Origin of the sequence: Desulfatitalea alkaliphila (genome assembly GCF_022968795.1) — a bacterium.
Taxonomy (GTDB): Bacteria; Desulfobacterota; Desulfobacteria; order Desulfobacterales; family Desulfosarcinaceae; genus Desulfatitalea; species Desulfatitalea alkaliphila.
On the sequence record NZ_JALJRB010000005.1, the window covers coordinates 1 to 115,343 of the forward strand.

Sequence of the window (115,343 nt, forward strand, 5' to 3'; positions counted from 1 at the left end):
AAAACTTGGGCCCGCCAGGGCCCAAACACTTCCCGCACCACCCGCCCGCCTTGCGCATACAACGGCCCCGTCTGCCGCACGGCGGCGATGAAACGGGCCACTTTGGCCGGGTCCTTGCGGCCCGGCGCCGCCTCCACGCCGGAACTGACGTCCACGGCGTCGGGCAGGGCGTCGGCGATGGCGCGGGCCACATTGTCCGCATCGAGACCGCCGGCCAGCAGGGTGGGATGGCGGCGGGCCAGGTCGGCGGCGGCGCCCCACTCCCAGGTCAGGGCGTTACCGCCGGGTTGAACGCCGCGGCCGCACTCCACCAGGTAGGCCGATGCCCGGTAGCGGTCCACATCCGTCAGTCGGGGCTTTTTGGCGGCAAAGAGCGCCTTGATCACCACCCCATCAAAACTGTCCTGCAGCCGCGCCACCAGCGATTGGGGTTCGTTGCCGTGCAGCTGCACCGCGCCCAAGCGGCAGTAGCGCACGGTGGCGGCCAGTTGTTCCCAGCCGACATTGACGAAAACCCCCACGGCGGGTACCGTCGGGGGAAAGGCATCGGCAATGGCGGCGGCCTGGTCCAGGGTGACATAACGGGGGCTGGGCGGATGAAAAATCAGTCCGATGGCATCGGCGCCCAGGGCGGCGCAATTCGCCGCCTGTGCCGGATCGGTCAAACCGCAGATCTTGATTCGAGGGCCGTCGCCCCGGTTGTTTGCTTTGGTCATGGGTCAGATGCCTCCATCCGCTGGTTGTTTCGCCGCCGGCGCACCACCCATCAATTCCTTCAAAAAGGCAACCCGGTCCGGCGCCCGCACCAGGCTTTCGCCGATCAGAAAATTGAATATCCCTCCGGCCAGGTTGGCCTCGATGTCGCGGCGGTTGTGGATGCCGCTGGCCGCCACGGGTATTTCTCCCGGACCCATGCGAGCCGCCAGAGTTGTAGCGGTCCCCAGGTCGGTGTCGAAGGTGGCCAGGTTGCGGTTGTTGATGCCGATCAGGCGGCTGCCGGCGGCGCGGGCAATGGTGTACTCCTCCGCCGAATGGATCTCCACCAGGGCATCCATGCCCAGTTCACGGGTCAAGGCCAGCAGCCCATCGAGCTGTGACAGCGACAGAATACGCACAATGAGCAGGACCGCATCGGCACCGGCGGCCCGGGCCTCGTAGAGCTGATAATCCGTGATGATGAACTCTTTGCGCAGCACGGGTAGATCGGTGGCCGCGCGGGCCCGGACCAGGTCTTCCAGGGCACCTTTGAAATAGGGCCCGTCGGTGAGCACCGAGATGGCCGCCGCGCCGCCGGCCGCGTATTCCGCGGCGCAACGGGCCGCATCCAGGTCCGGCCGGATGTCCCCCTTGGAGGGCGAAGCCCGCTTCACCTCGGCAATGATATTGACCCCGCCCGGTCCGGGACGGGCCAGCCGCGCCGCGAAACCGCGCGCCGTCCAGGCGGTGTCGGCGATCCGGGCGCACAGTTGGTTCAAGGGCATCCGGCGCGCGGCGTCGGCCACCAGCTCCTTTTTATCGGCCACGATGCGATCCAGAATGCTCATGGTGTCATCCGTTCTCCTGGGTGTAAGCCGCCAAGGCTTGCAACTTCTCCATGGCCTTGCCCTGGTCGATGGCCGCCGCCGCACGGTCGATGCCCTGCCGCAGATCGGCCGCCTTGTCGGCCGCCACCAGGGCCGCGCCTGCATTGATCAGCACCACATTGCGCCGGGGCCCCTTTTCGCCTTCGAGGATGGCGCGGGTGATGGCCGCGTTGGCTGGGGGATCGCCGCCGGCCATGTCGGCCGGATCGGCAAGACCGCCGAAGTACTGTTCGGGGTGGATGTCGTAGGTGCGAATGGCGTCGGCCTTGAGTTCACTGACCCGCGTGGGGGCGCAGACGCTGATCTCGTCCAGGCCGTCATGGCCGTGCACCACCATGGCCGACCGGGTCCCCAGCAATTGCAGCGCCCGGGCGAACATTTCGGTCAGCGCCGGCGCGAACACCCCCAGCAGCTGGCAGTTGGCCGAGGCCGGATTGGTCAGCGGCCCCAGCATGTTGAAAATGGAGCGCACCCCCAGCTCCTGCCGCGGCTTGGCGGCGTACTTCATGGCACTGTGATAGAGGGGCGCGAACAGAAAACCGATGCCGATGCTCTGCACCGCCTCCTCCACGATCTCCGGGTCGGTGTCCAGCTTGACCCCCAACACCTCCAACACATCGGCGCTGCCGCATTTGCTGGAGACCGAGCGGTTGCCGTGCTTGGCCACCGTCACGCCGCAACCGGCCACCACGAAGGCGGTGGTGGTGGAGATGTTGAAACTGCCCACCCCGTCGCCGCCCGTGCCGCAGGTGTCCACCACCGGCGACCCCAGGGCCTGGATGCGGCGGGCGTTGCCGCGCATGGCACGCGCCGCGCCGGCCAGCTCCTCGAAGGTTTCCCCTTTTGTGGCCAAAGCCGCCATCATAGCCCCGATCTGGGCCTCGCTGGCCTGGCCGGTGAGCACCAAGTGCATCATCTCGGCCATTTCGGCGGCGGTCAGATTCTGCCGTTGGATGATTTTGGATAGAAACGGTTTGATCATTGGAAACTCCTGCTGAAAAGATGATTGAAACAGGCGCGCCTATTCCGATGCCCCGACCCTTTTGACGAAATTGCGCAACAGCCGTTTGCCGATGGTGGTCATGATCGACTCGGGATGAAACTGAATCCCCTCGGTCAGGTGGTGGGTGTGGCGCAGGCCCATGATTTCGCCGTCCTCGGCGGTGGCGCTAACCTTGAGGCATGGGGGTACGGTCCCGGGGTCCACCACCAGGGAGTGGTAGCGCATGGCCTGAAACGGCTGCTTGACGCCGCTGAACAAGCCTTCGCCGTCACCCGTAATCGTAGAGGTTTTGCCGTGCATCAGGCGCCGGGCGCCGATGATGGCGGCGCCGAAGGCCGCCGCGATGCACTGGTGCCCCAGGCAGACCCCCAAAATCGGTATGCGGCCCGACAGGCGCTCGATCACCGCCAGGGAGACCCCGGCATCCGGCGGGCCGCCCGGTCCCGGCGAAATCACGATGGCCGAAGGCGCCAGCGCTTCCACAGCCGCCGCGTCCATCACGTCGTTGCGCACCACTTCCACCGACGCGCCGATCTCCTCCAGGTACTGCACCAGATTGTAGGTGAACGAATCGTAGTTGTCGATCATCAGGATCATGAACGGATCTCCTTTGTTTCGGCGGCCTGGGCCATGGCCAGGGCTTTCTGCACCGACATGGCCTTGTTGACGGTCTCCCGGCGCTCCCGTTCGGGGTCCGAATCGGCCACGATGCCGGCCCCGGCCCGCACGGTCAACAGGTTATCACGCACGCAGGCGGTGCGGATGGTAATGGCCAGGTCCATGTTGCCGTTGAAGGAGACATAGCCCACCGCTCCGCCGTAGGGTCCGCGGGGTCCCTGTTCCAAATCGTCGATGATCTCCATGGCCCGCACCTTGGGCGCGCCGCTGAGGGTGCCGGCCGGAAAGGCGGCCCGCAGCAGGTCCCAGGCATCGCACTCGGGTTTGAGCTCGCTGATGATGTTGGAAACCAGGTGCATCACATGGGAGTAGCGTTCCACCACCATCAGGTCGGTCACCTGCACCGTGCCGGTGCGGGCCACGCGCCCCAGGTCGTTGCGCCCCAGATCCACCAGCATCAGATGCTCGGCCCGCTCCTTTTCGTCTTGCAGCAGCTCGTCGGCCAAGGCGCGATCCGTCTGCTCGTCCACCCCGCGGGGCCGGGTGCCGGCGATGGGCCGCAAGGTGGCCACCCGGTTCTCCAGGCGCACCATGGTCTCGGGCGAGGAACCGGCCAGCACCGTGTCGCCCAGGTGCATGAAAAACAGATAGGGCGATGGATTGATGTAGCGCTGGGCCCGGTAGAGAGCCAGCATGTCGGGGGGGGCGGGGCAGGTGAAAGGCTGGGAAAGCACCGCCTGAATGATGTCCCCCTTGCGGATATGGTCCTTGACCACATCCACCTGGTGCCGGTAGGTGGCATCGGGCTGCACCGGCTGCAAAGCCAGTTGGAAAGGACCGCTGTGCGACGACGACGCGGCCAGGGGTTGGGCGATGCGGCGCAGCAAACCGTTGAGCCGGTTGGCGGCGGCGGCGTACACATGCCCGGCATCGGCCGGGTTGTCGATGAACCCGATGGCCAGGCACAGCAGGGTGTTGCGGATGTTGTCGAAGATCAGCAGCTCCTCGGGAAGCACAAAATGGGCTATGGGCTGATCCGCCGGCAGCCGGTTGGGGATGCGCGGTTCGAAAAAGGAGACCATCTCGTAGCTCAAGTAGCCCACCAGGCCGCCCCAGAAACGGGGCAGCTCGGGCAGATCGGCCGCCCGGTAGCGCGCCAGCAAGGCTTGCAGCACCGCCGGCGGATCGTTGTCATGGGCCACGGTCTCGGTGCCGGCGGCGGTGGTGATGCGCACCGTGTCGCGAAACACCTGAACGTCGGCATGGGCCGAGGTGCCGATGAAACTGTAGCGCCCCCATTTTTCGCCCCCCTCCACGCTTTCCAGCAGAAACACGGGCCCCTGCTCCCGGTAGAGCTTGGCCAGCAGGGAAACCGGCGTTTCCATGTCGGCCAGGATCTCCACGGCCAACGGCACCACATTGTGGGCGCGTGCCAGCGCCTCGAACCGGGACTGGTCGGGAAATTTACGCAGTAACATATAGATCTCCTTTCAAGGGACAGGGGAGGTCCACCCGTTTTCCCGCCCACGAAAAAAAAAGACCGTGAGCCGGATGGGGCCCACGGTCCTTATGGTTGCCTGTGACGGTTTCAGATGATCGGCAAGGCACCGTGAGCGCGCACGCACCACTGGCGCCACCACCAAACCGTGTTCACGCTGTTGTCGATATCCGCCTGCTGCATAACCGAAGTGCCTGGGATCTGAAGTTGCATTGAGATTGTGCGCGATAAATAAGTAGGAACGCGGATCGCTGTCAAGGCCTTTTTTCGCATGGCCCTTCAGGGCGCCCATGTGCCCGCATCGTTTTTATGATATAGGATACAGAAACGATCAAGGGGGGCAACCCCCCGGCAACCTTTGGTGAGGAGTATCCGTGCCGACCGACGTGATTGCATCCCTGTGGCCCCAGTTTCTGGCCTTGCTCACCTTTGTTGTCAGTGTCCTGGCCGCCGGTCACGCCATCCTCTACAAGCGGGACACCCGCGCCGCCATCGCCTGGGTCGGCTTCATCTGGTTCGTCCCCATCTTCGGCAGTCTGCTCTACCTGTGGCTGGGCATCAACCGGGTGCACCGCAGGGCCCGCTCCCTGCGCGATTTTCGCCATCTGCTGCCGGTGCACTCCGCCGATGCCTGCGTGGCGCCGGAGGCCGCATCCATTCACCAATTGGGACCTCACCTGACCCATCTGGCCCGCCTGGTGGGCAAGGTGACCCGCTACCCCCTGCTGGACGGCAACACCGTCACCCCCCTGGCGCCCGAAGAGGCCTATCCCCGCATGCTGGACGCCATCGCACAGGCACAACGGTCCATCACCCTGGGCACCTACATTTTCGACAACGACGCCGCCGGACGCCGTTTTGCGGACGCGCTGCGCAATGCGGTCCAAAGGGGTGTCCAGGTGCGGGTGATGGTGGACGATGCCGGCAGCAAATACACCTTTCCCCCAATCACCTATCGCATGCGACGCGCCGGTATCTCCCATGCCTCCTTCTTGCCCCAATGGGCCCCCTGGGCATTCGCCTATGCCAATTTACGCAACCACCGCAAGATATTGGTGGTCGACGGGGCCCGGGGGTTCATCGGCGGGATGAACATCCGCTCGGCCCATTGGCCGGCGTTGTGCCCCAAAAACCCCATCACGGATCTGCACTTCCAAGTCAACGGACCGGTGGTGACCCAGATGCAGCACGCCTTTGCCGAAGACTGGCTCTTTTGCAAAGGGGAACGGCTGGAAGGCGACATCTGGTTCCCCGAAGTACCGTCCGAGGGCGACGTGATCGCCCGTGGCATCCCCGACGGACCGGACGCGGATTTCGAGAACCTTTGCACCACCCTCCTGGGCGCCTTGAGTTGCGCCGAATCCTCCGTGCGGGTGGTCACTCCCTATTTTCTGCCCAACGCGTCATTGATCACCGCCCTCAACCTGGCGGCCATGCGCGGCGTCAAGGTGGACATCTTCCTGCCGGCGCGCAACAACCTGCGCCTGGTGCAATGGGCCTCGGCCGCCATCGTGTGGCAAGTGCTGGAGCAAGGGTGTCGCATCTGGCTCACCCCCCCGCCCTTCGACCACACCAAACTGATGCTGGTGGACGGGGCCTGGACCCTCTTGGGCTCTTCCAACTGGGATCCGCGCAGCCTGCGGCTCAATTTCGAATTCAACCTGGAGTGCTACGATCCGGTGCTGGCGGCCACCCTCGACACCCTGGTGGAACGCAAACGCTCGACCGCCCGGCCGTTGACCCTGGAGGATGTGGACGGCCGCTCCCTGGCCGTCAAGCTGCGCGACGGTTGCGCCCGGCTCGCCTCTCCCTATTTGTGAAAAAGAGAACCCATGAACCATATGGTAAAAAGGACGATTCCATGAAACAGACCTCCAAAGCAGAGTGGCAAAAGCGGGTCGTCTCCGCCGACGCCGTTTTGACCCGCATCGAACCGGGCATGAACATCTTCATCGGCACCGGCACCGCCGAGCCGCGCACCCTGGTCAAACGCCTGATGGCCTCCAAGGAGTACAACCTGCAGGACTTGACCCTGATTCAACTGGTCAGCTTCGGCGACGCCATCTCCCTGGAAGCCCTCCAATCCCACAAATATCGGCTGCGCACCTTTTTCTCCGGCTGGGTGGCCTCGGAGGCCATCGCCGCCGGGCATGTGGATTTGATTCCGGCCCGTTTCTCCACCATCCCCCGGCTGATCACCTCGGGCCAGATGGCCATCGACATCGCCTTCATCCAGATCACCCCGCCCACCGACACCGGCTACTGCAGCCTGGGGGTGGGCATGGATGTGGCCCGCCAGGCCATGGAACAGGCCGACCTGGTGGTGGGCGAAATCAACGCCGACATTCCCTTCACCTACGGCGACACCTTCGTCTCCATGGACGCCTTCGACCTGTTGGTGCACAGCGAAGACCCGCCCTTGTACTTCGACCGCTGGCCCCTGGACGAAATCTTCGACCGGGTGGCGGCCAACGTGGCCGCAGTGATCGAAGACGGCTCCTGCCTGGCCTACAACATCGGCCCAATTTACGAAGCACTGCCCAAACATCTCGCCGGCAAGCGCGACCTGGGCATCCACACCCCCTTCTTCACCGATGCCCTGATGGACCTGGTGTGCAGCGGGGCCGTCAGCAACCGCCGCAAGGGCATCTTCCGGGGGCGCTCCCTGACCGGCTTCGCCCTTGGCAGTCCGCAGTTGATGCGCTGGCTGGACCACAACCCCCTGGTGGAGTTCCAGAGCGTGGACCGGGTCTTCAGCCCCCTGGACATCGCCCGCAATCCCAACTTCGTGCTGATCATCCCCGCCCGCCGGGTGGATTTGAGCGGACGGGCGGCCATGAGCATCGGCAAGGGGGCCGTCACCACCGGTCCGGGGCAACTCGCCGACTTCTTCAACGGCGCCGATCTCTCGCCGGGGGGCTACACCATTCTGGCCCTGCCCAGCCGCAACCGGGAAGGCGAACCCAACGTGCGCCTGTCGGTGGAAGACAACCCCAACTTGCTCAATCAACCCGAATCCATGGACATCGTGGCGACCGAATACGGCATCGCCAACCTGCGCGGCCGCACCTTGCGCGAACGAGCCCAGGCCCTGATCGACATCGCCCACCCGGAAGATCGACCCGGCCTGGTGGAGGCGGCCAAGGAGGCCCGCATTCTCTTTGCCGACCAGATCTTCCTGGCCGACAGTGCCCATTGCTACCCCCATGAAGTGGCCACCCGCCACAACTTCAAAAACGGCCTTTCGGTACGTTTCCGGGCCATCCGTCCCTCGGACGAGGAGCAAATGCGGCGTCTGTTCTACCGCTTTTCCGACGAGGCGATTTACTACCGTTATTTCGCCCCCATCAAAACCATGACCCACGCCAAGATGCAGGAATATGTCAATGTGAACTACCGTAAGGTGCTCTCCATCGTCGGCGTCATCGGCGACCCGGGCCAGGGCACCATCATCGCCGAAGGCCGATACGCGCGGCATGAAAACAAACCGTACGCCGATGTGGCCTTCGTTGTCGATGAAGAATACCAGGGGCTGGGCATTGCCAGCTTCCTCTTCCGGCTGCTGGCGCGCCACGCCCAGCAGCAAGGTTTGGCGGGCCTGACGGCCGACGTGTTGACCACCAACCGCGCCATGCTCAAGGTGTTCGAGCGCGGCGGCTTCCCCGTGCAAGCCAAACTCGAGGAAGGGGTCTACGCCCTGACCATCCCCTTCGACAAAGCGGCCGCGACGACCCCTTAGGGCTCGCGAACCGCTATCACAAACCAAACAAGGAGTGCGTCGATGGATTTAGGACTCAATGGCCGTACCGCATTGATCACCGGGGGTTCCATGGGCATCGGCCGCGCCTGCGCCGAAGCGTTGGCCGCCGAAGGGTGCGCCCTCCACTTGGCGGCCCGCGGCGCCGAGGCCCTGGACGCGACCCGCGCAGACCTGCAGAATCGCTACGGAGTGGCCGTCACCTGCCACCCGGCGGACCTGACCGACGGCGATCAGGCCCGTGCCCTGGCGGATGCCTGCCCGCGGATCGACATCCTGGTCAACAATGCCGGCGCCATTCCCCGCGGCGACCTGTGGCGCGTGTCCGAACCGCTCTGGCGCCAAGCGTGGGACCTGAAGGTGTTCGGTTACATCAATCTTTGCCGTGCGGTTTACCCACGCATGCGCGAACATGGCCGGGGCGTCATCATCAACGTGATCGGCGCCGGCGGAGAGCGCCCCACCCTGGACTACATCGCCGGCGGCGCCGGCAATGCCGCCTTGATGGCCTTCACCCGCGCCCTGGGCGCGCGCAGCCTGAAGGAGGGCATCCGGGTTTTAGCCGTCAATCCGGGCCTGATCCGCACCGCACGCCTGGAAAGCCTGCTGCGCGGCCTGGCCCAAACGCGGCTGGGCGATGCTGATCGCTGGCAGGAGCTGGTTCCCCGCACCCCCCCGCCCGGCGCGCCGGAAGATGTGGGCCGGGTGGTGGCTTTTCTATCCTCCGACTGCGCCCGCTACATCACCGGCACGGTGGTCACCGTGGACGGCGGCGCCACGGCGGCCTGAAAACCTGCCTGAAAACCTTTGACAACCGGCGCCGCAGCGGCCAAAATAGCTTCGAACCATTATCACAGAAAAGGAGATTCAATGAACCTCGCGCACTTGCCTGGAAAAGAGATCGAGCGTTTCGGTGAACATGTGTCCACCATTTTCGGGGAACGGCAATTCACCAATGTGGAGATGCGCCGAAAATCGGCCCAATTGGCCAATGCCCTCAAAAGTTTGGGGGTGGGCAAGGGGGACCGGGTGATCATCCAGATGCCCAACTGCCCGGAAGTACTGCAGAGCTTTACCGCCGTCTACAGCCTGGGGGCCGTGGTCGTGCCCATCAACTTCATGGTGGGCGATGCCGAAACCGCCTTTATTTACCAGGATACCGGGGCAAGCACGGTCATCAGCAACAAAATGTTCCTCCCCAAGATCGAAACCTGCCGCAAAGAGGCCCCAGAGCTGCGCAACATCATCCTGACCGACCCGGAAGTGCCCGAGGGCACCCTCTCCTATCACGCCCTGTGCGATGCCCAACCGGATGCGATCGAAATCGCCGCGGTGGGCGACGACGATCTGGCGGCCCTGATCTACACCGCCGGCACCACCGGCCAACCCAAGGGGGTGATGCACACCCACGGCAGCCTGCTGGCCAACGCCGAAATGCAGCAAGCCACGCTGAACCTGCCGTCGGGCATGACCAGCGTCCTGGTGCTGCCCCTTTGCCACTCCTACGGCATCGCCAGCATGAACTTCGGCATGCTGGTGGGCGGCGGCTGCTCCGTGGTGCTGGACTCCTTCGATATCGACAAGGTGTTCGCCGCCATCGAGAAGTACAAGGCCAACATGATCGGCGCCGTGCCCACCATGTACATCTTCATGCTGCTGCACCCCGATCCCAAGAAGTACGACCTGAGCTCCATGAAGTACTGGATCTGCGGCTCGGCGCCCCTCACCCTGGAAACCTGGGAGCGCTTCAAGGCCACCTTCGGCTTCGAGATCATCGAAGGCTGGGGACTGACCGAAGCCGGCGCCAACAACGCCGTCAACCCCTTCGAAGGCAAAAAGAAGATCGGCTCCATCGGCCTGCCCATGAAAGGCACCAAAATGAAGGTGGTGGACGACCAGGGCATCGTCGTGCCCCCCGGAACCCAGGGGGAAATCCTGATCTCCGGCCCCATGCTGATGCAAGGCTATTGGCAGAAACCGGAGGAAAGCGCCAAGGTGCTGCGCGACGGCTGGCTCTACACCGGCGATGTGGGGTACCAGGACGAAGAGGGCTATTTTTTCATCACCGAGCGTAAAAAGGACATCATCATCAAAGGCGGCGAAAACATCGCCCCGCGGGAAGTGGAAGAGGTGCTCTACAGCCACTCCAAAGTCTCCGAAGCCGCCGTGGTGGGCATGCCCGATGAGGTCTACGGCGAAAACATCAAAGCCTTCGTGGTGCTGCTGCCCGGCGAGACCGCCACCGCCGAGGAGATCATCGAATATGCGCAGACCAAGCTGAAGAAATTCAAATCCCCCAAGGAAGTGGTCTTCCTCGATGCCCTGCCCAAGAGTTTGGTCGGCAAGATATTGCGTAAGGAGTTGCGTAAAATGTGAGGGGCCCTGAGGGGCGGGCCCCAGTTTAAAGTTTTAAGTTTAAAGTTTTAAGTTGAAGGAATTTAGTCGATTAGAGATGGTTGGGTTTGTTTGAGCTGGGGTGGGTGGGGGGATTTTGTACTTTAAATTTTGTGGGGTTTCGTGGTAGATGGCCGGTTCATGAAAATCGCCTTGATTGCTCCGCCCTATCCTTTGGAGGAGGCCCCTTCGCCGCCTTTGGGGTTGTGTTATGTGGCCGCCGCCTGTGAGGCTGCCGGGGCCGAGGTGCTGCTGCTGGATTTTATCGTCAGCCGTTACACCCCTGAAAAACTGCGGGCCGCCTTGGACGCCTTCGCGCCGGATGTGGTGGGCGCCACGGCTGTGACCATGAACTTTCCCGATGCCGTCGCCATCATCCGCGAGGCCAAGGCCCATCGGCCTGCCATTGTCACCATGATGGGCGGCCCCCATGTCTCCTTCGATGTGGACAACACCCTGCGGCGCCATCCCGAACTGGACCTGATCGTCATCGGCGAGGGCGAGGCGACCCTGGCGGAGCTGATCCCCGCCTTGAAAACGCCCCGGCGATGGCCCGACATCGCCGGCATCGCCTTTCGCCGGGGCGATGCGGTGGTGCGCACACCGGAGCGCCCCCTGATCGACGATCTGAATCGGTTGCCGTTGCCGGCACGCCACCTGCTGCCAATGTCCCGTTACCAGGCGCTGGGTTTTCCGGCGAGCATCATCACCAGCCGGGGCTGTCCCAACCGCTGCATCTTCTGCCTGGGCCGCCGCATGGTGGGCAGCAAACCCCGCTTCCGTGACCCGCGCCGGGTGGTCGACGAAATCGCCCATCTGCTGACCTACGGCATCAGCCGCATCAACATCGCCGACGACCTGTTCACCGCCGACAAGCGGCGGGTGCAGGCCCTGTGCGCAGAAATCACCCGCCGCGGGGTACGCTTCGACTGGAGCGCATTCGCGCGGGTCAACACGGTGGATCCGGCCACCCTGCAGGCCATGCGGGCGGCGGGGTGCGACAGCATCAGCTTCGGCATCGAATCGGGCGATCCGGAGATACTACGGCGGGTCCGCAAGGGCATCACCCTGGATCAGGCGCGCCGCGCCGTGACTTGGAGCAGGGCGGCCGGCTTGCGGGTGCACGCCTCATTCATGTGCGGATTGCCGGGCGAATCGCCGGAGACACTGGCCCGCAGCCATCGCTTCGCCGAAGAACTGGGCATCGAATACGGCTTTCACTTCCTCTCCCCCTTTCCCGGCACCAGGGTTCGGGAAGAGATCGCTGAGTACGACCTGGAGATCCTGACCGACGATTGGCGACAGTATGATGCGAACCAGGCCATCGTGCGCACCTCACGCCTGTCGCCGGAAGAGATGGACCGTTTCGTGGCCGAAGTGTACCACCGGCAACAAGAAAAGACCGACCCCATGGAAGCACGCTACCTGCAGGGCGATTGCAGTGACCAAGAGTACCTCATGTTCGAGGGGCTGTACCGCATGCGTCTGGTCTATCGCCTGCTGGCCGAAGACATGATCGAAGGCGCCCGCCTGCCGGCCGGCGCCGACGGCCCCGACCCCACGACCGCCCTGGTGACCCACATCGCCCGCACCACCCGGATGGACACCCCGCTGGTGGACCGCACCATCAAAGCCCTGGTCGAACGAGGCTACCTCCGATGGGAAACCCATGGCGAGGAGTCGTGCTGGTTCTGGACCTACAACAACCGCCTGCCCCACCCGCCCCCGGGGAGAGCGACCGGATAAGGGCGCGCGACCACCTTCCTGCGGCGCGAACCGCCCCCCTACCACTGCTACCGGTCCAGCACGCTGCGCACTTTGGCGGCCAGGATCGCCACCGAAAAGGGTTTCTGCAGATAATCGATGTCCGCGTCCAGCACACCGCGGCGGGCGATCACGTCGGCGGTGTAACCGGACATGAAGAGGGTGCGGATCTCCGGACGCAAGGCCGTCAGGCGATCCTGCAGGGCCTTGCCGTCGAGGCCGGGCATCACCACATCGGTGACCAGCAAATGGATGGGTCCGGCATGCCGTCGCGCCAGGGCCAGGGCCTCCTCGGGCGTGGCGGCGGCCAGCACCGTGTAGCCATGGCGGGTCAGGATGGTACGGGTAAGCTTCAGCAAGGCGGTTTCATCCTCCACCAGCAAGATGGTTTCGTTGCCTCGGGCCGGTTCCGGCATCGCTTGGGCCATCGGCGCGGCCGTCGCATCTTCCGGCGCACGGGGCAAGTGGACCATGAAACGGGCCCCGTGCCCCGGTTCGCTGTAAACCGTGATGAACCCCTGGTTCTGCGTCACGATACCGTAGACCGTCGCCAACCCCAGCCCGGTTCCCCGTCCCACCGGCTTTGTGGTGAAAAAGGGCTCGAAGAGTTTGGCGCGCACCGGGGCGTCCATGCCCGGCCCCGTATCGCTGACGCTCAGGCACACATAATCGCCGGGAGCGCAATCGGCATTGTCCCGGCAATAGAGCATGTCGATGGCCACGTTGCGGGTTTCGATGGTGATGGTCCCCACCCCGTCGATGGCATCCCGGGCATTGACGGTCAGGTTGACCAGGATCTGGTCCACCTGGGAGGGGTCCATGCGCACAGGCCACAGCTTCTCCCCCGGCTGCCAGCGCAGTTCGATGGCCTCGCCGATCAAGCGCTGCAGCATGTTGCGCATCCCGCCCAGGGTGGCATTCAAATCCAGCACCCGGGGATCGATGGGCTGTTTGCGGGCGAAGGTCAGCAATTGGCGCGTCAGGTCGGCCGAACGGCGGCCGGCATCCAGAATCTCGCCCAGGTCCGTGGCGATGCCCGTTTGCGATCCGGCCTGGTCCAGGGCCAGCTCGGCGTGGCCGATGATCAGGGCCAGCATGTTATTGAAGTCGTGGGCCACGCCACCGGCCAGGCGGCCCACCGACTCCATCTTCTGGGCCTGGTGCAACTGCTCCTGCAGCTTCCGGTTGCGTTCCTCCGAAGCCTTGCGCTCGGTGATGTCATACACGATGACGTAGAGACGCTCCCCTTGCGGCGTGGCGATGGGACTGCTGAATACGGCCACGTCCCGCTCGCTGCCGTCGGCACAGCAGTGGCGGGTTTCATAGCGAAACGGATCGCCGTTGCCCACGGCCGTCGGCTGGGCATCGGCAACTGTGAGTCGGGCCAAGGACATACCGGACAGCTGGTCCCGGGGCCAACCGTAGAACCGGGCGGCAGCATGATTGGCGTCCAGGATGGCGCCGTTGTCGGGTTCGACGATCAGTTTGACGGCGGCATGGTCCTCGAACAACTTGCGGTAGTTCTCCTCGCTGGCGCGCAACGCCGCACGATCCGCCAGTATCTTGCCGGCCAGCAGCGTGGCCAGGGGATAGAGCACGATGACCGGCACACCGATGCGCACCATGGTGGACCACACCATTTCCCACGGCAGGGTCGTCATCAAAAGGACCATGATGACATGCACGGCCAAGCCGAACAGGTAGAGATAGCGCGCGGAGAAGGCGGCCCTTCCCGGCGGGGCATGGGCGTGGGCCACCAACCCCACCGCCGTGGACGACAAAATCACGCCCACCCCCATGATCATGCCCACGCCCCCCAACCAGAAGCGGCAGGCCAGGGCCATCAGGGCCGCCACCGTTGCCGCCATGGGACCGAAAAAGAGGGCGCAAAGACTGAGCATCACCGACCGGCCGTCGAAGATCAACCCCGCACCCAGATCCAAGGGCCGCAGCATGCCGATCACCGCCGCGCCACCGAACAGCACCCCCTGCAACAAGGCGCCGGACCACCGCTGCTTGGGCCAGCGCTCCTCGATGAAGGCCGACACCACGCTCAAGGCCACCAGCAACGCCAGGTTGAAAATCAGATCAAGATAGATCAAAGGATCCCTTTCAACAGGGGGGTAAAAACCGGTGTTACAAGGGGCAAGCCAAGGATTGCGTCCACCCTGGCGATTATAGTGAAACATCGGCCGGTTGACAAGCACCCGACAAATCCAAATCGAAATCGGGATCGGGACCAAAATCGATTCAGATCCGTTTTGCGCCTCGTTTCGCTTCGATTTCGATAGCGATCCCGATAGCGATTTCGATTTCCAACGGGGCAAGCCCCAACTTGGGTTTTGTGCATAACCGCTTTTCGTTTTTACTGTACCTTTTGGGCATGGTTTTGATCGACTGTTTTTATAAATAAGTTCATTCGCTTATTGCAGGACAGGCAGCACTACCTTGAAAGGGTTGATGTTAAGAGTTTGATGGTCATATAGAAAGTCGGCCTCCGGCAGGAGATCGTTAAATATAATACGCAAAATAAATTATTGATCAGAATTTGAATAAATGACAGTGGCATCCGGATCGGAAGGGTTGTGCAAGGAGTCCGATACGATCTGCTTGGGCGCTTTGAGCTCCACCGGGCTATCCGCATCCTCCGTGATGATCTGATCGACCGGCAACGTGGGCATGATGTCCTCTCTGAACAGCCCCGGCCATCCGGTGTCGAGCGTTTGGCGTCTTTTGGGACTGAGAATAACCCATGGATCGAAAATGTAGAGCTGGTTTGGACTTTTCAACGTGATCATGGTATCGACCTTAACCTTAACTTGGGTTTTGTGCATAACCGCTAAACTTTAAACTATCTCCCATGGCTGCCTTGCTCTCGTCCATTCCTGCTATTGTTCGGATTCTGCTGATATTCATCTTTGTTTTGTTGGCCATCAAGCGCAAGTGGATGTTGGGTAATGCGTTGATGGCCGGGTCGGTGGGGTTGGGGTTGATCTTCGGCATGTCATTGCCGGAGATTGCCCGCTCGACGGTGAGGGCCCTGGGGCATCCCAAGACCATCAGTCTGGCAATGGTGGTTTCCTTGATTCTGGTCTTCAGCCACATGCTGGAAAAATCGGGACAGATGGAGCGATTGCTGACCCACTTCAAGGGTCTGATCCGCCGGCCGCGCATCAATCTGGTGATCTTTCCGGCATTGATCGGGCTGCTGCCGATGCCCGGCGGGGCCATTTTTTCCGCCCCCATGGTCAAGAACCTCGGCGAGGAACACAACCTGTCCGGTGCCCGGTTGAGCTACGTCAACTACTGGTTTCGTCATATCTGGGAGTATTGGTGGCCTCTGTACCCCGGCATTCTGTTGACCACCGCGCTGGCCGGGGTGGATTTGTGGCAGCTGGTGCTCTACACCCTGCCCATGACCGTGGTGGCCGTCGGTGCCGGTTACTGGCCGCTGCGCGGTCGGATCGACGGGCCGGCGACGGTCGGCGACGGTGGCGGTAAAGCGGTCGGCCCCTTTCTTAAAGAGCTGGCGCCCATCGCGGGGGTCATCGGCTTCGGCCTGGGATTCGGCCTGCTGTTTACCTGGCTCCTGCCGCCCGGCATGCAGCCCGTGGCAAAGGAGTCGGGACTGATCCTCGCCTTGCTGCTGACCATCCTTTGGGTGACCCGCAGCAACGCCATCGCCGTGGCGCAGCAATGGGCCATCGTCAAGGACCCCGCACTGCTCAAGATGGTCTACATGGTGGCCACAATCCTGATCTTCGAGGGGCTGCTGGAAGACAGCCGGGCGGTACACCAGGTCAGCGCAGAAATGCTTCGCTGGCACATCCCCTTGATGCCCATCGCCATGCTGCTGCCCTTTCTGGTGGGCGGGGTGGTGGGCATCACCATCGCCTTCGTGGGCACCACCTTTCCCATCCTGATTTCCCTGATCCACGCCATGGGAGAAGAGGCGCTCATGCTGCCTTATCTGATGCTGGCCCTGACCTGGGGATTCGTGGGGGTCCTCGTCTCCCCCCTGCACCTGTGCCTGCTGCTCTCCAACGCCTATTTCAAAACCACCCTGATGCCGGTCTACCGCCACATGCGCATTCCCCTGCTCGCCCTGCTTACCGCCGCCACCGGCTACTTCACCCTCTTGCGTTACTGGATGCAGTGAACTAGAATACAAAAACACACCCACAAGCCCAAACAACCCAACAAACGCAATAAACTCAATAAACCCTATAAACTCAACAAACTCAACCATTCGGGAGCTCTCATGGAACGCTTCAAGGTCACTTTCTTCAAACCCTATCCTTTCCGGGAAGGGCAAAAAATTCGTATTGAAAGCGGCAAACGACAAGGGGATTGGGAAGTGGTCGCTGTCAGCGAAGCCAAGGTCCAATTGCGTTGTCCTGTTTCCGGCCGGCAATTCGAATGGGACCGTTTCTGCTATTTCACCGAAGAGCGCCAAAACGAAATCTGGCCGACGGAGTAGCGCCCCGGCGCTCCCCAAAGCCTATATAAACCCATGCGCCACATTCGCCGCATCGCCCGCTACAGTCTGTACAGCGCTCTGCTGTTGAGCGCGCTGACGGTGGGACTTCACTTCCTGCTGCCCTACCTGGTCAACAGCCAACCGCTGCGGGAACGTTTGCTGGCGCTGGTGGATGGGCGGGTGGCCAGCGATGCGGACTTCGACCGCCTGAAACCGGCCCTCTTTCCCCTGCCCCATGTCACTGTTACGGGCGGACGCATCACGGTGCCCGACCAATGGGCCCTGCAAGCACGGGAAATCGCTCTCTACCCCCGAATGCGCTCCCTGCTGCGCGGCCGGCCGGCCTTGGGCGCGGTTGTGGCCACCGCGCCCGAAATGACCCTGCACATGCCGCCGCGCACGCCGACGGCAGGAACGGCGCCAACCGATGGTATCGTTTCGGTCGCGGATGCCCCGACGGCCATCGCCTGGCCGGCCCTGCTACCGCCGGGCAGCCGGCTGCGGATCAAAGAGGGCCGCCTGACGGTGCTGGATGCCGAAGGTGTTGTGACACAGGTCGACGAGCTCACTTTGACCGTCCGCGGCACCGCGCAAGTGTTGGATTTCACATTGCGCGGCGCAACCGATTTCAGCACGGCGCTGGCGGCCGAACTGCAACTGCCGCGCCGGTTCGGCGCCGACGGCTCCCCACCGGCAACCGTCGCTGTGCAAGCCCGAAATATCGATATCGGACATTTGCGTCGGGTGCTGACCCGTCTCCTGCCCGAGGCCGACCTGAACGTCCTGGAGGTGCTGCGCGACGGCACCGTTGAAACGGTGGCCCTCACCAGTACCCCTGCCGATTGGCATCCCAGGCAATGGTTGTCCACCTTGACACTGGAAGGCCGCCTGATCGACGGGCAGCTTTTCATTCCCCATGTCGCCCTGGATCTGAGCGAAGTGTCGGGGGAGGTAGCCATCGCCGACGGGGTCTTGAGCGCGCAGAATGTCACCGCCCGGTTGGATGAAACGTTCGCCGAACAGGGCCGTTTGACCTTGGGGCTGTTGGCGCGCCCCTTGCCCTTGGAACTGGCCATCGACCTGGATGCCGACCTTTCGCGCCTGCCGCCCCTGCTGGCCCGGATCCTCCGCCGGTCCGGCGTGGTCGAAGCCCTGCAGGGGCTGCAAGAGGTACGCGGCCGCGCCATGGGACGACTGCACCTGGAAGGGCCGGTCAACCAACTGGCCGTAAAGGCCGAAGCGGATGCCGTCTCCCTGGTGATCGCCGATGGGCGTCTGCCCTATCCTTTGACCATCGATGGCGGCGCCGTCCGCATCGACAATAGGACCCTGGCGGTCACCGGTCTGCGGGGGCAATTGCAAGAGAGCACTTTCGAGCAGCTGGCAGCGGAAATCCGTTGGGACCGCCAAGCGCCGCAACTGCATATCACCAAAGGCGCGGGTCGTCTCTCCTGCGACCGACTCTGGCCCTGGGTGGCGCCCCGCCTGGCGCAACGGTTCGGCGGAATGCCCGTCGAGGATTTGCAGGGTTGGATAAAGGTGGACCGTGCCGATATCAGCGGCCCCCTGGCCGACCCCGCCCGGTGGACGCTAAGGGCTGCCGGCACTTTGGTCAGTGTCCGCCTCGCGGTTGCCGATCTGCCGGCTCCCTTGACCGCCCAAAAAGGGCGCTGGAAGCTGCAAGACCGGGAACTGTCCTTGGAAGAGGTCCGGCTCGACTATATGGACGCCGCCCTTCGGGGCGATGTCGCCTTCATCCCCATGCACGAAGGACCCTACCGCATCACCGCCGCCATGGAAGGGACCATGGACGCCGCGGCCGGCCGATGGCTGCACGAACAATTGCAGCTGCCCGAATTTATCACCCTGCCGACCCCCATCACGATCGACCGTCTGGCCTTGGAACGGCCCGGCGGCCGGAAGGCCACCCTCCAGGGACGCTTGTCGCTGCCGGACGGCCTGGCCCTGGAAGGGCATCTGGACATCGATCCGGACCATTTCCGGCTCCATCGCCTGGCTTTCACCGACGCCCGGTCCGAAGGTGCTGTTGCGGTGCAATGGCAACGCAACGGCCCCGACCGGTCGGTCCGCTTTCAAGGCCGGCTGGATGGATCCACCCTGGCCCCTTTCGGTCTGGCACGAAGCAGCGGGGAGGGTTCGATGAGCGGCGACGCCCGGTTGCGCTGGACGGCCGGCTCTGCCCGAGCGTTGGCGCTGGAAGGCAATATCGAAGTGCTTGCCTGGCACCCACCAGCCGCATTCCAGTTTCCCCTTCGGATCCACCGCTTGACGGTGACGGGCAACGAGGCCGCGCTGTTGCTGCACGCCCTGGACCTTTCCTGGCAGGATCAACCCTTGTACGCGGAAGGAACGGCGGCCATGACGGACCAGGGCATGGTGCTGGACCTGGATCTTTCCGCCGAAGCGCTGGACCTGACGACGTTGTTGGAACATCGCCACAATCCGGATCGTGCAAGCCAGGCGGATGCCGCGACCGACGGCGACCGCCCCCGGTCGCCATGGATCCTGCCCGACGTGCAGGGCAAGATCGATGTGGCCCTCGACCGGCTGACCTACCGCCATCACCAGTGGGAGCCCCTGCGGGCCACGCTCACCTGGAATCGCGACAGCGGACTGCTGCAGGTGGACGAGGCTTTCCTGTGCGGCATTGCTACGGTGGGTCAGCTTTCCTGGTCGGCGGACGGTTATGCATTGACCTTGATGCCCACGGCGCGGCAACAGGCCCTGCGGTATGCCGGCGGCTGCCTGAGCGGCGCCCCCTCCACCGAGAGGTTGGAAGGCACCTATGATGTGGACGGAAGATTGACCAGCAGGGGCGCCACCATCGCCGCACTCCGGGAGAACCTGCGGGGGCCGGTGGAGGTGACGATCAGCGAGGGGCGGGTTTACAACATCGGGGAGGCGGGCTTTTTCACCAACATCTTGTCCTTCCTGAAGCTCAACAACCTGGTGCGGGGCCAAATCCCCGACATGCGGGAACGGGACTTTCGCTATCACCGGCTCCATTTGCGCATGCAGAGCCGCGGGGAACGGTTGGTGATCGAGGAAGCCGACATGCTGGCCGATGCCTTCAACATGGTGGGTGAAGGCACGGTGGCGCTGGATACCCGGCAATTGGATCTGACGGTGCTGGTCTCTCCGTTGACCACCCTGGACAGCCTGATCCGCTACCTGCCCATCGTGGGCAACATTCTTCAGGGCACCCTGGTGGCCATCCCCATGGGGGTCGACGGGCCCATAGCCAACCCGAGGGTGGTGCCCCTGTCGCCCAGATCGGTGGGCGGCCGCCTACTGGGCATCCTGGAGCGCACGCTGAAAACCCCCTTCCGCCTGATCGAACCGGTCCTGCCGGGCAACAACGAGCGTTCCGATGCCAATGGCGCCAATGGCGATTGAAACCATCCGCTCTGCAGCTGCGTAAAAGGCGGCCCGATGGGGCCGCAATAAACGCCCGATCAGTCCGTCGGCGTCACATTCAGCTCAAAGGCCACCAGGGCACTCTGAGCATCGGCGAAAATGATGGCCCCCTCCTTGGCGATGACCACCAGCAGCAGATTGAGGATGCCGTCATTGTTGAAGTCGGCCACCAGAAAATCCTGGACCCGCCCGGAGAGTTGGCGGGTGCGCCAGACCGGGGCCAGTCCCAGGCCGTCCCAGGTCAGGGCCTCCACCGTGCCCTTGCCGAAAAAGCGCTGCTCCACCAGAAGGCGCCCGGCGCTGTCCCGGTTGTGGGCCACCAGCACCTCGTACCGGCCGTCGCCGTCCAGATCCGTGGTGCGAACGCGGGTGGGCAAATAGAAGGAGGCCGGCGAATCGCCGGGCCCCCGGGGCGGCATGGCGAAGTAAAGCGGCGTGCCGCCGTAGACATCGCTGCTGGTGTGCTGCACCCGGCCGTTGGCCGTGATTACCCGCAGCCGATCCTTGGGATCGAAGGCCACGAAACTCTCGCCACCGTCGTTGAGGATGTCGCCGTAGGCCAAACCGAGCAGGTTGGCCAGGCGGCCCGCCAGCAGTTGCCGTTCGGGCACATAGGCCTGCCCGTTCCAGACCATCTGGTGGATCGGGGCATCGAAGGGGGTGGAGGCGTCGCTGAGCTGCAGCTGCCCCAGCAGAATTCGGCCGAAGGTGGGATGGCGCACCACGCTGTAGTAGTAACGGCTCTTATCCACCACCGTGCGAAAGGTCTGCCCGTCGAATTCCAGCACATAAGAGGCCACGGCGTTGAGGCCCACCGAAAAGGCGGTCACGAAGATCTCCGGCATGCCGTTGCCGTTGATGTCGGCCACATCCACACTGATGTTGCGCACATAGCGTCCGGCGGGTATCTCCGCCACGGTTTGCTGCCGTCCCTCGGCAAAGCGATAGATGAACAGCTTGTCCGGCGCGGCCACCACCGTTTCCAGCAAACCGTCGCTGTCCAGATCGCCCACGGCGACGGCATTGATCAAGTGGTTGTAAGTCTGGCTCTTCCAGAAGCCGGCATCGGCGCCGGGTTGGCTGCCTGCCGCAGCGGCGAAGGCGGGATTGAGGGGGTGGGGCCGGGCATCCAGATCGTCGCGGCTCCCGCTCGGACGGCGGATGGGATCCATGCGCCGCGCCTCTTCGAGCAGCCGTTCCGGGTGGCGGTGCATGTCGCTCACAGGGGGCGCCGGAGTACCGCCGACGGTCGGCGCCGGCGCGACGGCCGGTGTTGCGGGCCGGGCCGCCACACCGAACACTTCGCTGTTGATCTCGCTGGCCATGCGATTGATTTCAGGAATCACCTCGCCCATGCCCCGGGTCTGTTTGAAGAAGGTCATGGGGGCACGAGTGCCACTCAAGTCGAGCATGGCGGCGTCGATACTCACGCTCTCACCCAGCACGGTGAGGCTGCCGTGGATGGTGTAATCGGCTTGCAGGGTTTCGCCCACCTGCCGTGCTTGTCGTTCGCCGCTCGCATCCCCGGCGGTCGCCAGGGCCCGCGCCGTGGCTTCGGGATCCAGCACCGTCACTTTGCCGGGCGAAGAGAGCCGCGATGTGAACATCTGCACGATGCCGCGCTGCAAGAAGGCGTAGTCCTTCTCGGCAAGAATCTCGAAAGGCAGAATCGCCACCTTGAACGGTTCGGCCGCGACGGCAGCGGGCAAGCAAAGGCAACACAGCAGGAACAGCAACAGGACGTTTCTGGAACGTTTAATGAAATTCAATGGTTGCTCCTTGTCGGGCAATGGATCGCTATTGGAGTTTGCGGCCCAGAATCTGGTTGACCATCTTGGGATTGGCTTTACCCCCGGTGGCCTTCATCACCTGGCCCACGAAAAAACCCATCAGTTTGGTCTGGCCGGCCTTGTAGCGCGCCACTTCGTCGGGGTTGGCCGCCAACACCCCGTCCACCGCCTGTTCAATGGCGTCACCGTCGGACACCTGGGACAACCCCTTGGCCTTGATGATCTCGGCGGGCGATTGGCCCGAAGCGGCCATTTCGTCAAACACGGCCTTGGCGATTTTGTTGCTGATCACCCCTTCGTCCAGCAGCCGCAGCAAAGCGGCCAGGTCGGCGGCGCTGACGGGGGTGGCGTCGATGGCAAGGTCCCGGGCGTTGAGCAACCCCAGCAGGGGCCCCATGATCCAGTTGCTCACCACCTTGGGCTGGTCGTAAAGCGCCACGCAGGCCTCGAAATAGTCGGCCAGCTCCCGGCTGGTGGTCAACAGGGCCGCATCGTAGTCCGGCAGGCGGTAGCGGTCGACAAAACGCGCTCGCCGTGCATCCGGCAGTTCGGGCAAGGCGCTGCGCACCGCCTCGACCCACTGCGAATCGATTTCCAGGGGCAACAGGTCGGGATCGGGAAAATAGCGATAGTCATGGGCCTCTTCCTTGCCGCGCATGGAGACGGTCACCCCTTTGTCAGGGTCCCAAAGACGGGTTTCCTGCACGATGGCGCCCCCCTCCCGCAAGATTTCCCCCTGCCGGACGATTTCGTAACGCAGCGCTTTTTCAACATTCTTGAACGAGTTGAGGTTCTTGATTTCGGTGCGGGTGCCCAAAGTAGTACTGCCTTCGGGACGCAGGGAGACGTTGGCGTCGCAGCGGAAACTGCCCTCCTCCATGTTGCCGTCGCCGATATCGATCCAGCGAATGATCGTACGCAGGGTGCGCAGGTAGGCCCCCGCCTCCTCGGGCGAACGCAGATCGGGTTCGCTGACGATCTCCATCAGGGGCACCCCGGCCCGGTTCAAATCCACAAAACTGACCGGTCGCCGCGGATCATGTACCAGCTTGCCGGCATCCTCTTCCATGTGGATACGGGTCAGACCGATCCGCACCACTCGATCATCCACCACCGTGTCCACATGGCCCGCCTCGGCGATGGGCAGCTCATATTGGGAAATCTGGTACCCTTTGGGCAGGTCGGGATAGAAATAGTTCTTGCGCGCAAACCGGCTCACGGGTGCGATGCGGCATTTGGTGGCCAGGGCCATGCGCATGGTGTATTCGACCACCGTCTTGTTCAATGTCGGCAAAACGCCGGGCATGCCCAGGCAAACGGGGCAGGTGTGGCTGTTGGGCGGCGCGCCGAAACGGGTGGAGCAGCCGCAGAATATTTTGGTTTCGGTTTTCAGTTGGGCATGTACTTCCAACCCGATCACCGGTTCGAATTGCGTCATTCGCTACGATCCTGTTTTGAATCACCATGGAATGGGAAAGGGAATATTGATGCCGCGGCACAACCGCAATCCCATTATTCCTTGACCGGCAAGGTGATGGTGAAGGTTGACCCTTGGTTTACCTGGCTATTCACGGAGATGGTCCCACCAAGTTTTTGAATGATGCCCCATGACACATACAGCCCCATCCCTGTTCCTTGTCCGACTCCCTTGGTGGTGAAAAAAGGCTCGAAAATCCTGGGCAAATGCTCTTCGGAAATACCGCAACCGGTATCCAGAACGGTAATCCGCGCCCGGTCGTCCGTTCCCTCCAATCTGAGCGTGATGGTACCGCCGGCACCAGTGGCATGAATGGCATTGGTCATCAAATTGATCAACACCTGCAACAAGGGGTAGGGCTCGCTCCACACGACCGGCAGCGGTTCGACAATGTCCAGCCGAATGGCAATCTGTTTCTGTTGCGCTTCCTGCTCAACAAGCGAAATGGATTCCCGAGCCAAACTTTGCAGATCGACCGCCACCATTTCAACGGGTTCGGTTAAATCGGTGCTTTGGGTGTGCACAGCTTGCAGCAGTTGACGGGTGATATTGCGTGCCCGATGGACCGCCTTGCCGATTCTGTTCAAGGCCTTTTCGAAATCCGCCTTGCGCGGGATGTCACGGAGCTCGGGCTTGCCCAGAATTTGTTGCAACCAACCTGCGGATTCTTGAATGATTGCGAGGGGATTGTTGATTTCATGGGCCACCCCTGTCGCCATGGTGCCCAACGCCGCCAACCTTTCCGCAATCACCATTTGTTGCTTTATTCGTTCTCTGAAGGCCGCTTCTTCTTTTTCAACCCGAGCGCGTACAATCTTTTCATCGGCCTGCCGGATTTTGCGAACCAGCTGTTCAATTTCAATGGGTTTGGAAAGGTAGTCGAAGGCGCCCATTTTGATGCCCTCGACACCGTCCTGTGGATTGGCATGACCTGTGAGCAGAATCACTTCCAGCTCAGGGTATCGGTCTTTGATGCATTTCAAGGTCTGGACGCCGTCCATGCCGGGCATTTTGACATCCATCACAACAACGTCTACGGGGGCGACACTCAATTGGTCCAGTGCCGCTTGCCCCGTGGCTGCTTCAACGACCGATATGGACCTGCCGGACAGTCGTTTATGCAGAACCGAGCGATAGTCCTCCTCATCGTCAACGAGCAGCACGCGAATGATGTTCCGGTCGCCGTCACCACTCATCACAGGCCCTCATGTCCATCAATGCCCCAAGGGCGTCCAACCCAACGCCCTTCGACCTCGTCAAAGAAAGTTTTTAGGCCTTCCACTAAGGGCACTATATTTTCGCACTTCGCAGCAACATTGCGGCTTCCGCTTTTTTGATGCGCTCCATCTGGTCCTGCTTGCGTTGCCTGGCCTGATTGAGCTTGGCCGTCAGATCATCAAAATCGGCCGGTTTGAAAAGAAAATCGAAGGCGCCCAGCTTCATGCCTTGAACCGCAGCCTCGATGGTCCCATGGCCGGTTAGCATGATGACCTCCAACAAGGGAAACTGTTTCTTGATTTCCTGCAAGGTTTCGATACCGTCCATGCCCGGCATTTTGACATCCAGAATCACGACGTCCACATCTTGCTCTTTCAGCTTTTCAAGACACGCTTCTCCGCTGTAGACGGGTATAACGTTCTCATCTATCTCTTTTAGGCGCAGGCTCAACATCTCGACGAAATCTTCCTCGTCATCGACCAACATGATATAACTAGGTGTTTTAAACATGGACGCCTCCCCCTATTAATGGTTTCTGTAAATCCTGATCATCCCTGTATTGAGATGTTGTGCATCTATTTTTTATCATAATTGATGGCCGACCACAAAAACAATCCCCTACCCCTGCAACCCATCGAAACTCAGCGTGCGGCGACTGATGTTATCCAGCACAAGCTGCTCGAAGGACGCCATGGGCACGCCCTGGCGCACCTGCCCGTCCAGGGTTCGAACGGAGATGGTGCCGCTCTCTTTCTCCTTGTTGCCGCAGGTGAGGATCAGGGGGATCTTGTTGAGTTGAGCGTCCCGCACCTTCTTGTTCAGACTCTCGGAGCGATGGTCCACCTCGGTGCGAATGCCGAGTGTTTCCAGGCGCTCGGCCACGCTGCGGGCAAAGGGCAGCAGGTCGTCGTTGAGGGGCAGCACCCCGGCCTGCACCGGCGCCAGCCAGAGGGGAAACTGGCCGGCGAAATGTTCCACCAGGATGCCGAAAAAGCGTTCGATGGAGCCGTAGATCACCCGGTGGATCATGATGGGCCGGTGCCGCTCGTTGTCGGCGCCGATGTAGCTCAGGTCGAACCGCTCGGGCAGGGACATGTCCAACTGCACCGTGCCGCATTGCCAGGTGCGGCCCAGGGCATCCTTGATGTGGATGTCGATCTTGGGACCGTAGAAGGCGCCGTCGCCTTCATTGACCTTATAATCCGCGCCATACTCCGCCAAAGCGGCTTTCAATCCCTCGGTGGCCGTCTCCCACTGGGCATCGGTGCCGATGGACTTTGCCGGGCGGGTGGAAAGTTCCAGATGGAAACCGAGGCCGAAGGTGCTGTAAATCTTGTCCACCAGGCGCAGCACGCCCAGGATTTCGGGCTGGATCTGGTCGGGGGTCATGAATATGTGGGCATCGTCCTGATGAAAGGCCCGGACCCGGAACAGGCCGTTGAGCACGCCGCTGAGCTCGTGGCGGTGCACCAGGCCGACTTCTGCCGCCCGCACGGGCAGGTCGCGGTAGGAGTGGTGCTTGCGGCCGAACAGCAGCATTCCGCCAGGGCAGTTCATGGGCTTGATGGCGTAGTCGATCTCATCGATGACGGCGGTGTACATGTTCTCGCGGTAGTTTTCCCAGTGGCCGCTGCGCTCCCACAATTTGCGCTGCAGCAGGATGGGGGTCTTGGTCTCCACGTAGCCGGCGGCGCGGTGCTCCAGGCGCCAATAGTCCAACAGGGCGTTCCAGATCGCCATCCCCTTGGGGTGAAAGAAGGCCATGCCCGGCGCTTCGTCACGGAAGCTGAACAGGTCCAGGGCCGTGCCGATGCGCCGGTGGTTGCGCTTGCGGGCCTCTTCGATGAAGGCCAAATGGGCCTTGAGATCCTTCTTGTCGAAAAAAGCGATACCGTAGACCCGCTGCAACTGTGCTTTGGTCTGATCGGCCCGCCAGTAGGCGCCGGAGGCTTTCATCAGTTTGAAGGCTTTGACGAAGCCGGTGTGGGGCACGTGGGGTCCGCGGCACAGATCGAAAAAGTCCCCTTGGCGGTAGATGGAGATGGTGCCGTCCGCCAGGTCCTTCAACATTTCAAGTTTATAGGGCTCATCCCGGTAAATCCGCAGGGCTTCGTCCTTAGCCACTTCCTCGCGCCGGATGGGCAGTTTCTCCTGTACGATCTTTTTCATCTCCGCCTCGATGCGGGCGAAATCCTCCTCCGACACCGGCGGCATGTCGATGTCGTAGTAAAAACCCTCCTCCACCACCGGACCGATGGTGAGCTTGGCATCGGGATAGAGCCGCAGGATCGCCTGGGCCATAACGTGGGCGGCGCTGTGGCGCATGATCTCCAGCCCCTCGGGATCCTTGGTGGTGATAAAGCGCACCGCCCCGTCACCGTCGATGGTGCGGTCCAGATCCATCAAGCGCTCGTCGAGCACCATGGCCACACAGTTGCGGGCGAACCCTTCCGAAATGCTTTGGGCCACATCCAAACCTGTCGGGGGTTGGTCAAATTGCTTTATACCGCCATCGGGAAGTGTTATATTAATCATTTTTAAAACGCCTTTTAATTGGTAAGCAGGTAAAGCTGTTGAAGTAGGAGAAATACCCCCGTGGGTCAAGAGAAAAAATCGGAGGGGGCCGCCCCTCCACGTTACGATCTGATCGAAACCGAGGCGGACTTGGCCGCCTTCGCCCGTGAGGCCGGAGCGGCCCGGTCCCTGGCCGTGGATGTGGAGGCCGACTCCATGTTCCACTACCAGGAACGGGTGTGCCTGATTCAAATGGCCGCCAACGGCCGCATCGTGGTGATCGATCCCTTGCAAGTGCCGGACCTGACATGCCTCAAGCCGCTGTTCGCCGACCCCGCCATCCGCAAGGTGTTTCACGGCGCCGATTACGATGTGCGCTCCCTCTATCGGGACTTCGACATCCGGATCGAAAACCTGTTCGACACCCAACTGGCCAGTATGTACCTGGGCCACAGCGAAACCAGCCTGGAGGCGGTGGTGGGCCACCGCTTCGGCGTGGCACTGGACAAAAAATTCCAGAAAAAGGACTGGTCGCGGCGCCCCCTGCCGCCGGAGATGGTGGCCTACGCCGCCTGCGACGTGGTCTACCTGATTCCCCTGGCCGATGCCCTGACACGGGAATTGGAAGCCAAAGGGCGCTTGACGTGGGTGTTGGAAAATTGCCGTTTGCTCAGCCAGGTGCGGCCCCAGGAGAATCAGCAACCCTTTTTTGTCCGTTTTCGCGGTGCCGGGCGCCTGGCGCCGCGCCAACTGGCCGCCCTGGAAGCGCTTTTGCAATTGCGGGACCAACTGGCGCGCCAGAAGGATCGCCCCTGGTTCAAGGTCATGAGCAACACCAGCCTGCTGAAACTTGCCAACGAGATGCCCACGGGCATGAAGCGGCTCAAGACCACCAAGGCATTGAGCCCGCGACAGGTGGAGATGTACGGCCACGCGATTTTGGAGGCCCTGAACACCGCCCGCGAAACACCCGACGACCAACTGCCTGTCTATCCCCACCGCAAGGCACCGCGATTGTCGGCGCGCATCCCGCGCCGCATCAAAGCGCTGCGCGCCTGGCGCGACCAGGTGGCGGAGGCCTTGGCCCTGGACCCGGCCCTGCTGTTCAACAAGGCCCTGCTACAGGAAATCGCCGTCAAAAAACCCCGCACCACCGATGAACTGGCCCGCATCCCCGAAATCCACCAGTGGCAGGTCAAGGTCTTCGGGGAGAAAATTATATCCGTGCTCAATGCGGTGCCGTGACTCTTTATCTAACCAATTGAAAATAATAGTTTTAAGTTTTAAGTGGTAAGTTAAGGTATCCTGTCGATTATAGATGTCGGAATACATCGATCATCCTTCGTTTTAAATCGTCTGAAAACTCTGAAAAAAGAAAACGGCTATGGGATAGCAAGTCAGGGCTATGATGCGCTTCCTTCGTCAGCACATCTTATGGTTCATGGCTTTTTCAGAATTGCCGCCATTTCCATAAGGGGGTTGCGCGTTTAGCGCGAGTCGCTATATTCTGATGGTGTATTCGAAAATGAGCGCAGAATGCACGGAACCGGTGCCGCGCCGATTTTGAAACGTTTCTCGATTTTCCTCCACTGCTCCTCTCTCCCGCCGGCGGCCTCGGCCCACAGCAGCGTTCCATTGCCATGCGCCCATAGCGTGTGAAGCTTGCAACCCAACTCAACCGTGGGGGATCATATGGCCAAGAAATCACCAGCCCGGATCGAAAACCCTTCAACATCCCAACTGCACCGCCATTTGCAAGCGGTCCAGGAGGGAACACGCCGCTTTGAAAACGCCTTTCAGGGCGTGGCCCGCATGATTCTGGAGAACCAGATCGAAAAAGTGGTTGTCAATGGCCGTACCACCTATGATTTCAGTATCTTCCGCAAGGGGAAAAAGCATGTGATCGGCATGTACGATGAGATCAACAGCTTCGTCTCCTACGTCAAGGACGCCGCCGAGGGGGGCTCTTCCAAGGAGATGGCCTTCGTGCTGGTGGGCGAACCGGGCAACGGCAAGACCTTCTTCGTCGATTTTCTCTGCGCCCGGTACCGCGCCTTTCTGGCCAAGCCCGGAAACCGCAAATACACTTTCCGTTTCAAGGGAATGGAACGGCTCGGCCACTACGGCCGGATCAACGTCATCGAGTCCCAAACCTACGAAGACCCCGTGATCCTGGCCATGAACCTGTTCGACGATCCGGAGGAAAACAAGGCCTTTCTGGCGCGGGAAATCGGCTTTGACGACCGCGCCGTCGACACCCTCTATGAAGATTACCGCCCCTTGGGTGCCTGCAGCGGGTACATTTGGAACGACATCAGGTCCCATGCCGACGGCGACTTGAACCGCATGCTGGACTTCGTGGAGATCATCCCGGTGCCGCTGACCGAGAGTCTGGGCACGGTGACCGGCAAGTATCCGGCCAAGGACAAAATCACATCATCGGCCGTGGACCTGCTGGGCGAAGAGTCGATCCAGCGACTGTTGCACATCACCGACACCAACAATCCCTACCGCTTCGACCTGCGCCGAGGCGCCCTGGCGCGGGTGGCCGGCGGCGGCATCCATTTCGCCGACGAAATCTACAAGAACAAAAAGGACCTGGTGCAGGTCTATCTGGGGGTGATCCAGAACCGCAATATCGAGATCGACGGCTACAAGTGGCCCATCGATTCTCTGATCATCGCCACCAGCAACAACTCGGAATTCAACCGTTTCCTGGCCGAAAAAGAGGAGGCGCCCATCGTCGACCGCTGCCGCATCTGTTACGTTTCGCACAACACCAACTACAAGATGCAAAAAGCGCTGACCAGCTACGCCATCGGCAGCGAGGCGCGCACCACCCTGACGCGCGAAGCGCTGCACCAGGACCCCAACCTCAATTACGCCGCCTCCGTGGCCACGGTGCTCAGCCGCCTGCCGCGCTCGGAAAAACTGACCCCCGTGGAAACCATGAAGCTGGCCGCCGGCGAAGTGGCCGGGGAAAAAAGCATCAAGACCCTGGCCGAGGTGATCGACACCCTCAACCAGGAACCGGACATCACCAAGCGGTTCGGCCAGAAGGGACTGGGCCAGCGCAACCTGGGCCGGGCCGTCCAGTTGCTCACCGAAAGCTCCGAGACCAACGAAGGCCAGTGCATGTTCGCATACGACATCTACAGGGCCCTGGAGCGCATCATCCTGGATTACGTCGCCGAGGCCAACGACCGGGCCAAGTATCTCGAGGATCTCAAGATCGCCAAGGGCCTCTACCGCGAACGGATCATGACCGAGATGTTCAACGCCTACATGGACGAACCCCTGGCCATTCGCAAGGATGTGCTCAACTACGTCAACATGATCATCGGCGCCGATGCGGAGAACCTGGGCCCGGACAAGATGTGGAAGTACAAGGATCCGCAAACCGGCGAACTGCGGGCCTTGAAGATCGACGAGCGCTTCATCAAAAGCGTGGAGGAGCGACTGGGCCTCAAGACCGAGGAACAACGGGACACCTTTCGCACCGCCATCCGCAAAATCTACGGCCAGAAGATCTCCGTGGACCCCAACTATGACTTCATGGACAACCTGGAGCTGGTCAAGGCGGTCACCGATGTGCGCCTCAAATCGGACATCGCCGGCGCCGGCAGCCTGATCGGCGCCCTGGCCAACCGCACCAACGAAGAGAACCAGAAGCTTTACGACCGCATGGTGGACACCATGCTCAATAAGTTGGGGTATTGCAGGACTTGTGCGCAGAAGACCATCGAATATTTTTGTACGCAGGAGGATGAGAATTAGGCCCCTTCGGGGCAGTGTTAAGTTTTAAGTTTTAAGTTTTAAGTTGTTGTATTCTATCGATTTGATGGTGGGTGAAAATGGCGGGAGATTTTGGAGGGGAGGTTGTGTGAGATGAACGGCGGTGGGTTTGGGAAGGATTTGTATGCTTTTTTCGATCTGCGGGTGTTGCAGGGGGTGCGGATGGGGTTGCCGGGGTATGCGAATCAGATTCGAACCATCGATGAGCTGTTGGCCAAGGATCGGCAGCGGGAAAAGGATGGGTTCCCGCGCAAGATCCGGGTCGGTCGCATGATCAAGCCCGGGCGCGGGGGCAAGGACAAGGTGGTGGTGGTGCCCACGGCCAGCGAGGAGAAGCTGATCCACGACCCCGACTTCAGCGACCAGGAGGAAGAGCAGGCCGGCGGCGGCGCGGGTGACGGCGAACCGGGCGAAGTGATCGGCGAAGAGCCGGTGCGACAATCGGATCGCGGCAGCGGCGCGGGCCCCGGCCAGGGCGAAGGCGACCAGCACGAACTGGAGTCCTCGGCATACGACCTGGGCCGGATCCTCACCGAGCAGTTCGAGTTGCCCAACCTCAAGGACAAGGGCAAAAAGCGCTCCCTGACTCGCTACACCTACGATCTGACCGATCGCCACCGGGGCTTCGGACAGGTGTTGGACAAAAAAGCCACCCTTCGCAAAATCATCGAAACCAACATTCATCTGGGCAACCTGCCCGATGTGAACGCCATCGATCCGGCCGATTTTCTGATCTCCCCCAAGGATATGGTCTACCGCATCCTGAGCCGCGAGATGGATTACGACGCCCAGGCGATGGTCTTCTTCGTGCGGGACTACTCCGGCTCCATGGCCGGCAAAACCACGGAACTGGTGGTGGCGCAACATGTGTTGATCTATAGTTGGCTGCTCTACCAATACGCCAACCAGGTGGAGACCCGCTTCATCCTGCACGACACCACCGCCAAGGAGGTACCCGACTTCTACACCTACTACAACTCGAAAGTGGCCGGCGGCACCCAGGTGGCAGCGGCCTACAAAATGGTCAACGACATCGTGGAAAAAGAGAGCCTGGCCAAGGATTACAACATCTACGTCTTCCACGGCACCGATGGCGACGACTGGGACACCGAAGGCCGCGAAGCGATCCCTCAGCTCAAAACCATGCTGCGTCACGCCAACCGCGTCGGCATCACCATCGCCCAGCACAGTCCCGGCGGCAACACCGAGGTGGAACGTTACATCCGCAAATCGGGTCTGCTGGAACAATCCCCGGAATTGATCCGGCTGGATGTGGTGGATGACGATGCCGACGAGTCGCGGCTGATCGAGGGCATCAGAAACATGATATCGTGACTATGCTTTGAAGTGCGACCTGCATGCGCCGTGCTCCCGAAGGGGAAATGATGGAACTGATCGACCAACATACGAAGAAGATCATGGAGGGGTGCAAGGAGCGGGCTTGGGACGCGGGTTTGCGTTTCGAGACCGAGACCCTGGAGTATGTGGTGACCAACCGGGATCTGCTGGAACTTTCCCCCAAGGTGATGATCCCCACCCTCTACGACTACTGGGTCCACGATGTGGAGGTGCTCAAGGGCAAGGGCAAATATGAACTCTATCCCGGCAACCCCTACGAAACCGTGATCAACACCCGGCCGGCCATCTCGTTCTACAACGACAACAACCCCGACTGGCTCAATGTGATGATCTTCTATCATGTGCTGGCCCACATCGATTTTTTCCAGAACAACCTCTATTTCCGACACACGCGGGACTACGACTTCACCGGCGAGGCCCTGTCCGACAAACGGGTGATCGCCAAACTGCGTTCGGAGCACGGCCGTTGGGTGGACTACGTCATCGAATTCAGCCGGGGCATCGACAATCTGGTGGGCTTTTTCCGCGAGCTGGACCGCCTTTTTCCGGTGCCCACGGTGCAGCAGCCGCCCCGCTTGGACTACTATTTCGACGTCTTTCTGCAAAGCATCAAGAAGGTCCGCAGCAGCGCGTACATCAAGGAAATCGAGCGTTACAACCAGTGCCTCAGCGACGACAGCGAACTGGGCGAAGCGCATTTTTTCGCCGAGGTGGACCGCCGTCACCCCGAATTCAAAGCCCTTTACGCCAAGCACAAGGAGCAAAAGCGCCGGCCGCCGGTGGACCTAATGCAGTTTCTGCTGGACAACTCGCCCTTTCTCAACCGGGAGGAGAACAAGTGGATGCAAACCGTGGTCGAGATCGTGCGCAAGACCTCTCTGTTTTTCCAGCCCCAGATCCGCACCAAGATCATGAACGAAGGGTGGGCCAGCTACTGGCACGAAGTGCTCTTCTTCAAGGATGATCGGATCAACGGCCACGAGGTGGACTTTGCGCGGGTCAATGCCGGGGTGACGGCCATGCCCCGCGTCGGCCTCAACCCCTACGCACTGGGCATGCGCATGTTCTATTTCATCGAAGAGAGCGCCGAGAAGGGACGCTGGACATGGGACTATCAGCGCCTCGGCGACACCGGCGACCGAAAACGCTTCGATCGCCGGGACGGTCACGGCCGGGACTATATTTTCGCCGTGCGGGAAAACATGGGTGATTTCACTTTCATCAATCAGTTCGTCAACCAGGATTTCATCAATCGCCACAAGCTGTTCGTTGCCGGTCGAAGGCTCAACGAAGCCAAGATGGTGTGGGAATACTATGTCAAAAGCCGCAAGGCCGCAGATTACCGCCGGATGCTGCTCGACAATCTCTATCATCCGCCCGCCATCACCCTGACCACGGACAGCACGGAACAGCACGGCACCCTGCAACTGATCCACCGTTTCGAAGGCAAGCCCCTGCTCAAGGATTTTATCGCCAACACCCTGATGGGCATCGAATTTCTATGGGGCGGTGCCGTCTCCCTGGAAACCCACGAAGTGGTGCCCCGCCCGGTCCGCTCCGACCGACCGCCCCGCAGCGGCACCGCGGTCGCCGCCAAAACCGAACCGGAACCGCCACGATGGCAGAAAGTTATTTATACGATGCGCGACAGGGAGCTGAAACGGGAGATCGTTCAAACCCTCGACTGAAACCACAACCCACATTCATGGAGGGCCCTCGAGGGGGCATCATGATTTACGAACCGAGCAATATCGAAAAGGCGATGCAGCAGATCAACCGGACCAGCGCCGCCATCGACCAGCAGCCACCGGTGCCTTTCGCGAAATTCCTGGAACAGGTGGTCGAACGGCCGGATCGGTTGATCCGCACCGTGTTTCAGTTCTTCCACGATATGGTCAAAGCGTACGTGGGGACCGGCGTGGACGAATACCCCAACGATCCCGAATCGATCAACTATGTGGACTACGATTGCACGCGACTGTTCGTGGAAGGGTCGGACCACCCCTTTTTCGCCGACCGGCTTTTCGCCAACCGGTTGATCAAGCAGGTGGAGAGCATGCGCCAAGGTGCGCAGCAAAACAAGATCTACATCTTCGACGGTCCCCACGGTTGCGGCAAGAGCACTTTCCTCAACAACCTGCTGACCCGATTTGAAGAGTACGCCAACACGGAGGAGGGAGCACGCTATGAAACTGTGTGGCGCGTTGATTCGGAAATGCTGGGCGGCGTCGATGACAGCAACGCCACCCTCACCATTCTGGAGCGGTTGCTGCAGCATCAGCGCGACGCCGAACAAACCCAATATGACCGGATCAAGTCCCGCATTTTGGCATCCGGCCACAATGCCCAACTGGAAATCCCCTGTCCGAGCCATGACAACCCGCTGTTGATCGTCCCCAAGAAACGCCGCCGGGCGTTTCTGGACGAACTGTTCAAGAACGACGCCTTCAAATACACCCTGTTCACCGACAAAGAGTATGAGTGGGTGTTCAGCGAGCAGCCCTGCACCATCTGCAGCTCACTGTTCGACGCCTTGCTCAAGCGCTTGCAAGACCCGCTCAAGGTATACGAAATGGTGTGGGCCCGGCCCTATATCTTCAACCGCCGTCTGGGCGAGGGCATCAGCGTTTTCAACCCAGGCGATCCACCGCTGAAGCAGACCGTATGGACCAACGAGATGCTTCAGAATCGCATCAATCGGCTCTTCGGTGACAGCAACCAAGTGCACTATATCTTCTCGCGCTACGCCAAGACCAACAATGGGCTTTACGCCCTGATGGACATCAAATCCCACAATATCGAGCGGTTGATCGAGTTGCACAACATCATCTCCGAGGGCGTCCACAAGGTGCAGGACATCGAAGAAAATGTCAGCTCTCTTTTCATGGCGCTGATGAATCCCGAGGACAAGAAAAACATTCAGAACATCCAGTCGTTTTCGGACCGCATCGCCTACGTCAACATCTCCTATGTGCTGGATCACAACACCGAAGTGGACATCTACCGCGACATCTTCGGCCGCCACATCGACGCCGCTTTTCTGCCCCGGGTGCTGCACAATTTCGCGCGGGTGATCGTCTCCTCCCGTCTGAGCCTGCGTTCCGAGGCGATGCTGGAGTGGATCGGCGATCCCGACAAGTACCGCCGCTACTGCGACCAGAACCTGCAGTTGTTGAAAATGGAGATCTACACCGGCTACATCCCCACCTGGCTCAGCGAGGAGGACCGCAAACGACTCACCGCCAAACGGCGCCGGCGCATCATCGCCGAATCGGAAAACGAAGGCAAACACGGCATTTCCGGGCGCGATGCGATCAAGATTTTCGGCGAGTTCTACAACACCTTCGCCAAAAGCGACCAATTGATCGACATGGCCACCCTGTGCAAATACTTTCGCTCCAAGAAGGAGCTGCGGGCTTCCATTCCCGACGGCTTTCTGGACTCCCTGCTGCACATGTACGACTATTCGGTCCTGCAGGAGGTCAAGGAGGCCCTGTACTACTATAATGAAGAGCAAATCGCCCTGGAGATCCAGAATTACATCTTCGCGGTCAACTTCGAACCCGGCGCCACGGTCACATCGCCCTACACCGGCGACAAGATCGAAGTCACCGAAGCCTGGTTCAAAGAGTTCGAGAAGCGCATTCTCGGCCCGGGGGCCCTGCCGGTGGAGGGACGCGCCCTGCGCCGCGATGTGCAGAAAGAGTATGCCACCCAGACCCTGACCCAGGAGGTGGCCGGTGCCGACAAAATGCTACGCCGCAGCACCCTTTTCAAAAAGCTCAACGAACGTTACATATACAATATCAAGGAAAAGGTACTGGAACCGTTCCTGGAAAACGAAAACTTCCGGCGGGCGATCAAGGATTACGGTGAACCCGACTTCAAGACCTACGACCGCAAGATCCAGGAAGATGTCACCTACCTGATCGGCAACCTGGTCGGCAAGTACCGCTATACCCACCAAGGCGCCAAGGCGGTGTGCATCTATGTGATCGACAACAACCTGGCGCAGGCTTTCGGGGCGTTGTAATGCTTTTGCCGGAAAATTCAAAAGTGAAGTCCCGGGGGCGATGCATTGGTTGAAACAGGAAAGGGGCGGCCTGTGATGACCGCCCCTCCTTTTCCATATCAACCGAATTGGCCGAAATTCCAACCGACAATCAGATCGCACAAGCGGCCATGATATCACCGACGCGTTGAAAGACATCACTCAGCCGCAGCACGCCGACGATTTCCCGATCCCGCACAACCAACAAAGATTGGTGTTTACCGATGATCAGCTGGTGTATCGCCTCGTTCAACGATGCATCCTGATCCACAATCTCACCCTCGGTCGGTTTGTGCATGATATCCCGAACGCTGATGGCGGCCGATTTCTGACAAATGTCGTCGATGGGCATTTTCCACAGGCCGTGATCGGAAATCATTCGGCGGATATTGTCCGCTTTCAGACCGTACAATCCTTCCAACTCTTGAAGATCCCCCAGCCCGCGGTATTTCGGCTCGAGGGCCTGGAGCGCATTGATCTGGCTCACCTTCCCAACCACCTTGCCGTGTTGGTCCAACACCAACACGGCCCTGTGGCGGTAGCGATCCCTGTCGAATTCTTGTTGGGCCTTTTTCAGAGCAGCCACCGCGTCGGCAAGTGTGGCTCTGTCCGAAACCGTAACATAATCGGCCAAGGGAACCATCATGTCCTTGACGAGAATATTTTCCATTAGGCACCTCCCATATTATTCGATGATAGGGCATCCAACTCTTTCAACTTCTGCAGCACCTCGCGAGCCGATTTCATGGTGGGCGTTTTCAGGATCGATTCCACATCCTGTAAAGCGATCTTGTGCTTGTTCATAACCGTTTTCTTATAGGCTTCCACCAGGACATGAAGCAGGGTCTGCAAGTCACACGGTTTGGCAAGAAAAGTATAGGCCTGATCGTAAACCTTTTCTTTTTCCGGATCAAAGGAGCCGTGCCCCGTGAGGATAACGATTTCCAACCAAGGGTACGCTTTCTTCAATTGGACAAGAACGTCCTTGCCGCTCATCCCCGGCATTTTCAAGTCCAGTATCGCCACGTCGATGGGGTTGTTGCGCGCCACCTCGAGGGCTTTGTCGCCCCTGTTTACGGCGATGACATGGAATTCGCGAATCTGCAGCCTGCGCTTGATGGAGTCAAGCAAGGCCTCTTCATCGTCCACCAACAGTATGTTAATCTTCTCGTGAACCACGGCCGGCTTCCTTGCCTTAGTATCAACGGATCGGGGTTATGGGTCCCGGCGCCAACTGCGGGCACCGGGACCTGTCGAAACGGTCGGCTGCACTGGTACAAGCTAAGCGGGAAAGCTCATCCACTGCCAGTATCCCAGGATCGTCCAGAACCAAAGCACCGCAAAGGAAATCAGCAGCACGACGAACCCGTGAAAAAAGAAATCCTTCATGGTGATCAATTGTTCGCCTGTCTCGTAGTCCTTGGCCAAGGCGAAGATAATGGCGTTGTTGGGAGTGCCGATGATCAGCATATGGGCAAAGGACGAGGCAAATGCGGTGGACAACCCGACCATGATGGGCGATGCCCCGGCAATGGTGGCCATGGGCACGCAGATGGGGCCGATGGCGGCAACCGTTGCGCCGTCGCTCATGAAGTTGGTCAAAATGCCGGTGAACAGGGAGACGGCAATGGCCAGGCCGGACCCGGTGCTGGTCAAAATGTCGGGCAGTACGCGAACGAAGGAGTCGGCGATCCACAGGGCCGCGCCGGTGGCCGCCAAACCGGCGCCCATGGCGCTGGCGGCGGCGTAAAGGGCCACCACATCCCAATGGATGGCGTTGATCTCCTTCCAACGCAGGATGCCCAATATGTTCAGCGCCACCAGGGCCAGGATCACAGGCCCGCCCATGCCGAATCGGGCGGAGAAGGCCGACCACAGGAAAATCAACCCCACCAGCACGGCCGCGGTTTTGTACTCATCGGCGGTCATTTTACCGATCTTCTCGGACTCGCGCCGCACGGCGGCCGAAACGTCGAGCTGGGTGATCTTGCGTTTGTTGCGGCTCCACAGATAGAAATAGAGGCCGATGAGGATGGACGCCACCGGAACGAAGGGCAGGCCGTACATCACCCATTGGCCGAAGGAGAGGCTGATGCCGTAGTCGCCCAGAATGCCGATCATGATGGCGTTGCGCCCGCCGGCCGCCGGTGAACCGGGACCGCCCAGATTACAAGCGTAATTGAGGGTGAGCAGCATCATCACCACCAAAGCCTTGTCCTTGGAAACATTGCCGGCTTTGATGGCGCCCATGTACACCATCATGAAAATCGGTGCGATGAAGGCGATCAGCGCATGCTCCGAAAGAAACGAGGCGGTCACCGCCACCATGGGCGCAAAGATCAGGGACATGCGCACCAGCGAGGTGCTCGGTGACAGCAAAAGAATGCCGATGCGCCGGTCCAGACCGGTCTTGGAGATCGCGCCGGCCATGGCCAGCACCCCGAAGATGAAAAAGACCGCATCCTTGGCGTACGCTTTGGCTACCCCGTCCGGCGGCAACACTCCGAAGAAATACATCAGCACGCCCACCAGGAGCGCGGTGATGCCCACCGGCACCGCCCCGGTTGCCCAGAAAAGGGCCGCCACGAACAGCACCCCGATCATCACGTGGGCCCGCTTCATGGCGGCTTCCGCCCCAAGCAACTGACGGGTCTTTGTGCCGTCGGGGGCTGTGACTGTTTCACGCAGACCTGCTTTTTCGGCATAGTATTGGGCCACCGTTTGCCCAGGTTTCAAACGGCGGTAGTCGGAGTAACCCAGAATCACCTCCTCCTGGGCGCTGCCCTTGGGTGTGGTCAGCAACATTTGCAGCCGCTCGGAGGGTGGCAGGAAATAGAGCAGGGCGAACACCAGGGCGCCAATGAGAATGATGCCGGGCCGGGCATTCTGCTCGCCGATGAACCAGGACTTGAAGCTCTTTTTCTCGATCACCGGCATTTCGTGGCGCAACATGGCATAGGTACGCTCCTGGCGCGCCGCCTCGATCTTTTCCACCAATTCATCCACGGGGGTCGGTTTTTGCATGTACCCGAACACGTCATGCTTACCGGTGACACGGGCCGACTCGATGCTGCCATGGCCCGTCAACATGATGATTTGTACTTCGGGACGGATGGTTTTCAGCTCCCGCAGGGTTTGAATACCATCCATCTTGGGCATTTTCTGATCCAGCACCACCACTTCGGGGTTTTCGTGCCGCACGATCTTAATGGCATCCTCACCATTGTTCACGTCCAGCACCTTATAGCCGCGCACCGAAAGCTGCTTGGCAAGGGCGGTACGAAACTGGTCCTCGTCATCGACAAGCAAAATCGTGGGTTTTTCATCATTGGGCTTCTTGCCGCCGGCATCAACCATCGTTGACTCCTTTCTGTTTCCTGGCCGTTAAACTTATCAAAAAAAGGTGTTGTCTAAACCAACCCATCACAGATCAACTGCTGGTGGGCAATACGACCGTGAAAACGCTGCCGACGCCCGGACGACTTTCGACCTCGATTCTCCCGCCGAACCCCTCAACGATATTCTGACTGATGGACAACCCCAAACCGGTCCCCTTGCCCACTTCCTTGGTGGTGAAAAACGGCATGAACACCTTTTGGACCTGCTCGGCGTCCATGCCGACGCCTGTGTCGGCGACACTGACCCGCACCCAACCGTCTTCCATGCGGGTGCGCAGGGTGATGCTGCCGCCTTCGCCGACGGCATCGCTCGCATTGTTGATCAAATTGAGAAACACTTGTCGCATCAAATCGGGATCGAGCATCAATTCCGGCGTATTGGGGTCGTAATCCCGTTCAACGGTGATATTGGATACGCTGAACTCCTGTTCCTTGACCCCGGTAACCACATCTTCCAGCAATTGACGAATGTCGCACGGTACCAGCTTAGGATCGGTGCGGCGCACAAAGCTCAATATTTTCATTGTGATGCTTTTGGCCCGATACACCGCCTTGTCGATCTCGTCCAATTCCTTGATAATGGTTTCGGGCGTGCATTCCAGACCGAGCCGCTCATCGAGCATATCCCGAATCAGACCCGCCTCGCTGGCGATGATGGCCAGCGGGTTGTTTATCTCGTGGGCCACACCGCCCGCCAATTGCCCCACGGCCACCAGCTTGTGGGTGTGGTACAGCTGGGTCTTCAACTCCGCACGATCATGTTCCACATACTCCGTCCAGCGGATCACCCGGTTCACAATCAGCCAGATGACCACCATCAACATAAAAACCAGGATGGCGCTGCCGGTGACCATGCTGACACGGATTCTTTCCATCTCCCTGAAAGCCACGTCCCGAGGTTGCCACATGACCAGGCACCAAGGCACTTCCTTGAGCCAGGTGTAGGACAAGAGCATGGTTTGCCCATTGAATGCGATCTCGGTCACGTCACTTTGGCGATCCATGGGTGGAATGAACACCGCTTGGCTCAACAATTGGCCGAAATCGGCATCGACCGCCTGATATTGACCGGCGCGGTTGATAAGGAAGCCATCCACCCGTTTGCCATGGCTGGTGGTGGTCAGATAGGCATGGAGATTATCGGGATCCAGGCTTGTGCGGATCACGTAATAGGCACCATCGATCAGCTGCTTGACGCCGATGGTGAAATGGGGCATGCGCCGCAACCCCAGGTACAGGTCGGTGACAATGTAACTCTGGGGATGGGTCGTCAACGCCACATACCAATCTTCCTGACTGTAATCCTTGTTCAGCAAATGGGGATAAGGACCGGAGTAACCGATTTGAATACCGTCGGGATTGATGAAGCCGATATCCACGAAGCCGGCATCGGCCCTCACCAGGTTGGCCAGATAGTAGTCCATTTCATCCTGTATGGGCGTCAGATTGAAGTCTTTGGGATGAAACAGATTGAACACATTGACGATTCGCTTTTGCATGTAAAGCGCGATGGAATTGCGCTGGTTCTCCGTCACGGCCGCCAGATGCAGACTCGCGCTTTCACGTACCGATTCGCTGAATTTGTGATTGAAATAAAGGGTCAGGATGGTGATGGGAATCAGATAGGCCAACAGGATGCCGATGGTCAGGGCGCGCTTTAAACGGCGATAATATTTTTTTCGAACGCTGTCGTCGGCATAGATGTAGCCGCCTTCGGCCATGGATGGCGATGGGCTCGGGTGAGCCCCGGGGGGGCCGGTTTGTTCGGTCTGGGCCATCGTTGTCCTTCCCGTCTAGAGTGCCGACCAGGCACCAGGGCAAAAAGCACTTGTGGTACAGCCTCGCACAACTTGAGGTCCCCGAATACGATCAGAGCGCATCGTGATCGAACGTTACTAATTAAAAGAAGTTGTCGTGGTTGTCAAAACCAATTTGTCTTTCTGTTGACTTATTTGACGCTTGTCTTTTAAATAGCTGTATAGAGACAATGAAAACCGTGATATGGCTACCGGCTGATCGCCGTTAATAAGTGCCGTTCATTATCAAAAGGGAGATCACCGGCGCGCCGTCCACCCGACAAATGGAAATCGTAACGATTCGAATCCGTGACAACCAGCATAAGGAGCCCGTTTCACATGGATGCCAAGATCAATCTGCTTTTTGCCGATGACGAGGAAAAATTCCTGGAAGCGATGACCAAGCGCCTTGAAGCCCGCGATTTCAACGTCATTGCCGTCACCCGGGGAGACGAGGCCCTGAAAGCCGCCCGCAACAATCCCGTGGATATCGCTCTGCTGGATTTACGCATGCCCGGCATGCAGGGCGAAGAAACCCTCAGTGCGCTTAAGAAGGAACACAGCTGGATGGAAATCGTGATTCTGACCGGCCATGGCAACATCGATTCCGCCGTTGAATGCACCAAAATGGGCGCCCACTCCTACCTGCAGAAACCTTGCGACCTGGACCAATTGCTGGATGCCCTCAAGGAAGCCTATAAAAAACGAGTGATGAACAAAACCAAGATTGACGAAGGACGCATGGGCAAGCTGTTGGAAATTTCCCATTCCAAATCGCCGATGGAAATTATGCGGAAACTTAAAGAGATTGATGCCTGGCAAACTTGAACAAGGCGGCCCGACCCCTTCAAATCAGGTTGAATGATATCGGGATTGCCGGCCGCGAGATGCCTTTCCCGGATGGCCGCTAGCCCAACCCAACGATCCTTCCGCCCTGGTAGACGGTGAAAGCCATCAGCCAGGCCATACCGGTGCTGTAGACCACACTGAACAACATCCACCTGACCGAACCGGTCTCCCGACGGATGGCCGCCACGGTGGCCACGCAGGGCAGGTAGAGCAGGACGAACACCATCATGGCCATGGCGGAGAGACCGGTCATGCCCGAGGCACGCAAAGCGTGCTGCAGCGCCTGATCCGTGGACTCGTCGTCGCTGACGGCATAGAGCACCCCCAGCGTGCTGACCACGATCTCCTTGGCCACGAAACCGCTCAACAACGCGATGCCGCCGCGCCAGTCCACGCCGATGGGCGCAAAAAAAGGTGCCATGCCATGCCCGAGGCGGCCCAGCAATGACTGCTCGGCTTGCTCGGCTTGGGTACGCCGATCCAATTCGGACAACGCCGTGTCGCGCTGCGCTTCCAGTTCGGGCCGCGGGATATCGGCGCCCGCCGCCCGCTCTTCGAACCGGGCCTCGATACGTGCCGCTTCGGCGGCGTGCCGCTCATGGATTTCCGCCGGCCGGGGAAAGCTGGCCAGGGCCCAGACCACCATGGAGCCAATCAGGATGACGCCGCCCATGCGTTTGATGAATATCTTGCTGCGGTCCCACATGTGGATCATGAGGCTCTTGAACATGGGCACGCGATAAGGGGGCAACTCCATGACGAAGGGGGCATCGGCACCGCGAAACAGGGTGGAACGGAACAGGCGGCCGGTGGCGATGGAAAAGACGATGCCGGTCAAATAGATGATGAAAATCACCGTGCCGGCCTTGGCCCCGAAAAAGGCGCCCGCCAATATGATGTAGACCGGCAACTTGGCCGAGCAGGACATGAAGGGGGTGATCAGAATGGTCAGAATGCGGTCGGTCTGGCTCTCTAGAGTGCGCGTGGCCATGATCGCCGGCACGTTGCAGCCGAAACCCATCAGCATGGGGATGAACGATTTGCCGTGCAGCCCCACCAGATGCATGATCTTATCCATCAAAAAGGCGGCCCGGGCCATGTAGCCGGTGTCTTCGAACAGGGCGATACAGAAAAAGAGAATCAGAATGTTGGGCAAGAACACGGCCACCGTGCCCACCCCCTGGATGATGCCGTCCAGCACCAGCTCCTTGAGCAACCCTTCCGGCAGCAGATACCCCATGGCCGATGCCAACAGCCCGAATCCCGCCTCGATCCAGTCCTGGGGATAGGCCCCCAGGGTGAAGGTCAATTGAAACATGGCCCAGATGAAGAAGAAAAAAATGGGCAGACCCACGATACGATTGGTGAGCACCAAATCGATGTTGCGTGAAATATCGATGCGTTGCCGGATGGAAGTGGTCAGCACCTCCTTGACAATGCCGGAGATGAAGCCGTAGCGCTCGTCGGTGGTGATGATTTCGGGCTCGTCGTTGAACCGGTCGGCCAGGTGCTCCCGCTGGCGCCGGGCGGTTTCGAATACCGCCGCCCCCTTCTCACCGGCCACGGCGGCCACCCGCTCCTGCACGATGGTATCGTTTTCGATCAGCTTGATGGCCGTCCAGCGCGGATGGTAGGGCAGGATGCCCCTCAATTGGGCTGCAAGATCCTGCTGCAGGGCCTCGATGGCCTTTTCCACCTCCGGATTGTAGCGCACCTTGCGCTTTTGGGGCACCGGCTTGTTGGAATGGGCCAGATCGACGGCGGCGGCAAGCAGATCGTCGATCCCCTTCTGCCGGTTGCCCACGGTCTGCACCACCGGCACATCCAACAATTCCGACAACTTGGCGACATCGATCTTGGCGCCCCGGGCCGTGGCCACATCCATCATGTTGAGGGCGAACACCACCTTGCAATCCAGCTCCCGCAGCTGGGTGGCCAGATAGAGGCTACGCTCCAGGTTGGAGGCGTCGATGATATCGATCACTACGTCGGGATGATCGTCGAGGATGAAATTGCGAGCGACGATCTCTTCGATGGAAAACGGGGTGAGGCTGTAGGTGCCGGGCAGATCGACGATCTTCAGGGTTTGGCCCCGGTACTCGATCAAGCCCTCCTTTTTTTCCACCGTCACTCCCGGCCAGTTGCCCACCTTTTGGCGGGTGCCGGTGAGGGTGTTGAAGATGGTGGTTTTGCCGGAATTGGGGTTGCCCGCCAGGGCGATGGTCAGAACGCGCTCGGTCATGTGCGGATCTTTCATTGGATGTCGTCCACGATGATCTCGGCGGCCTCCTCCACGCGCAGGGAAACATGCATGCCCCTGACAATCAGCTCGATGGGATCCTTCAGAGGCGCATATTTCTCCACATGGACGCGCACCCCCTTGAGCATCCCCATCTCCAATATCCGGCGCCGCAGCGCACCGCTACCGCCGACGCGTTCGATCACCGCCGAATGGCCCTGTTTAACTTCGCTCAATCTTACGGACATGCCACCACTCCATTCATCGCAGGGTCATGGGCAATGTGAAAGGCCTAGTTAAGGGGGTGAATTTAATCGCCTGATGAAAAAATGTCAAATGTCATAGGACGCAGGCGGCGCGAGCCGCGTAAATGAGCGAATCCAATGTTGTTGCATTGCAAAAATGGATGGACCACTTATTATATGGCAATATCCGAGCGGGCGGAACGACATTGTAATTGGAATCAATGAACGAGGGGATGGCGCATGACGGAGGAAAAGGTAATCGCAATCGAATCGCGCGGCGGGCCGTTGCACGTCATGCTGCGCAATGTTATGCGGATGGTGCCAAAAAAGGACCAGCACGATGTGGCATTGCAACGCATGTTGGCTTTTCGTCTGGGTATCGACGGGGAAAGCGCAACCCGCGAATACCTGATGCGTAGGATTCGGGACATGATCCAATGCCGCTACAACGGAAGCTTGTACGATTTTCTGTGCAATACCCAGGACAGCACCGGGACCATTCCCGCGAACCGCGGCACCGACCCACCGGAAAGCGCTTAGGGCTCGCGCGCCTATCGAAAACTCAACACCCGCTCCCGCCGGCTGACGATCTCCACGATGCGAATGCCGTATTTCTCCTTTTCCACCACCACCTCGCCCTTGGCGATCAGGGCGTCGTTGATCAAGATATCCACCGGCTCGCCTTCGAGCTGCACCAGTTCCACCACCGATCCCTGGCCCAGCTTGAGCACCTCCTGGATCCGTTGGTGTGTGCGGCCCAGCTCCACGGTCAGCTCCAGGGGGATCTCCTTGATCAGGCTCAGGTTGCGCAGCTCGTCATCCACCGCGGCCGCCGCTTCGCCTGCGTTCCCCGCGGCGTCCGCAATGGCCGACCCCTGTTGCCCATAACCGGCCTCCGCCGCGGCGGGATCGTCCCGCTTGATCCCCGCATCGACGATAATGGTGCTGCCGCCGCAGGAGAAGAGAAAACGTTGGGATTTGATGATGTTGAGCGCCTCGACACGGAAATCGAGGCCGTTGGTGATGGACGGGGTGGAGAGCACGCAGGAGAGTCCCGCATCCACGAAGGCGGACTTGAGGTTGCCGCCGATGATGTTGCTCATCTCGCGCAGCACATCGAACACCTCTTCGTCGCCCTCGATTTCATCCTCTTCCATCTGCAGCATGGCGGCGGTCATCTTGCGGGCGAAATCGTCGTTGACCTGAATGTTGAACAACCCCTGCACGTCGCCGGCAAAGGTGACCGTGCCCACGGTGCGTTTGTCTTCGCGGAAGCCCGGCGGCACCTCCTTGATGTTCTCCGTCTCCATGGAGAGCATGGTGTAGAACACGTCGATGACCGCGTTGATCACGGTGGTGGGGATATCCACCGAATTGATCTTGGCACGGATTTGATCGCTGTCGAGGCGATCCATGCCGGCGATTTCCGCCCGCGCGCCGATGTCCTCCTTGAGGGTGATCTCGACGATCAGCTCCTGCTTCTGGTGGCGGAAAATCCATCGGTGCAGATCCCCCATCTTGCTCGGCTCGATCTTGAAATCGGAACCCCGCGTAATGGATGGCGTGGAGATGACGCAGGCCAAATCGGCATCCAGAAAATCGCTTTTCAAATTGCCGGAAATGATGTTGGCCAATTCACCCAGCACATCCTTGATCTCTTCCTGGCTGTCGAGGGCATCCTCCTCCATGCCCAACATGGCACCGGTGATCTTGCCGGCGAAAGCCTGGCTGACATGCAGGCTCAGGGTGCCCACCACCTCCCCGGCAAAGTGCACGGCCCCGACCAGACGCTGTTCATTGAGGCCTTCGTCGGTCACCATGCCCACTTTGGCCAGGTCCATCTCCAGCATGGTTTCAAAGGTTTCGATCACGCAATTGGTGATCGCCTTTTCAACCGCGGTGATGCGAATCTTTTCCATCCAGGATCACCCCCGGCCGTCGGCGGCGCCGTGGCGCCCATGAACAGCCTTTGTCACATATTTGACGGGCCTGTCACGATCTTATCGCTTCCGCAACCGCGACATGCAGCCGGTTGTTGCACAGCCAACGGCCTTTGGGCCGCCGGCAGCGTCTCTCCACGAAACGTCACCTCGGTGGAATGCAAAATACCGGCCAAACCATCACGATGGGGTTCTGGGCAGAACGCAAGCAAGTGGGACGACCTGCCGTATGCACCATAAAAAAAACGCCCCGGCCAAAGCCGGGGCGTTGCACATGTTGTTTGTAAAATCGGTGATCTTTAGAACAGGCCGCTGACCTTGCCGGTTTCCGGATCGACGTCGATGCGGCGGAAGGCCGGGTTGGAGCCGGTGCCCGGCATCAGGCTGATGGTACCGGCGCAGGGGCAGAGGAACTTGGCGCCCGAGTAGATGAGCACGTCGCGGATGGGCAGCCGCCAGCCTTTGGGCACGCCCTTCTTGGTGGGATCGTGGCTCAGGCTGAGGTGGGTCTTGACCATCATGGTGGCGAAATCGGCATACTTGGGATCGTTTTCCAGGTATTCGGCCTTGGCGGTGGCTTCCGGTGACCAGTCCACACCGTCGGCGCCGTACACTTCCTTGGCGATTCTGTCGACGCGATCACGCAACTTCATCTCTACCGGGTAGAGGAAATCAAAGTCGTTGCCCGCCTCACAGGCATCGATGACGGCATCGGCGAACTCCAGAGCGCCTTCGCCGCCCTTTTCCCAGTGCTTGGACTCGGCGCAGCGGGCACCGGCGGCCTCGGCGGCCTTCTTGACCAGGTTCACTTCGGCATCGGTGTCGGTGTAGAAACGGTTGACGCACACCACGGGGTTGATGCCGGCCTTGCGGATCACGCCGATCATGTGCACCATGTTCTCGATGCCCTTTTCCACCAGGCCCAGGTTCTCCTTGGTGTAGGCCTCGTCCAGGGCCTTGCCGGGAACCACCTTGGGGCCGCCGCCGTGCATCTTCAGCGCGCGGATGGTGGCGGTGAGCACGGAGACGTGGGGTTTCAGCCCGGAGAAGCGGCACTTGACGTTCCAGAACTTCTCGAAACCGATGTCGGCGGCGAAGCCGGACTCGGTGACGTGGTAATCGAACAGTTTCAGGCCGACGCGGTCGGCGATGATGGAGCTCTGACCCACGGCGATGTTGGCGAAGGGGCCGGCGTGCACGAAGCAGGGCTGGTATTCGGCGGTGCACATCAGGGTGGGGTTGATGGTGTTGCGCATGAAGGCCGCCATGGCATTGCCCACTTCCAGGTCGCGACAGGTGACCGGTTTGCCGCTCTTGTCGAAGGCCACGGTGATGTTGTTGATGCGCTCTTTGAGGTCGGCCAGGTCGGTGGCCACGGAGAGGATCGCCATCAGCTCGGAACCCACGGCGATGCCGAACTTGGATTGCATGGTGAAACCGTCGGTGCGGCCGCCGAGGCCGATGACGATGTTGCGCAGGGCCTGGGCGCAAAAGTCGATGATCCAGCCCAACTCCACGCGGGTGGGGTCGATGTCCAGGCGGCGCATGCCGGTGAGCCGTTTCAGCTGCTCATCGTTGTAGTTGCGCTCGTGCTGCATGCGGGCGGTCATGGCCACCATGCCCAGGTTGTGGGCGTTCATGATGTCGTTGATGTCGCCGGTGAGTCCCAGGGAGAACTCGGTCATGGGAATCAGCAGGGAGTTGCCGCCGCCGGCCGCGGTGCCCTTGACGTTCATGGTGGGGCCGCCCGAAGGCTGACGCAGGGCGCCGCCGACGTTCTTGCCGCGCATGCCCAGACCTTCCATCAAACCAACGGATGTGGTGCTCTTGCCTTCGCCCAGGGGGGTCGGGGTGATGGCGGTCACTTCGATGTACTTGCCGTCCGGTTTGTCTTGCATGCGATTGATGATCTTGAGAAAGTCGACCTTGGACAGACGGCCCATGGGCAGCATCTCGTCCGCTTGCAGGCCAAGTTTGTCACGCCAATCGTCGGGCGTGGGCATGTTCTTTTCCGCCTCTTCGGAAATCTGCCAGTCGGCCATTTTTGTCGCATCGTAAGCCATCGATTCAACCTCCTTGTCGGTTTTTTAAGTGGCATGCGCGGTGCATGCTGTGAAAAGTGCGAACAGTTTTCGGCTCGTGCGGGCACTGCGCGGACCGTCCTGCCATCCGCGCCTGAACCGGGTGAACCAAAGGGTTCCCGAATGGATAAATGCTTGGCGCTATTACCACGGGGAAGCGGTGCTTTGCAAGTCTAAACGGTTGATTCGGGGTTGTTTCTGAACCGGATTCATGCCATCCGTTCAATCCGCTGCGCGTTTCTCCTCTTGCCGGTGCAGGCGCCAGTAGAGGCCGCGGCGCTCCATGAGCTGCCGGTGATCGCCCGCTTCGGCCACCCGCCCCTGGTGCAGCACCAGGATCCGATCGGCGCTGCGGGCCGTGGAGAGCCGGTGGGCCACCAATACGCAGGTACGGCCGGCGATCAGGTTGTGCAAGGCCTTGTGAATGACCGCTTCGGTTTGGGAATCGATGTAGGAGGTGGCTTCGTCCAGCAGGATCAACTGGGCGTCCCGTGCCAAGGCGCGAGCGATGGTGATCAGTTGACGCTCTCCGCTGGAAAGGGATGCGCCCCCTTTTTCCAGGTGCGTGTCCAACCCCAGGGGCAGCCGCTGCACCAGCGCCTCGCAGTGGGCGGCCTGCAGAATGCGGGTGACGGTGGCCTCATCCGCTTGATCGGGGCGGGCGAAAATGTTTTCGCGCAAGGTGGCGGAAAAGAGCACCGGCTCCTGGGTCACCAGGGCTGTCATGCCACGCAGCCGGCGGATGTCCCAATGGCGCAGGTCCACGCCGTTGATGCGGATACGGCCGCTATCGGGATCGTAAAAGCGTTGCAGCAGGTTCAAAACGCTGGTTTTGCCCGCGCCGGTGGGCCCCACCAGGGCGACGGTTTGCCCCTGCTGCGCGGTGAAGGAAACCTCCCGCAACACCGGCTCACCCGGTGTGTAGGCAAAGGAGACCCGTTCCAGGGCGATGGACTGCAAACGGTCCTTGCGCGGATCTTGGGCATCGAGGGCCTCGGCCGGACGGGGCAAGCGGGTATCGGTGTCCAGCAGGCTGAAAATACGCTCCGCCGAAGCCATGGCGTTTTGCAGGATGTTGTAGTTTTCCGCCAGGTCCCGAATGGGGCGAAAGAACATGCGCACATAGGTCAACGCCGCCACCAGCACGCCCAGGCTGACCCGGTTGTCCAGCACCTGCAGGCCGCCGAACAGCACCAGCACCGCCAAGGCCAGGAGCCCCAGCACCTCGATCAGGGGCATGAAGAGGGCGAAGACGTGGATTTCCCGCATGCCCAGACGCAGGGTCTCGTTGTTGAGGTCGGCAAAGCGGGCGAAGTTGCGCTCTTGCCTTCCAAAAGTTTGAATGGTGCGGATGCCTTCGATGGTTTCGGCCATGTGGCCGTTGATCTGGGCCACCTTGACCCGCAAGGCGCGGAAAACCTCCCGGGCCCTGCGCGAAAAGCGAACCGCGGCCCACACCACCACCGGCAGCAGGGCGAACACCGCCAATGCGATCCGCCAATTCAGCGCCAGCAGCACCGCGGCGATGCCCAGCAGCATGAAGATGTCCCGGAACACCATGGAGGCAAAGGTAGTGAACAGCTCGTGCATGTTCTGCACATCGTTGGTCATGCGGGTCACCAGTCGGGCAACCGGCTGCCGGGTGAAAAAGGTCAGGCGCTGCTGTTGTATGTGTTCGAAAAGGCGCATGCGCAGATCGTGCATCACCCGATGGCCGGCCCGCTCCATGATCACCCGCTGCAAGAAAGTGAAAGCGAAATCGGCCACCACCAGAACAAGCAAAAACAGCACCACCCATCCCAAACCGGTGATCTGATCCTGGCGCAGCCGTCGCAGGTCCTCTGCGGGCAACCGCGCCAGGTCGGCATAGGCGATCCGGGCCGCCGCCGCGCGGCGTTCGAACAGGTGATCGAACCGCTCCACCACCTGGCGCACCTGTTCCCGGCGCAGATCCACCGTCAGATAGCGACGCTCATCCGCCATCTCCTGATCCGGCCATGGTGTGGTGTGCGCCGGAACGGGAACAATGTAGCGATCGATGGCCACCTTGCTCAGATACGGCAGGGTCAGGTTGATCAAGGTCATCATCAGCACCAGGGTCACCGAACCGATGAGCAGCCGGCGGTAGGGCCGCAACAGGGGCAACAGCCGTTTGAGCAGTCCCAGGTCCCGTGGTTTGCCCAGCAGGCCCTCTTCGATGTAGCCGTAATCACCCCGCATGGTTCAGCTCCTGCAACCCATGGACCCGGGTATAATAGCCTCGGCCGGCCATCAGTTGCGCATGGCTGCCCATCTCCGCGATGCGGCCCCCCTCCAGAGAGACGATGGTGTCGGCAAAGCGTACGGCGGCCAGCCGGTGGGAGGCCACCAGGATGGTTTTGCGACCGGCCATGCGGCGCAGGGCGGCCACGATAACGGCGGCGGTTGCGGTGTCCACCTGGCTGATGGGATCGTCCAGCAACAGGATGGGCGCGTCCCTGAGAAAGGCCCGGGCCAGGGCGATGCGCTGTTTCTGTCCGCCGGAGAGCATCACCCCCCTCTCGCCCACCACCGTCTCCAACCCGGCGGGCAGGTGGACCACGGTTCCGGTCAGGCCGGCGTCGGCCAGAATCTGGTCCAGATCATGGCGACCCTCGTCGCCGGCACCGAAAAGAATGTTGTCGCGCACGGTGCCGGCGAAGATGAAGGGCTCCTGGGGTACATAGGCGACCTGCCGGCGCAGATCGGCCAGGCGCACGGTGCGCACATCTTGGCCGTCGACGGTCACCCGGCCCCCCGTGACATCGTAGAGCCGGGGCACCAGAGAAAGCAGGGTGCTTTTGCCGCTGCCCGGCGGTCCCACAAGCCCCAACACGTGTCCGGCCGGCACGCTCACATCCAGGTCGGTCAAAACGGTCTGACCGCCTTGCCCATCATAGGCGAAGCGCACCTTCTCGAAAGCGATGCGTCCGGTCACCGCAGGCAGGGGCCGGGCATCCGGCGCGTCGCGGATGTCGGGCGTACGCGCCATGATCCGCTGCAGCCGCACCAAGGAGGCGCCGCCGCGCTGGATCAGGTTGGTCACCCACCCCAAGGCCATCATGGGCCAGGAAAGCAAGTTGAGATAACTGATGAAGGCCACCAGGTCACCGGGGGTGATTTCGGCCAGAATGGTGCGCCGGCCGCCGAAGTAGAGCACGATGGCCAGGCTCAGGTTGGTCATCAACATCATGAAGGGAAAAAAGAAAGCGGTCAGCCCCACCAGGCGCATGTTCTGGTCCACGTGGGCCCGGGAGGCCCCTTTCACGGCCGAACGGGCGGCCGCTTCCGTGTTGTGGGCCTTGATGATGTGAATGCCCGCGATCCGCTCCCGCATGGCCTCGGTCATATCGCCGAAGGCGGCCTGCACCTGCTGATAGCGTTGGTGCATGCGACGCCCCAGCAGCCGGGCACCGATCACGATGAACGGCATGGGAATCAGCACGTACAAGGTGAGTTGCACATGGATGTAGAGCATGAAGCCGATGGCGGCGGCCCCCAACAGCACGGCGTCGTTGAGTGCCACCAACCCCATGCCGGCGGCCATGCGCACCTGCTGCACATCATTGGTGGCGTGGGCCATGAGTTCACCGGTGCGCGTGTGATCGAAATAGCCGGCCGAAAGGGTCTGGATGTGGCCGAAGAGCCGCTCCCGCAGCCGCGCCTCCAGGTAGCGGGCGTTGCCCAACAGACAGCGGCGCCATATATAGCGAAAGAGGCCGATCAATACGCCCATGACCGCGATGGTGGCGGCGTGTCTCAGCAGCACCGCCCCGTCGGCGCGCAACAGGGTCAAATCGTCCACGGCCCACTTGATCACCCGCGGCACCATCAATTGCAGCAAATCCACCAGGATCAACGACCCCAAACCGGCGGCAATGGTCCACCGGTGGGTTTTGAAATGGGGCATTATTAAATCACGCGGGCGCATCATGGCCGAATACCATAAGACCTTCCAGGGGGACGGTCAATTGACTTTAACAGGGGCGGTTGTTAAGAGGGAAGTTGACGCAAATCCCAAGCGGCGAAGGATCTACATGGAAGCCGGCCAACTTGTTGAGTTCATCGATAGCCAGAAAATTTTCTGCGCCGTTGTGCTGGAGAGCAAAGGGTTGCGGTTGCGGCTGCTGAACGAAAACAATCGTGAGGTGAAACTGTCGGCCGCGCGCCTGAGCCACCGGTCCAAAGTCCGCCTGGACCCCGCCCAGGGGCGGGACAAGCTGGTGACCCAGCTCAAGGCCATCGCCGCCAAGCGCCGGGAGATGAGCCGCCAGGTGGATATCCCGACCCTCTGGGAGGTGCTGCAGGACACGGGTGAGTGGATCGATCTGCCCACCATGACCGCCTTCTGTTTTCCCGAACAGCCCAACGGCGATCACGAAGCGGCGGTGATCCGTGCCTTTTTCAACGACCGGCGCTACTTCAAGTTCACCCCCGAGCAGTTCTTGCCCCATCCGGCCCGCAAGGTGGAACAGATCAAGGCCCAGCGCGAAGCCCAAGCCCATCGGGAGCGACTTGTGGAGCAGGGCGGAGCGTGGCTGCAACAGGTACTCAAGGACCAGAAGGGTTCCCCGCCGGCGGCGGCCGACGAGATCGTCACCATCCTCAAGGGGTACTGCCTCCATGAGAAGGAGAGTCCCGACCAAGAGACGGCGCGGGCCATCCTGAAGCGGGCCGGTGCCCATGCGCCGTCGGCCATCTTCACCTTCATGGTCAAGATCGGCCGGTGGCACCCGGACGAGAACCTGGACCTGCTGCGCCACGGGCTGGGCGCGCCCTTGCCGCCTGCCGTGGAACAACACGCCGCCGCACTGTGCGCCCATCCGCCCGCCATCGAAACGCAGCGGCGGGATTTACGGGAGCTGTCCCTTTTCACCATCGACGGCCCCACGACCCTGGATTTCGATGACGCCTTGAGCATCGAACCAATGGGCGATCACCACCGCGTGGGCATCCACATCATCGATGTGGGCCATTACGTGGCCAAAGCAGACCCCATCGACCAGGAGGCCGCCGGCAGGGCCAGCTCCATCTACATGCCCGACCGCCGCATCGCCATGCTGCCCGAATGCCTGGCCCTGGAGGCATGCAGTCTCAAAGCCGGCCAGGAGCGGCCGGCCATCAGCACCCTGGTAACGCTCAACGGACGGGGCGAGGTGTTGGATTACGACATCGTGCCCAGCCGCATCCGGGTCACCCGCAACCTCACCTTCGCGGCGGTGGACGAGCGCCTGGCCGCAGATCCCGCCCTCGGCGCGCTGCTGGCCATGGCCCGCGGTTACCGCGATCAACGGCTGGACAACGGCGCCATGACCATCCGCCTGCCGGAGATCAATCTCTGGCTGAACGACGACGCACAGCCGGAGATAGCGCGCATCGACGGCGAAAGCCCCTCCCACCTGCTGGTCAGCGAGATGATGATCCTGGCCAATGACCTGGCGGCCCGTTTTCTGACCCAACGGCAACTGCCGGCGATCTTTCGCGCCCAGGGGGAACCGCGGGAACGTCTGTTCAACCGAGAGGAAGGCACCCTTTTCCAGCACTGGATGCAGCGCAAGCAGCTCAGCCGGTTCTCCCTGGCAAACAGCCCCGAACCCCACTCCGGGTTGGGTCTGTCGGCCTACGTCACCGCCACTTCCCCCATTCGCAAATTTTACGACCTGGTCACCCAGCGCCAGTTGCGCGCCGCCCTTGGGCTGGAAGCGCCTTACGCCACCGAAGAGATCGATTTCATCATCGCCGCCCTGGCCGAACCCATGGGGCTGGTGGGACGCATCCAGTTCCAGCGCCAGCGGTATTGGCTGCTCAAATATTTGGAAAAGCGGATCGGCGCCAAATACGAAGCCGTCGTGCTCAACAAGATCCGCGACAGTTACGCCATTTTGTTGCCTGACTTACTGATCGAGTGTCTGTTGTCGGGGGCCGAGGGGGTCAACCTCAAGCCCGAGGACCGGATTCAGGTCACCATCCAGCACGTCCATGCGCGCAACGATGTGCTGACCGTTTTCTTGAGCTGACATCCGCAACCGCAAGGAGGCCGTGAACCGTCATGTTCGACAGCGCCGTTCTGGTCACCGGTATGATTGTCTTTGTGGCCCGCATCTGCGATGTGGCCATCGGTACCGTCCGCACCATCGTCACGGTGCAGGGCCGCACCGTAATCGCCTTTTTCCTGGCCTTCGTAGAGATCGTGATCTGGGTTCTGGTGGCCAGTGCGGTCCTCAACCAGGTGCGCGAGCAGCCGCTGCTGGTGGTATTCTACGCCCTGGGGTACGCCACCGGCAATGTGATGGGGATTGTGGTCGAACGGAAACTGGCCTTCGGGCTGATCATCCTGCGCGTCATCTCGCGCAACGCCGGCCAGATCCTGGCCGCCACCCTGCGCGCCAAAGGTCAGCCGGTGACCGTCTTCCACGGCGAAGGCATGAGCGGTCCGGTGGATGAGCTGTACATCGCCTGCCGCCGGCGCGACCTCAAGTGGCTGATCACCGATGTGAGCGAAACCGATCCCAACGCCTTCTACGTCATCGAGCAGGCGCGGGATGTCAGCAAGGTGCTGCGACCGGTCCATACCCCCCTGGGCGGCTGGCGCACCCCCAACAAGCGCAAATAGAAGACCGCGAAAACCTTTGGCGCTTTACGGTTTGTAAAGAGATTTGACACACAGACCGGCTCCGGAAAATTCTTTAATCCCCTGACAGCAAACAATTTCATGAGGTTATCTCACCAGCCGCACCAGTTCTTGGCAGGCATGTGTCTTGCTTAAGGGTGAACTGGCTTAATCGTACGGCGCGGCCCGATCCTGGCGTGCAATGGAAATAGAAACACAACAAAGGCAGGCGGAAGAATGGTTACAATGGTCAAAATGCGAATGATGCTCGTCGATGATGAAGAACGTTTTCTCCAAACCACCCGGAAACTGTTGGCCAAGCATGGGCACGACGTCATCACGGCCTCCAGCGGCGAAGAGTGCCTGCAAAAACTGACGAGCGAGCTGGTGCATGTAGTGATCCTGGATGTAAAAATGCCCGGCATGGATGGTGTGGCGACCCTCAAACAGATCAAACAGCGGCACCCATTGGTGGAGGTGATCATGCTCACCGGCCATGCGACCGCCGAATCGGCCGTGGAAGGCCTTAAATCGGGGGCCACCGATTACCTGGTCAAACCGGCCGATATCGAGACACTCACCCTCAAAGCGCAAGAGGCCTTCAATCGAAGAATGGAACTGGAAAACAAAATCCAATTGGCCGAAGCATTGAAAAAATCCACTATTTAAATCAACTATCTATCTAATAGATGCTTCCGTAACAGGTGCCCCATGGCTGAAATCGAATCGCAGAACCAAAATGCAACCCCTCGTTCCATAATCATTAAGGCGACCATAGCCCTGGTCTTGGGCATTCTGGTCATCATGCTCCCGCGCCCCGACAATTTGACCCCCGAGGGGCATCGATTGCTGGCATTGTTGACCACGGTGGTGCTGCTGTGGGTCTTTGAAGCGGTGCCCATCGGGGTCACCGCTTTACTGGCGGGTGCGGGATTGATATTGTTGAAAATTCAAACCGCTCAGAGCGCGTGGGCCCCCTTCGCCAGCCCCGCGGTGATGTTTGTATTGATGATTATCATGTTCGGCGTGGTACTCAACGAAGTCGGCCTGGCCAACCGGATGATGTTTTACCTGCTCAAATTCGCCGGTACCCGCGTCAAACGACTGAGCCTGATTCTGGCGGTGGGCTGCACCATCACCTCCACTATCTTCCATGACGCCACCATCACCGTGATCATGGTCTTCGCCTTCGTCCCGGTCTTCATGAGCATGGGCCTCAAACCGGGCATGGGCCATCGATTGCCCACCTTCTTTTTCCTGTTGATCCCCCTGTCCGCCTCGGCAGGCGGGTTCGGCACCCTTCTCGGTGGGGGGCGCAATCCCCTCGCCCTCGAGATATTGTCCAAATTCAGTGACGGCGCCATCAAGATCGGATTTTTGGAATACATTCTGATCCAGTTCCCCATCTGCATCCTGACCGCGGTGGCCACCTGGGCCATTTTGTGGGTTTTGTTCCGCCCCAAGGAAAAAGAGCTGATCGGTATCCAGCTCAGCGATCCGGGCCCCATGACCGGCAAGGAGTTGGGTGTTTTGATAGTGTTCAGCGCAACCTTCGTCCTCTGGTTCATGGGCGATCTGACCGGTTGGCATTACAGTATCCCGGCGGCCATCGCCCTGCTCGGATTTTGCGCCCCGGGGTGGGTCAGTTTCCGAACCATCTGCGACAAATTCCCCTGGGAATCCTGGATCGTGTTCGGTGCAGGGGTTTCCCTGGGGGTTTCCATGCTGGACAGTGGAGCCGGACGCTATCTGGCCGAAACGCTGCTGCCCCTGTTGGATGGTCGTCCCACCATTGTGGTGTATTACGGCATCGGCCTTTTTGGCTCGGTGTTGTCCAGCATGATGAGCAACTCCGCGGCCGTGGCGTTGATGCTGCCCATCGTCCTGCCCATGGCCGACATGATGGAGATGTCCCCCCAGGCGGTGGCGATGCTCGCCCCCATGACCACCTCGTTCATCATGCTGGTGATCGGCTGCCCGCCCACCATCATCGCCTACAGCACAGGCTACTTCAGCCAAAAGGACTTCATTAAGATCGCGATTCCATGGTGCTTGATCCTTCTCTTGATCTGCACCGTCAGCGTAATGATTTACTGGCCGTTGATCGGTTTTGTAAAGTAGCCGCAAAGACGTAATGCGGCACGAAAGGGTCACGGCAGGCGGCCGTCACCCTTTCGTGCCGCATTGCGTTTTGATTTGTACCGGCGTGCGGTCCACCATTTAAGGAAGACCAATTAAAGAAGACCAAATGAATCATGCCGGTCGATTGTAATTGTCAGTGGTTATGCACTTTGATATAAGAATAGGCCTTTTTCCAGCCGAATTGCCAATAAACAAAGGAGGCGACCATGCAAGCCATCAAAGTTAAAGAGATAATGGTACCACTCAAGGATTACGCCACGGTTTCCGAGAATGCCACCATGTTCGATGCGGTGCTTGCCCTGGAGGCGGCGCAAGCTGAATTCGACCAAAGCCGCTATCGTCATCGGGCTGTCTTGGTTTATAACGACCAAAATCAAATCGTCGGTAAAATCAGCCAATTGGATCTTCTCAAGGCCCTTGAGCCCAAATACGATCAAATCCTGAACACAACCAAACTCTCCCGCACCGGTTACAGCCTCGATTACATCAAATCCCTCTCCCACACCGAGTTCTGGGACAAACCATTGAACGACATCTGCAGAAAAGCCGCGGACCTGCATGTCAAGCGGTTCATGTACACACCGGATGAGGAAGAGTTCATCGAAGAAAATGCCGAGCTCAACGAAGCGGTGCACCAGTTGATCGTTGGTCGGCACCATTCCCTGCTGGTGACCCGCGGCAAGGAGATTGTGGGCGTCCTGCGCTTGACCGATGTGTTCAAATTGGTCTGCGAACGCATCAAGGCATGTAAAATCTGATCGCCCACTATTTCGAGACCAACTGTTGCGCAAGGACCGGCCCGTCTTTAAAGAGGAATTCCGAAAACCGGAATTGCGATACTTCATATGAATCGAAAGGAGGACCGGCATGGTAACGATGGTGAAAATGCGAATCATGCTCGTCGATGACGAGGAGCGGTTTCTGCAGACCACCCAAAAGCTACTCGCCAAACAAGGCCATGAGGCCATTGTCGCCACCAGCGGTTCCGAATGTTTGGAAAAGCTGAAGCATGAGTTGGTGCATGTGGTGATACTGGACGTCAAAATGCCCGGTATGGACGGAGTGGAAACCTTGAAACGGATCAAACAGCGGTTCCCGATGGTGGAAGTGATCATGCTCACGGGTCATGCCACCGCGGAATCGGCCGTTGAAGGTTTGAAATCGGGCGCCTCCGACTACCTGGTCAAACCCGCCGACGTCGAGGTGCTGATCGGCAAGGCGGAGGAGGCCTTTCAAAGAAGAATGGCCTTGGAGAGCAAGATTCAAACGGCCGAAGCGTTGAAAATGGCATCTATTTAGTAAACCCACATTTCCCAGAAAAAAGGCAGGTGCGCATGAAACAAAACCCTTCCCCCCAATGTTTTCAGGCACCATCCTCAAGCGTCATCGCCGGTCCTCAAATCAGACTGCATTCAGGATAACAATAACATTTCTACTGGAAAGGTAGGTTAAGGATCCATGGCAGAAATAGCATCCACTCCGCAGGAAATCAGCGCCAAATCCATCATTATAAAAGCGGCCATTGCTCTTGTCCTGGGCATCCTGGTGATGTTGCTGCCCCGACCGGACAATCTGACCCCCGAAGGACAACGCCTGTTGGCGCTATTGACCGTGGTGGTCATTCTCTGGGTGACCGAAGCGGTCCCCATCGGTGTCACCGCCCTTCTGGCGGGCGCCGGCCTGATCCTCCTGAACATACAAACCGCCCAAAGCGCCTGGGCGCCCTTCGCCAGTCCTGCCGTAATGTTCGTTCTGATGATCATCATGTTCGGCGTGGTCCTCAGTGAGGTAGGCCTGGCCAATCGCGTGGTATATTATCTGATCAAGTTTGCAGGCATTAAAATCAAAAGGTTGAGCCTGATCCTGGCGGTGGGTTGCACCATCACCTCCTCTATTTTTCATGATGCCACCATCACCGTGATCATGGTTTTCGCCTTTGTTCCGGTATTCATGAGCATGGGTTTCAAGCCCGGCATGGGCCACCGGCTGCCTATGTTTTTCTTCACGTTGATTCCCCTTTCGGCATCGGCCGGCGGATTCGGCACCCTGCTCGGCGGCGGCCGCAATCCACTGGCCCTTGAAATTCTGCAAACCTTCAGCCAAGGCAAACTCAAGATCGGTTTCATGGAATATATTCTGATTCAATTCCCGATCTGCATCGTGACAGCATTGGCCACATGGGGGGTGTTGTGGCTGCTGTTCCGTCCCAAGGAAAAAGAGTTGAAAGGCATCGAACTGGCCGATCCGGGTCCCATGAGCGGCCCGGAATGGGGCGTGCTGATCGTGTTTGCATTCACCTTCGTGCTGTGGTTCATGGGGGATCTTACAGGCTGGCACTACAGCATTCCGGCCGCTTTCGCCTTGCTCGGCTTCTGCGCACCCGGATGGATTTCCTTCCGCACCATTTGCGACAAATTTCCCTGGGAGTCCTGGATTGTATTCGGCGCCGGGGTTTCCCTGGGGGTTTCCATGCTGGAAAGCGGCGCGGGCCGTTTCCTCGCCGAAACCTTCCTTCCGGTACTCGACGGGCAACCGGTTTTTCTGGTCTACTACGGCTTCGCTTTCTTCGGCTCCTTTCTTTCCAGTTTGATGAGCAATTCGGCCGCCGTCGCCCTGATGCTGCCCATCACCCTTCCGATGGCCGAGCTGATGGAGATGTCTCCCCAATCCGTCGCCATGCTGGCACCCATGACCACCTCCTTCATCATGTTGGTGATCGGTTGCCCGCCCACCATCATCGCTTACAGCACCGGTTATTTCAGCCAGACCGATTTTATCAAAGTCGCCGTGCCCTGGTGCTTGATCCTTTTATTGGTATGCGTGGTCAGTGTGATGGTGTATTGGCCATTGATCGGGTTCGTATAATCGATTATTCAGCCATGGTGGGGCGGGGCTTGCAATGCCCGCCCCGTTTTGCGCTTCGCCGCAAATGGGTCGCGGTCATCTTCACTTAGGGAGCCGAACAGTATGACCAAAACATCCCATGACCCGGAGTCCGACCTGGAACAACGCTCGCAACCGATCAAACCCATGCACCATCTGCCACGGGGAAAAAACACCTGGAACCCCAAGATCATCCGGCAATGGTGGTTCTGGCCGGCCGCCGCGGCGGCACTTTATGTGTTGTATTATGTGTACCCTCTCGTTTGGGATTGGTTGGCCGGCTGATTCCCGGGTGTCAGAGCGCAGTGATGCCGCTGAAGGGACTTTGCTCCGCCTGCAACACCTGCAGATGGACTTCGGCGAGGGGTGTGCCGTCGGCCATGGTCACTGCGGCGGCGATTTCCGTATAAAGATCCATGGCCAAGCGCGCCTCGGCCCGAATGGTGAGGGTTGCACCCAGAGGAATCGATGCCCTCGCGAAGCGGGCCCGCTTGACCCCCACCAGCCAGCCCTTGGCCCCTGACTTGCCGGCTGCCGGTTGGGCTTGTGCGTGCCACCCGATAAAAATGCCGGCCGCCTGGGCGGCCACCTCGACGAGCACCAGGGCCGACACTTCCCGTCCCGCCACCATGGGCCAGTGGGGCCGCGTCGTGGCCCGTACCAGCGCATGGTGGCCATCCACAGCCACCACCTGCTCGATCATCCGCATGCCCTCGCCATGGGGCAACAATCGACCGATATCGCAGGCAACGTCATCCGGCATCTGCTCGATATCCATCGTATCCGCCACAATCCGCCTTGCGGTTGTAAATCTAAGCGACAGAATTCATTAACTTAAAACTTAACACTGAAAACTTAAAACTGCCCGCCAGGGCAGGCGACCTTGAATCCAACGGCGTCTCAAGGTATTAGAAAGGGCTGCAATCGTCAATCCGTCCCTATGAGGTGTGCTCATGAAAATCGATGAAGTCCCCCAGGATGACATCCCGACCTTCCGGGGGCACGGCACCAAGGCCATTTATGCCCTGGATGCCAGGGGCCGATACACCAAAACAACCACCAGCGGCTGGGAAGTGGAGGAGCTGGTGCTGCGTGACGTGCTGGCCGATTTCGCCGAGAAGGCCGAAGCGGCCAAGGCGCGCATTCTGGCGGGCCGCACCTCGCCCATCGAATATTTCCTCAACCGCCGCCTGATGGATTTAGCGGCCCTGGCCCAGGCAATGGGCATCGGCAAGTGGCGGGTCAAACGCCACCTCAAACCGCGCGTCTTCAACAAGTTGAACGACAAGCTGCTGCAGCGCTACGCCAGCCTGTTCCGCATCGATATCGCCACGTTGAAACAGTTCAAGGAGATTCTCGCCCGTGATCCTGATTCCCAATTTTAAGCACCAACATTTCGCCCATTGCGAAAGCGGCGTCATGTCGTCTCTGTTGCAGCACAAAGGCCTCACCCTCTCCGAACCCATGGTGTTCGGCCTTTCCGGCGCCCTGAGTTTCGCCTTTCTGCCTTTTCTCAAGTTCGGCAACATGCCCTTGGTCTCCTACCGCATGTTTCCAGGGCACATCGTCAAGAAGTTCCCCAAACAGTTGGGGGTCGCCTACTTTCGCAAGACTTACCGCGATCCGGCCAAAGCCATGGCCGAACTGGACGATTTCCTAGTGCAGGGCCAAATGGTGGGGCTGCAAACCTCGGCCTACCACACCACCTACTTCCCCCCGGAGATGCGTTTCCACTTCAACGCCCACAACATCATCGTGGTGGGCAGGGAGAACAACGAATATATCGTCAGCGATCCGGTTTTCGACCAGCTCCAGCGCATTGCGCCGGAGGACCTGCAAAGTGCCCGCTTCGCCAAGGGGCTCAGCGCACCCAAAGGGTTGGCCCACTTCCCCCTGGCGGTACCGGAGCAAATCGCGCTGACAGATCAGATCGCGCGGGCCATCAAGAAAACGGTCCATATGATGCTCTATGCACCGGTGCCCTGGATCGGCATCAAGGGCATCCGCTACCTAGCCCGCCGGGTGGGCAAGCTGGCCACCAAATCCGAGCCCCGCTATTTCCGTCTGTTTTTGGGCAACATCGTGCGCATGCAGGAGGAGATCGGCACCGGCGGCGGCGGTTTCCGCTTCATGTACGCCTCCTTCTTGCAGGAAGCCTTCGAAATCACCGGTTGGCCCGTGCTGCAGGAGGCCTCCGAACGCATGACGGCCGCCGGAGACCAGTGGCGCCGGTTTGCCCTGGAGGGCGCGCGATGGATTAAAAACAAGGGAACGGAAGGCGACCCGCAGTTGCCGGCCCGGCTGCTGCGGGAGTGCGCGGAAACGGAGAAAGAGATTTACCAAATGCTCAAAAAGGCCCAGCCGTCTTAAGGGCTCGCGAAAAGACCGCAGGTGCGGCGCTATGACGGGCGGCACCCTTCAGGTGTATCGCTTTAATACTTCTCCACCACCAGCAGCACCAACTGATCGCGGAAATCTTTGTTGACATGCACCAGGCAACCCGTGGCGCCCTGCTCCAGAAAATGGGTCACGCCGCAGGCGGTGGCCGAGTCGAAATAACCCCGCTCGGCGATATAATCCATGGGGACCGCGTCCGCCAAGGCTTGGCCGATGGTTTCACGGTCGGCGGCGTTCGGCAGGATGCCGTAGGATAGATGCACCGTATCGGGCAGCGCCTGGCGCCCGATCCAAGCCGCGGCAGCGGCGGCGCTCTCAAAGGTGGCCGGTGGCCGCAGGGCGCCCAGGGCCCCTTGTGCCGTGCGGCGCAGCAGCAGCCAACTACTACCTTCGACCATCTCGTATTGACCGTAGGGCAGCTGAAACTTGGCTTCGAATTGATCCCGGGAGAAACAGGCTTCGTCCGCGCCACCGATCAGGGCCGATTGAATGCCGCCCATGGCCATGTCGCAGAAAGCCAGCTCCAGACCCCGCTCGAAGGAGAGTTGTTTGCTGGAGAAGGTGACGTTGCGCCCCGGCAGGCCCAGGCTCTGGGCCACATAGAAAGAGGCCGTGTTGCTCATGGTGTTGATAAAGTTGTAGGGCATGGGGAATTCGTGCTTGTGAAAGATCTGGTTGAGCACGGTTTCGGTGTCGCCCAGATTGCCGTTCTCAGTGGTCAGATAGATGGCGGTGGCCGGCGCCGGATCGTGTCCCTGCACGCAGCGGCACGCGCCGGCCAGGGCGATCAGCACAAAACGGTTGGCGCGCCGGAAATGAATGCGGGTGTAACGGCTCACCTCGGCCTTGATGGCCTTGACGTCCGCCACCGGCGGTCCCACGAAACTCCCATGACCATGGATGTGCATCATAAGCGGTGCGTCATCTCCCATTGCCGATCACCAGTGAAACGCAATTGCCGCCGAAGCCGAAATAGTTGAGCAGGAATATTCCACCGGAAACCGCCAAAGACTGCGTCAAGGGCGTCACCCCCAGCGCCTCGTCCGGCTCCTCGAACCCGGCCATGGGGGGAATGAAGCCGTTGCGCGCCGCCTCGCTGAACAATACCAGTTCGATGACGCCGCAGGCCCCCACCGTGTGGCCGATGTAGGGCTTGAGCCCGGTCACCGGGGGCATTTGCCCGCCAAAGACCTGGCGCAGGCCGTTGCATTCGGTCTGATCGTTGTGGTAGCTGCCCGTGGCATGGGCCTTGACCGCGGCGATTCGGGAAGGTGTGACCCCGGCGTTGGCCAACGCCTCGGTCATGACACCGGCGATGCGCCCGCCTTCCGGGTCGTGGGTGGTGACACTGAAGGTATCGCACCCGTTGGCGCCGCCTAGGCAGGCAAAGGCATCCGGTGCCGGCATCTGGCGGTCCAGGATCACGGCGCCGCACCCCTCGCCCATGATGATGCCCTGGCGGCGGCGGTCGAAGGGACGATAGGGCGGCGGGGTGATCAGTTTGAGCGCCTCGAACCCGTAAAAGCCCAGGTGGCTGTACAGATCATAGCCCACCACCAGGGCCCGCGCCAACATCCCTTGGGCAATCATGCCGGCGGCGAACAGCAGGCCGTTGGCGCTGGAGGTACAGGCGGTGGTGAAGGTGTAACAGGGGCCGCGCATATCGAAGCGGCGCCCGACTTCGTGGGCGATGTTGCCGTAGCCCGAGGAGGTTCGGGAAAGCACCTCGCGCTGGGTGCGGTAGTCCTCTTCGTAGATGGGAATGTCGATGGAGGTGGAACCGAAGAAGATGGGCAGTTGCCGGACCTCTTCCGGCCGCAAGCCCGCGTCGGCGATGGCCCGGGCGATGGTGTCGTCCAGGATGGCGTTGAAATAGGTTGCGCCGTCCTGCCCCGTATCGACCCGCTGTTGCGGCAAACGACAATAGGGGCGACTGTAATCCAGCCCGATCAGGTCCAGCGGGGTCTCCGCCACCCTTGTGCGGCCTTGGCGCATGTCCGCCATGATCCGCTCCGGGTCACCGCCCAGGGCGCACTGCACGGCTTTGCCGCGGATATAGACCTGGTGCTTCACGCGAACCTCACGCCGGTTGGATGTGGTCGGCAAAACTGTTGATGCTCTTCATCACCCGGCGCATCTCCTTGCTGTCCCGGATGGCGATGCCGAAGGTGTTTTGAATGGCGATGGAAATCTGCAGGGCGTCGATGGAATCGAGCTCCAGGTTGGAGGCGCGGTCGAACAGGGGCGCTTCATCGTCGATATCGGAAAGCTCGATGTCCAGATCGCAATTGTCCACAATCAATTGTTTGATGCGGGTTTTTAAGGCTTCGTCCAGGGACCCCTTCATGTTGAATTGCACTACCCTTTCCATGAGATGGCATCGGCCCACCGGTTGGTGCGCCCATGCGGCGGCCGGCGCCGCGACAGCCACGGAGGCCCCAGCGGGACCCCTGAATTAGACTTGCAGCGCAACGACGGCCGAACTTGGTTCATTAATAAGAAACGATGTTCGCCGTCAAGGATTATTAAAAACCACCGTCGTTGTCAGACCACCTTCAACATCATGAAGCAGTGGGAAAACCGGGCGCTTTCGGGAATGAAACACAACAGCCGCTGCCCCGTGCGCAATTTGCCCGACCGATAAAGCTCATCGAGTATGATGTAGATGGCGGCGCTGCCGGTGTTGCCCTTGGTGGTAAGATTGGTGAACCACTTTTCGTAGGGAATTTCGAATCCCACCTGCCGCATGCCCTCATAAAAACGGGGCCGGAAATATCCGGAGGAGTAGTGAGGCAAAAACCAGTCCACGTCTTCCGGGGTCAGGCCATGTTTTTCGGCGGCATGGGTCAAGGTGCGCCCCATGGTCTCCACGATGTGTTTGTCCAGCAGCTTGATGTCCTGACGCACGTTGAACAGGTACGGTTTCTGGTCGGCGGGAATGGCTTCCACATTGCGCCAGCCGGCGGTGCCACCGCCTTCCAGCTTGACGCCGCCGCCGTACATGCAAGTTTCCAGCTCGCCGGCGAAACTCAAATGTTCGAACCACTCGATCTCCAGGGCCGGTCGGTCGGCGGGCCGCTGTCGCGACAAATACACGGCCCCCGCGCCGTCCGAAAGCATCCAGCGCAAGAAATCGGCGTCAAAGGCCCTGATGGGGTTCTTTTCCAGATCGTTGGCCGGATCGGCCATGGCTTGAAAAAAACCGGCCCGCATGAAGGAGGAGGCCAGTTCGGAACCGGTGGCCACGGCATTGTCGCTGAGGCCGGCGGCCACGTTGAGATAGGCGTATTTGAGGGCCGTGATTCCGGACAGACAGATGCCGGCGGTGGAGACCGCATCGCAGGGCGGCATGCCCAACTCGCCCAACACCATCAGGGCGTGACCGGGAAACAGCACATCGGCGCTGGTGGTGCCGCAGCAGAGGCATTGAATCTCTTTGGGTTGGAAACCCGCATGGGGTTTGAGACCCCGGATGGCTTCGGCGGTCAACCGGGCGTTGGAGTGGGTCAAGCGGCCGCTGGCCGGATCCACCGCATAATACCGCTGCTGAATCTGATTGTTGCGCAGCACGATTTTCTTGGTGCGCGACGGTAGGTTGTTGATGCGGCCCAACACCTCTTCGATGGCCTCGTTGTCGACGGGCGCGTTGGGCAGAAAGGCCGCTATGTCGGTAATGTAAACTGTCATCGTTTCCCTGTGTGTTTTCCTTATCCTATGTAGACGTGGCGGTTGGTGATGGGCCGCGGGAAGACCCGGTTCACCCCTCAAGGGGACCGGTCCTATTTTCGGCAAAGTGGGTGACCATCTTTAGGAGCTTCTCTTTTTTGAGGCGTTGCAACACTGCGGTGGCCACTGTCGCCACCGGGGCCAAAAGAAATACGGCGGTGAGCAGGTAGGCACGGAACAACCGCAAACGGCCGTTGCGGGCCGGATCGCCCGGTCCTCCCTTGCGGCGGATGAAACGCGCCCACACCTGGAAAATCTTGGCGATGCGGAGTTCGAACAAAATGTAAGCGGGCACCACCGGGGCGGCACCCAGACGATTCAGGCGCGGTTGCAGGCCGGACCAGTCGCCGGAGGCCAGGGCCGCCTGCAATGGGCGGCCGAAGCGGGCGGTGGCGGCGATGTCCGCCTCGGAAACGCCGGGGCGCGGGAAAATGCCCAGAAAACGCTCCTTGCGGCCGGTGAGCATCCAATAGGCGATGGAGACCACGCCGGAAAGGTTGGCCGCCCGGTCCATGCGCACGATGTTGCCCGCCGGCCGGCCGCCGTTTTGCACGATGGCGGCCTTGACCTTCTCCTGGGCCAGCAGCCACATGTTGCGACAACCGATCAGGGTGATTACCGGCCGCCCCCGCATGACCCGGGCCGCTTCGGGGGACTGCAGAAAGGCGGTCACCGGCAAGGAGGGGGAGAGGTACCAAACCGTATAGGCCAGGATCACCGCGTCGAAATCCGCGGCGGGGTCGAAGGTCGGCGGCGCCAGACGGCAGGGCCACTGTTGCACCGATTCCGGGAAAACGTCGGTGAACGCCAGGGCGGTCCAGGGAAAGGGATAAGCCGGCTGCGGCTGCAAGGCTTCCCGCACCACCGCCACATCCCCGGCGGCCTCCAGGGGGGCCAGCAGGTTGTCCAGAATCCGGGTCAACTGCCCGGTTTGGGAATAGGAAACAACCAGAATGCGCTTCATGACATCCTATTTCAGTTCAGTGCAAAGCAACCCTCAGCACCCGCTACCATCCCGCCGGAACCGCATTAAACCAAGTTCATCTATCGAATACACCCTGGAATGTCAATGTGGGAATGGGTGCGTGACAATGCAGTCGCATATCGCTTTGGCACGGGAGACGCGCCCTCCAAGCGGGCATATCGCGGGCATGGCCAGCGCCTTCACCCCATTGCAACCTTCGTCCCTGTAGGAGCGGGCCATGCCCGCGACCGCCATACCGCGATGATCGTTTAGCATCGTTGAAGGTTGTATGGAGCGTTAAACGACCATTCTATTGTGCTTTCTGCTTAGGCCGGGTGTTTAGGCCGACGGTTGTTTGGTGCGTTGAACGACCCCCGGCGGGTGGGCCGGTGGAGCCGGGTGCTGCGCGTTTTGACGCCAAGGGGCCGTAATGGGGTGGGAAAATACCTTTTTGGCCGGCGCTGCTGTAGGGGATTCCGCGTGATCAGCATCACAATCGATTGATGCAACCTTTCAACTCAAACACTCTCCAACTCCTCAAATCCATAATGGATAGAATTCCTTAACTTAAAACTTAAAACTTTAAACTCTTTTATTTCAAACCCTTAAACAAACTCCACAACCCTACCCATGTTGACGACGCTGACGTGTAGCGAGCAGAGCTGCGATCAATGCGACGGCGGTGAACAGGAGCAACGCGGCGATGCGGCCGCTGATGGCGTATAAATCGCCGCCGCGGACGAACAGGGTCAGGAAGGCGTCATGGCCCCAGCCGAGGGGGGAGAGCAGGCTCAAGCGCTGCATGACGGGGGGCATGGCGAACACGGGCACCATCAGTCCTCCCAGGGCGGCGGCGATGACCACGGTGATGGGGCCCAGGGTGGTGGCTTGTTCATGGGTGCGGGACAGGGCGCCGAGCATCACGCCGAAGCCGGTGGCGGCCAAGGCGCTGCTCAACACCAGCAGGGCGAGGGCGCCGTGGGCGTTGCCCAAGGCCAGGGCCGGGGTTCCCAGGCGGGGCAGCAGCCAGTGGCCCACCATCAGAATCAGGCCGAACTGCAGCACACACACCGTTACATAGGCACCCAACTTGCCGCACAAGAGGGTCAGGCGGGCCACCGGCATGGTCATCAAGCGCGCGGTGATCCCCAGTTGCCGCTCCCGGATCATGCCTCCGGCCAGGGGGACGGCAACGAAGAACATGCCGAACAGGGCCCAGGCGGGCACATTCTGCTGCACGGCCGTGGGCAGGATGTCGCGGGGCGCCGCTTCGGCCACCGCGATCAGGGCATCCTCTTCGGCCGCCAATTGCAGCACCGGCAAGGATTGCCCACCGGGCATCTCTCCCATGCGGTCATTGAGTTGGGCGATGCGTTGGTTGAGGGCCTGCTCCAGGGTCCGCATGCGGGCCGCGGCCTGTACCGCCGCCAGGGATTGATGCAAAGCGCCGGTGATCGCCGCGCCATAGCCGCCGGTCAGCGTGGGATCCAAAAAGAGGGTGATTTCCGGCAGGACCGCCGGGAAAGGAGCTTCAGCCGTCTCGCCGGCCAGCAATGCCTCGACCTCTTGGGTGATGCGTTGCTGCACCATGGCGGACATCCCTTCGGGCAACACCACACCGAAACGGTAATCCCCCCGCTGCACCGCATCGCGGGCCGCCGCCGCATCCAGTGCGTCGTCCGCCGGATGGTGCGCCACCGCCAACCGGGGCAAGCGGGCCATATGGGCCACCAACTCCCCGGCCAAGGTACCGCCGTCCTGGTCCACCACCACCCCTTGCAGCCGTGTCCCCCCCTGGTCCTTGAACACATTGTCCTGCACCAGGGTGATCACCACCACCAGGACGGCGGGCATCGCAAAGAGCAGCAACACCCCGGAACGGTCCCGCGCCAGCAAACGCAATTCACGCAACCATGTGAACAAGAATCGATACACCCCACCCCCCGAACCCAAGCAACCCAACAAACCCTACCAACCCAACCAACTCAATAAACTCAATAAACTCAACAAACCCAACACCCTCCGCTCACCCATCCCGCAACTGCTTGCCGGTCAAACGCAGAAACAGGTCGTCCAGATCGGCACAGCCGGCGTGTTTTGCGATCAGCGCCGCAGGACTGCCGCAATCCAGGCGTTTTCCCCGGTCGATGATGGCCACGCGGGAAATGAGCCGGCGCGCTTCCTCCATATAGTGGGTGGTATAGACCATGGCCACACCGGCGTCCCGCAATCGGGCCAGGCTCTCCATGATCAGGTGGCGCGATTGGGCATCGACCCCCACGGTGGGCTCGTCCAGAAAGAGCAACGGCGGACGGTGCAGAATGCCGGCCGCCAGGTTGGCCCGCCGCTTCATGCCCCCGGAAAAGCTGCCCACCGGCGCGTCGGCCCGCTCGGTCAAACCGGCCAGGCGCAAGCCTTCCCGCACCCCCTCTTTGAGCGCCGCGCCGCGCAATCCGTACATACGTCCGAAATAGGTCAAATTCTCCGCTGCGCTGAGCCGGTCGAAGAGCGCCAGTTCCTGGGGAACGACACCGAAGTGACGGCGCACGCGCTCGGGGTGGGCCACGCCATCTACGCCGCAGATGGACAGGCGCCCTGCCGTGGGACGCAGCAGGGTGCTCATGATGGAGATGGCGGTGGTTTTGCCGGCGCCGTTGGGCCCCAGCAATCCCACAATCTCCCCGCGATGCACCGTCAGGTCAAGGCCGTCCAGGGCGGGCGCCGCCGAACCGGGGTACACCTTGGTCAAGCCGTGCACTTCCAGCACCGTCCCGTTATGATCGCCCTCGTTGTTCACGCGGCCCCTCGCCTTTCGTCACCGGTGCGGCGCCCGCAACAACGGGCCCCGGCACCAATATGGAAGCCTTCCTGATAGCATGGATAACAACGACTGTTAAGATCCAAATCCAAATCGGGATCGGGATCGAGAACGAGAACGAGAACGAAAAAAACACGCCACAGCGCAATGTCCGAAAAACCCCAATTTCGATTCTGATGACAATCCCGATTTCGATAGCGATTGAAAATTCCGACTTTTTACGAGACCATCAAAATTGCACGGGAACGAAATCCCTCCCGGCGTATGGAACGGTTTGACCCGTCGGCGCGCGCCATATATAATCCCCCCATTTCAACTTGACCCGAAGATGCACTGCGCCGAAGGTTTCTCATTCGCGGTGCCGACCGTCGACGATGGTGGCTTTTCTCCCAACCCTTCACCCCTCTTGTGCCGATTGCCATGAACACTGCCGAATTCCGCAACACGTTGCGCTTGAGCCTGACCGCCGGTGTGCAGAAGGGATGGACCGGTTTCGTGTGGATGCTCAAGATTCTGGTGCCCATCTCCTTTCTGTCCATGCTGTTGGAGTACAGTGGGGTGTTGTACCGCCTCAATGCGGTGCTCGAACCGGCCATGGGCATATTGAGCCTGCCGCCCATGGCGGCGCTGCCGCTGGTGATCGGTATCGTCACCAATATCTACGGGGGCATTGCCGCCATGGTGATGCTGCCGCTGACCATGGAGCAGATGACCCTGATCGCCATCTTTCTGCTCATTTCCCACAACATGATCCAGGAAGGCATCATTCAGGCCAAGTCGGGCATACACCCCATCAAGGCGACCGTCATCCGCCTGGTGGCCTCCGTGGTGACGGTGATGGTGTCGGCCCGCTTCATGGATACCGGTTCCGTAAGCGCAACCGCCGCCCAGCTGACGGCGGCGGCCCCGTCCACCCTTCCATTTACCACCGTCCTCGGCCAATGGGCACTGGCCATGCTCTATCTGAGCCTGAAGATTTTTCTGATCATCATGGTGTTGATGATCGTCCTGTCGGCCATGAAAAACTTCCACCTGCTCGGCTGGCTGATCCGGCTTTTGAGCCCTGTTTTACGAACACTGGGGCTCAACCAGCGGGTGGGCACCCTCTGGCTGACGGCCGCGGCCTTCGGCATCGCATATGGCGCGGCGGTGATACTGGAAGAGGTACGGGAAGGCAACCTGACCAAGGACGAGCTGGAACGACTGCACATGTCCATTGGCATCAATCACTCCATGATCGAGGACCCGGCCCTGTTCATGGTGCTGGGCATCAGCGCCTTCTGGCTATGGGTGCCGCGGCTGATCACGGCCATCGTGGCCGTGCATCTTTTCGGGCTCTGGATCCGTTGGCGCAATCGACGGGCGGAACAGGCCGGGTAAGGGCCCGCGCAAGACTACTCCATGACCTCCACCCGCGGCACCTGATAGAGCCCCATCAACACCTCATCGAAGTAGTCGGGCAGGTAGCGATCCCACAGGCGAATGGGCAGCGACCCGATTGCGGTGCGGTTTGAGGCGGCGAAGGCGAAAAGGTAGGCGATCAGAAATTCGATGTTGCGGGCCAACTGACCGTTGTATTGCTGGGTGATGCGCTGCTGTTCGATGCGGTCTTCATGCATGCAACGCCCCAGCTCGCTTTCCAGCATCTCCTGGTAATTGCACAGAATCACTTCCAGGTGCACATGTTCTTCGGCGGATAGTACAAAGGTCTTGAAACGCTCTTGTACCCGGGCCGGATCGAACCCGCCTTGCTGCATCCGTTGCACCAGGGCCGCACTGAGGGGCTTTTCCGTCAAGGCGTCCCGGTCCGGTGTGTAGCGCACAATCAAATTGACCGCATTGTAGCGGCCGCGGTGCTCCTCGATCTCGATGATCCGGCACCGCTCCATGCGGGCGATCCGCTCCAGCAGGCGGGGGCGCTGGTCGTCCGGCACGATCATCTTGACGCCGGCCACATCCTGAATCACCAGTGGGGTGTCCGTGAAGATGGGCCGATCGTGCTTCAGATCCTCCAGCAAACGGGTTTCGGCGCCCAGGAACTCGGCGATCATCTCTTCGGGAGGGGTGATCAGGGCGTCCACCGGCACCCCTGCGCGCAGGGCCCGCTCCTTGGCCAGCAACTCGGCCCGGTCCTTGATGGTGACGTAGATCTGGTCGATGATGCGCCGCGCGATCTTCTCGGCCAGACGGCGCGAGCGCTTGATGCGGCCGGTACCGACCATGAGCGGCCCGTTCTCTTGTGATGTGAAATAGAGTATGCCGTGATAAGGGGTTTCCCGATAGAACATGCCCGGTTGGCGGCGGTAGGCGGCCACCATCTCGTCGATGCGCGCATTGTGCATCGGGCAGTGGGCCACGATGGCGTCCTTGAGGTCGGCTTTGCGCCGCGAGGGACGCACGATCAGCGGACCGGCGTGCAATTGCCCGAATAGTTGTTCGCTGAACACCTTGAGGTAGCGCGACACATAGGCGTTGTTGAAATGCACCAGCCGCCGGATGGCATCGGCGTCGCCGGGTTCGACCCGATGGTACATCCAGCGGCGTATCAATTGCTGCAGTGCGCCGCGGTGCAGATAACCGGTGATGGTGATCATGGATGCCCTACATGCCCTCGGCGACCGACACCGTGCGATCCCCCAGCAGATTCACATAGCTGCCCATTTCGTTGTCGTACCAACCATAGATCACCGCCTGGGTGACCCGGGGGCGGACGGTGGTGCTGTCCATGGTTTTCAACAGGGCTTCGGGGATTCCCGGCACCTTTTGCAGATCGATGGCCAGCTCGGCGGTGCGGGTGTGAATTTCATGCCCCTCGATGATGGCGGCGGCACGGGGCAACCCGATGATATCGCCGGAAACGTTCTGCTCCCGGGAAAAATGCAGATATCCGTTGGGATCCTCGGCGGCCGCCCGCTCGTAGATGGTGTGCAGCACCTCGCGGGTGACGCCGGGTCCGTCCGGCGACTCCTGGATGCTGAGCACCAGGATGATCAGCGATCCGGTGCTGGTGGGAATGCGTACCGACTCGGCGATGAAACCGATGCCTTTCATCTCCGGAATCACGAGACCCAAGGCCTCGGCGGCGCCGGTGGTGGTCAGGATGATGTTGTTGAGAATGCTGCGGTTCTTGCGCAGGTCGCTTTTGCCGCCCTTGGGAAGACGGTCCAGCACTTGCTGGGAACCGGTGGCGGCGTGCACCGTGGCCATCGAAGCCGAAAGGATCCGCGACGCGCCGAAGGCATCCATCACCGGTTTGATCATGTGGGCCAGACATGTGGTGGTGCAGGAAGCATTGGAGATCACTTTGTGGCGCCGCGGATCGTAGTGGCTTTCGTTGATGCCCATGACGGTGGTGACCGCATCTTCCGGCATGGGGGTCGCCTTGGCCTTGATCTTGAAGGGCGCTGACAGGATCACCTTTTCGGCGCCGCACATCAGGTGGCCGCGCAAGGAACCCTTGGCATGGTCGCCGGGCACGGTGGGGTCGAGAAACTGTCCGGTGGTGTCCACCACCAAAGGCACCCCCCACCGCCCCCAACCGATGGTACCGGGATTGCGTTCCTCTCGCAAAAAGCGCACCGGAACCCCGTCGACCCGCATGCTGCCTTCGGCCTCGTCAAGGTCCGTCACCACCGGCAGGCCCCGATAGCCATGCAGATAACCGTGCAAAGCACCATAAGTGGAATCGCGCTGCAGATAGTGGGCGATGTCGGCCAACCCGCCGCCGACGGGCCGGCCGACATTGACCACAATCTCATCGAAATATTTGCGCCCCACATGGTGCCAGAGGGTCAACTTACCGATCCGCCCGAAACCATTTATCCCCAACCGCCGCACTGCGATGTCTGCAATATCGTTCATACCATCCCCCATTCTAAAATGACCCCATCCTTCAACTTAACACTTAACACTTAAAACTTAAAACCCGCGCCGGCGCGCCCGGCGCGCCCGGCGCGTTTCATGCCTCCTTGATCTTGATGCAGCCCGCGTAGACCGACCCTTCGCGCCCGTCGATGCTGATGGGGTCTCCCGAGCGCAGGGTGCGGGTGCCGAAGGTGATCACGCCGGCCCGCTCATCACAAACCATTTCCCCGCAGCCCACCACGCAGGTCTTTCCCAGCCGGTGGGCCACCACCGCGGCATGGGAGGTGACGCCGCCGCGGGCGGTGAGCAAACCGTCGGCGGCGAAGATCTCCCGGATGTCGTCGGGCACCGTGTCGCCACGGGCCAGAATCAGAGCGGTGCGGGGCTCCTTGTCCCGCCATTGTTCGATCTCTTCCAGGTTGAACACCAACCGGCCGCTCATGGCACCGGCGCTGATCCCGATGCCGTGGCCCAGGTAGGCGTCGGCCGGAACATGGGCCGGATCGAAGGCCAGCACCCGTTTGCGTTCGCGAATGGCCATGTCCCGCGTCTGCAATAAATACAGATCCTCGGCCGACGGCGTTTCGAAAGTGAACTCCATCTCCTGGGGACTCCAGCCGCGGTGGAACACCAACTCCTGGGCCCAGTTCATCATGGTGGCGTAGATTTCCGGAAAGTGGGTCTCCAGGGTGATGTCGGTCTCGCGCATCTCGATCTCCTGCTGCTTGATGGAGATGGGCAGGGTTTGCACCAGGCCGGCCACCACATCCTCGCCCTGGTTCTCCACGGTGAAATCGCCCCAGAGACTCAGGTTTTCCCCCGACCAGCGCGGATTGTGGGTGAAAATCACCCCGGCCCCCGACTGCTGCGACAAATTGCCGAAGACCATGGTCTGCACGGTGATGGCCGTGCCCCAGTCATCGGAAATGCCCATGATCTGCCGGTAGGTCTCTGCCTTGGCCGAGTACCAGGAGTCCAACACGCTGCGGATGGTGTGCTGCAGTTGTTCCAGCGGCGCCTCGGGAATCTCCAGGCCGGCGTCCAGAATGCGCTGCCGGTAACTCATGGCCACCTGTCGCATGTGATCGCCGCTGAACTCCTTTTTCAGAGGGATGCCCAGGGCTTTTTTATACTCGCCGATGATGGCGTCGAAATCGTCGCGCCGCAATCCGAGTCCCATGCCGAAGCATTGCAAAAAGCGGCGATAACTGTCCCAGGCGAACCAGGGGTTGCCGCTGCGGGCGGCCAGCCCCGCCGTGATGGTGGCGTTCATCCCCACGTTGAGATAGGTGTCCATCATGCCGGGCTGGGAAATGGACGATCCACTGCGCACCGAGAAGAGCAACGGATCGGCGGGATCGGCGAAGCGTTTGCCGCTGCGCTGTTCGAGGGCCTTGATGTGCCGGATCACCTGGGCGTTGAAATTCTCCAGGGCCGGCGGAAAGGTCTCGATGATCTCGCGACAGCGGAACACTTCGGTGGTGATGATGAAACCGGGCGGTACCGGCATGCCGAATTGCTGCAATTTGACCAGGTTGAGCCCCTTGTTACCCAGGAAGATGATGCCGGCCGCCAGCGGATTGGGTTGCTGCAAGGCGGTGACGGCCCGCTCGGGGTCGTAGTTGAGCAGCAAACGCAACTTCTCCTTGGGCAACTGGCTCGCCTGGTGAAACAGGGTGTTGAGAATGCGGCTCAGGAAACGATCGAGCTGCTGCAGGCCGGGCGATGTGGCGAGCCGGTCACGGAAGAAAATCTCCGAAGTGCGATGGCAAAGCCGCTCCCGATCCGTTCCCGGCGCGCAATCATTGGGCTTGTACTTGTCCAGGATATGCTCGGCGGGCGCGGTTTCCAGAATGCGCGTCAGGTGTTCGCCGTGGACCGTGTTGAAGTAGTCGTTGATGATGTTTTGGACCGCCTGGGCGAACCCTTTGAAAATGTCCAGGTACTGGGTGAAGCTGAAACCGCGGATTTCCAGCGAATGACTCAGCAGATCCAATTCGCGCTCGTATTCGGCCGAGGCGATACCGTCGATTTGCAGCACCTTGTTGAACAGTTTGAGCCGGTCGTGGATCTGATGGCAGGTGGCCTTGGTGATGAAGCGCAAATCGATGGATTCGATCAACTCTTCGAACAGCACGTTGACCAGGGCCTCGATGCGCAAGGTGAGGCCCATGGCATCGAACTTGAGCTCGTTGTAGCTGCCGTACATGGAGGGAATGTCCACCGTGAAGTGGCGTTTTTTGTAGATGTTCTCCCGGATCTCGAACTGCTCGGGCGATAAAATGATCTCCTTGAGCACGCCCAGATAATCGAGCAACTTACCGAGCTTCGGCACCAGCGCATCGGTGTCCAGGGCCTCCTTGAGCAGTGCCAAACGGGGAAAGGCTTCGGCCGCCAGTTGATCCACATAGCGGCGCAGTTGCTTGAAGTCCAGGTTGTATTTGTGATTGAGCTGCTTGTGCAGCTCGACGAACAGCACCACCCGCTCGCGATCGACATCACCACCGACTTGCAGCGCCGCCAGCCGGTCGCGCAATACCGTCTCGTCCATGGCCGGCAGATCGTCGGGCATGGCCACTGCGTCGGCGTCCAGCGCCTGCAGAACCTGGTGGATGCCGTCGATGTGGATCCCCTGACATTCAATCCGGTTGTATATGGACGGCGGCAGATGGGCTTGCAGGGGCTGTTTGTCCTTGGTGCGCCAGAAATGGAGCACCGCCTCCATCAGGTTCAGGATGCGGTTGCTACCCTCCACGTGGCTCTGCTTGCGCAGGAAGTGAATCAGCGGATCGCGCCGGTGACTGATCTCGTCGATACGGGTGGAGATGTCGCGCAGTTCGCCTTCGGCGCCGATGTCGTTGAAATAGACCGGAAAGAGACGGGCCAATTGTTTGACCAGGTTGTAGACCGGGGCGATATCGCTGTTGAACAGGCGGGTGAGGTCCCGGCCGAACAGATCGGTGTCGCGTATGAACACCCCGCTGATGGCCAGGTGGATGATCAGGTTGGAAAGCAGCCGACGGGCCCTTTTGGGTTGCAATCCCGCCAGGGTCAGCCAAACGCGGATATTCTGGATATGGGCCGGGTTGACGCGAATCTGCCAGTCGTGGCCCACCCCTTGAATCCGGGGGGTCTGAAACCCGAGCTCGATGACGGCGCCAACAAACGCATCGATCAAATCACCGTCGTCGGTGCGGAAAATCTCCTGCCCCATGTTGAGCACGCAACTCAGGGCGGTGGTCGGAAAAAGATTCACGCTCTCTTGCAGAATGGCGAATGTCTTGCCGATCAATTGACCGATGTAACGGCCGCTTTGCCGCGCGATCAATCCATTGAGGGTGCGATTGATGTCCCGCAGGGCATCCTCATGGATCAGGGACAATCCCTCGATGCGCATGATGTGGAACAGAAAAAGCACCTTCCACGGCTGGCCCGGATCATCCCCGCCGACCGCCAACAATCGGTCGGGCACTTGGCGGTAGCACTGTACGATGTCGTGATGGTCGCTCAAGCGGCAGAGGGCGTCCAGGGTGGCCCGCGCATCCAGGTCGGCGTGCCGTTCCAAACGCTTCAGTTCCTCTTGTTGGGCGCCCAGCGTGTCGTTGGTGATGGACACGAAAACCGATGCCACCTTCTCAGCGGCCGCCGGGTGCTCGGTTTCGGCCAAAAACCAGGCGAGTGGATCCTCCAGGGCGGTCCAATAGGACAAACCAAGCGCCAGGTAACGGACCAGCAACCGGTTGAGGGACGCGAACCCCTGCTGCTCCTCGCCGTTGGCCAGGCCTATGGCCCCGGCCAGGCGCTTGAGTCCGTAAAAACTGCTTACGAACAGTGTCAGCAGCGGTTCCGGCAGTTGATGCAGCCGGTCCAGGCTGTTGTTCAGCAAGACGGCGAAGCGATCATATTGATCGCCGGCGTTGCGGGCGATCTTTTCCAGAAAAAGCAGGAGGTTGTCGGCGGCATCCACCTTGACATCCGGAGGCGTATCGGCGGCCAGGGCCTCGAAAAACAGGTTGACCAACTGCTGGGCGGCGGCCGGCCCCGAGGGGTGGGCGCGCATCAAGTGGAAATGGTCCAGGGCGTAGCCGCGGGCACCATTGACAATGAACTGCCAGCTTTTGTAGGGGTGCGATACTTCTTTGAGAAATTCGTTGAGCCCCTCCAGCAAGCCATAGTAAGGCGCCATCACCGCTTGCAAGCTGCGGAAACGGGGCTCGATGGCCACCTCCACCTGGGTGCGGGCGAGGTTGACTTCCAAGGCTCTCGATTTGATCATCCGTGCCTCCACAGGTACTGTATGGCATCGACCGTCATGGCAAGGCGGGATGAGAACAACTTACCAGAGCGACAGGATATATTCAAGCCGCGCGGCAGATCATCCCTCCTTGACATTCACGACGCGCTGAACCTAAAATCAAACAATGATTTTGATTCCGTATCGGCGCCGTCCGATCGGTTCTCCTCCGATATGTATGTTACGCTTGCACTGAACAACCATCGCCGGGCGACGGCCGAAGCCACCGCCGGCGTCCTGTCCATGATCGACAAAACCCCGGCCGGGGAGGTTCCATGCGATCCGCCAGCACCATCGAGCACTGCTTGCTGCTTCGTGTGGGTGTGGTGGCCAAAGGCAGCCGCTGCCTGTCCATCGTGCGCCTGCTGGAATCGGTCAAGCCGACCCGGTTGCGGCTCCAACTGGTGGGATTGGCGCCCACCTCCCAATCCATCGCCTGCCTGAAATTCGCCGGCGAGGCGGGCATCCGCATCTGTGACGACTATGGCGAACTGCTGCGGATGCCGGCCCTGGACCTGATCATGGAAATGACCGGCGACCAGGAGGTCCTGATGGACCTGATGCGCCGCAAGCCCCCCTCCATGGCGGTACTGGACCTCCAGACCTCCATGCTGCTGTTCGATATCGCGCAGCAATACGAAATGGTGGCCAAGAAGGAGTCGGAAATCAGCCTGGCCACCTCCTTCGCCTCGGCCATGCTGGAGGCTTCGCCCGACAGCGTCATGGTGATCGACCAGGATCTGCGCATCGTCCAATGCAACAGCCTGCCGCTGCTCAAGAGCCGTCCGGATCGCGACAACATCGTCGGTCGCTACTGCTTCGAAGTGCTGCACGGCCTGCTGGGCCCCTGCGACGGGGCCGAACGCACCTGCCCGGTGCAGGAGACCTTCAGAACTCGGCGGCCGTCCCGTTCGGTGCATGAAATCGCCGTGGACGACGGCGAGACGCGGGTGTGCCATGTGACCAGCTATCCCCTTTTCAATCAGTTGAGCGAGATTGTACGGGTGGTGGAGGTGGTGCGGGACATCAGCGAAGATCTGCGCACGCGGGTGGAGCGACGCGCCAAGGCGATCCAGGAGGACCTGACGCGGGTCGTCCAGGAGGATCGACTGGCCTCCCTGGGACGTTTGGTGGCCTCGGTCTGCCACGAAATCAACAACCCCATTGCCAGCATCGTCACCTTCAACAAGCTGGTGCTGGCCCACCTCCGGGAGGGCACCCTGCCCCCCGAGGGCCTGGCCGGATTCACCCGCTACCTGGAGTTGGCCGTCAAGGAGGCGATGCGCTGCGGCGACATCGTCAAGAACCTGCTGAGCTTCGCCCGGCAGAAGAGCATCGAACCCAACGAGATCGACCTGGTGGAAATGGTTCAAACCATATTGCTGCTCACGGACCACCAGTTGAGCATGGCCCAGGTGGAGACCGCCGTCCACCTGCCCGACCCGCCCCTCATCGCCTGGGGGGATTACGCCCTGATACAGCAGTGTTTGATGAACCTGGTGTTCAATGCCATGGAGTCCATGCACCGGGGCGGGCGCCTGACCATCAACGGGGGACGCCTGGCGGACCAGAAAAAAGTGTGGCTGGCCGTCGCCGACACCGGCCAGGGCATCGCCCCCGAAACGTTGAATCGCATCTTCGATCCCTTCTACTCCACCAAGCTGGACGGCAAGGGCGTGGGGCTGGGCCTCTCCATGGTCTACGGTATCATTCGGGACCACAACGGCACCATCGAAGTGAACAGCGAGCCTGGCAAGGGCACGGAATTCAAGATCGTTCTGCCGGTGGTGCCCACCGCGCATCGGGCGGATTAGGAAGAACACATGGCGCGCAACCTTCAAATTATGGTGGTGGACGACGAAGAGGCCATCTGCGTCGCGCTGTCGGCCTGGCTGACCAAGGAGGGCTACAGCGTGGAGACCGCCGGATCGGGGGCCGAGGCCCTGGCAAAAATGGAGCGGCAACCCAGCGACCTGTACCTGGTGGATTATAAAATGCCGGGCATGGACGGTTTGCAGCTGATGGCGGAAATCAAGGCCCGCCAGCCCGATGCGCCCATCATCATGATCACCGCCCACGGCTCCATCCAAAGCGCCGTGGCGGCCATGAAGCGGGGTGCCATCGATTACCTGTGCAAACCCTTCGATCCCGAAGAGCTCTCCCTGCTCATGGAACGGGTGGCGGCGGCCCACACCCTGCAGCAGGCGGAAACCGCTCCCGACGGACAGTGGGACACGGCGGCGGCGCCCCCGGCCTGGGGCGGTATCGTGGGCCAATCCGAAGCGCTGCGGATCGTGCTGGAGGAAATCGAAGAGGTGGCCCCCACGCCGGCACCGGTGCTGATCACAGGCGAAACCGGCACCGGCAAGGACCTGCTGGCCATGGCGATCCACATGCGCAGCGAACAGGCCGCGGGGCCCTTTGTGGCCATCAATTGCGGCGCCCAGTCGGAAACCTTGCTGGAAAGCGAACTGTTCGGCCACGAAAAGGGCGCCTTCACCGGGGCGATCAAGGCCCGTCGCGGCCGTCTGGAAATGGCCGACGGCGGCACCCTGTTCCTGGATGAGATCGGCGAAATATCCTCCAAAATGCAAGTCGCTCTGCTGCGGGTGCTCGAAGAGAAAAAATTCTGCCGCCTCGGCGGCAACCAGCCCATCGAGACCCGGTTTCGACTGATCAGCGCCACGCATCGCGATCTGCGCCAATTGCTGCGCGAAGAACAATTCCGCGAAGACTTCTTTTACCGCATCAACGTGCTGACCATTCACATTCCGCCGTTGCGCGAACGGCTGGCGGACGTGCCCGTATTGGCCGATTTCTTCCTGCGAAAATATGCGGCCGAAACCGGCAAACCGGTGGAGGGGCTGACCCCGCGTGCAATGGAAATCTTGATGGGGTACGCCTGGCCGGGCAACGTGCGCGAACTGCGCAATGTGATCGAGCGGGTGGTGGTGATCGCAAGGGGCCGCATGATCGGCGCCGAGGAGCTCTCCTTTCTGCAGCCTCCGGGCGACACCTGCATCCCGGAAACGGCCACCCTCAAGGAAATGGAGCGCCGCCACCTGCAAAACGCCTTGGAAAACAGCGACTGGAACATTTCCCGGGCGGCCAAATTGCTGGACATCGACCGGGTCACCCTTTCGCGCAAAATGAAACGCCTGAATCTGAAAAGGCCCTGACCCCCTGCGCCGGGAAGACAAACGTGCACCCATCCACCGCCGATCCCGCCACCGACGCCCTGCTGGACCTGATCCCTTTCGGCGAAATGGAGCCGGCGGCACTGACCGTGGTGGCCGCCAACCTGCAAGCCGTGGCCGGCCTGCCCACCCGCATCCGTGCCGTCCGGCCGACACCGGACGACGCCCTGATCGCCACCCGCCACCAGTTCGATGCGGTGAAAATCATCACGGCCCTTGACAGGGAGCCCCATGGCGCCCCTTTTCGCATGGGCATCTTGCAGCGCGACCTGTGCATCCCCATTCTGACCTATGTCTACGGCGAATCCCAATTGGGCGGCCATGCGGCGGTGATCTCCCTGCACCGCCTGCACCACATCGACCGCCGGATCACCGCCGAGCGCGGCGCCAAGATCGCCCTCCATGAAGCCGGCCACCTGCTGGGCCTGGAACACTGCCGCGAACCCGGCTGCCTGATGCGCTTCAGCAAACAGCTCGATCAACTCGACCTCCTGCCCATGCGTTTTTGCTCCGCCTGCGAGTACGAGACGGCCCGCCTGCTCAAGCGGGCATCGGTCAATCGCCGACCATGAGGAAAGCCGTCGATGATCTCAAATCGAAATCGAAATCGGGATCGGGATCGATGATTGCATATCCCTGTCCCGCGATGGTTGCCGCAATTTCGATAGCGCGGGTGGCACTGGCAACCAGTTGCCGCTGCCACCCCCGACACCCCCCTCCCACACACCCACACACACATCTAACCGGCAGAATTCATTAACTTAAAACTTAACACTTAAAACTTAAAACTGCCCGTCAGGGCCCCAACATAAAACTGCCCGCCAGGGCGCACGTTCTTGCCGAGGGGGAATCGATGTGGTATGCCCCCCGGCAACCGCAAAGTGCGGGCACCGGCCGGCACTGGACCGCCGTTGCCGGGCAGACAGGATTGAACGCACAACCAAACGGTGCCGCGATGACCGAAAAGTGCAGTTATCACCCGACCAAGGCCGCGTGGTGGCAGTGCGCCCAATGTGCCAAATCCCTTTGCCCCGAGTGCATCATCCAGCGCAAGGGGGGGTACCTGGGCAACGAAACCCTTTTTCTGTGCCCCAAATGCCATGTGCCGGCAACGGCTTTGCCGGCGGCCAACATGGTGGAACCGTTCTGGCAGCGGCTGCCCCGCATTTTCGCCTACCCTTTCACCTCCCTGCAAAGCATACTGCTGATACTCGGTTTGGCGCTGCTTTCGACCTTGTTCACCCACGCCGGGTTGTTGGGATTGCTATTCCGTTTCATTCCCTGGGCACTGATGATCAAATACGCCTTCGAGGCACTGCGCCACACCGCCGAGGGGCGTTATCGCCCCCCGCCCCTGACCAATGCCGTGCTCAGTGAAAACTTCGGCATCGTATTCAAGCAAATCGCCCTGTTTTTCCTGCTGATCTTGTTCTTTGTCCTGTTCATCGCCCGCCTGCATCCGGTGTTCTGGGCCATTTTCGGCCTGGCCGTGCTGGTCGGCTTGCCGGCCATGATCACCATCCTGGCCATCAACGACAATCTGGGACAGGCGCTGAACCCGGTGTATTTCCTGGGCATGGCCGCGCGCACCGGTTGGGGCTATCTGGTGCTCGGCTTCTTCCTGCTTTTGCTGCTGGCGGCCCCCGGCGCCCTCGGTTACGCCGTCATCCGCCACCTGCCCGAAGGCGTGCAACTCTTCTTCTGGCTGGGCGCCCAGAACTACTACACATTGGTCTCTTACCATCTGATGGGCGCTTTCATTTTGCAGTACCATGACCGCCTGGACTATCCCGTGGACATGGAAACGCTGTTGGCCTCCACCTTCCCCGGCGGACTACCCAACAGCGCCCGAACCGAACAGGAGGGTTCCGCCGCGGCAGCCGAAGAAGCGCTGCTGCAGGAAGCCGCCGTGTTGATTCAGGAGGGCAACCTGGATGCGGCCATCGATCTGATCGAGCAGCGCACCGAGGGCAGGATCGCCCACCTGCCGCTCTCGGAGCGCTATCTCGCCTTACTGAAAATGCGCGGGCGCGACGCAGCCCACGGCGCCCATGTGCCGCGGCACCTCGACCTGCTGGCGGCGGCGGGAGAACGGCAGCAGGCAGTCGCACTCTATGAAGCTTGTTTGGCGGGCAAGACCCCGCCCGCCGCCGCGGCCGACACGCTGTTCAAAATCGCCGGCTGGTTCAACGACAAGGGAGATGCCAAGCGGGCCGTGCAGACCTACAACCATTTGACCAAAAACCACCCCGGCGACGCATTGATTCCCAAGGCTTACTTTCGCGCCGCCCAGATTCTGCACGAGAAGCTGATGCACAGCGACAAGGCACGCCAGGTCCTCACCGGCCTGATCGCCCGGTTTCCGGACCACGACATCGCCGCCTTCGCCCGCAACTACCTCAAACAGATGTGAGATCAGGGCGCGGGCGGCCGGCGTGCAGCACTTCGTTGGCCGCCCGGGCCTCGTCGGACATGGGATAGTGGTGCTGAATCAGTGCCATGCACTGTTGCCAGGCATCCTCCCGGCCGCTGCGCCGAAACCCTTCCCCCAGCCGGAACAGGGCCATGGGCAAGGCGGGCAGAAGGGGGCTTTTTTTCAGCAAGGCCAACAGGATGCGCCGGGCCGTTGCCAGTTCACCGCACGCCACCAGGCAGTGACTCATGCGCAGGTACTGCACCGCGGCCAGTCGGGGCGGCTTGGCCGTGGCCATGTAATCCTGAAACAGCGCGCAGGCGCGGTCATGGTGCGCGGGCACCGCCAGCAGCAGGTCCAACAGTTGAGCGGTGGTTTGGTGGTAGGGGCCGCTGTCCGGCGCCTGCCGGTCGATGGTGTACAGATGTTGCTGGATGGAGATGTTGTCGGGATCGTGGGCCAGTGCCGTAACCAGCAACCGGCGCGCTTCGGGAAAGGCCAAGGCGCCCATCCGTTCCAGGGCCCTCTCCATCAAGGACGCCGCCGGATTCTCGGGCGCCACAGCCGCAAAGGACGGCGCATCCACGCAGCCCGGCACCACCCGTGCCGCCCAGGCCAGCACGGCACCACAGGCCAGGCCGCCGAAATGGGCGGCATAGGCCACGGCACTCCATTGGTCGAACAGCAATTGAAAAAGCTCGTATCCCAACCACAAGGGTAACAGCCAGATGGCCGCGAAGGTCAGGTAGTGGAAATAGAATCCCAGGTTGAGAAAAATACGCACCTTCTTGCGGCCGTAAAACACCGCGAAGGCACCCATGATGCCGGCGATGGCGCCTGAAGCACCCACCAGGGGAATGCCGCTGTGGGGATTGAGCCACCAGAAGAAAGCTGTACCCGCCACGCCGCCCAGGAGATAAATCAGCGGGTAGACCACGTGGCGGCACCCATATTCGATCAAGCAGCCGATCAGCCACAAGAAGATCATGTTGCCGATCAGATGGCCCCAGCCGCCATGCAGGAACATGGCCGAAAGAAGGGTGAACGGCCGCGGGTCGGCCGGCCGGAAGCCGTAATGATAGGTGATCACCGCCGCCATGCGGGCATCGTATTCGGCCCGCAGGGCGCGCCATTGCCGAATGCGCGCATCGGTCGCATCCAGCACTTCGCCGGCGGCCAGGCGCTTGATGAAACGCCCGTCCTCGGCGATGGCACGATAACAGTGCTGCCGCTCCTCCTCCCGCGCGCCCTGCGGCGAAACCGCCGCCGCGACTGCGGCCGCCTCCCCCTGATCGTGCAAGTACTGCCGGTAAATATCGCATTCCAGTCCGCCCAGGCCGGATGATTCATAGAACGCCCAAGCCTCTTCCCATCGCCGGTCGTCATCGTGTTGAAACACGACGAAGATAAAACAGTTGATAAGAATCAACCCGATGGTGATCAAAGGCGGGTGACGCCAACTGAAATTTTTGCTGAGGGGAACGGCAATCATCGGTTCGGTTCGCATTCCAGCGGCAGCGCCCGGCGAAATGGGATTGCCCATGGTTGCAGACCATCCCCGTGAAGGCCGCCGGACCCCATTGCCACGCGCCAGGTTCGATCAATCAGTAAAATCGCTGATCATGCGCTTGTCAATACAAAAACCGATGTGCCGCAGCTGGGTGGGCGCGGTCATGGGGTACCGGTGAAATCGAAACTGAGTTGGGTCTGGTACTTTTCGATCCGTTTGAAGATCTCCTTGAGCATGGTGCGTTCCACCGGAGGGAGTTGCTTGGGGTTGATGTGGTTGTCGGGCGGTTGCCGGTCATTGACGATGGCCGCCACCTGGTGCGAAAACCGCATTTGCATCAAAAATCCGTAGGCCAGGTCCAGCTCGTTGGCGGCTTCCTCGGAGAACACGCCGAGCTGTCGCAATTGAGCGATACGCTCAATGGTGTTGGTGGCATCGACCCGATGCTTCAGACCATAGACGCGGGCGATGTCCACAATGGGCATGACCGCCGCCTTGAGGTCCAGTGCATTGCGGTGTTCCCCTTTGGAGGCCACCACGAAGTTGCGAAAAAACCCCAGGGGCGGTTTGAAATGGAGGGCATTTTCAACAAGGTGGCGGAAGAAACCGGACCAGCCGGTCAAGGCATCCAGCAGATAACGGCGCAGTTCGACCAATAGCGCGCCATCGCCGTAGCCGCAGCGAAAATCGAAAAAGATGCTCGCCTCCAGCAAATCCTTGGGGTCCGCGGCATGGATCCATGATTGGAAGTAATTTTTCCATGCAGCGAGGGGTTGGCACCAGCGGGGATTCATGGCCATCACCTCCCCTTCGCAGAAGGCATAACCCGCGCGGTCCAACATGTTGCAGACCCGTTCGCCGAATTGCAGAAAATAGCGCTGCGCCCGCTCCAGGGCCCCATCCTCTTCAATATCCTGAAACACGATGGCGTTGTCCTGGTCGGTTTTCAGTGTCTGTTCCCGGCGGCCCTCACTGCCCAGCACCATGAAAGCGAAGGGCACCGGCGGCGGCTCCATCTCCGCCAGCACGAAGGCGACAATACGCTGCAGCACGGCGTCCGAGACGGTGGTGATCATGCGGGTGATGTTTTTGGCCTTGGCCCCGCTGTGCATCAATCCCTGAATCAGGCGCGCCAGCTGATCCGAAATGTTCATGATGTCGTCCGGCGCCCGGGCGGACAGGATCTCACGCACCAGGAACAGGGGTGACCGGGTTTGGGCATTGATCAAGTCGCGGTTGGTGATGATGCCCACGACCTCCCCATTGGGATCGGTAACGGCCAAGTGTTTGACATTGGCCTGTGTCATGGCCAACAAGGCCTCGAAAACCAGGGCGCCGGCGGCGACGGATTGCAAGGGGAAGGACATGATCTGCGCGACGGGGCTGGCAATTTCCAGGCCCTTGGCGATCACCTTGTTGCGCAAATCGTGATCGGTGACCAAACCCACCTGGCCTGCGGACGCATCACGCACCAGAATGGCGCTGCACCGGTGGCGGCTCATGGCCTCCGCGGCCTGTTGAATCGTGTCGCGCCCATCGCAGGCCACCAGCTCCTTGGCGATGAATTGGTGCACGGGTTGATCGAAAAGCTGTACGCCCTCTTCGCCGGGGTGCAAACTGCGGGCGATGATGGAGGCGTAGGTACGATTGAGCATCCGCTTGCCGAAGATGTCGGTAAAATACTCCGTGAGCACTCCGTGCTGCCGACACAACGCGAGAAACACCGGCGCCGGCAAAGTGAAAAAGAAGCAATCCTCCACCGTCCGCAGTGTGCGCACCGACTTGCCGTCGTTCATCAACAAGGAGATGCCACCGTAGATATCCCCTTCACCCAAGGGCGCGGCCATGGTTTTACGGCCGGCTTCTTCATAGAAAATTTCCGCGGCGCCCCGCTGGACGATGTAGAGTCGGTCCACCTTGGACACCCCCTGATAGAGCATGGTCCGGTCCCGCGGCGAATAGCGCATGGAGAGCTGCCCGGCCGTTTGCTCGATGATGTCGTCGGGCAGAAAAGAGAAGGGGGCGACGGCGGACAGGAATTGGAAGGCCTGGCTTTCGGTCACCTTGACGGCATAGGCCTCGTCGGCCATACGCTTGGCGAAGGCGTCCACGAACTGTTGCCGGAAGGCTTGCTCGACATCGCAAAGTTGCAGAAAGTCATCGGCGGGCAATAGCAACACGACGGCCGCTTCCAGTACCCGCACAGTGCGAATGGACATCCTGCCGTTCATCAACAGGGAGATGCCGCCATAAACATCCCCGGGCCGCAGGGACAAGGTCAGAATCTTTTTGCCCCCCTCCTCGAAATACGCCTCCAGCATGCCCTCCTTTAGCATATACAAACCGGCGAGCCTGGTTTTGCCCTGGGTGGCCAGCAGGGTGCCTTCCGGGTAGGTCTCGGATTTCAAACAGGATCTGATCCGCTCGTGCTGGGCCGCGGACAAAACGGACAGCGCGCCTACGGAGGCGACAAAGGGGTCCATGGGGCTGCTCCAATGGTGGCGGTTCAATATCCAGGATCGCGATATCCATCTTATACGAACGGGTCGAGGCCGTGCAACCCCGATCGACCTAGTGTCCATCCGGAAATGGTGGATTGCGGTTCAGATCAAGGCCGCAGCGCTTTTGAAACCGCAGGCGTAGTAGGGGATTTCAAAAATGCGAGAACGCGGAGATGGGCCGCAAGACGCCGTTTCCGGATGGACACGACTTAGTACTTCATCCGGGCCCATAGCGTGTTTTGCGAAGCGACCAGGGCGTCCTTGAGGGTAACGATGTTCATTTCGGCCAGCAGGGGGATCAGTTTCAAAAACAGTTCGGCGGCGATCAAGGCATCGCCCAGGGCGGTGTGCCTCCCGGCCACCGGAACCCCGATCCGGGCGGCGACCGCCTCCAGGCTATGGTTGCGATGCCACGGATGTACTACCGCCGCCAGCATCAGGGTGTCCAGCACGGGCTGGTTGAAGGACAAGCCGGTGCGCGCCTCTTGAAGTTGCAGCATGCGCATGTCGAAGGACGCGTTGTGGGCCACCAGGACGCTGTCTGCGGCGAAGCGATGAAATTGGGGCAACACCTGGTCGATGACCGGTCGATCCTTGAGCATGGCGTCGTCAATGCCATGAATTCGGGTGGCGGCCGCGGGTACCGGCCTCAGGGGATTCACCAGCCGGTCGAAAATTTCCTCCCGCAGCAGGCGGCCGTTGACAATGCGCACCGCACCGATGGCGACAATGGCATCGCCGCCGCGCGGGTCGAGACCGGTGGTTTCGGTATCGAATGCGGTACAGGCGATATCGCTCAAGGGCTGCTGCTCCAGGACCGGCAACCGGCCGGACCGGCGAAACAGATCAAAATCGAAATACGGGTCCGCCGTGGCGGGCGGCGCCGGACCGTATCCATTCGCCGGCTGTGCGGCAACCGGTTGGTTCTCATCGACCGTCAGAACGAACCCGTGCCATTGCCGCCGGCGGTTGAAAATCGGCATCACTTCCAAACGCAGCAGCCGGTCATGGGGCCCGGCCTGCAGAAAATCGGCCATTTGGCAGGATGGGTCCCCGGGCGCCGTCCGCCCGGATTTTTCAATGGCCTGCAGGATGTCTTCCTTCTCGAACAGATCGAAAACCGAACGCCCCAACCCCACATAGCAACCCGGTGAAACCGCCCCGCCGGGCGCATCCAGTGGGACGGACAACAATTGCATGGCGCGGCGATTGTAGAGCAACACCCTGCCGTCGTCATCGCATACCAGCAGCGCCTTGGGCAGTTCGGCGATCACACCGGACAGAAAATCCTTTTCCGCATCCAAAGCGTCCTTGAGCACACGGTATTTGTCCCGGACCTCCTGGTCGTAGGCCTCGAACCGGTCGGCGGCCTCGTTGACGGCCCGCACCAGTCGGGCCACATCGGCGCCGGCCTCGATGCGGATACGGTGGCTGCGATTGACCCTGTGGATCAGGGTCACCTCGTCGGCGATTTTGTTGACCGGAATGATGTAATTGTTCAAAAAACCGTCCAACAGAAAGCCGATGGCGACCAGCAGCAGTATGAAGAGACTGAAGGGGTAGGTCGGGTGGCGCTTTACGATGTCCAGCAAAAAGGCCTTTTCGGCGGGCGACAGGGCATGCCAGAACAGCGCCGTCACCCCCACGAACACCAACAGGGTGACGCCGATGGAAAAGGCCACGAACCACCAGAACTTGTTGCTGGGATGCATAGGCATCGATCGCCTCTCCCCCGCTGCCGCCGGGGGAGAGGGGTTGTCACGACAACCAATGGTAAGGTTTCATCATCCCCACAGGCCCCAGCCGAAGCTGGCCGTGAAGAAGATGGCAAACAGGACCAGGCCGATCATCCACCAATCTTCTATTTTCATGGTGTGACACTCCTTTCATTGAAGTACCCTAAGCCTCCTTGACCACGATCATCAGATCCACCTCGGCGCGCTGGATCTGAACCTCGTGGGTAGTGGCCATTTCCGCTTTGAAGCAAAGGGCCCACATCACGATGACGCCCACGATCCACCAGGCGATCTGCCAGGACCAAAGGGGCGTGAAGCCGGCGAAGGCGAAAGCCCAATTGCCCAGGATGCAGGCCGGTCCGATGGCAAAAATGTACCAGACCGGCACAACGATCTTCATGGTGTTGCGCCAGGCCTGGCCGGCTTCCGAAGGTGCATCGGCGCTGTCCAGATAACGGCGGATCTCGATCTGGCGCTGGACGGTCTCCTCGTCATCCTTGATGCCGATACCGCGACACAGATAGGCCACGGCAAGGCCGGCGGCCACGCCCCAGAAGGCCGAGTGCATGGAAAGCGGGTTGGGCCAGACGTAGTAAGTGAGAAACACCGCCACCATGCCGGCCACCACCCCCAGGGCCGCACCCACGCTGGGAAAGCGGAAGCCCCAAATGACCCCCAGCAGCAGCACGTACATGACGAAGCCGAAGGCGGTGGCCAGCGCCCCCAGTATCACCAAGGCGGCCGTTGAGTTCAGCCCCACCACCAGTGCCGCCGCGGTGACCACGGTGGCCAGCAGCCGGTTGACCCAGATCTGCTCGGCGTGGCCCGCTTCCTGTTTGCGGATGTAGCGCCAGTAGACATCCCGCAGGAGAATGGAGCCGCCGGTGTTGATGTAGGGTGCGGCGGTGGAGTGGATCGCCGCGATGGCGCCCATGAAGACAACGCCCAGCACGAACGGCGGCAGGAACTGGGTCATCAGTTTGGGCACCACCTCGCTGTCCCGGGCGAGCACTAGCACCCCCTCCATCTCCAATATACGAGCGCCCATGCCCTGGAATGCGGTGAAGAAGAACAGGGCGAACCCCACCACGAAGGTGGACATGAAGGCCTGCTGCCAGGCCAGCGGCTTGGGCGACTTGATGCCGAAGGTCCACATGGTGAAGGCCGGTGAGGACTGGATGCCCATGAGGGCGAACATGTAGGTCAGACACATCAGGGCCGTCCAGGGCACCTCCCCGGCGGCGCCGCCCAGGCCGAAATTGATCACCCGCGGCACCTCCAGGTAACGCTTGTCCAGGTTGGCGATCTTTTCCGACAAGACGCCCCAGCCGCCGATCTCGGGCGCCGTGATCACATAAAACCCCAGCAGGATGATGCCGCCCACCAGCAGCAGAAACTGGATCACCCCGACCCAGGCCGATGCTTTCATGCCGCCGGTGCACACATAGAACCAGACGATGAAAGCCATGAAAATTGCGCCGAAGGCCACCGGCACGCCGGCCACCCAATGGAACAGCGCCGCCGCGGCCATGAGCTGCACGGCGGAGTAGAACATGGAGTAGAGAAACGCCGTTAGCACCACCAGCCAGCGCACCGCCTCGTTGTTGTAATAGTAGGCGTACATATCGCCGGGGGTAATGAAACCGTAGCGCTTGCCCAGCAACCAGGTGCGCTTGGAAAAGAAGGCGCCGGTAATGGGAATGGTCAGCACGTAGAAGGAAGCGAAGGCATAGGCCAGACCGTCGCGCCAGATCAGGCCGGGATGGCCGATGAAGGTCCAGCCGGAAAAAGAAGCCGCGGTGGCGGCCATCAAAAAAGCGATGAAGGGAATGGAACGGCCCGCGATGGCGTACCCGGACGAGGTCTTTTCCGAAAAATAGCCCTTCATCCCCATGTAAACGCAGTAGATGATGTAAAGGCCGAGCATGATGTAAACCCAAGTCACGCCGCTCATAGGATCCTCCTGGTTGGTATGTTGTTCCGATTGTGGAAGAACGTTGCTGCTAATGTTGTAGACCATCACCCCCTTTCCGATTTCCGGCTGCACTCAGGCAACGTCAGCCCTGCACCATCCGCCGGATCTCATCGACGATGTCGGGATTGGCCAGGGTGGTGACATCACCCGCGTCCTGGTTGTTGGAAAGCGCGCCCAACACCCGGCGCATGATCTTGCCGGAACGGGTCTTGGGCATGTCCTTGACGATCCACACCTTGCGCGGCTTGGCGATTTTGCCGATGGCATCGCACACCGCATCGGACACTTTGCGCGCCAGGCCGTCGTGCACCTCGAAACCCGGTTTGAGGGACACATACAGATCGGGCTCCTTGCCCTTGATCTCGTGGGCCACCGGCACGACGGCGGCTTCGGCCACCTCCGGCACCATCAAGGCGGCCGATTCGATCTCCTTGGTGCCCAGGCGGTGCCCGGAAACATTGATCACATCGTCGATACGCCCCAGGATGCGGATGTATCCATCGGGCGCCTCCACCGCCGCGTCGCCGGTCAAGTAAGGCCAGTCGCGCCAATCTTTGCTCTGGGGATCCTTGCAGTAGCGCTCGTAGTATTGGCGTACATACCGTTCCCGGTCGCCCCAAATGGTTTGAAAAGCCCCCGGCCATGGGTTCTGGATGCAGATGTTGCCCGCCTTGCCGGCCCCCTGGGGCAGCACATGGCCCTCATCGTCGTAAATGATGGTGTGGATGCCCGGCATGCCGGGGCCCGCGCTGCCGGGCTTCATCGGTTTGATGGCGGGCAGGGTGCTGCACAGAAAGCCCCCGGTTTCCGTCTGCCACCAGGTGTCCACGATCACCGCTTCGCCTTTGCCGACCTCGTTATAATACCAGCGCCACACCTCCGGCTCGATGGGCTCGCCCACCGTGGTCATGTGCTTGAAATGGTAATTGTACTTTCGAGGCTCCTCGGGCCCGATCTTGCGCAGCGCGCGAATGGCGGTGGGTGCCGTGTGGAAGATGTTGACATCCAGATCCTGGGCGATGCGCCATGACCGGCCTGCATCCGGAAAGGTGGGCACCCCTTCGTAGACCACCGTCGAAGCGCATACGGCCAGGGGACCGTAGACGATGTAGGAATGGCCGGTGATCCAGCCGATATCCGCCATGCACCAGTAGACATCCTCGGGATGGATGTCCTGTACATACTTGGAAGTGGCCGCGACATAGGCCAAATAGCCGCCCGTGCTGTGCTGGCAGCCCTTGGGTTTGCCGGTGGTCCCGCTGGTGTACATGAGGAAAAGAGGCGCCTCGGCCGGCATGGGCACCGGATCGATGCGTGCGCCGTAATATTTCGGCAGCACATCGTTGACCACGTGGTCCCGATCGGGCACCAGGGGGGTGGCGGCGGAATACTTGCCGGGATAGCGCTGCCACACCAGCACCTTGTCCACCGCGCGGCCCTGTTTGGCCGCCACCTCGCAGGCCACGTCGGCATTCTTCTTGTGGTCCAGCAAGGTGCCCCCGCGCCAATAGGCATCCATGGTGATCAGCACCCGACTGCCGGAGTCCACGATGCGGTCGGCGCAGGCCTGGCCGGAAAAACCGCCGAACACCTGGGAGTGGATCACCCCCAAACGGGCACATGCCAGCATGGTGATGGGCAGCTCCGCCACCATGGGCAAATGCAGGGTCACCCGGTCGCCGGCCTTCAAACCGCAAAAATCGCGCAGCAACGCGGCGAATTCGTTCACCCGGACGTAGAGGGTCTGATAGGTGATGTGTTCGTACTTTTCGCCCATGGGCTCGGGCACGAAGTGGATGGCGGTCTTGTTCTTGTGGCGCGCCAGATGCCGATCCACGCAATTGTAGGCGGCGTTGATCTTGCCGCCCACGAACCATTTCCAGCAGGGGGCGTCGCTGGTGTCCAAAATGGTGTGCCAGTATTCGTACCAATCGAGCAAATCGGCATACGCTTTGAAACAGTTGGGAAAATTTTCCAGGCGAAAGCGATCGTAAATGGCCTCGTCGGTCATGTTGGCCTGGGCGATGAAACGCGCACTGGGATGAAAATAGGCCTCCTCCTGCCAATGAACGGCGATTTGCGCTTCCGATGTTTCGACAATCTCTTTTTCTGCCATGTTGCACCTCTCCCCGGCATTATCGGTGAATAGCTGCTGACCCTGCCCTTTCGCGGCCCTGCCGCGGCCTGGTTCGACCTCCTTTCGTCCTGCGCGGGTTTGCCGAACGGCCGCGCCCGACACGGCCAGCCGGCAGGCAAGTCCGCCCCCGCGTCCTATGACCGGCCCACGCCGACCGGTTGCAGGCCTCCGTAGATTGGCCGCCTGGCGCACAAACACCTATCGGTGCGCTTGCCGGATTGCCCCTGGGGCCACCCCGTGCCGCGCAATGTTGTCAACCGGCACAGACGGGCACGGCGGCGACCTTTGGTGCTTGCAACCGACCTGGATCTCGAACTTTACAAAAAGCGGACAGCCCCGGTATCAGGCGATCATCACAAAGAGGAAGCGTACGGCGTTCACAGGCGAAAAACCGTTTGATGGTCTGCGATCATTTCCACATTGACGGGAAGGACTCCGTTGCATAACGCGCTTTCCACTGGAATACAGAGGGGGTTGGTGGACGTCTTGATATTTTGTGACTTGTATTTTTTATTTATACGGCGTATTCATATTGTTAACTGCATTTGTTCATAGGGTTTGTCAAGCAATAATTTCCATCCCGCCCCGCCCACTTTGGCGTTGGTCCCATGGCCCTTGAAATGTCGGTTGATTCGTGAACAAAGGAGACCGAATGATGATGGCGGAAAAGCAGGTTATCTGCAAATGCGGCCATCCTTCCTTGATGCGGTCCGGCAAGGATTGGTGCGCAAAATGCGGCAGGCCCCTGTTTTACGAAGGCAGGGACCGCGGCCGGCACCGCCGCAACACCCTTTTCGTCACCGCCGCGCTGCTCGCCGGCATTGGCATGGTGGTCTATCTGTTCATGGAAATGATCGTCGCCCATATCGGGGGGTAATCCTGTCTCCGCCCCATGGGACGCCTCTTTCCTCACTGCCTCACCCTGCCGGTGGTTGAAGCCAAAGCTCCCATGGTTTGTGGGCGAGTCCCGGCAAACCGCCGGCGACCCGCCTGTCGCCACCGACGAATAGTGAAACCCCTACACCAGAAACTCGCCCACCAGTCGGTCCCAATCGGCGTTGGGCACGCTGCCGTAGATGTCGCTGAGGGCCTCGCCGCCGGTGGCCGCCAGGCGGTAGCCGGCGGTTTCGCTCAGTACGCTGGTGAGCCGTTGGGACTCGTCGTCCATCCAGGCGTTGCTCTCGCTGCCGAAGAACAGATTCTTCAAGTTGCGGCGCAGGTTGCTGGGTTGAATCACCATGAACCAGCCTTCGCCGTAGGGAGAGCGGTTGGCCGTCTCGGCGCGCGCGCTCAGTTTGGCGTTGACCGCCACCACCTTGCCGTCCACCGGGCTCAACGGTTGGGCCGTGTGGCCGCCGCGGCCGATCTTGGCCTGGGGACGGTCCTGGGCGACGGCCTGGCCCAGCTTGGGCAGTTCGATGCGGTCCTGGGGGCCCAGTAGACGCAGGGCGAAGTCATCCATGCCCACCCGCACCCGGCCGCCATACTCCACCCGCGCCCAGGTGTGGCCGTGGTGATAGTAATAATCCCGCGCCACGTTGAAACCGGAAGCCTGCTCGCACAAGGGCTCTCCCAAGGGGGTCCGGATACCGTTGTCTTCCAGCATCTGGTCGTAGGGGCAGCGCACGCAGTCGTAGCCGTGACCACACAGTTTGTAAGCCACCCGCCCGCTGAGCATGTGGCGGCATTTGCGCTGGTTCATCAGCATGCGCAACCGCACCGGCCGCGGATCGGCGGCGGGGGCTGCATCACCGCGCCCGCGCGCTTCGAAATCGGCCTGCACCTTGCGATCGAAGGCGCACCCCAGGCAATCAAAAGCATTAATACAGGCAATGGGCTTCACCACGCCGGCGCGGCTCCAGACACATTGATTATTGGTCAGACCGTAGATGAACGGCTGCCCGCTTTTGCTTCCTTTGAAAGTTTGCCCGGTCATATGCGCCTCCTTGGGTTGGGAGTGGACATCTGAAGATGCTCGCCTGTTACCCTCCCAATTAGCAGGAACCGGGCCAAGTTGGTATTTTGAGTTTGTTGAGTTTGTTGAGTTTGTTGTGTTGGTGGGGGTTTTTGGGGTTTGTTGGGTTGGTGGTGTCTGTTGGGTTGGTTGAGTTTTATGCAGCCTGCGCTTGATGCAAATTGTTGCACTATTAACGGCACATGGATGCAACCTTCTGTTCTGCGGAAGAAAAACAGGGGTGATGCGAATCGCATCACCCCTGTGGCACATTGCAACACCCTTTCAACGTAAACGGTCACAATTCACTAAAACCAACAACCCACATCAACCCTGCCAACCCAACAAACTCAACAAACTCTTCCAACTCAACAAACCCGCTACCCTTGCTCGAACAGCGCATGGGCTTTTGCGATGAGCTGGTCGTCGGTGAAGTGTTTGAGGGTGATGGCCTTGCCCGGGCACTCGGAGACGCAGGTGCCGCAGCCGTGGCACAGGGCCGGATCGATCACCGCGTGGGAGTGCTCGTCGATGTGGGGGATGTGGTAGGGGCAACTGCGCACGCAGGTGAGGCATGCGGCGCAAAGCCCCGCATCCACGACGGCCACCACCCCGCCCATCAGGACTGCCTCCTTGGAGAGCAGGGTCATGGCCCGGGCGGCGGCCGCCTTGGCCTGGGCGATGCTCTCTTCCATCGGTTTGGGATAGTGGGCCAGTCCGGCCAGGAAGATCCCCTCGGAAGAGAAATCCACTGGACGCAGCTTGGCATGGGCTTCGACCAGGAAGCCGTCGTCGTTGACCGGCACCTTGAAGAGTTCGTAGAGCCGGTTGTTTTTGGTCGCCTCGATGCCGGCCGCCAGGATCAGCAGATCGGGCTTGATGCGGATGGGCCGGCGCAGCACGTGATCGGTGACGGTGAGCAGCAATTGGTCCTGGTCGGCCATGGCCACGCTGGGCAATTTCTCCGGGTCGAAACGGATGAAGATCACTCCCTTGGCGCGGGCTTCCTGGTAAAGCTTTTCACGGAAACCGTAGGCCCGGATGTCGCGGTAGAGAATGAACACCTTCATGGCCGGGTTCTTCTCTTTGAGCGCCAAAGCCGCTTTTAGACTGTGAGTGCAGCAAATCTTACTGCAGTAGGGCCGCTCTTCGGTTCGTGATCCCACGCACTGGATGAACACGGCGCACTTGGCGGTAATCAGCCGCTGCTCATCGCGGTTGAAGGCGGCGTCCAGATCGAGATGGGTCAGCACGTTGGGGTGCTTGCCGTAGAGATACTCGGTGGGTTTGTACTCCACTGCCCCGACGGCCAGCAGGGCCGCGCCGTGGGCGATTTCCAGTGTACGGCCGCCGCCGTCGGTGAGGGTGGAGGTCATGTTGCCCATGGCGCCGTGGGTGGCCGTCACTTCGGTGTCCAGGTGCAGATGGATCCGGGGGTGTTGGCGGGTGCGCTCGATGAGATCTGCCAGGTAAACGGCCAGGTCCTCGCCCTGCCAGGTGGCGCGCAGGTGCCGGGCGTTGCCGCCCAACCGGCCTTGCTTTTCCACCAGGTGCACCTCACACCCCTGTTCGGCAATGCCCAGGGCCGCCTCCATGCCGGCCACCCCGCCGCCGACCACCAGGGCGGTTTTGGTGATGGGCACGGACACATGATAGAGCGGTTCAATGAAAGTTGCTTTGGCCACGGCCATGCGCACCAGCTCCTTGGCCTTCCGGGTGGCCTTTTCGGGGTTGTTCATGTGCACCCAGGTGTTCTGATCGCGGATGTTGGCCATTTCGAACAGATACTTGTTCAGGCCGGCCTCGCGGATGGTTTCCTGGAACAGCGGCTCATGGGTACGCGGCGAGCAGGAGGCCACCACCACGCGGTTGATCTGCTTTTCCTGGATCACCGCCTTCATGTGGTCCTGGGTGTCCTGGGAACAACTGAAAAGATTGTCCTCCACATGCACCACGTAGGGCAGAGACTTGGCATAGTCGCGCACCGCCGGCACATCGGCCACGCCGCCGATGTTGATGCCGCAGTTGCAGACAAAGACCCCCACCCGAACGGGCTGGCCTTCAATATCGGTTTCCGGCGGCAGCTCCCTGGTTTGGGTCAGGGACCAGCGAGCGGCCGCCAGACGTTCGCCGGCGCAGGCCGCCGCGGCCGAAGCCTCCATGACCGAGTGGGGAATGTCCTTGGGTTCCTGAAAGGCCCCGCAAACATAAATGCCGTCCCGAGAGGTATTCACTGGCGCGGTGTCGCGGGTTTGAACGAAGCCGTAGGGGTTGAGATCGATGCCCAGGCGGCCGGCCAGGGCCACCGCTTCGGGGTCGGCGGTCAGGCCGACGGAGAGTACCACCAGGTCGTAGCGCTCCTCGGCGGTCTTGCCGGCTTCGGTGGCGTAGACAATGCGTAACTGCTCGCCTTCCGCCGGATAGACCGAATGGATGCGCGAACGCACCATGCGCACACCGTGCTCATTCTGGGCGCGCAGGTTGTATTTGTCAAAATCTTTGCCGAAGGTGCGCATGTCCATGAAGAAGATGGTCGCATCCAGGGGGCTGCTGCTGTGCTCCTTGGCGATCACCGCCTGCTTGTTGGCGTACATGCAGCACACCGAAGAACAGTAGCCATTGTCGCAGTGGTTGATGTCCCGCGACCCCACGCACTGCAGAAAGGCGATCTTTCTGGGTTCCTTGTGGTCCGAGGGACGCACCAGGTGGCCGGCAAAGGGACCCGAGGCCGAGAGCATGCGCTCGAACTCCAGGCTGGTCACCACGTTGGGATGGTTGGCGTAGCTGTAGGTTTCGTAAAGCGTGGGATCGTAGGGCACGAACCCCGGCGCGAGAATGACGGCGCCCACCTTGACTTCCCGGGTGCGGGCGATCTGGCGATGGTCCACCGCGCCGGCCAGGCAGGCCTTGACACACATGTAACACTCGGAACAGACCCCGCAGGCAAGGCAGCGCGCCCCTTCGGCGCGGGCCAGGTTTTCGTCGAAACCCAACTGGACTTCTTCGAAGCCGGCCACCCGCTGTTCGACCGCCCGGTGGGGCATGAGCGCCCGGGCCGCAATGGCATGTCCCTGCAGCGGCACATCAGTGACCGCCTCCAAGGCCTGGCCGCGGCCCTCCTGCAGATCCACACCCTCGATGTAGCGTTGGATGGAAATGGCCGCCTGTTTTCCGGCTTCGATGGCTTCCACCACCGTGGCCGGACCGGTGACCGCGTCGCCGCCGGCGAAGATGTCGGCGTCCCGGGTTTGCAAACTGACCGGATCCACGTTCATGGTGCCCCAGTCCGTGAGGGTGCAGGCGCACTCGTCGGTCAGGCAGGCCCAGTCGCTCTCCTGGCCGATGGCCGGCACCACGGCATCCACCTCGATGATGAACTCCGAGCCGGCGATGGGCTCGGGCCTCCGGCGGCCGCTGGGGTCGGGTTCGCCCAGTTCCATCCGGATACATTCGATCCCCGTGACCCGCCCGTTGTCGGCGATGACCCGCACCGGGTTGGTCAGGGTCATGATCTCGATGCCTTCGTCGCGGCACTCGGCGATCTCGTCGGCGCTGGCGGGCATTTCCGCCTCGGATCGGCGGTAGATGATAAACGGCTGCTGCGACCCTTTGCGCAGAGCGGTGCGCACGGCGTCCATGGCCACGTTGCCGCCGCCGATCACCGCCACCCGGTCGCCCAAGGATACCGTTTCGCCCAGGTTGATGCGACGCAGGTAGTCCATACCCGGATAGACCCCTTCGAATTCCTCGCCTTCGATGCCCAGCACCTTGCACTCCTGGGCGCCGATGCCCATAAAGAAGGCCTTGTAGCCCTGCTCGCGCAGTTGGCCGATGGTGACCGTCTTGCCGATCTCCACACCGGTCTTGAATTCGACCCCCAGGTCGCGGATGGTCTGAATTTCGGCCGCGATCACATCCCGCGGCAGACGGTATTCGGGGATGCCCAGCACCAGCATGCCGCCGAGCACGTCGTGCTTTTCGAACACGGTGACCGCATAGCCCTCGATGGCCAGAAAGTAAGCGCAGCTCAATCCCGCCGGTCCCGAACCGATCACGGCCACCTTCTGGTTTTTGGCGGCCTTCTTCTCCGGCAGGTAGCGGGTTTCGGACCCCATATCGATGTCGGCCAGATAGCGGTGCAGGTGCATGATGTCCAGGGGCTGGTCCACTTTGGCACGGGTGCAGGCGCCTTCGCAAGGATGGTGGCACACCCGGCCGCACACTCCGGGAAAGGGGTGGGCTTCCTTGAAAAGGGCGATGGCGTCGCGGTAGTTGCCCTGGTTCATCAGGGCGATCCAGCCCTGGACCCCCACATTGGCCGGGCAGGTGGCTTTGCACGGCGCGGTGCCCTTCTTCTCGATGGCAAAGGCCCCGGGCATGGCCTGGGGATAGAGTTTGTAGGCCGCCTTGCGGGCCTGCAACCCTTCGTCGAAACGGTTGGGCACCTCGATGGGACACACTTTGGCACACTCGCCGCAGGCGGTGCATTTCTCCATGTCCACAAAACGCGGCTGCTCGCGCACCTGCACGGTGAAGGCGCCCGGTTCGCCGTCGATACCCTCCACCGTGGCCATGGTGAGCATTTCGATGTTCAGGTGGCGGCCGGCCTCCACCAGCTTGGGAGAGATGATGCACATGGAGCAATCGTTGGTGGGAAAGGTCTTGTCCAGCTGGGCCATCTTGCCGCCGATGGCCGAATTGCGCTCCACAAGATAGACCTTGAATCCCGATTCGGCCAGGTCCAGGGAGGCCTGGATGCCGGCGATGCCGCCGCCGACCACCATCACCGCGCCGGTTGTCTCTTGTGTCATGACGGTTCCTCCTTATGCAAGCCGAAGTCCTTGAGGTCGTCCCCCAGGTAGGTGCGCTCGTTCTCGCCCAGGACACCCATGGCCAGGCACATGATGGTCCAGATGTGGACCACGTTGTAGTGACCGCCATAATGATGCCCGATGTCTTCGATCTGGGCGTGGCAGTTGTGGCAGGGGGCGAATACATAGGTCGCGCCGGTCTCCTGGATCTGATCGAATTTTACTTTGCCATAGGCCCGCCGCTGATCGGTGAAACCGGCCTGCAGTGCGCCCCCACCCCCGCCGCAGCAGTAGTTGTTGATGCCGTTGGGCACCATGTCGATGAAGTTCTCCTCGCCCACGATGGTCCGGATAACGAAGCGCATGTCGTCGGCCATCTTCTGCCCCCATGTTTTACGCACCATATTGCAGGGATCCTGGGCCGTGAACTTGATCTTCAGATCTTTGTTCCAGTCGCTGTTGACTTTCAGCTTACCTTCCCTGATCCATTGCGCGTAGAGGGTGATGAGGGTGGTGAACTCGAACTTGTGATCGATTTTGAATTTTCGCAATCCTTCCAGGATTGCAAAGAATGAGTGCCCTCACTCCGTATTGACCACCACCGGACACTTGAGCGTGTTGTCGATGTGATAGACAAACTCCTCTAGTATATAACGCCAACCTTCATCGTCGGCCAGAAAGAGACAATAGTTTTCCCCACCCCACATGACCGAGGGATAGGTCCAGTCGGCGCCCACGGCATGCAGAATTTTCCACAAAGGGGCCAGTTCGTCCGGTTCGGTGACCGGTTCGCGGGAGTTCTGGTTGATGGCATAGTAAGCGCCCGGACGATCCACGCTGACCTGCAGATCCTGGAAGCGAGGATCGGTCATCTGGATCTCCTCGGCCACATCTTCCACCGTCCAGATGAAGTCCTCGGTGGGCACCCCCATGGCGTTGCCGGCCCGAATGTGCATGTCGCAGGAGCCGAGGATCCCCTTGGGCCGCTTCTCCCGCGGCCAGCCGGCGCGCATGTTGTAGACCAGCTTGGGAATATCGACCTTCATGGGGCAGGCGTTGATGCAGCGGGTGCACATGGTGCACACCCAGGCCCAGGGCGTTTTGGCGATCTCTTCGTCCAGGCCGAGCACGACCATGCGCACCAGTTTGCGCGGATCCATATCGAAAAGCTCAGAGGCCGGGCACCCGGCGGTACAGGTGCCGCAGGTGAGGCACAAATCCAGATTGGCCGCCGGAACACGATCCAGGACCAGGGCCTTGAAGTCAGGCGCCATTTCGTTGATCTCGATGGGCAAGGACATGGTGGGACCTCCACATTGGATGAAGGGTTGGTTCGGCTGCCTTGCGCGGGAACTGGCCGGGCAGGGAAAAGCGGCGATGGGGCACCGCCAAGGGGTTAAGGCAACCGGGGGTTGGGCTGCGGTTGCACCGACAGCCGGCCGGCAATGGCCGCCGGTACAACACGAAAGGTTCGACTCACCTCCTGGATCATTTCAAGCATCACATGTAAAGACGCACCGGGGTGCGTTGCCGTCAACACGCACCGCCACGATGGGCTGCGGCGGCCTGTCAGCGCAGATTGGCCGCATCCAGATAGGGTTGCAGTTTCTCTTCGCCGCCCAGGGTGATGATATGCAAACCCTGGCACATCTCCCGCAGCCCTCTGGCCAAGTCGCCGAACAACTCGATGCTGGCCTGCCGTTTATCCGTGGCCTTGTCCAGCTTCTGGATCACCCAATCGGGCACCAGACCCGCTTTGAAATGGCGGTTGATGAAGCGCGCCATGGCGGCGTTGCGCAGCAACAGCACTTCGGCAATCACCGGCACGCCCAAGGGTGCCACCTGGCGCATGAACTTCTCGAACTGCTCCAGATCGAAGATGGGGGTAGTGAGAAAGTAACCGGCGCCCATCATCTTCAAGTTCTCCATGCTGTACAGCCCCTTCTTGGGCAACTGTTTGCCCCAGGGGGATTCGATGCCGGATCCCAGGGTGAAATCGAAGGCTTCCCCCAGATCGGCGCCGTCGATGCTGCGACCGTCGCGCAGATGCTGCAGCACGGAGCTTAGTTTGCCCGCATCCACATGGAAGAACATCTCCTCCTGCACGCTGTCGCCGGAGATGCGATAATCCTCGGTGAACACCAGCAGGTTCTCGATGCCCGACTGGTGGGCCAGGGTCAGATCCTTCTGCAGTTGGATGCGGTTCTTGTCCCGCGTGGTGGTCTGATAAATGGGGCTGAACCGGTTCTGCCGCAGCAACTCGCAAGTGTGTATGCTGTCGCCCACCACCCCTTGCAGATCCACATCGGTCACCGCGACACCGTCGACCCGGCCGCGGATTCGTTTCATGCGCTCCACCAGCTTTTCGGGAGAATCGTCGCCCAAGGGGGTCTGCACCTCGGACGTGACCACGAATTTTCTGTTGCCCAGAGCCTCCTTGAGTTTCATGGCTGGCCTCCTTTCCTAAAGGTCCGCTTGGGATTGTTCATTGCAGCTCCAGCAGCCGGGCAACCTCTTCCTTGAGTTGGGGCAGCGGCAGCGGTTTGGAAAAGCACACATCCGCACCGTGGGACTTCATTTCCTTGAACTTCTCCTCGTCCAGGTAGGCCGACAGCACAACGATCTTGGTGTTTTTGGTGTCCGGGTTGGATTTGATCTTGCGGCACACCTCATTGCCCTTGATGTCGGGCATCATGATATCCAGAATCAGCAGGTCCGGCTTGAAGTGGTTGACCTGCAAGCCGGCTTCGAAGCCGTCGGCCGCCGATATCACCTCGTAATCGAACTCGTCCTCTTCCAGTGATTGAACGATGGTTTCCACGATGATCGGATCGTCGTCCACCACCAGAATGCGCTTGTGCGCCTGTTGAGGCGCCTCGTCGGGGATGGGGATGCCCTGGCGCTTCATGAACGCCTCAAGATCCATCCACTTGATCCGCCGATGGCCGCCGACCGTTTTGTACGCCTTGATATGCCCGGCCTCGATCCAATTGATGATCGACTTGGAGGAGACCTGGCACAACTGGCTGGCCTTGTAGACCGTTAACGTGTCTTCCATCTGAGCACCCCCTTTGTTGGATGGTCCGGCTTCCCTTGGTTGCTGCAGGCTGCCGCATCCGTCGCGGCCGACCTTGCGGAGCGGCCCGCATAAAAAGGACCATCGTGGTTGGCCTATCCTGATTTCCTTTAAAACCCAAATCCCCATCCTTGTCAATAGTAATTTTCATAAAATCTATAATAACTAAACTTATATACTCATTATTCCGCTATTAGATTTGATATTTTTATGTTTTTATAGTTTTTTCTGTTTTAATACTGAACAGCGCTTCCCCTTCGAGCTGCCGCCGCAAAAGCGAAACCAGCCGGGATCCATAGGTAAATCCAGGATGGGAGGGACCCAGGTGAATCGGCCGACCTTGCCGGCGGATATATTCTATGTTGGGAAATTATAGGTGGGGTGGGTGCGGGTCACGGACCCATGGCAAGCGGCAAGGTGGGGCCGACGCAAAGCTTGTTGCCCGCGGTTCTCTTCGGCGGGTTCATGGAATACCGTTTCATATGCCGTAGGCTATCAAGCGGTGGGGGCGTTGTCGGCGGTCTTGGGCAGTTCCACATCTCCCTGCACCACCGGCAGGATGATTTTGAAGGTGGTGCCGACACCCACCTTGCTCTCCACCTGGATGTCGCCGCCGTGATCCTTGACAAAGCCATAGCAGACCGACAGTCCCAGGCCGACCCCGCGAGCGCTTTCGGTCTTGGTGGTGAAAAAGGTATCGAAGATTTTGTCCAGGTGTTCGGGGCGGATGCCGCTGCCGGTATCGCCGATCTCCACCCGCACGTGGCCGCCGTTGCCGCTGGTGGTCACCGTCAGGCGCCCGCCCTGGGGCATGGCATCCTTGGCATTGGAGACCATATTGAGCATCACCTGCCGCAACTGGTTCTTGGAGGCCGACACCGGCCGCAATCCTTCGCCCAAAGACACCTGCAACTTGATATCCACCTCGCGCAGCTGCTTCTCGTGCAGCAGCATGATCTCGTCCACGATGGTGTTGATGTCCACCGGCCTGCGCTCTTCCTGATCCGGCTTGGAAAAGGAGAGCATCTTGCGCAGCATGTCCGCCAGCCGCACCGTCTCGGACAGCGCCATGTCCAGCAGGCGGCGGCGCTTGTTGTCGGGCCGGATTTCGGTCTTCATCAGCTCCAGCGTGTTCATGATACCGTACAGGGGGTTGTTCAGCTCATGGGCCAGCTGGGAGGTCAAGCGGCCCATGGCGGCCAGCTTCTCCGATTGCAGCAACTGCTCCTGGGTGCGGCTCAACTGGCGCTCCATGGCCAGCCGTTCGCCCAGATCGACGAAAAAGCCCACCGAGGCCGTCTCGCCGCCGTCCTTATCATAGATGATGGAGGCCGACATGGTGCCCTCCACCGCACGGCCGTCCTTGTGCATGAAGGTCAAAGGGTAGCCACGCAGTTTGCCCTTGCCGCCATACTCCGGACTGCGCATCATGCGCATCAACTCGTAGGCCATGCCTTCGCTGTACAGTTGGCGCACATCCTCGCCCATCAGCTCATCGGCGGTGTACCCCAAGGTCTCCTCGGCGCCCTTGTTCCAGATGATCACCCGGCCCTGCATGTCCGCGCCGATGATGGCGTTGGGGGAACTTTGAATGATGTTGTTGAGAAAATCCCGCCCTTCCTCGATCTTGCGCTGCATGCGCACGATCTGGGTCTGATCGACGCAGATGCCTTCGTAGCCGACCACCTGTCCGGCCGGATTGGTCCGTGTGTGCGCGGTCAAGAGCACCGGGATGGTGGAGCCGTCCTTGCGCTTGAACTCCACCGGATAGTTGACCACGTGGCCGTCGTCCTCGATCATCTGCTGAAAGGCGATCCGATCCTCGGGCCGCACATACAGATCCCGCTGGATGGACATGTTCAGAAACTCATCCTTGTCGCTGTATCCCAGCATCTCCAGCAAAGCGTGGTTGGCATTGAGAAAGCGCCCCTCCTTGGAACTGGTGTACACCCCCGCGGCCACATGCTCGAACAGCCGCCGGTAGTCCTGCTCCGTGGCCCGCAACTGCAACTCCTGGTCCTTGCGCCGGGTGATGTCCCGGTAAATGTTAAGCTTGGAAATGGAGCCGTCCAGATTCTTGATGGGCACCTCGATGATCCGGTAGGTCTTGTTCTGCCGCGGAATATAAACCTCCGAATGAACCCCCATCCCATCCTCGAACACCTCCTTGGCCCGGCACCAGGGACACATCACCTCGCTCTGGTTGACCACCTGGTAACACGGCTTGCCCAAACCCGGCCCGAACTGCCGGACCATGGCGTCGTTCATGAACTCCACCGTGTGATCCTCACGGGTGATATAAATCCCATCCTCCATGGCGTTGAGGATGTCATACAAATTGCTGTGATTGTCGGGCGTCATGGGGGCACCTCGCAGGGTTGGCGGAAAGATCGGCACCGGCGCACCAAACACCACCGGCGACCACACTTCATCCATACGGGCAAACCCGGAAGGGTGTCAAGTTGGCGCTGCGAGAATCCCGGATCGAGAAGCAATGGCGCTGTTGTGAATTTGGGCCAGGGGTTCCCGGTCATGCAGGGAGCCCCTGGCCCAGGGCGGGATGGACTTGAACGCGAGACTTACAGGGTTGTCGATTCACAATTGGGTGCAAGCCTATATAGACACAAAACACTTAATCCCATGCTTCGGCAAGACCCGTTCTCACCTCGAGCGGTGCGTCAATCCGCACATAGGTGTCATTTGCTGTCGTATACGGCGGCCATTCGAACTCCGCAAGGCTGGGATCGCCCGTCTTGGCGAAATTGGACCACATGTCCATGGTTGCCTCCGCAACCTCCCGATCTTCCGCGGTCCACCACTCGTCCTGACCCGGTGTGTAAAGATGCGATGGGTAATTGAAGAGGTATTGGAGTTCGGCACCATGCACAATCGGAAGCGCTCCACGGCTGAACTTGTAAACATACTGATTTTCCGCAACATGATCGGCGCGGAAAGGCATGGATGCAATTAAACCATCAATCAGGTGCGCATTGTCTTCGCTCGTACAACCCGACATGAACGGCACGTCGGATGGCAAGCCATCCACAATGGAATCATAACTTGTTTTGGAGGCGTAGTGATCATCGACGGTGGGCCGGTAAACACCCCGATCGATATCGTTCGCAATTTCCGCCTGTATAATGGCCGTCCAAGGCAATGCACGGGCCTCCTCGATGGATGCAACACCCAACAGCCCGAAGAGCATTTCTCCGAGGGCTTCGGAATTGGCTTTCACCGATTCGGGCGTCGAAACAGGATCCGGCACGTATTGCCCGGCCATGGAGATCGCTTTATGGAAAAGCCCCTGCGCCATGGGCGACATCATCAAGGAAACAACCTTGCCGCCGCCGCCGGACTGACCGAAAATGGTGACATTGTCCGGGTCACCACCAAACATGGCGATGTTTTCCTGAATCCACTCAAGGGCCACAATCAGGTCCATTTGGCCGTAATTCCCGGAGCCTTCATACACCGTCTCCGCTGCGAGCCAGGGATGGGCCAGGTATCCGAGTGCGCCCAGACGGTGGTTGACGGAAACCAGCACAACATCTTTGTCGGTAATGCCTGCCGGGTTGTTATAAAGTGGGGTGTTGGCTGTCAAAATGGTGAAGGCACCCCCGTGGAACCACACCATCACCGGCAAATCGGAAGCACCTCTCGGCGCCGTAATATTCAGATGCAGACAATCTTCGCTGATTGCGCCTCGGCCGTCCAAGTAGGTCCGCAACGCCGGGTTTTGCGGCGCCTGGTTGCCCCAAGCCGTTGCTTCGCGCACGCCCGTCCAAGGTGCCAATGGTTGCGGCGGTCTCCAGCGCAGATCGCCCACGGGCGGCTGCGCGTAAGGAATACCCAGCCATTGCCAAGTATTCGCGTTCGGGCCATAGCCCCTCAGCGCACCTTGGGTCGTCTCAATCGTGATTCTGTCACTCAGGCTCGCAACCAACTGATCCCGTGCCTCAACGGCCGGTTTCAATGTGCGAGCCCTGGGATTGGCGTCCGTAAACACCTCCGCATCGTTGAGGTCGGACAACAGCTCCGTGACGTTTGGATCGGTTGCAAACGCAGCAGCAGCCTGGTTGAAGACAATGGCTCTTGCCTCGGATGCCACAACGTCATGGATGGCCGACGGGATTTGAATGCCATTGTTGTTGTCCCCATCGGCATCCAAAGTTTGAAGCAGGCGGGCGATATTGATCACCTCCTGATCGGATATGTCACCCGAGGGAACAAGATCCACGGGTGTTATCTCGTCGACGCCGGGGGCAGTGCCCAGCGGGACACCACCAACCAAAAAGGTGACCGCTTCGCCAGGCATATAGCGGAACGTCCCGGAAGCATCCGTCCGTGCCGCCACCAGACGCGGTGTACTATAGCTCAACCCCGACACGGGGCTGTTGGCAAAGACACCCGTGAGCGCAAACCCTTCCATCAGGCCGTTTCTCATCGCGATGGTACCATCCTGGGCGATTTCCAGAAATTCTTCAGCGGCACTCGTCAGCGGCTGCCAATCAACCTCGCCCGGAATCCCGGGGTTTCCGGTGCGGGCAAAATTGGTCCACATGGTCATCATTGTATCTGCGATTTGCTCATCCGCATCGGTCCACTCGATGGGCATCGACGGATCATGGCCGATGATCGGAATCGATCTGTTGAAGACATAGGGCAGCTCGCCACTATGGGGCGTCAAAAACCCCTGTTCGGCGGCGGCGTCGGTAACACGGCTGAACACGAAGGCAAATACATCCGACTCGAAGTTGTCCGCCATCCACGGCAATTCACGGGGGAACACTTCGAGGTTATGAGGATTGTCCGCCTGGGTGATACCTTCCAGCACCGGCACATCATTTTGCAAACCCGCCTCGAAAATGTTGCGCAAAGTATCCGGCAAATACCAACCATCCACGTTCGGCATCAGTTCCGCCCAACCCGGCACGCTTCTTGAGACCGCTTCGATTTCCACCCAACTTCTGGACCGCATTGCGGCAAGGACATCATCCGCGTCGTCGACACCAAGTGCGGCCGACAGAGACGCACCATAGGCTTCAGCTTGCTCAAGAGTGATTTGTTGGGTCGGGCAGGTGTACCGGCTGCTTTGGACGATGGCCTTGTGAAAAAGCCCGGTCGCAAGAGGGCTCGCCAGCAAAAAGTGCACCTTGCCACCGCCGCCGGATTGACCGAAAATCGTCACATTGCCAGGGTTCCCACCGAAAGCCTCGATGTTGGCCTGGACCCACTCAAGGGCCGCGACCAAATCCATCTGGCCGTAATTGCCCGATCCGCTATAGCCCGATTCTTCGGAAAGCGCTGGATGGGCAAGATAGCCGAAAGGGCCCAGTCGATGGTTGACCGTAACCAGAACGACCCCCTTGGTGGGAAGGGAATCGGGGTTGTTGTATAATTTTGTGTTGCCGGTGAGGACACGGAAACCGCCGCCGTGCAACCAAACCATAACAGGCAGATTCTCGGCATCCCGGGGGGCCGTGATGTTCAAGTATAAACAATCTTCACTCATGCCGCCCTCACCGTACACCACCCAGGTGGGCGGAGAGGGCGCCTGATTGCCCCAGGCGGTGGCTTCGCGAACGCCCTCCCACGGCGCGGGAGGTTGCGGCGGCCGCCAGCGCAAATCGCCCACAGGCGGTTGTGCGTAAGGAACCCCCAGCCACTGCCAGGTGTCATCGGTGGCACCGTAGCCACGCAGCATTCCATATGAGGTTTCAACAACCACCCTGTCGCTGCGAGAAGCCTCGAGGTGATCCAGCGCTTGGGTCGCGGTCTTCAAGGACCGGGGGATTGGATTGGCATCGAGAAAAACATTTGCCGCGTTGAGGTCGGCAAGCAGATCCATGACAATGGGATCGTTCGTAAAGTTTTCCGATGATTGGTTGAAATCGATTTGGCCCGCCGCTGAAACAATACCCGCGATGTCTTCGGTAATCTGCATCCCGTTGTTAAGGTCGCCGTCGGCATCCAAGGTTTGCAGCAGGCGCACGATATTGGTGACTTGAAGATTGGTCGAATCGACTGCCCCCTCTACGATGTCGACGGGGGTGACCACTTCTTGCGCCGAAGCGGTGCCGATGACAAAATCGCCAATGGAAAAGGTAACCGCATCACCATTCTTGAAGTACCGGAAAGTGCCATCTTCATCCGTAACACCTTCATAGCCCCTGGTGGAATAGGAAAGCCCCTGCACAGGACTGTCCAAAAAGACACCGCTCAAGGTCGGCCCACCCGATGGCGGATCAGGGTCTGATGAAGAGCTGCACCCGCTTGCGATGATCAATACCAACCCGAGAAACAGAACAGAGAAACGGATTCCGCATTTACCGCGAGGAAAAGATCGGTTGAACGATTTTCTCATGAAGAGCCCCTCCTTTTCAAATGAGCGTTACGGGTTCAGTGGGCGAATTCAAGATGGGCATAGCGCATCACCCACGATTGAGCGAAACGGTATGGGAGACAGGAAAGGGAAGACCGCAGCACGCATCGATGCGCCTTGGTTGATGCAAAACCAGGACCAGGCTGGGAATTATCGGAAGAAATGCAAAAAACACATTCAATGCAAACGAGTAGCTCAGACGCACATTTGAGAAAGGAGGGGACCGGGGAAGGGTACCGGGTGTGACATGTCACAATAGTGCCCTGAAAGAGTGTGACATGTCACATTCATCATTCAATAGGTTTCGGACGACAGGACGCCGTTGATTCTGCGATAAATGGTTCTTCGGTTGATGCCGAGCAGCCGCGCGGCCTTGGACTTGTTCCCATCCGTCATCTTCAATGCCGCCAATATCTCCTGAGCGGGCACAGGGGATTTTCTTTGGCCGTCGGCAAAGGTGTGCTGGTCGGTTCGCTCATGCTCCCTTATTTCGCTTGGGAATTGATCCAGGGTTAAAAAATTTCCGTTGGACAGCACAAAGGCGTGCTCTATTGCATGTTCCAACTCCCTGACATTGCCCGGCCAAGGATAACCCATAAGTATGGGGAGAACCCCGTTCGCGACACCCTTGATGGTTTTGTTATACTTTCGATTGAACAAGCGGCAGAAATGCTCCACCAGCAGCGGCAAGTCCTCTGAACGTTCGCGCAAAGGCGGCAAGACAACCTCAACGACCTTTAGTCGAAAATAAAGATCCTCTCGAAACCTGCCATTCCGTACCTGCTCCTTCAAATCCTTGTTCGTGGAGGCAATCACACGCACATCGACATTTCTCGAAAGAGACTCTCCAACACGCTCATAGGCCTTTTCCTGTAGAACACGCAGTAGCTTTAGTTGAATGAGAGGCGTGACATCGCCGATTTCATCCATCAAGATGCTACCATTGTTTGCAGCTTGGAATCGCCCTTGCCTGTTCTTGAAGGCGCCCGTATATGCGCCTTTAACATGACCAAAAAGCTCACTTTCAAGCAAACTTTCTGAAAGTGCCGAACAATTTACGGCAACAAATGGTTCACAAGACCTTTTGCCGCCGTAGTGAAGCGCTTTTGCTACAAGTTCTTTTCCTGTACCGCTTTCCCCGCTGATCAGGACAGTGGTCTCCAGGTCGGTTAATTTTGCCAAAAGGTCGTAGATTTCTTGCATTTTTTTACTTTTTCCAATGATATCCTGAAAGCGATGCTTGGCGTTCAATTCTGTTTCGCGGCCAACCAGCTTGGTCATATCCCGCAAGACCAGCACGGCCCCCATGAATTCATCATTCAGCCCCAAAAGGGGAGAACCGGTTACATGAACGACTTGCTCCGGCCTATCGTATCGGTGGCAATAAACCGGGCACTCTTTCATCGTGGACTTACTCGACAATGTTGCCTTCAACACGGCTTGACAGGACTTGCTGCAAGAAACCATCGACTGCGAAAAGGGTGTTCCGGTGCATACTTCCGAAAAAATCGAGCAAAGTCGCATCGTTTCGTTGTTAACATCGATGAGGTTGCCATGAACATCAACGGCTATGATCCCCTCCTCTACACTCCCCAAAATCGCCTCCAAGCGAGACCTATGGTCCGTCAGCGCTTTTTCTCTTTTTTTCCGATCTGTTATATCACTCCATATGCCACGAAATCCAACGACACGGCCTTTTTCCACCTTTGGCGAAATGGAACACTCTACGATTCTCTTCTCACCATTTTTGAGCAAAATGTCATGCGTGAAATTCTTCAACGGCAATCTGGAAGTGTAAACCCTGTTGTAGGCACGATAGACGTGCCTAATTGTGGTTTGGTCCAGGAATTCCTTATAATTCATCCCTACAAGCTCTTCTCGTGAGCGGCGGGTCATGGTTAGGGTCGCCTGGTTGGCAAAAGTAATATTTCCTGCAAGATCGAATTCCGTATACCCATCCGGCATTTCATCAATCACTCGACGATATTGCATTTGGGCTTCCTTGAAGTCCTCTACTATATCGTGGTGCTTTTCAGGCGCAATGAATCGATACTCCATTTTGCTCAGCCTTCCCTCGACAAAAGTTTCCGGCAACTATTTAGCGCAGACGCGAAACCGATTTCCTTCCCGCACAGGTCCAAGATCCCGTCAACCGTTCAACCGTTCATTGCGCATACACATCCGAATACCGGTGCATCCATCCCAATCCAGATGAACTGTAACGCATTGACGGCACAGCACTTGAATGCCTTTTACAGGCATGGAAATTGAAATTCCGCCAATTTCGTGATCCCGCTATTGCCACCCTCGCGGTCACGGGCCTCAAACGACCCATTTGCGACACTTGACAGCGGCTGACCATAAGGCGGACCAGAAAATGGCTTTGGGTGGTGCCCCACTGCCAAGACCGCGACATTGGGAAAAGTTCCACTTCTGGTTACTACTCGAGCAATGCGAACCGCAAAAAAGTCGCGCCGACAACCAAGAAGGATGCGTTTGTAAAACAGGATTAAATGACAAACAGATGCCCTTGGTCGCCCACGCCGTGTATCACCTGCAGCGTCAAGACCGGGCGGTACCAGTGCTGCCGTCATTGATATCAATACTACCATTGCCGAGCCCATCCCGCAAGCCTTGAACAAAGGCGAAACCACGAAACGAGCAATAATCCTGGCAACTTCCGACGCTCAGTCATATCGCTGAATCGTCGATGGGAGGGCGAGTTGCTGAAAGGCCAACCTCCCCGCCACCTGCACCTATACAGGCGGCATAATCGTGGTCAACCAACCTGAAATATGAGAATAATGGCCATCACCGGCGCTACGATGCACTGAGCCGCAACTCCGACCGTCGGCCGGAGCACACCGGAGGGGCCGACAAGGGCTAATATTTATCTTGCACCCCCTTCCGGTTTTTGTTATTAGAGGGTTCTTTATGGTGGGTGTAGCTCAGTTGGTAGAGCGCTTGGTTGTGGCCCAAGTGGTCGTGGGTTCAAGTCCCATCACTCACCCCATTCCAAACAGAAAAGACCATTGTCGCGCCACACTGGCCGCAATGGTCTTGTCGTTTTCACCCACGCGCCCGTAGCTCAGTTGGATAGAGCGCCGGACTTCGAATCCGTAGGCCGCAGGTTCGAGCCCTGCCGGGCGCGCCACTTTTTTCGGTTGGTTTAAAGCTTCCTGATTTCCTGTTTTGGCCTGACGGCGGTTTCACCGGACGCCAGAGCACTTCAGATATATTCTTATCGGCTCAACCATATTATTCGTTCTTGTACTCGTTCTCGTCCTCGTCCTCGTACTCGATACTCTCGCAAACCTGCATCAGTGTCGATGACATCTTTACCGGCATTGAGACGATAGGAACAAAAAAAGTTTTACTGACACGGTATACATCCAGTCTTGCATGGTGGAACATTTTGCGCCTTTTGCACCTATTCGAGTACGCGTACGATAACCGCCCCTTCGGGGCTGAGTACGCGTACGAATATCTTGGATCGTCAACAATGGTTATACCGCCAGCATGAATCTGCATGTTCTGAAGGTGCTTTCCGCATACAAAAGATCGGGATTCTTTGTGAAACGATATGGTCTTCACTTTCCGGCGCAAAATCGCTAATTGCCGAACGCGGGACCCGATGGCCCCAAGTGGCAAGAATAGCATCCGAACCCTCTACGGGTGATGATGCTGAAGGTTTTTTTGTCCAATGCGGCGGCCATTTGCGGAACCAGTCGATCGAGCTTCAGCCGGGTGGTGTCGGGGTGATTCTGCAATTCCGGCCCCAGCAGCAACTTTCCGCTCAACCTGGGAAGGTAGGCTGTGGGCATGTGGAATATTTCGGCCATGTACTCGGAACCGTGGCACAAACTGCAATCGACGTCATTGAAGCGTGCCGGCCGCCATGCCCCGAAGATTTCGGAAGCCAGAGGCACAACAACGGTTTGCATGTGGGCCCTGCGAGCACTGAAATCCAAATCATCCCAAGCCATTCGATTTGCAGGCGTTTCCGATTCTGCCGCTTGCCATGTGCACCCCGTCAATACAACCATCACCGATACAAAACACGCCATGCACCAAATCAAGTGCCGATTTGTATTCTTCATTTCGTCTTCCCGTCACTCCTTTCAAGCGGCACGGCGTCCTAATGTCTCCATCGCCAAACCGTTTCGTTCACATCCCTCCCACCGGCGGCACAAAGGCCAATCGGTCTCCGTTGTGCACCCGATCCGCCATTGCGGCGCGCCTACCATTTAGAAATATCATATGGACCCCCGAAGGCGAAATACCGGTCGATGCCATTACGCTTTCAACCGTTGCGTCCGGAGCTTCATCCAGGTGTGTCTCCTGTTGGTGGTCACAGCCTGTCTCTTTTGCCAGTCCTGCAAAACATCGTATGGATACGGTCATTGTGACACTCCTTTATTTAGAAATAGGGTTACCCTTACCCCCGTATATTTAAATTCCCGGCGTAGCGCCCGACGATGGATGCCTCCACGCACTCTTCATGTAATGGCGGCGCAGCGGACCGGTTATCGGTGTCCGCGGTGTGGGGACAAAAGTATTGGTTACCCGCCTCGTCCGTTGTCATTGCGAAGATTGTATCGTTTTCGTTCATCATGGGACCTCCTCGTTCATATCTGAATGCCAACAG

78 protein-coding genes and 2 tRNA genes are annotated in these 115,343 nt (G+C 60.1%); 33 read left to right on the top strand and 47 right to left on the bottom strand.

Features of this window, described 5'->3' with window-relative positions; all coding sequences use genetic code 11:
• From MRX98_RS06065 to MRX98_RS06085, 5 genes are all read right to left on the bottom strand, one after another.
• On the bottom strand, positions 1-716 hold a 716-nt coding region (locus MRX98_RS06065; protein ID WP_246903944.1), incomplete at its 3' end, for a phosphoribosylanthranilate isomerase.
• Positions 717-719: 3 nt separating this feature from the next.
• Complete coding sequence (gene trpC / locus MRX98_RS06070; protein ID WP_246903946.1) at positions 720-1,544, bottom strand: indole-3-glycerol phosphate synthase TrpC; 825 nt, start codon at positions 1,542-1,544, stop codon at positions 720-722.
• A 4-nt stretch (positions 1,545-1,548) separates the two neighbouring features.
• Positions 1,549-2,565, bottom strand: a complete 1,017-nt coding sequence (trpD, locus tag MRX98_RS06075; RefSeq protein WP_246903948.1) for an anthranilate phosphoribosyltransferase — start codon at positions 2,563-2,565, stop codon at positions 1,549-1,551.
• A gap of 39 nt (positions 2,566-2,604) precedes the next feature.
• Positions 2,605-3,183: an anthranilate synthase component II gene (locus MRX98_RS06080; RefSeq protein ID WP_246903950.1), complete on the bottom strand. Its 579-nt coding sequence runs from the start codon at positions 3,181-3,183 to the stop codon at positions 2,605-2,607.
• On the bottom strand, positions 3,180-4,682 hold the full coding sequence (locus MRX98_RS06085) for an anthranilate synthase component I family protein (protein WP_246903951.1): 1,503 nt from the start codon (positions 4,680-4,682) through the stop codon (positions 3,180-3,182). Before MRX98_RS06085 ends, MRX98_RS06080 begins: the two co-directional genes overlap by 4 nt.
• A gap of 394 nt (positions 4,683-5,076) precedes the next feature.
• On the opposite strand from MRX98_RS06085, the gene MRX98_RS06090 reads away from it, so the two are divergent.
• From MRX98_RS06090 to MRX98_RS06110, 5 genes are all read left to right on the top strand, one after another.
• Entirely contained in the window at positions 5,077-6,522 is a 1,446-nt protein-coding gene (locus tag MRX98_RS06090; RefSeq protein WP_246903953.1) for a phospholipase D-like domain-containing protein, read from the top strand.
• A gap of 41 nt (positions 6,523-6,563) precedes the next feature.
• On the top strand, positions 6,564-8,441 hold the full coding sequence (locus MRX98_RS06095) for a GNAT family N-acetyltransferase (RefSeq protein ID WP_246903955.1): 1,878 nt from the start codon (positions 6,564-6,566) through the stop codon (positions 8,439-8,441).
• A 42-nt stretch (positions 8,442-8,483) separates the two neighbouring features.
• Complete coding sequence (locus MRX98_RS06100; RefSeq protein ID WP_246903957.1) at positions 8,484-9,248, top strand: short-chain dehydrogenase/reductase; 765 nt, start codon at positions 8,484-8,486, stop codon at positions 9,246-9,248.
• 81 nt (positions 9,249-9,329) lie between these two features.
• Complete coding sequence (locus tag MRX98_RS06105) at positions 9,330-10,835, top strand: class I adenylate-forming enzyme family protein (protein WP_246903959.1); 1,506 nt, start codon at positions 9,330-9,332, stop codon at positions 10,833-10,835.
• Positions 10,836-10,994: 159 nt separating this feature from the next.
• Positions 10,995-12,599: a B12-binding domain-containing radical SAM protein gene (locus MRX98_RS06110; RefSeq protein ID WP_246903961.1), complete on the top strand. Its 1,605-nt coding sequence runs from the start codon at positions 10,995-10,997 to the stop codon at positions 12,597-12,599.
• 47 nt (positions 12,600-12,646) lie between these two features.
• Here MRX98_RS06110 and MRX98_RS06115 read toward each other — a convergent pair whose 3' ends face one another.
• Both MRX98_RS06115 and MRX98_RS06120 read right to left on the bottom strand, forming a co-directional pair.
• On the bottom strand, positions 12,647-14,719 hold the full coding sequence (locus MRX98_RS06115; RefSeq protein ID WP_246903962.1) for a LytS/YhcK type 5TM receptor domain-containing protein: 2,073 nt from the start codon (positions 14,717-14,719) through the stop codon (positions 12,647-12,649).
• Between the two features lie 432 nt (positions 14,720-15,151).
• Entirely contained in the window at positions 15,152-15,415 is a 264-nt protein-coding gene (locus MRX98_RS06120) for a hypothetical protein (protein ID WP_246903963.1), read from the bottom strand.
• A gap of 62 nt (positions 15,416-15,477) precedes the next feature.
• On the opposite strand from MRX98_RS06120, the gene MRX98_RS06125 reads away from it, so the two are divergent.
• The 3 genes from MRX98_RS06125 to MRX98_RS06135 all read left to right on the top strand — a co-directional run bounded on the left by MRX98_RS06125 (position 15,478) and on the right by MRX98_RS06135 (position 20,514).
• Entirely contained in the window at positions 15,478-16,776 is a 1,299-nt protein-coding gene (locus MRX98_RS06125) for a DUF401 family protein (RefSeq protein WP_246903964.1), read from the top strand.
• A 102-nt stretch (positions 16,777-16,878) separates the two neighbouring features.
• The gene (locus tag MRX98_RS06130; protein WP_246903965.1) at positions 16,879-17,097 is read left to right on the top strand and encodes a hypothetical protein; all 219 of its coding nucleotides are present in this window, start codon (positions 16,879-16,881) and stop codon (positions 17,095-17,097) included.
• A gap of 33 nt (positions 17,098-17,130) precedes the next feature.
• Positions 17,131-20,514 carry an AsmA-like C-terminal domain-containing protein gene (locus tag MRX98_RS06135; protein WP_246903967.1) on the top strand — a complete coding sequence of 1,128 codons (3,384 nt, stop codon included), beginning with the start codon at positions 17,131-17,133 and terminating at the stop codon, positions 20,512-20,514.
• A 59-nt stretch (positions 20,515-20,573) separates the two neighbouring features.
• Here MRX98_RS06135 and MRX98_RS06140 read toward each other — a convergent pair whose 3' ends face one another.
• The 5 genes from MRX98_RS06140 to thrS all read right to left on the bottom strand — a co-directional run bounded on the left by MRX98_RS06140 (position 20,574) and on the right by thrS (position 27,555).
• On the bottom strand, positions 20,574-22,304 hold the full coding sequence (locus MRX98_RS06140) for an FG-GAP repeat domain-containing protein (RefSeq protein ID WP_246903969.1): 1,731 nt from the start codon (positions 22,302-22,304) through the stop codon (positions 20,574-20,576).
• Between the two features lie 28 nt (positions 22,305-22,332).
• Positions 22,333-23,763, bottom strand: coding sequence for an Asp-tRNA(Asn)/Glu-tRNA(Gln) amidotransferase subunit GatB (gene gatB / locus MRX98_RS06145; protein ID WP_246903971.1), 1,431 nt, complete (start codon positions 23,761-23,763; stop codon positions 22,333-22,335).
• Positions 23,764-23,837: 74 nt separating this feature from the next.
• Positions 23,838-24,998: a hybrid sensor histidine kinase/response regulator gene (locus tag MRX98_RS06150; protein WP_246903973.1), complete on the bottom strand. Its 1,161-nt coding sequence runs from the start codon at positions 24,996-24,998 to the stop codon at positions 23,838-23,840.
• A 94-nt stretch (positions 24,999-25,092) separates the two neighbouring features.
• Positions 25,093-25,530, bottom strand: a complete 438-nt coding sequence (locus tag MRX98_RS06155) for a response regulator (protein WP_246903975.1) — start codon at positions 25,528-25,530, stop codon at positions 25,093-25,095.
• A gap of 108 nt (positions 25,531-25,638) precedes the next feature.
• Positions 25,639-27,555, bottom strand: a complete 1,917-nt coding sequence (gene thrS / locus MRX98_RS06160; protein WP_246903976.1) for a threonine--tRNA ligase — start codon at positions 27,553-27,555, stop codon at positions 25,639-25,641.
• Between the two features lie 60 nt (positions 27,556-27,615).
• On the opposite strand from thrS, the gene MRX98_RS06165 reads away from it, so the two are divergent.
• From MRX98_RS06165 to MRX98_RS06185, 5 genes are all read left to right on the top strand, one after another.
• On the top strand, positions 27,616-28,779 hold the full coding sequence (locus tag MRX98_RS06165) for a ribonuclease D (protein ID WP_246903978.1): 1,164 nt from the start codon (positions 27,616-27,618) through the stop codon (positions 28,777-28,779).
• Between the two features lie 447 nt (positions 28,780-29,226).
• Positions 29,227-31,311, top strand: coding sequence for a serine protein kinase PrkA (locus MRX98_RS06170; RefSeq protein WP_246903981.1), 2,085 nt, complete (start codon positions 29,227-29,229; stop codon positions 31,309-31,311).
• Between the two features lie 111 nt (positions 31,312-31,422).
• A complete protein-coding gene (locus MRX98_RS06175) occupies positions 31,423-32,664 on the top strand; it encodes a DUF444 family protein (protein ID WP_246903983.1) in 1,242 nt (413 codons plus the stop codon).
• A 50-nt stretch (positions 32,665-32,714) separates the two neighbouring features.
• A complete protein-coding gene (locus MRX98_RS06180) occupies positions 32,715-34,376 on the top strand; it encodes a SpoVR family protein (protein ID WP_246903985.1) in 1,662 nt (553 codons plus the stop codon).
• Between the two features lie 41 nt (positions 34,377-34,417).
• Complete coding sequence (locus MRX98_RS06185) at positions 34,418-36,721, top strand: serine protein kinase PrkA (RefSeq protein ID WP_246903987.1); 2,304 nt, start codon at positions 34,418-34,420, stop codon at positions 36,719-36,721.
• 130 nt (positions 36,722-36,851) lie between these two features.
• Here MRX98_RS06185 and MRX98_RS06190 read toward each other — a convergent pair whose 3' ends face one another.
• From MRX98_RS06190 to MRX98_RS06205, 4 genes are all read right to left on the bottom strand, one after another.
• A complete protein-coding gene (locus MRX98_RS06190) occupies positions 36,852-37,409 on the bottom strand; it encodes a CBS domain-containing protein (RefSeq protein WP_246903989.1) in 558 nt (185 codons plus the stop codon).
• On the bottom strand, positions 37,409-37,888 hold the full coding sequence (locus MRX98_RS06195; protein WP_246904298.1) for a response regulator: 480 nt from the start codon (positions 37,886-37,888) through the stop codon (positions 37,409-37,411). The genes MRX98_RS06190 and MRX98_RS06195 overlap by 1 nt, the downstream gene beginning before the upstream one ends.
• A 132-nt stretch (positions 37,889-38,020) precedes the next feature.
• On the bottom strand, positions 38,021-40,096 hold the full coding sequence (locus MRX98_RS06200; RefSeq protein WP_246903991.1) for an SLC13 family permease: 2,076 nt from the start codon (positions 40,094-40,096) through the stop codon (positions 38,021-38,023).
• Between the two features lie 73 nt (positions 40,097-40,169).
• A complete protein-coding gene (locus MRX98_RS06205; protein ID WP_246903993.1) occupies positions 40,170-41,915 on the bottom strand; it encodes a sensor histidine kinase in 1,746 nt (581 codons plus the stop codon).
• 357 nt (positions 41,916-42,272) lie between these two features.
• Here MRX98_RS06205 and MRX98_RS06210 point away from each other — a divergent pair, with 357 nt between their 5' ends.
• Positions 42,273-42,761 (top strand): response regulator, encoded by a 489-nt coding sequence (locus MRX98_RS06210; protein WP_246903995.1) that lies wholly within the window; start codon positions 42,273-42,275, stop codon positions 42,759-42,761.
• A 79-nt stretch (positions 42,762-42,840) separates the two neighbouring features.
• Here the strand turns inward: MRX98_RS06210 and feoB are convergent, their stop codons facing one another.
• Positions 42,841-45,024, bottom strand: coding sequence for a ferrous iron transport protein B (gene feoB / locus MRX98_RS06215; RefSeq protein ID WP_246903996.1), 2,184 nt, complete (start codon positions 45,022-45,024; stop codon positions 42,841-42,843).
• An 11-nt stretch (positions 45,025-45,035) separates the two neighbouring features.
• Positions 45,036-45,269 (bottom strand): FeoA family protein, encoded by a 234-nt coding sequence (locus MRX98_RS06220; protein WP_246903998.1) that lies wholly within the window; start codon positions 45,267-45,269, stop codon positions 45,036-45,038.
• A gap of 237 nt (positions 45,270-45,506) precedes the next feature.
• Between MRX98_RS06220 and MRX98_RS06225 the strand changes: the two genes are divergently transcribed.
• On the top strand, positions 45,507-45,806 hold the full coding sequence (locus MRX98_RS06225) for a hypothetical protein (RefSeq protein WP_246904000.1): 300 nt from the start codon (positions 45,507-45,509) through the stop codon (positions 45,804-45,806).
• An 11-nt stretch (positions 45,807-45,817) separates the two neighbouring features.
• On the opposite strand, the gene fliN is transcribed toward MRX98_RS06225, so the two are convergent.
• From fliN to MRX98_RS06245, 4 genes are all read right to left on the bottom strand, one after another.
• Complete coding sequence (gene fliN, locus MRX98_RS06230; RefSeq protein WP_246904002.1) at positions 45,818-47,185, bottom strand: flagellar motor switch protein FliN; 1,368 nt, start codon at positions 47,183-47,185, stop codon at positions 45,818-45,820.
• A gap of 320 nt (positions 47,186-47,505) precedes the next feature.
• On the bottom strand, positions 47,506-49,269 hold the full coding sequence (locus MRX98_RS06235) for a formate--tetrahydrofolate ligase (RefSeq protein ID WP_246904004.1): 1,764 nt from the start codon (positions 49,267-49,269) through the stop codon (positions 47,506-47,508).
• Positions 49,270-49,509: 240 nt separating this feature from the next.
• On the bottom strand, positions 49,510-51,507 hold the full coding sequence (locus MRX98_RS06240; protein WP_246904006.1) for an ABC transporter ATP-binding protein: 1,998 nt from the start codon (positions 51,505-51,507) through the stop codon (positions 49,510-49,512).
• A complete protein-coding gene (locus tag MRX98_RS06245; protein ID WP_246904008.1) occupies positions 51,497-53,215 on the bottom strand; it encodes an ABC transporter ATP-binding protein in 1,719 nt (572 codons plus the stop codon). Before MRX98_RS06245 ends, MRX98_RS06240 begins: the two co-directional genes overlap by 11 nt.
• Before the next feature lie 127 nt (positions 53,216-53,342).
• Here MRX98_RS06245 and MRX98_RS06250 point away from each other — a divergent pair, with 127 nt between their 5' ends.
• From MRX98_RS06250 to MRX98_RS06285, 8 genes are all read left to right on the top strand, one after another.
• Complete coding sequence (locus MRX98_RS06250) at positions 53,343-55,322, top strand: ribonuclease catalytic domain-containing protein (RefSeq protein ID WP_246904010.1); 1,980 nt, start codon at positions 53,343-53,345, stop codon at positions 55,320-55,322.
• A gap of 32 nt (positions 55,323-55,354) precedes the next feature.
• Positions 55,355-55,918, top strand: a complete 564-nt coding sequence (locus tag MRX98_RS06255; protein WP_246904012.1) for a DUF2179 domain-containing protein — start codon at positions 55,355-55,357, stop codon at positions 55,916-55,918.
• Between the two features lie 243 nt (positions 55,919-56,161).
• Positions 56,162-56,584, top strand: coding sequence for a response regulator (locus tag MRX98_RS06260; protein WP_246904014.1), 423 nt, complete (start codon positions 56,162-56,164; stop codon positions 56,582-56,584).
• A 42-nt stretch (positions 56,585-56,626) separates the two neighbouring features.
• A complete protein-coding gene (locus MRX98_RS06265) occupies positions 56,627-58,036 on the top strand; it encodes an SLC13 family permease (RefSeq protein ID WP_246904016.1) in 1,410 nt (469 codons plus the stop codon).
• A gap of 227 nt (positions 58,037-58,263) precedes the next feature.
• On the top strand, positions 58,264-58,815 hold the full coding sequence (locus MRX98_RS06270; RefSeq protein WP_246904018.1) for a CBS domain-containing protein: 552 nt from the start codon (positions 58,264-58,266) through the stop codon (positions 58,813-58,815).
• Between the two features lie 118 nt (positions 58,816-58,933).
• Entirely contained in the window at positions 58,934-59,356 is a 423-nt protein-coding gene (locus MRX98_RS06275) for a response regulator (protein ID WP_246904311.1), read from the top strand.
• A gap of 159 nt (positions 59,357-59,515) precedes the next feature.
• The gene (locus MRX98_RS06280; protein WP_246904019.1) at positions 59,516-60,922 is read left to right on the top strand and encodes an SLC13 family permease; all 1,407 of its coding nucleotides are present in this window, start codon (positions 59,516-59,518) and stop codon (positions 60,920-60,922) included.
• A gap of 102 nt (positions 60,923-61,024) precedes the next feature.
• On the top strand, positions 61,025-61,225 hold the full coding sequence (locus MRX98_RS06285; protein WP_246904020.1) for a hypothetical protein: 201 nt from the start codon (positions 61,025-61,027) through the stop codon (positions 61,223-61,225).
• A 10-nt stretch (positions 61,226-61,235) separates the two neighbouring features.
• On the opposite strand, the gene MRX98_RS06290 is transcribed toward MRX98_RS06285, so the two are convergent.
• A complete protein-coding gene (locus MRX98_RS06290) occupies positions 61,236-61,703 on the bottom strand; it encodes a hotdog family protein (protein WP_246904021.1) in 468 nt (155 codons plus the stop codon).
• A 190-nt stretch (positions 61,704-61,893) separates the two neighbouring features.
• Between MRX98_RS06290 and MRX98_RS06295 the strand changes: the two genes are divergently transcribed.
• Together MRX98_RS06295 and darH are read left to right on the top strand one after the other, a co-directional pair.
• On the top strand, positions 61,894-62,325 hold the full coding sequence (locus MRX98_RS06295; protein ID WP_246904022.1) for a DarG family dialkylresorcinol biosynthesis protein: 432 nt from the start codon (positions 61,894-61,896) through the stop codon (positions 62,323-62,325).
• Positions 62,303-63,310 (top strand): BtrH-related acyltransferase DarH, encoded by a 1,008-nt coding sequence (darH, locus tag MRX98_RS06300; protein ID WP_246904023.1) that lies wholly within the window; start codon positions 62,303-62,305, stop codon positions 63,308-63,310. Before MRX98_RS06295 ends, darH begins: the two co-directional genes overlap by 23 nt.
• Positions 63,311-63,372: 62 nt before the next feature.
• On the opposite strand, the gene MRX98_RS06305 is transcribed toward darH, so the two are convergent.
• From MRX98_RS06305 to MRX98_RS06335, 7 genes are all read right to left on the bottom strand, one after another.
• On the bottom strand, positions 63,373-64,269 hold the full coding sequence (locus tag MRX98_RS06305; protein WP_246904024.1) for a hypothetical protein: 897 nt from the start codon (positions 64,267-64,269) through the stop codon (positions 63,373-63,375).
• Positions 64,259-65,410, bottom strand: coding sequence for a beta-ketoacyl synthase N-terminal-like domain-containing protein (locus tag MRX98_RS06310; protein WP_246904025.1), 1,152 nt, complete (start codon positions 65,408-65,410; stop codon positions 64,259-64,261). The genes MRX98_RS06305 and MRX98_RS06310 overlap by 11 nt, the downstream gene beginning before the upstream one ends.
• A 7-nt stretch (positions 65,411-65,417) precedes the next feature.
• The gene (locus MRX98_RS06315; RefSeq protein ID WP_246904026.1) at positions 65,418-65,696 is read right to left on the bottom strand and encodes a phosphopantetheine-binding protein; all 279 of its coding nucleotides are present in this window, start codon (positions 65,694-65,696) and stop codon (positions 65,418-65,420) included.
• A 185-nt stretch (positions 65,697-65,881) separates the two neighbouring features.
• Positions 65,882-67,024 (bottom strand): beta-ketoacyl-ACP synthase III, encoded by a 1,143-nt coding sequence (locus MRX98_RS06320; RefSeq protein ID WP_246904027.1) that lies wholly within the window; start codon positions 67,022-67,024, stop codon positions 65,882-65,884.
• A gap of 70 nt (positions 67,025-67,094) precedes the next feature.
• Positions 67,095-68,027, bottom strand: a complete 933-nt coding sequence (locus MRX98_RS06325) for a dialkylrecorsinol condensing enzyme (RefSeq protein WP_246904028.1) — start codon at positions 68,025-68,027, stop codon at positions 67,095-67,097.
• A 624-nt stretch (positions 68,028-68,651) separates the two neighbouring features.
• On the bottom strand, positions 68,652-69,950 hold the full coding sequence (locus MRX98_RS06330; protein ID WP_246904029.1) for an ABC transporter permease: 1,299 nt from the start codon (positions 69,948-69,950) through the stop codon (positions 68,652-68,654).
• Between the two features lie 103 nt (positions 69,951-70,053).
• Complete coding sequence (locus MRX98_RS06335) at positions 70,054-70,824, bottom strand: ABC transporter ATP-binding protein (protein ID WP_246904031.1); 771 nt, start codon at positions 70,822-70,824, stop codon at positions 70,054-70,056.
• A 441-nt stretch (positions 70,825-71,265) separates the two neighbouring features.
• Between MRX98_RS06335 and MRX98_RS06340 the strand changes: the two genes are divergently transcribed.
• Complete coding sequence (locus tag MRX98_RS06340) at positions 71,266-72,225, top strand: iron transporter (protein WP_246904033.1); 960 nt, start codon at positions 71,266-71,268, stop codon at positions 72,223-72,225.
• A gap of 14 nt (positions 72,226-72,239) precedes the next feature.
• On the opposite strand, the gene MRX98_RS06345 is transcribed toward MRX98_RS06340, so the two are convergent.
• From MRX98_RS06345 to MRX98_RS06355, 3 genes are all read right to left on the bottom strand, one after another.
• On the bottom strand, positions 72,240-73,439 hold the full coding sequence (locus MRX98_RS06345) for a hypothetical protein (RefSeq protein ID WP_246904035.1): 1,200 nt from the start codon (positions 73,437-73,439) through the stop codon (positions 72,240-72,242).
• Between the two features lie 7 nt (positions 73,440-73,446).
• Positions 73,447-74,706, bottom strand: coding sequence for a type I glyceraldehyde-3-phosphate dehydrogenase (locus MRX98_RS06350; RefSeq protein WP_246904037.1), 1,260 nt, complete (start codon positions 74,704-74,706; stop codon positions 73,447-73,449).
• Positions 74,707-74,803: 97 nt separating this feature from the next.
• A complete protein-coding gene (locus MRX98_RS06355) occupies positions 74,804-78,985 on the bottom strand; it encodes a PEP/pyruvate-binding domain-containing protein (RefSeq protein ID WP_246904038.1) in 4,182 nt (1,393 codons plus the stop codon).
• Positions 78,986-79,278: 293 nt separating this feature from the next.
• Between MRX98_RS06355 and MRX98_RS06360 the strand changes: the two genes are divergently transcribed.
• From MRX98_RS06360 to MRX98_RS06375, 4 genes are all read left to right on the top strand, one after another.
• On the top strand, positions 79,279-80,817 hold the full coding sequence (locus MRX98_RS06360) for an ATP-binding protein (protein WP_246904039.1): 1,539 nt from the start codon (positions 79,279-79,281) through the stop codon (positions 80,815-80,817).
• A 9-nt stretch (positions 80,818-80,826) separates the two neighbouring features.
• Complete coding sequence (locus tag MRX98_RS06365) at positions 80,827-82,182, top strand: sigma-54-dependent transcriptional regulator (RefSeq protein WP_246904040.1); 1,356 nt, start codon at positions 80,827-80,829, stop codon at positions 82,180-82,182.
• Positions 82,183-82,205: 23 nt separating this feature from the next.
• Positions 82,206-82,772 (top strand): hypothetical protein, encoded by a 567-nt coding sequence (locus tag MRX98_RS22155; RefSeq protein WP_246904041.1) that lies wholly within the window; start codon positions 82,206-82,208, stop codon positions 82,770-82,772.
• 383 nt (positions 82,773-83,155) lie between these two features.
• Complete coding sequence (locus MRX98_RS06375) at positions 83,156-84,613, top strand: tetratricopeptide repeat protein (RefSeq protein WP_246904042.1); 1,458 nt, start codon at positions 83,156-83,158, stop codon at positions 84,611-84,613.
• On the opposite strand, the gene MRX98_RS06380 is transcribed toward MRX98_RS06375, so the two are convergent.
• The 5 genes from MRX98_RS06380 to acs form a co-directional block, all read right to left on the bottom strand.
• The gene (locus MRX98_RS06380) at positions 84,600-86,120 is read right to left on the bottom strand and encodes a rhomboid family intramembrane serine protease (protein ID WP_246904044.1); all 1,521 of its coding nucleotides are present in this window, start codon (positions 86,118-86,120) and stop codon (positions 84,600-84,602) included. The genes MRX98_RS06375 and MRX98_RS06380 overlap by 14 nt on opposite strands.
• 164 nt (positions 86,121-86,284) lie before the next feature.
• The gene (locus MRX98_RS06385; protein WP_246904046.1) at positions 86,285-88,606 is read right to left on the bottom strand and encodes a DUF294 nucleotidyltransferase-like domain-containing protein; all 2,322 of its coding nucleotides are present in this window, start codon (positions 88,604-88,606) and stop codon (positions 86,285-86,287) included.
• Positions 88,607-88,833: 227 nt separating this feature from the next.
• Entirely contained in the window at positions 88,834-90,342 is a 1,509-nt protein-coding gene (locus MRX98_RS06390; protein ID WP_246904048.1) for a 3'-5' exonuclease, read from the bottom strand.
• A gap of 181 nt (positions 90,343-90,523) precedes the next feature.
• The gene (locus MRX98_RS06395; RefSeq protein ID WP_246904050.1) at positions 90,524-92,314 is read right to left on the bottom strand and encodes a sodium:solute symporter family protein; all 1,791 of its coding nucleotides are present in this window, start codon (positions 92,312-92,314) and stop codon (positions 90,524-90,526) included.
• Positions 92,315-92,417: 103 nt separating this feature from the next.
• Entirely contained in the window at positions 92,418-94,451 is a 2,034-nt protein-coding gene (gene acs, locus MRX98_RS06400; RefSeq protein ID WP_246904052.1) for an acetate--CoA ligase, read from the bottom strand.
• Between the two features lie 673 nt (positions 94,452-95,124).
• Between acs and MRX98_RS06405 the strand changes: the two genes are divergently transcribed.
• Positions 95,125-95,349, top strand: coding sequence for a hypothetical protein (locus MRX98_RS06405; RefSeq protein ID WP_246904053.1), 225 nt, complete (start codon positions 95,125-95,127; stop codon positions 95,347-95,349).
• Between the two features lie 141 nt (positions 95,350-95,490).
• Here MRX98_RS06405 and MRX98_RS06410 read toward each other — a convergent pair whose 3' ends face one another.
• From MRX98_RS06410 to MRX98_RS06445, 8 genes are all read right to left on the bottom strand, one after another.
• A complete protein-coding gene (locus tag MRX98_RS06410) occupies positions 95,491-96,408 on the bottom strand; it encodes a glycine cleavage system protein H (RefSeq protein ID WP_246904061.1) in 918 nt (305 codons plus the stop codon).
• Positions 96,409-96,806: 398 nt separating this feature from the next.
• Positions 96,807-101,237: an FAD-dependent oxidoreductase gene (locus tag MRX98_RS06415; protein ID WP_246904062.1), complete on the bottom strand. Its 4,431-nt coding sequence runs from the start codon at positions 101,235-101,237 to the stop codon at positions 96,807-96,809.
• A complete protein-coding gene (locus tag MRX98_RS06420; RefSeq protein ID WP_246904063.1) occupies positions 101,234-102,538 on the bottom strand; it encodes a (Fe-S)-binding protein in 1,305 nt (434 codons plus the stop codon). The genes MRX98_RS06415 and MRX98_RS06420 overlap by 4 nt, the downstream gene beginning before the upstream one ends.
• A 268-nt stretch (positions 102,539-102,806) precedes the next feature.
• Positions 102,807-103,685 (bottom strand): methylenetetrahydrofolate reductase, encoded by an 879-nt coding sequence (locus MRX98_RS06425; RefSeq protein ID WP_246904064.1) that lies wholly within the window; start codon positions 103,683-103,685, stop codon positions 102,807-102,809.
• A gap of 37 nt (positions 103,686-103,722) precedes the next feature.
• Positions 103,723-104,295: a response regulator gene (locus MRX98_RS06430; protein WP_246904065.1), complete on the bottom strand. Its 573-nt coding sequence runs from the start codon at positions 104,293-104,295 to the stop codon at positions 103,723-103,725.
• Positions 104,296-104,808: 513 nt separating this feature from the next.
• Entirely contained in the window at positions 104,809-106,674 is a 1,866-nt protein-coding gene (locus tag MRX98_RS06435; RefSeq protein ID WP_246904066.1) for a PAS domain-containing sensor histidine kinase, read from the bottom strand.
• Positions 106,675-106,945: 271 nt separating this feature from the next.
• Positions 106,946-110,677, bottom strand: coding sequence for a carboxylesterase/lipase family protein (locus MRX98_RS06440; RefSeq protein WP_246904067.1), 3,732 nt, complete (start codon positions 110,675-110,677; stop codon positions 106,946-106,948).
• Between the two features lie 312 nt (positions 110,678-110,989).
• Positions 110,990-112,753, bottom strand: a complete 1,764-nt coding sequence (locus tag MRX98_RS06445) for a sigma 54-interacting transcriptional regulator (protein WP_246904070.1) — start codon at positions 112,751-112,753, stop codon at positions 110,990-110,992.
• An 879-nt stretch (positions 112,754-113,632) separates the two neighbouring features.
• Here MRX98_RS06445 and MRX98_RS06450 point away from each other — a divergent pair.
• Positions 113,633-113,708: transfer RNA gene (locus MRX98_RS06450), tRNA-His, on the top strand.
• 64 nt (positions 113,709-113,772) lie between these two features.
• Positions 113,773-113,849, top strand: a tRNA-Arg gene (locus MRX98_RS06455).
• Positions 113,850-114,862: 1,013 nt separating this feature from the next.
• On the opposite strand, the gene MRX98_RS22245 is transcribed toward MRX98_RS06455, so the two are convergent.
• Complete coding sequence (locus tag MRX98_RS22245; RefSeq protein ID WP_425523869.1) at positions 114,863-115,099, bottom strand: MoaD/ThiS family protein; 237 nt, start codon at positions 115,097-115,099, stop codon at positions 114,863-114,865.
• Positions 115,100-115,343: the final 244 nt, after the last annotated feature.

Coding starts and splice junctions, on each gene's coding strand:
- MRX98_RS22245 (WP_425523869.1), bottom strand. CDS start 115,099: ATGACCGTATCCATACGATGTTTTGCAGGACTGGCAAAAGAGACAGGC.
- MRX98_RS06205 (WP_246903993.1), bottom strand. CDS start 41,915: ATGGCCCAGACCGAACAAACCGGCCCCCCCGGGGCTCACCCGAGCCCA.
- MRX98_RS06235 (WP_246904004.1), bottom strand. CDS start 49,269: ATGGCTTACGATGCGACAAAAATGGCCGACTGGCAGATTTCCGAAGAG.
- MRX98_RS06395 (WP_246904050.1), bottom strand. CDS start 92,314: ATGAGCGGCGTGACTTGGGTTTACATCATGCTCGGCCTTTACATCATC.
- feoB (WP_246903996.1), bottom strand. CDS start 45,024: ATGACCGAGCGCGTTCTGACCATCGCCCTGGCGGGCAACCCCAATTCC.
- MRX98_RS06285 (WP_246904020.1), top strand. CDS start 61,025: ATGACCAAAACATCCCATGACCCGGAGTCCGACCTGGAACAACGCTCG.
- MRX98_RS06180 (WP_246903985.1), top strand. CDS start 32,715: ATGGAACTGATCGACCAACATACGAAGAAGATCATGGAGGGGTGCAAG.
- MRX98_RS06080 (WP_246903950.1), bottom strand. CDS start 3,183: ATGATCCTGATGATCGACAACTACGATTCGTTCACCTACAATCTGGTG.
- MRX98_RS06245 (WP_246904008.1), bottom strand. CDS start 53,215: ATGCCCCATTTCAAAACCCACCGGTGGACCATTGCCGCCGGTTTGGGG.
- trpD (WP_246903948.1), bottom strand. CDS start 2,565: ATGATCAAACCGTTTCTATCCAAAATCATCCAACGGCAGAATCTGACC.
- MRX98_RS06200 (WP_246903991.1), bottom strand. CDS start 40,096: ATGGTTGATGCCGGCGGCAAGAAGCCCAATGATGAAAAACCCACGATT.
- MRX98_RS06250 (WP_246904010.1), top strand. CDS start 53,343: ATGGAAGCCGGCCAACTTGTTGAGTTCATCGATAGCCAGAAAATTTTC.
- MRX98_RS06120 (WP_246903963.1), bottom strand. CDS start 15,415: ATGATCACGTTGAAAAGTCCAAACCAGCTCTACATTTTCGATCCATGG.
- MRX98_RS06185 (WP_246903987.1), top strand. CDS start 34,418: ATGATTTACGAACCGAGCAATATCGAAAAGGCGATGCAGCAGATCAAC.
- MRX98_RS06220 (WP_246903998.1), bottom strand. CDS start 45,269: ATGTCCGTAAGATTGAGCGAAGTTAAACAGGGCCATTCGGCGGTGATC.
- MRX98_RS06360 (WP_246904039.1), top strand. CDS start 79,279: ATGCGATCCGCCAGCACCATCGAGCACTGCTTGCTGCTTCGTGTGGGT.
- MRX98_RS06445 (WP_246904070.1), bottom strand. CDS start 112,753: ATGGAGTATCGATTCATTGCGCCTGAAAAGCACCACGATATAGTAGAG.
- MRX98_RS06305 (WP_246904024.1), bottom strand. CDS start 64,269: ATGGGAGATGACGCACCGCTTATGATGCACATCCATGGTCATGGGAGT.
- MRX98_RS06130 (WP_246903965.1), top strand. CDS start 16,879: ATGGAACGCTTCAAGGTCACTTTCTTCAAACCCTATCCTTTCCGGGAA.
- MRX98_RS06275 (WP_246904311.1), top strand. CDS start 58,934: ATGGTGAAAATGCGAATCATGCTCGTCGATGACGAGGAGCGGTTTCTG.
- MRX98_RS06365 (WP_246904040.1), top strand. CDS start 80,827: ATGGCGCGCAACCTTCAAATTATGGTGGTGGACGACGAAGAGGCCATC.
- MRX98_RS06340 (WP_246904033.1), top strand. CDS start 71,266: ATGAACACTGCCGAATTCCGCAACACGTTGCGCTTGAGCCTGACCGCC.
- MRX98_RS06265 (WP_246904016.1), top strand. CDS start 56,627: ATGGCTGAAATCGAATCGCAGAACCAAAATGCAACCCCTCGTTCCATA.
- trpC (WP_246903946.1), bottom strand. CDS start 1,544: ATGAGCATTCTGGATCGCATCGTGGCCGATAAAAAGGAGCTGGTGGCC.
- MRX98_RS06105 (WP_246903959.1), top strand. CDS start 9,330: ATGAACCTCGCGCACTTGCCTGGAAAAGAGATCGAGCGTTTCGGTGAA.
- fliN (WP_246904002.1), bottom strand. CDS start 47,185: ATGGAAAAGATTCGCATCACCGCGGTTGAAAAGGCGATCACCAATTGC.
- MRX98_RS06110 (WP_246903961.1), top strand. CDS start 10,995: ATGAAAATCGCCTTGATTGCTCCGCCCTATCCTTTGGAGGAGGCCCCT.
- MRX98_RS06280 (WP_246904019.1), top strand. CDS start 59,516: ATGGCAGAAATAGCATCCACTCCGCAGGAAATCAGCGCCAAATCCATC.
- MRX98_RS06350 (WP_246904037.1), bottom strand. CDS start 74,706: ATGAACGATATTGCAGACATCGCAGTGCGGCGGTTGGGGATAAATGGT.
- MRX98_RS06210 (WP_246903995.1), top strand. CDS start 42,273: ATGGATGCCAAGATCAATCTGCTTTTTGCCGATGACGAGGAAAAATTC.
- MRX98_RS06410 (WP_246904061.1), bottom strand. CDS start 96,408: ATGACCGGGCAAACTTTCAAAGGAAGCAAAAGCGGGCAGCCGTTCATC.
- MRX98_RS06260 (WP_246904014.1), top strand. CDS start 56,162: ATGGTCAAAATGCGAATGATGCTCGTCGATGATGAAGAACGTTTTCTC.
- MRX98_RS06100 (WP_246903957.1), top strand. CDS start 8,484: ATGGATTTAGGACTCAATGGCCGTACCGCATTGATCACCGGGGGTTCC.
- MRX98_RS06240 (WP_246904006.1), bottom strand. CDS start 51,507: ATGCGGGGTGATTACGGCTACATCGAAGAGGGCCTGCTGGGCAAACCA.
- MRX98_RS06255 (WP_246904012.1), top strand. CDS start 55,355: ATGTTCGACAGCGCCGTTCTGGTCACCGGTATGATTGTCTTTGTGGCC.
- MRX98_RS06430 (WP_246904065.1), bottom strand. CDS start 104,295: ATGGAAGACACGTTAACGGTCTACAAGGCCAGCCAGTTGTGCCAGGTC.
- MRX98_RS06415 (WP_246904062.1), bottom strand. CDS start 101,237: ATGACACAAGAGACAACCGGCGCGGTGATGGTGGTCGGCGGCGGCATC.
- MRX98_RS06325 (WP_246904028.1), bottom strand. CDS start 68,027: ATGAAGCGCATTCTGGTTGTTTCCTATTCCCAAACCGGGCAGTTGACC.
- MRX98_RS06345 (WP_246904035.1), bottom strand. CDS start 73,439: ATGATCACCATCACCGGTTATCTGCACCGCGGCGCACTGCAGCAATTG.
- MRX98_RS06225 (WP_246904000.1), top strand. CDS start 45,507: ATGACGGAGGAAAAGGTAATCGCAATCGAATCGCGCGGCGGGCCGTTG.
- MRX98_RS06380 (WP_246904044.1), bottom strand. CDS start 86,120: ATGCGAACCGAACCGATGATTGCCGTTCCCCTCAGCAAAAATTTCAGT.
- thrS (WP_246903976.1), bottom strand. CDS start 27,555: ATGATTAATATAACACTTCCCGATGGCGGTATAAAGCAATTTGACCAA.
- MRX98_RS06425 (WP_246904064.1), bottom strand. CDS start 103,685: ATGAAACTCAAGGAGGCTCTGGGCAACAGAAAATTCGTGGTCACGTCC.
- MRX98_RS06170 (WP_246903981.1), top strand. CDS start 29,227: ATGGCCAAGAAATCACCAGCCCGGATCGAAAACCCTTCAACATCCCAA.
- MRX98_RS06270 (WP_246904018.1), top strand. CDS start 58,264: ATGCAAGCCATCAAAGTTAAAGAGATAATGGTACCACTCAAGGATTAC.
- MRX98_RS06375 (WP_246904042.1), top strand. CDS start 83,156: ATGACCGAAAAGTGCAGTTATCACCCGACCAAGGCCGCGTGGTGGCAG.
- MRX98_RS06405 (WP_246904053.1), top strand. CDS start 95,125: ATGATGATGGCGGAAAAGCAGGTTATCTGCAAATGCGGCCATCCTTCC.
- MRX98_RS06135 (WP_246903967.1), top strand. CDS start 17,131: ATGCGCCACATTCGCCGCATCGCCCGCTACAGTCTGTACAGCGCTCTG.
- MRX98_RS06095 (WP_246903955.1), top strand. CDS start 6,564: ATGAAACAGACCTCCAAAGCAGAGTGGCAAAAGCGGGTCGTCTCCGCC.
- MRX98_RS06355 (WP_246904038.1), bottom strand. CDS start 78,985: ATGATCAAATCGAGAGCCTTGGAAGTCAACCTCGCCCGCACCCAGGTG.
- MRX98_RS06290 (WP_246904021.1), bottom strand. CDS start 61,703: ATGCCGGATGACGTTGCCTGCGATATCGGTCGATTGTTGCCCCATGGC.
- MRX98_RS06385 (WP_246904046.1), bottom strand. CDS start 88,606: ATGGACCCCTTTGTCGCCTCCGTAGGCGCGCTGTCCGTTTTGTCCGCG.
- MRX98_RS06295 (WP_246904022.1), top strand. CDS start 61,894: ATGAAAATCGATGAAGTCCCCCAGGATGACATCCCGACCTTCCGGGGG.
- MRX98_RS06155 (WP_246903975.1), bottom strand. CDS start 25,530: ATGTTTAAAACACCTAGTTATATCATGTTGGTCGATGACGAGGAAGAT.
- MRX98_RS06190 (WP_246903989.1), bottom strand. CDS start 37,409: ATGGAAAATATTCTCGTCAAGGACATGATGGTTCCCTTGGCCGATTAT.
- MRX98_RS06175 (WP_246903983.1), top strand. CDS start 31,423: ATGAACGGCGGTGGGTTTGGGAAGGATTTGTATGCTTTTTTCGATCTG.
- MRX98_RS06150 (WP_246903973.1), bottom strand. CDS start 24,998: ATGAGTGGTGACGGCGACCGGAACATCATTCGCGTGCTGCTCGTTGAC.
- MRX98_RS06435 (WP_246904066.1), bottom strand. CDS start 106,674: ATGACGCCCGACAATCACAGCAATTTGTATGACATCCTCAACGCCATG.
- gatB (WP_246903971.1), bottom strand. CDS start 23,763: ATGACGCAATTCGAACCGGTGATCGGGTTGGAAGTACATGCCCAACTG.
- MRX98_RS06440 (WP_246904067.1), bottom strand. CDS start 110,677: ATGAGAAAATCGTTCAACCGATCTTTTCCTCGCGGTAAATGCGGAATC.
- MRX98_RS06320 (WP_246904027.1), bottom strand. CDS start 67,024: ATGACAGTTTACATTACCGACATAGCGGCCTTTCTGCCCAACGCGCCC.
- MRX98_RS06125 (WP_246903964.1), top strand. CDS start 15,478: ATGGCTGCCTTGCTCTCGTCCATTCCTGCTATTGTTCGGATTCTGCTG.
- MRX98_RS06390 (WP_246904048.1), bottom strand. CDS start 90,342: ATGCCTATGCATCCCAGCAACAAGTTCTGGTGGTTCGTGGCCTTTTCC.
- acs (WP_246904052.1), bottom strand. CDS start 94,451: ATGGCAGAAAAAGAGATTGTCGAAACATCGGAAGCGCAAATCGCCGTT.
- MRX98_RS06085 (WP_246903951.1), bottom strand. CDS start 4,682: ATGTTACTGCGTAAATTTCCCGACCAGTCCCGGTTCGAGGCGCTGGCA.